The sequence below is a fragment of the Sneathiella sp. D3-11 genome, from assembly GCF_055809395.1.
Genome location: NZ_CM147911.1, coordinates 1,257,574 through 1,372,916, shown reverse-complemented (window position 1 = coordinate 1,372,916; position 115,343 = coordinate 1,257,574). Strand labels below are relative to the sequence as shown.

Genomic DNA, 115,343 nt, shown 5'->3' with positions numbered 1-115,343 from the left:
CCCGATAACAAGGCCTGCCAGAAAAAGGGATGTTAGCTTTTGGAATTTGGAAAGTTGCTCAGTGTAATGGTCCAGAAAAAAGCCATAGGATAGAACTGTAACAGTTGCCATTAGTCCGATTAGCAGGGACTGCCCCGATAGTATGAGGCCTGTAGTCGCGACGAGATAGGATTGTAGGGCCCAGTAACCGTTCGGGTAAGAATCAATCCATATATTGTTATGGGGAGTGGCGAGTGGGTTCCAACCCTCAGCCAGATCCCAAATAGCCGTTAAGTGATAGGCGTATTCATCATCTCCGGGAGAATAAAGCGGTGACGTCACGAAAGCCCATAATGCCAGAAGAGCAATAAACCCAAGGATAGATATAAGCGCGGTTTTTGATGCGCGTGCGCCTTCTGCAAAATATGACAGGAGAACCGCTAATATCAAAGATACTGCTATATCCACATATGGGGAGAGCATCGTTGTAATCGTAAGTCGATTGACAATCAGCAGAAGCGCTAAAAAAAGAAAATTGATGAACCGCTGGCAATGGATATACGCGATTGCAAGCTATAACGATCATGTTGCAATTTCAGTGCCCTCTCGGTTGCAACTATTAAGGAATTTAGCGTTGAGAAAATTATCGTGACTATCGTATTTTTGCAAATATGGTTAAGGATGTCATCATCGGGGATGCCTATTCTTCGTAATTTTTGGGAATACACCAGAGGACGGCACCGAAAAAGTATCCGGCTTGGAGACATGTCTCTTCGTCAAATACCTTGGTAATCTTTGTGTTGATGCCTTCCCTTTCCAGTATTTCTGCGTAAACCGTCGCCGCATCAGACTGCGATTTAGACTGATAATCAGAGAATTTACGCACCTCCTCTATGAGGGTCAGTTCAACAACAGGCGCCATCTTCATCTGGTCAAGCGGCGCAAATCTTTCATACGTTTGTTTATGCTGACGCGCGGCGCCCAAAGTTGCCGACAATATGCAGCCTAACAGGGAAATTACGGTAATTGTCACAGTAATCTGCGTAAAGAACCTGCATTTCCCTTTCAATTCAATAACCATCGGAGTAATCGCAAGAAAGATTGGGGTGAGCCAAAGAAACGGTACATATCTGGCCCACCATGGCTCCGGAAAGAAGATAGACATTGCTAGCATTGCAAACCCAAGAAGCGCGATGCCTCCGCTCTGCAATTGCTGTAACGTCATCTCTTGTCGATACACCGCAATGCGACTTGCGAAGAAGGCGAAGAAGGAGGCAATCAAGGCCAGACTGAATAAGGGGCCAAAGCCGCCCCGACGTGTATCAAAATCGGGCGCCTTAAATTCTGCTAGCGTGAAAGTGCCGGGAATTTTCAGGCTTATTGGAGCTTCAACCGGAATGCCGTATCGATTATGCTCTGTTCGTGCGAAGAGACCGATAAAAAACTTTTCAGGAGCTGACATCGGATCTTGTACATTCATGGGCGTATTTTTATTCATTATCTCCGCAGAGGGAGGATAGAATAAATCACCATGATCCAGAATATTGGTGACATAGGGCTTATAGCCTATCACCAAAATCCCGAAGACCCCTGCCAAACCATAATAAATGCCTCTCTTTCCTATCCAATGGATGACGCGTTGTATAATTCCGTTAGGTCCTCGTTGGACAAACAAGTCCATAAGAAAGCCACTGAAAAGAATAAGCGGTGTGAAATAGAGGGCGCTGGTCTTTATATTTAGCAATAAAATGACGCAGGCTATGGCGCCGATCCATGCCATTCGACCTCGCGAAACTACATCCGAGATAAGGAAGAGTACAAGTGAAGCGCCAACCGTATATAGTGGCGCATCAACATAATGGGTTTGTATTTGCGTCAGGAGTATGGGGTTGGCGACAACGACGGCTGAAAACAGAATGGCTGGCCAAACCTTGAACCGTGACCACGTGCCTGAGAAATTTACATAGAAGAAGGTGAAAGATTGTAATCCTAACACTGCCATCAACCCGATCAGCAGCGCTTGTCCCGCCATTGGCAATCCCGTTATGGATACGAGATACGATTGCAGCGCCCAATAGCCTGTTGGATAGGAATCAACCCAAATGTTGTTATTTGGTGTCAAAAAGGGATGCCATCCATTCGCCAAATCCCAAATGGCGGTGATGTGATAAACATATCCGTCATGACCTGCTGGGAAGAAGGGTTGGGTTCCATATGCCCACGCGGCCAGAATAATAAAAAAACTACCAATTGCCAGAAGGGCGGAAAGCAGAGCTTTCCTGCCGCCGAGACCGATTACCGCTGGGCAAGTAATTCCTAAGGCAAGGCCAACCTGAATAAGATGTGGGATAATACCGTAGATATCAGCCCTACTGATGGAGAGGAGAACAGCAAGAAAAATAAAAATTGAGGCAGCGGCCGAATTGACGTTTTTCATCATTCGTGACGTTCCCGTTTTAATCAGTACTCAGACAGCATTTTTCCGGTTTGGCATCAGACCTATAAACCGGATCATGGCTGCCGAACTCAAACCGATCTATGCTGCGTAACACAAATTCCGCCATAAACCAACTTTCACACAATTTCCGTTATAATAACAATATGCCGCATTTATTATAACAGACATCAAGACTGAACATCGTTGCTTTCCTTGCGCCATAGGGAGACGACGAGACCGGCAATCACCAGGGCTGTTCCAATCAAATCCTGAACAGAGAGAGGCTGAGCAATAAACAGGGCGCCCAGGATCGCAGCGGTGATCGGACTGAGGCCTAGGAATACGGTCACGTTCGATGGCGGGATATGGGCCAACGCATAAAGCCAGCAGAAATAACCCACGGCGCTCGAGAAACCGATAAACAACAGAACAAACCATATGGTCGTTGAAAAGCCAGAGACGGCTTCGATCATGCCCTCCATTAGGGCGAGGCCAAACAGAAATAGAACCGCACATCCCATTGCCATGGAGCTGATCTGCAATGTCGGGTAGCGCGGCATGTAGGCGCTATAGAGGACGGAGCAAAGCGCCCCTATGAATGCGCTTAAGAATGCGGCGCCGATGCCGAACCACTCCATCGTATCTAAATCATCTACGAAAGCGGTTGTACCAACAGCAAATCCAACACCGATTATAGTCAGTATAATTCCCGTGAGCTTGCGGTAGGTAAAACTCTCGCGCCCGAGGAGAATGGCAATGGCCATGGTGAGGAGAGGGAGGCTGGCAAATATTAGAACGGCTAGGCCGGCAGCAATATAGATGACTGAGAAATTTAGCAGGATGATCAAAATGGCAAACTGAAAAATGCCAAAAAGAAGAATTGCCAGAAAATCGCGCGGCGCTATAGGGCTCCAACGAATACGAAGTGCGAGCGGGAGTAACAACAAGACTCCGATCAGATATCGGATGAAGGCTATTGTAATCGGGCCGACCTCACCGACAATTGATCCTGTTGCCACAGTTGCGGCACCAACAACGACACCACTCGTAGCAGCAGCGAGCAGCGCCAGGTTTACACGATTCATAACTTCAAATCCCAAACCTGACCCACAAGATCCTGCCCGAAGCTATGGTGAGGCTCTTCTTCAACCATTTCAAATCCAGCCTCTTCATATAAATGTATAGCGGCATGAAGGGTACTGTTAGTCCAAAGGGTCAGCTTTTCATAATGTTTGTGGTTGGCAAAGCGAATACATTCGTCAATTAGCTTACGCCCAACACCGAGGCCTCGTGCCGTCGGTTCGACATAGAGTAGGCGCAGCTGTGCTGTTGTCGTGGTTTTCTTTACAAGAAATACAGAACCCAGGATTTCATCATTTCTCTCTGCGATCCAGCAATGCTCAAATTGTGGGTCAAAATTTGTCAGGAATTCTCCGGCGACTTGGGCGACCAGAGCCTCGAAACTGGAATCGAAGCCATACTCTCGCGCGTAGAGAACGGCATGGCGGTGGATGACCCAGCCAATATCGCCGGGACGATGACTGCGGATAATGACGGGGTCAGATTTGCCGTCCACCGGATCAAGTGTTGAGGCAATATAGTTCATCGCCGCAAGCAACCGGATTTGTGTGGCATCAGAGAGCGAGGAGAGGATTGTTTCCACTTCATCGCGGGACGCTTTGATGAAAGGTTTGAAAGCGCGCCTTCCTTGTTGAGTGAAGGTGAGAACCCGCTGCCGTCCATCTGTCTTGCTTTTCTCTATCTTGAGCAAGCCGCCTGACTTGAACTTCTTGAGGAGACGGCTGAGGTAGGCGGGGTCAAGCGACAGACTTTTTGAGAGGTCCCCCGCAGTCAGATTCTCGCCTGCGTACAGTTCATAGAGCACCCGCATCTCCGTAAGGGAAAACCGACTGTTCAATAACCCTTCATTTAGAGCGCCGACATGCTTGGTATAGAACCTGTTGAACTTTCTGACCGCGTCGATGTGCTTTACAGAGACAGACATTAAGAACCCTCCTATTTTATTGTCATGTGACAACAAAATAATGGACTTTGTCAACTAAATTGGTTGTGGTTTTTAATCAGCTAGCACGAACGGTGTCAGGCTTTCACGAAACTGTGCGATGAACTCCTGCATCAAAAGCGAGCGAGGATGATACTTCGGATAGAGTATATCGAGGCGGAATGGTAGTTGCGGCTCAAAGGGTCGGGTGACCAGCCCACGCCCAACATATTCCGCAGCATCAATTGAGCTGACGATGGCGATCCCCACCTCCTGTTCTGCCAGTAGGCATGCCGTCGCGAACTGGCGCACTTCGACGCGATGGTCCAAAACGGCGCCCGACGTATCAAATGCTGCTTTTACAGCATGATAAAAGCGATTTTGCCGATCCTGAATGATCATTGGTAGGCCATCGAGGTCCTTAGCTGTTATGACTTGCTGACCGGCGAGAGGATGGCGACTTGAAAGTGCGCATACGGTCCGAATATTTACCGATTCATGATTGACGGCGCTATGCCCCTCAAATTCATCAGCAATTCCGATATCATATTGCTGAGCCGCGATCCATTCACGAACTCTTGCAGAACTTCGTGTTTGAATTGACATCGTGACATCCGGCCGATCGGCCAGAAATTCTGAGACAACTCGCGGCAATAGGGATGTTGCGAAACCGGGCAAGCAGGCAATTCGCAAATGTCCCGCCTTTTGATTGCGAATATCTGCTGCAAGCTGTGCAACATGATCTAGGTTGGCAATTGCCCGATCGACCTCGCTATATAAAAATTCGGCCTCTGATGTGGGATGAAGGCGCCCCTGACGCCGATCGAAAAGAGGAATTTTGAGAGATTTTTCAAGGCTGCTGATCAACCGGCTGACGGCCGGCTGAGAGACATTGAGAATACTGGCCGCGGGCGTTACGCCTCCGGCGATCATGACAGCTCTGAAGGCCTCCAATTGTCGTAACCGATTCATTCCGAAAGATGCTTCCCCAAGACCTATTCCATAACACAATGTTATGGAGTTATTCGAATAGATTATCACTAACCCCGCAAAATGTGGAATCTCGAATTAGTTTGTTAGGCTGTCATTAAACCGTAATTGAAGGTCGGGCAAATACCTATACTCTGTTAGGAGGGGACGGGTTGCCTCCGACAGAAAGAAATTAGATTCGGGCATCGCATACCGTGATGTTTTATAATCAACCTATAGGGAAACATTATGTCTATATTCAAAAAACTAGTTCTACCGGCGGCTTTGGCTGCCTTCATGAGCGGAACCGGCGTTGCGTCGGCGGTTACTGAAATTCAGTGGTGGCATGCGATGGGCGGCACCAACGGGGAGCGTGTCAATAAAATTGCGGAAGATTTCAACGCGACGCAGTCAGACTATAAAGTCGTTCCGACATTCAAGGGCAATTACACGGAAACAATGACGGCGGCAATCGCAGCATTCCGCGCGAAGAAGCAGCCTCATATTGTTCAGGTTTTCGAAGTTGGCACAGCGACGATGATGGCCGCCGAGGGCGCCGTTTATCCTGTTGAGCAGATGATGAAAGATGCGGGCGAACCGTTTGACAAGTCGGACTACCTGCCTGCCGTGATCAGCTATTATCAGACATCAGAGGGTGAACTGCTATCCATGCCGTTCAACAGCTCCACGCCTGTTCTGTGGTATAATAAAGACGCCCTTGATAAAGCAGGCGTATCCAAGGTTCCGGCAACTTGGCCGGAAATGAAAGAAGCTTCCGAAAAGTTGGTTGCCGCAGGATATAAATGTGGTTTTTCATTCGGATGGCAGTCATGGGTTATGGTTGAAAATTTTAGCGCCTGGCACAATATCCCGATGGGCACCGAAGAAAACGGCTTCAAGAGCACGAAAACGATTTTCGAATTTGACAACGATATTGTCAAAACTCACATGAAAAATCTTCAGGATTGGCATAAATCCAATCTCTTCACATATGGTGGACGCCGCGGCGACAGCCTGCCGATGTTCACGAACGGTGAATGTGGCATGTGGATGAATTCCTCTGCATATTACGGCTCTATGAAGAGCCAGGCAAAGTTTAACTTCGGTCAGTCCATGTTGCCATACTATCCGAATGTGATCGACAAGCCTCAGAACTCTATCATTGGCGGCGCCACTCTTTGGGTTCTGCGTGGTAAAGAAAATGACGACTATAAGGGGGTTTCAAAATTCATGACCTACCTGTCGTCTCCGGAAGTTCAGGCATGGTGGCATCAGGAAACGGGCTATGTTCCGATTACTACTGCTGCTTATGAACTCTCCAAGAAGCAGGGCTTTTACGAGTCTAACCCGGGTACGGATACGGCCATTAAGCAGCTAAGCCTGAATACGCCAACGCCGAATTCCCGTGGTATCCGCTTCGGTAACTTTGTGCAGATCCGTGACGTTATCAATGAAGAGATGGAAGCGATCTGGAACGGATCCAAAACTGCGGAACAGGGCATGGATGATGCTGCCAAGCGTGGCGACGTTCTCCTTCGTAAGTTCGAAGAAGCGAACGGGTCGTAACGTTTGATTTTCTGATGTCGACCGCCGCAGCGCAGATGTGCTGCGGCGGCGCATTCAGAGAGGTTTTCGCTGATGTTAAAGAATGTACATTTTGGGCCATCCGTGCTGCCCTTTCTACTGGTTCTGCCGCAGATTATCGTCACCCTTGTCTTTTTTATCTGGCCAGCTAGTCAGGCGCTCTATCAATCCTTGCTGTTGGAAGATGCGTTCGGACTGAAAACGGAATTTGTTTGGTTCAGGAATTTTGAGGATCTATTGAGCGATCCGCTCTACTGGGATTCCTTTAAAATAACGATTGTTTTTTCCTTTCTTGTTGCCTTTCTTTCCATGTCCTTCGCGCTAATTCTCGCCCTTTTTGCAGATCGTGTCATAAAAGGCTCGGGCGCCTATAGAACACTTCTGATTTGGCCCTACGCCGTTGCGCCGGTAACTGCTGGCGCGTTGTGGGTCTTCATGTTTAATCCGACTTTGGGTATCGTAAGTTATGCCCTTTCGGCACTTGGCTATGAATGGAACCACCAGTTGAATGGCGGGGAGGCTATGGCGCTGGTGGTCATGGCGTCTGCATGGAAGCAGGTTGCTTATAATTTCCTTTTCTTCCTAGCAGGACTGCAATCAATACCAAAATCACTGATCGAAGCCGCCGCAATTGACGGCGCAGGCCCGATGCGCAGGACAATCGATATTGTCTTGCCGCTGTTGTCGCCAACGACGTTCTTCTTGCTTGTCATCAATATTGTCTATGCTTTCTTTGAAACATTTGGCGTTATCCATGTCGTGACTGCTGGCGGACCAGCGGGCGCGACAAATATTTTGGTCTATAAGGTATTTAATGACGGTTTCGTGGGGCTTGACCTTGGTGGATCTGCTGCGCAGTCGGTTATTCTTATGATTATGGTAATTGCCCTGACGGTCGTTCAGTTCAAGTATGTTGAGAAACGGGTGGATTACTAATGATTGAAAACAGGCCACTTCTGACAATTTTTTCTCACATCATGTTGATCCTTGGTGTGGCGGTTATAGCGCTGCCCATCTGGATTATGTTTGTGGCCGCGAGCCATCCTGAAATCCGGATGACACAGGTCCCGCTACCGATGCTTCCCGGGGGCATTTTTTCGAAAATCTCGACATCGCATTGAGCCGTGGAATGAGCGGAATGGATGGCAATGGGGTTGGATATATGATGCTGAACAGCCTTGCCATGGCGATGATGATTGCTGTCGGAAAAATCGCGATTTCATTGCTATCGGCTTTTGCTATCGTATATTTTCGCTTTCCATTCAGGATGTTTTTCTTCTGGATGATTTTTATCACCTTGATGTTGCCGGTAGAGGTTCGGATATTGCCGACCTATGAAGTCGTGGCCAATCTGGGAATGCTGGATACCTACTGGGGACTATCCATCCCGCTAATCGCGTCGGCTACGGCGACGTTTATGTTTCGACAGGTATTTCTTACGATCCCGGATGAATTGCTGGAAGCGGCGCGGATTGATGGCGCGGGTCCCATGCGTTTTTTCTGGGATATATTAATTCCTATGTCGCGGACTAACATCGCCGCGCTTTTTGTAATCTTGTTTATCTATGGATGGAACCAGTATCTCTGGCCACTCCTGATTACATCAGAGACAAGCATGTATACGATTGTGATGGGTATCAAGCAGATGTTGGAGGCGGCGGAACAAGTGCCGCAGTGGAATATCATCATGATGACGGCATTACTCGCTATGTTGCCGCCAGTTTGTGTTGTTATTTTCATGCAAAGTCTCTTCGTCAAGGGACTGACGGAAACCGAAAAATAAGGCGGGAAAATCAGACGATGGCAAGGGTAGTTCTAGAGGGTATTCGCAAAACCTATCCAAATGGTTTCAAGGCGATTCATGGCGTTGATGTTGAGATTGAGGAAGGGGAATTCCTTGTTCTTGTCGGCCCTTCAGGCTGCGGAAAATCGACTTTGCTTCGGATGATAGCAGGGCTTGAATCCATTACTGAAGGGCGGCTGAGCATTGGCGGTCGTGACGTCAATAATCTGGAACCGTCTGAGCGAGATATTGCGATGGTTTTCCAGAACTACGCCCTCTATCCGCATATGAGTGTTTACAAAAACATGGCCTACGGCCTTAAAATCATGGGGCTGCCCAAGGCCGAGATTGAGGAAAGGGTTAAGAAGGCCGCGGCAATTCTTGAACTTACCGATGAGCAGTTGACGCGCAAGCCCCGACAACTCAGCGGTGGACAGCGTCAGCGCGTCGCTATGGGGCGGGCAATCGTTCGTGAGCCCAGTGTTTTTCTCTTTGATGAGCCACTTTCCAATCTGGATGCAAAACTACGGGTCCAAATGCGTCTCGAGATCAAGACGCTTCAGGCAAATCTAGGTATTACCAGTGTCTATGTAACCCACGATCAGGTGGAGGCCATGACACTTGGCCACCGTTTGATGGTGCTGAATGCAGGCAATGTGGAGCAGCTTGGTACGCCGATTGAGCTATACCAGCGCCCTGCCTCTCTTTTCGTCGCAGGATTTATCGGATCTCCGGCCATGAATTTTGCGGATGCTAAAATTGACGCAGAGGGCAAAAATATCACTATTTCGGGGCAGGAGGCACTACCGCTCGGTGATGGGGGAATGCCGGAACATGGCGGAAAAGATGTTATCTTAGGTATCCGGCCAGAGCATTTGGAATTAGTTGTTGAAGCGCCTGATGCTGTCCCCATGACGGTAACGATGGTGGAACAACTTGGCGCAGATACGCTCGTACATGGTCATTTCGGTGAAAGCAGATCTGATCTGACAGTTCGGCTGGATGGAATCCGTCATATCAAGGGAGGCGAAGTGTTGCCGATCCGCGTGGCACCTGACCACCTGCATGTGTTTGACCCAAAAACTGAACGCCGACTCTCGTGATCTCAGATAGCTGAATTTTATCGTCGGGACAAATCGCAACGTCTTGGATATGCTGTTCACAGGGAAAGGAGCGATGCCTTGGGGTCGCTCTTGTGCAATGGTCTAATCAAGGAAGAAAAAATGGCAGGGATAGCTTCTAACGGTAATAATCTAGGTGCTCTCAGAGATATTACAGGCAAGGTTGCCTGGGTCACAGGGGCTGGAACTGGCATAGGACAAGCGGGCGCGGTATCACTCGCGCGCGCTGGTACGGAGATCGTTCTTTCGGGCCGCCGCAAGGAAAAGCTCAAAGAGACCGAGGAGATGATCCGCGCTGTCGGAATTGAACCCGTCATCGAGGAGCTCGACGTTGCCGACGCAGATCAGGTTGCTGCGGTTGTCGATCGGATTGAAAAACGGTTTTCACGCCTTGACATCGCTGTGTTGAGCGCGGGCATAAATGTCAAGAAGCGTAGCTGGAGCGAGGTTGATACGGACGGGTGGGATTCAGTCGTTGATATCGACCTGAATGGAGCTTTTTATTGTTGTAAGGCCGTTTTGCCGATCATGCGTCGTCAGAAAGAGGGGTTGATCGTTAATGTGTCGTCTTGGGCAGGTGTGCGCGTATCGAAAATGACAGGGCCCGCCTATACAGCCGCTAAACATGGTATGGTTGCCATGAGCGAGAGCATCAATATGGAAGAGGCGATTAACGGCATCCGGGCCTGCGCGCTTTGCCCAGGCGAAGTGGCGACGCCGATCCTAGATAACCGGCCTGTCAAAGTTACGGATGAAGAAAAATCGGTCATGCTTCAAGGCGAGGATTTGGGGGAAACAATTCTGTTCTTGGCGCAACTTGATAAGCGGGTTTGTGTCAACCAGCTGGTAATCAGTCCGACGGCAAATCGAATGTATACAGCGGGAATAACCTAAGAAGACTGTCTTGCCTTCATATCCGCATAGGCATCCAACGCGTCTTGGCGTGATGTTTTAAGATCTACAAGCGGTTCGGGGTAGGTCTCGCCGAGAGTTATCCCCGCCGCCTCTAATATCTCCTTCGGTGCTTTCCAGGGATTAAACAGCCACTTGTCGGGCAAGCCAGTGAGTTCGGGCACATATTTTCGTGTGTATTCTCCCTTTGGATCAAACCGGACGCCTTGAGTGGCGGGATTGAAGATACGGAAATAGGGGGCGGCATCGGCACCGCAGCCCGCAACCCATTGCCAGCTTGCGCTATTGTTGGCGAGGTCCGCATCAACAAGACAATCCCAGAACCAGCGCGCGCCCTCCCTCCAGTCGATCATTAGGTTTTTCACAAGGAAGGAGGCGGCGACCATGCGCACCCGGTTATGCATGAAACCGGTTTGCCAAAGCTCGCGCATTCCGGCGTCAACAAGGGGGATGCCCGTCTGTCCACGTTGCCATGCCTCTAGCGCGGCCATATTCTTTCGCCAGGGAAAGGCGTCAAATTTCGTCTGCAGGTTTTTTTCGGGGAGGTCAGGTGTGTGATAAAGTAAGCTATATGAAAATTCCCGCCAGGCAAGTTCCATGCGGAATTGATCTGCATCTTCTTCATTTTTGATCATATGTTCTCGAAAGGCGAGCGCATACCATATCTGATGTGGTGATATTTCACCAAAGTGAAGATGCGGGGAAAGGTTGGAGCTGTTCTCAGTCGAAGGAAAGTTCCGACCTTTGTTATAGCCATCTATGCCGTCGTCCAGGAATTGGTGCAACCTGTCTTGCGCCCCTTTTTCACCCGGCGTCCAATCCGGGTCTCGCTTGATCTCCCAGTTCAACGCAAGAAGGTTTAGCTCGGAAATGGTATGGGAGCCATCGATAGTGCCGGTCTCGGCAAATGTTAAATTCTGATGTTTCCTCATGGGTTTTCTTGGCTCCGTACTATTCAGACAGCCTTTGCGATAGTACGGGGTGAAAACACGATATGGTGTTCTATCTGACTTGAGAACCTCCCATGGTTCCCAGAGCAGGGAGCCATTCATGGAGATCACATTTACGCCATTCTGTTTCAACTCCGCTGAAATGTCTTTGTCCCGTTGGATGCGCCATGGCTCGTAGCAGCGATTCCATGAGATAGTTTCTACCGCATTTTCCCGAGTTAGTTTCATAAGGACTTCAATCGGATCTCCGCGAAAAACATTGAGATTGTCATCAAGGCTTTTGTTGAGATCGGTCAGAGAATGATGAAGCCACCACCGGCTTGCGCCACCCATACGATAGCTAGCCGCATTTTCATCGTCCAGAATATAAATGGGAAGTAGTTTGCCAGCTTCTACCGCTGCCATGAGCGCAGGATTGTCAGAAAGCCGCAAGTCCTGCCGAAACCAGTGGATTGCGATTGCATTATTTGACGAGCAAAGTGTCACGATGGAGAAATCTTTGGTTAAAGCTATTCTATTCCATTCTGATACGGTGCCGGGCAGGCACCGGATCACCAGAAATAGATTTCATCCGATCGAATGCAAATTAGCCGACTTCTTCCGTTTCCTTCAAAGGTAGGGGGGCAGGAGCTATGTTTGTGGTATCCGTGAAAACTACCAAATTATTTTTGAACTGCATCGCGCTGGTCGCCCAAGAGTAACCCATGGCATATTCGCGGCATACGGTGGGGTCAATATCCAAAGCACTAATTGCGGCAGCCTTCAGATCTTCCTCGAGAACTCCTACAGGACTATCCCCGATGACATCGAGAGGACCGGTGACGGGATAGGCGGCGACGGGTACTCCGCAGGCCAGCGCTTCCAAGAGGACAAGGCCAAACGTATCCGTCCGGCTCGGGAATACAAACACATCGGCGGCGGCGTATACTTTTGCGAGTTCCTCTCCTTCTTTCAGTCCAAGAAAGATGACTTGCGGATACTTTTTCTCCAAATCCTTGCGTTGCGGCCCATCACCAACCACTACCTTGGTGCCAGAGAGATCAAGCCGTAAAAATTCCTCAATATTTTTCTCAACGGCAACCCGGCCGACATAGAGAAAAATCGGCCGTTTATAGTTAAGTGCGGTTTTTTCTCTGGCATGAAAAAGCTCTGTATCTATACCGCGTGTCCAGCGTCTAATATGCTGAAACCCGCGGAGCCTTAAATCTTTCTCCAGACTTGGCGTAGCGACCATAATCGCGCGGGATGGTCGATGAAACCAACGTAAACTGGCATATCCCCATGTGATCGGGAGTCGGATGCGGGCATTTACATACTCAGCAAAGCGCGTATGGAATGCGGTAGTGAAGGGGATATTGTTCTTTATACAATAACGACGGGCAGCGAAACCGAGGGGGCCTTCCGTTGCAATATGGACGGCATCCGGCAGTGTTTCTGTAAAAATCTTGCGCATTCGTCGTGCCGGGAAAAGGGACAAACGAATTTCAGGATAGGTAGGGCAAGGAAGAGAGGTAAAAAGTTCCGGCGTTACCATGATGACTTCATCACCGAGCCCCGTTAGATAGTCCTTTAAGTTCGAGAGCGTCCGAACAACCCCATTGACTTGAGGATGCCAGGCATCGGTAATGAGGATGAGTCGCATGATTTGTTTCCTTGTATGTCGGAGAGGGAAGCAACCGCACCCATCCAGTGAATTAATTCCAGACGGCCGTCAAAATGTTCGACCAGGGCCGAGCAGCTTTCTACCCAGTCACCATCATTGCAGTAGGTGACGCCGTTGATTTCGCGAATTTCGGGGTGATGGATATGGCCGCAAATAACGCCGTTGACGCCCCGATCCTTGGCAACGTCGGCAAGCGCATTTTCAAAGTCTGCAATAAATTTAACGGCGTTTTTCACCTTCAGCTTCAAATAGGCGGAAAGCGACCAGTACGGATATCCAAGCCGTTGGCGAATGGCGTTGAGAGTATCGTTGAGCTTGAGGCAGAGCCCGTAACTCCAGTCGCCGAGGTAGGCAAGCCAGCGGGCGTATTTGACGACGACATCGAATTCATCGCCATGCAGAACCAGAAACTTCCGGCCATCTGCGGTGGTGTGGACGATTTCATGAACGACCTGAATGGAGCCAAAATCATGGTCGACATAGTTTCGAGCGAATTCATCATGGTTTCCCGGAATAAAGACAACCCGGGTCCCCTGCCGCGCCTTGCGCATGATCTTTTGCACCACGTCGTTGTGAGCCTGCGGCCAGTACCAGCCTTGCTGCAAGCTCCATCCGTCGATAATATCGCCAACGAGGTAGAGGTTTTCGCTCTTGGTGCTTCGCAGAAAATCCAGCAGGAAGTTTGCCTTGCACCCGGGGGTGCCTAAATGTATATCCGATATCCAGATGGACCGGTATTTATGGCTTATTGCACGGGCATCCATTACGCATGACTCTTTTGGGTTGTCATCAAATGGTCATCAAAAGTTTTAAATGACGAAACAATCGTATGGACAATGTCTGCGGGTTGTACGGGTCAGTTTAATGACCGCTTGGTTATGTTTTTGTTGCGATAGAAGGTCAGTCCTATGACTCCAGCGAACAGGCGCCTGGTCATCATTCATAATCCAACCTCCGGGATGCGTAACAAAAGCAGATTTTCAAAGGCGCTTTTACGGCTCGCCGAGACGGAGTGCGAGGTTGAAATCCTGAAAACCACCGGCCCCGGCCACGCAACGATGCTGACCCAAGAGCTTGTTGCCCGAAATGATCCCGATCTTGTTCTGGTAGCCGCTGGTGGAGATGGTACAATATCTGAAATTTTGAACGGGCTTAAGGGGGGTGATCTTCCCTTGGGCGTTATTCCACTTGGTACCGCGAATGTACTCGCGCGTGAGCTTGGTGTCGGCGTTTCGATTGAAAAAGCTGTAGATACATTGGTGACTGCCTTGCCCGTGCCTGTGTATACAGCGCTCGCCAATGACAAGCGGTTTCTACTGATGCTCGGGGCGGGATACGACTCTCTTGCCGTGGCAGCCATGCGTTCGGATCAGAAAAAGAGATTTGGTGCTATTGCATATGTTTTAGCGGCAATGCGTGTAATCTCTGGTTTTCGAAATATGAAACTTGAAGTGAGGGTAAATGGGGTGCGTCATAGTGCGGGCAGCGTCATCATCACAAAGGCAAAGTACTATGGAGGCCCGTTTGTGATCGCTCCCGACGGGGGAATTGAAAAGCCGCAGCTTGATGTTCTTATATTCAGAGGTTCGGGTGCCGTGAACGCCATTCGATATGGGATGGCGTTGCTTTTAAACCGGATTAACCGTTTGCCTGATGTTGAAATGCTGGTTACAGACACAGCCATATCGCTGACCTCACCCGCTCCGTTTCCTTGCCAATGCGACGGTGATGGCGGATTTGAAACACCGGTCAATATTTCACTTGATCCGCAGCCGCTGATGATACTACGTGCGGCGATTTAGTTGCGGTCAAATCGCTCTATATAGATATTGCCCCAGGCTTCTTCGCCCACTGAGGTGAAATGCTCGCTAAGGGTCTCTCTTGTAACGTCATCCGGATCGAAAAGATCATACTGTCGGGTGACCAGAAAGACGCGATCCTTGTCGACAATCAGGTCTCTGATGACTTGCGCATCTTCAGCTCGAACTCCCGGAACAGCGGGGAAGCCATCGGGGTAAAAGTCAGAATACTCCGTTGCTGGATATTCTGCAGGAAAACTTTTTATCCGGGCGGCTAATTCGGGATCGGAAACATAAAGGCTGGACGGAAGATAGAGGTCATTTGGCATCATCAGGACTAAGTCATTTTTCTGGGTTTGCTCCGCAAGGCCCGCCATGATTTCATCCCATGGCTCCTTCTCTCCTGCTCGTAAAATTGCCGTAAGGCCGAGGGCAAGGACCACAACATAGAAGATCTTGATGGCATTTCGAAGAAACCGGCGTCCGATGAACTCAATTGCTATGGATAGAAGCATGAAATAAGGAATAAGGCCCGGCAGCAGTGTCCGCTCCAGAAAGATATTAGGCCCCATTATTGAGATAAGGAAAGAGACAACTGGTACTGAGAAGCAGCTTAACAAGAAGAAGCTGGCAAGGGAAAACGCCTTCAACTGGATGATCTTGTAAAGGCCGTGCAAGATAAGGGCAAATGACAGAATAGCCGTGGCCAGACCGAGAGCAAGTCGCCCTGTGTGAATAATTGCGGATGGTCCAAAGGCAGTATCGATGAGCTTGTCCGCATAGCCAAAGCCGAAAATCCGGCGCATGATCTGGATAAAGCTGGTGATTGTGGGCTCAGCGACCCAGTTTGAAGCTTCCCAATAGACCAGTTGTCTTACGATTTGAATGATAAGTGGGACGGAAAGGGCGAGCACTATGATAAAACAAAATAGTAGTCTGTAGAAAAATTCTTTCCTGAATTTTAGCTGAAGAGCCCAGTGCACAGTCAGGGACGAAAATAGCACTGCAGTAAAAATACCCCCCAGATGATGGGACCAATTTGTCAGGAGCACGCCTATGACAAATATCATCCACCCTTTTTTCGTTCCCCCATCGTTATTCAAGAGAATTGAAATTAGGCCGAAAATTGCCAATGAATAGGCGAAGAAAAGCAAGATATATGGCCGGGCTTCAATCGAATACCAGACAAGGACCGGACTAAAGCAGATGAGGATACTGTTGAAGAGGGCCGCGTTATCGCCCTCTCTGTTGAGATATGTTGCGGTAATCCTTGTCGAAAAATAGGACGAAACAACGAGCAGAAAACTAATAAAAATAGATAGAGACCGGTGCCATAGCCCTGTCTCATCCGCTTCGATCATGCCCCAAAGCTTGACCAAGCTATAGTAAAGTGGCGGATGCGCCTCAACTTCGGGGAGCCAGAACCAGATTTCATGAAATGATAGCTTTGCAAACCAAGCGGTGTAACCCTCGTCCAGCCAGTATGGAAGGGCGCCTTCATTGATGATTTTTATAGACAGCGAAATCACTATTACGGCAGCTAAAAAGCCAAAATGCCAAATCCGTTTCGATCGATTCTCCTGATTATACAAACACTTGTCCCCGGCTCATCATCAACGCAAAAATGTCACGCTTACTAACATTAATTGACTATATTATGGTTAATACTGGTTCGTATCCTTGTTTTTTCTAGAATAGCGAAAAGAAATCTAAAATTAAGGTTTATTCGATACACACTGGGTTGCATTTGCGAATAATATCGTTGCTGGACCAGGGAGTTGTTAGGGTCACCCCTGCTGTTTACAGCAATCTGTATATGAGGGCGAGAATCCGTTGGTTGAGAACGTAAAATACGTAGTTGTAGATTTAGATGGTACATTGGTTCGGACGGATTTATTCGTGGAATCATTGCTGCGTTACCTGAAAGGTAACCCATTCAAGATATTCCAATTGCTCTTTTGGTTGCTGAAGGGGCGTGCCTTTGCCAAGGAAAAGATTGCTCAGCATGTTGATATCGATGCTGAGTATCTTCCCTATGAAGAAGGGTTGATTGCCTATCTGAAACAGCTCAAGTCTCAGGGCAAAGAACTTATCCTCGCGACAGCAACCCATCGAAATTATGCCAATCAAGTGGCCGAACATCTGGGCATTTTTGATAAGGTTATGGCGACGGAGGGCGACTATAATCTTAAGGGAAAGAACAAGCTCGCCGCGATCAAGGACTTGATCGGCGATGAAGACTTTGCCTATGCCGGGGACAGTTCTGCTGATGCGCCCATCTGGCGGGCTGCGGCGGCAAACATTATGGTCAACGCGCCGGCCCAATATGTCGCGGAAGCTGAAAAGAACGGTAAATTGGTCTGGCAAGCAAAATCCGAGGCGTCTACCTTGAAAGCCTTTGTGAAGGAGATGCGCCCGCATCAATATGCCAAGAATGTCCTGATTTTCGTGCCATTGGTGACGTCGCATGAATATTCAGATTTTATGCATCTGATGACGGCCTTGTTGGCTTTTGTTTGTTTCAGCTTTTGTGCTTCTGGAGTTTATTTTCTGAATGATCTGCTTGATTTGCAAGAAGACCGTCGACATCGGAGCAAGAAATACCGGCCAATCGCATCAGGGGCGCTTCCTCTTCCTATCGGGATTGCCGGAGCTCTTGGATTTCCGATTTTGGCATTTGCCATATCGATTGTATTTTTGCCATTTGCATTTGTAGGCGTTCTCCTGGTTTACTTTGCCATCACGAATGCTTATTCCTTCCTGCTTAAGCGGATCACGACGGTTGACGTCATGACGCTTGCGATCCTCTATACATTGAGAGTTGTTGCAGGGGCGGCGGCAACAGGCGTGGACCTTTCTTCCTGGCTGATCGCCTTTTCGGTCTTTATCTTTGTCAGCCTAGCTTTCATGAAGCGCTATATTGAGGTGGCGGCCTTAACTGAAAATGACAACAAGGTTCGTGGCCGGGGTTACTCTGCAGATGACCGGGAAACAATGTTTGGTCTTGGTATTACGAATTTTACCGCGGCAGTTGTTATTCTTGCCCTTTATATCAATAGTCCGTTTGTGCTGAGCTCATATTCCAGTCCAGAAGTTCTGTGGCTCCTGTGCTTGATTGTCCTGTTCTGGGGGAACCATATATGGGTATGTGCGCGACGGGGGAAATCCCGGATGACCCGGTTGTTTTCGCAATCAAAGATCGGGCGAGCCAACTCGTTGGGGTTAGCTTTGTCGTAGTTCTGTTCCTTGCTAAATATTTAGTATTTTGATTTTACCTGCCGCGTCGCGCGCGATGTGTAAATAGGAGACTTATAGAATGTCATTCCTTGTTCTTGGCCTGATCCTGCTGACCGTATTTGCATCGGCATGCGCGCAGCTTGTCTTGAAGCTTGGCGTGGCGGACCAGAAGATGCAGGCAGCAATGCAGTCGGGTATTTATGAGTCTGCCTTGGCGGCTTTGTTCTCGCCATTTATCTGGTTTGGACTGATTATCTATGCACTGAGTGTGGTGCTTTGGCTTTGGGTTCTTTCTAAAGTAGATTTGAGCGTTGCCTACCCTTTTGTCGGGATTGGTTTCGTGGTGACAATGCTGTTCGGAATTTTGTTGTTAAATGAGAATGTCACGCCGATGCGGATTATCGGCACAGTACTGATTGTTGGTGGCTGCGTTCTCGTTGGTAAGTCTGCTTAGATTGCCTTAAGTGCAAAATCCCACTTCGTTGTCCGGTAACATAATAACAGGACAACGAAATGAGTATTTGCAGTGTTTTAACGCGCGGGTCACTCCGTCGGCATGTGAAAGCCGGGCGTTGAGAGGGAAAGGGCGATTTCGTCGTCCGCCATGTCTTCCACGATATTTTCAAACAGCGGTGAAGAAAGGTAGCGTTCCCCAGTATCAGGCAGCATGCAGAGGATAACAGATCCTGGCGCCGCTTTCTCTGCAACCTTCATGGCGACTGCAAAAGTTGACCCGCCAGATATGCCGGTGAAAATCCCTTCATTCTGTGCAAGTTTCTGCGACCATTCAATTCCTTCTGGTCCTGCGATCGGAATAAGTTCGTCGTAGTATCCCTGATCAAGAGACTCCTGAAGAACGAGCGGGATAAAGTCCGGCGTCCAACCTTGGATCGGGTGGGGTTCGAAGGATTTATGACCCTCACTCGGGGAGCCGCTTGAATCGCGTTCTTGGGCAACGCCGCTACCGACAAGCTGAGCATTGGCGGGTTCGGTCAGAACTATCTTGGTTTCCGGACGCTCCTTCTTCAGGACACGGGATACACCGGTCATTGTGCCGCCTGTTCCATATCCGCTTACCCAGTAATCAAGCCGATGCCCATCGAAATCAGCGAGGATTTCCCGCGCCGTTGTATTTTCATGGATCAGCGCGTTATCGGCGGTTTCAAACTGGCGTGCAAGGAACCAGCCGTTCGCCTCCGCCAGTTCTTTCGCCTTTTGATACATGCCAAAGCCCTTCGCCGCCCGGGGCGTGAGGACTACCTTTGCACCAAGAAAGCGCATAAGTTTCCGTCGCTCGATAGAAAAGCTGTCGGCCATAGTGACGACGAGGGGGTATCCCTTAGCCGCGCAGACCATGGCAAGGCCAATTCCCGTATTGCCGCTGGTCGCCTCGACAACGGTTTGGCCAGGTCTTAAATCTCCGCGCTTCTCCGCCTGCTCAATAATCGAAATAGCGAGTCGATCCTTAACGGAAGCGGCCGGATTAAAAAATTCTGCCTTCACATATAGCTCGACACCTTCAGGTGCAAGGCGATTGACGCGGATGCAAGGTGTATTGCCAATAGTGTCTACGATAGAGGAATATAATTGCCCCAACCCTTCTGTTGTGCGCGTGCCTCCTTTTGTGTTCTGGTTCATTTTTCACTCCCGATCTATTGGTGCCCGGCTTTGATTGCCCAGCGGTTAGAAAAATTAAAATGTCTAAAAGGTGATTTGACGATAACCATGTTGGTGGAACAAATCCAACTCATTTCTTGGTTACAATGGTATGGTAATTTCATCTCAGGTTGCACGCGGCGCAACATGTGTGTTTTCTAATGTACCTTTGAGGAATGTATCGTAAGGGTGAGAATTGACGATTGTAGATGCAACATATTGTCATAAATTAAGTAAATATATATAATTTAAACAAGTAATTTTCAGTAAAAATGAGAAATTATTTTCATTAATGTACTTATTATTTATAAAAATAATTATACTGCAAATGCGAACAAAAAAATACTACGCTCGTTGAAAAGTTTTATTGACGCTGAACGAAACGCTTGCTTATACTTTTCAAATCACCGTATTCGTCCGCTTAAGTAATACGGCGTGAAAAAACTAAAAAAATCGGACAATAGTGGGAGGCTATCCTGTTTGAATTTTTTCAGTTAGTTATCGGGGGCGTGTCCATCGGGTGTATCTATGCCCTTGTCGCCCTCGGTTTCGTATTGATCTATAAGGCGACGGAAGTCGTCAACTTCGCGCAAGGCGAGTTGATGATGCTAGGTGCCTTTCTTGCATACACCTTTATATCTATCCTTGGGTGGAACTATTGGGCCGGTGCTGCTGCGGCTATTTTCTGCATGTTCTTCGTTGGAAACTTTGTAGACCGGATATTTCTTCGTCCGGTGCTGGGTCAGCCGCAATTTTCCATTGTCATGGTAACCATTGGATTTGGATATATGGCGCGGAGCGGGGCGGGTATGATTCCCGGCTGGGGAACAGAAACCTACGCGATTTCCACACCCTTTTCGAGCGAGGGGATGAGTCTGGTGCCGGAATCTATTGGTTCTCTCGTCATATCTCAAACGGATCTATCTGTGATTATTGCAACTATTATCCTCTGTGCCGTCTTGTACGCCTTTTTCACCCACACGCGGCTTGGTATTGCGATGCAGGCATCCTCGCAGAACCAGCTGGCCGCCTATTATATGGGTATTCCGGTTAAGGCCGTTTTCTCCATGATCTGGGGTATAAGTGCGGCGGTTGCGGCGGCGGCGGGTATACTTCTTGCGCCGACCACCCTGATTGATACCAGTATGGGCTTTATCGGGTTAAAGGCTTTTCCGGCCGCTGTGCTGGGCGGATTCGGTTCTATTCCAGGCGCAGTCGTCGGAGGCGTTATCATCGGAATTATTGAGACGCTCGCGGGGTTCTATCTGCCGCCCGGCTTTAAGAACGTGGCCGCATATGTGGTGCTACTCGTTGTTCTGGTTGTTCGGCCGCAGGGGCTGTTCGGTCAGAAGACCGGAAAGAGAGTGTAGTCATGCGGTTTCTTTTTAAAACAGACTATAATCAGGATATCCGGATTGCGAAACACTCAGGTTACTATTGGTCCTACGGGCTATTATTGCTGATTGTCGTAGCGGCGCCTTACATCCTGGAAGGCTACTATATAGGACAGATGACGCAGCTTTTCATCATCGCTATGGCGGGTGTCGGTTTGATGCTCCTTGCGGGATATACGGGGCTGGTCAGTCTTGGGCATGCGGCGTTTTTCGGCATAGGTGCCTATACCGAGGCTGTGCTCACAAGCAATGGGGTGCCACTGCCGTTTATGGAAGAACCGGTAATCTTCCCCTTCGTCATTTCCATGCCGCTTGCTGCAATTTTTGCGGCGCTGGCAGGGGTGGTAATTGGTATCCCGGTTCTGCGCTTGACTGGAATTTATCTGGCCATCGCAACATTTGCCTTTGCCTTGATAATTGAAGAGATCCTCTCTCGTTGGGAGAGTGTGACAAATGGCTATACGGGGCTTTTGGTGGAATCTCTCTATATCGGGGATACGGAACTTACGGATGGTGCGCCGTTTTACTTTCTGTGCCTCGGCTTGCTGGTCCTCGTTATTTTAATGTCGATCAATCTTCTGCGGTCGCCGACGGGACGCGCAATGATGGCTATCCGTGATTCAGAGGTATCCGCCCAAAGCATGGGTGTTAATCTGGCACGTGTGAAAACCACAGCCTTTGCCCTTAGTGCCGGCATCACGGGGCTAGCCGGGGCCTTGTTCGCACACAAGCTGGGCTTCCTCTCGCCGGAAAGTTTTACGGTGTTCCAGTCTCTGGAACTGCTGGTACTCGTTGTGGTTGGCGGCATTGGATCACTTCATGGCGCGATTTTCGGCGCAATGTTCGTGCTAGCGCTGCCGCAAGGGCTGGCCATTCTGAAGGACTATCTGCCGACGGCTATTGCGGAGACACCGGGGATGGAGCCTTTTATTTTCGGCTTTATCCTGGTGCTGGTCATTATTTTTGAACCCTATGGTATTTACGGCCGCTGGTTGAAGATAAAGCATTATTTCCAGATGTTCCCTGTCTACAAGAAGGCCACCTTCAAACGCCAAAAAGCCTATATGAAGTCGGAACGATTGAAATGAGTTTTTTCAAAGCGGAAAATCTGGCGATTAACTTCGGCGGCGTTAAGGCGGTCGATGGAGTTAATTTTGAGATCAAAAAGGGCGAGTGTTTTACCATTATCGGCCCGAACGGTGCGGGTAAGACGACGATTTTTAACCTGATTAGTCGGATTTATGATTCGACCGAAGGTACGATGACGTTCGACGGTCAGGATATTACAAAAGTACCGCCGCATGCCATTGCCAGCCTTGGTATCGCCCGGACATTCCAGAATATCGAGCTGTTTGAGCATGCGTCCGTATTGCAGAATTTGCTGGTCGGGCGTCATTGTCATTCGAGAACGAATTTATTTTCTGAATTGACATTCACGCCATCAATGCGAAAAGCTGAAATGGCGCATCGCGAAAAGGTGGAAGAGGTCATCGACTTCCTTGATCTTCAACATTACCGGGAAAGCCTGATTACGAACTTGCCATATGGGGTTCGTAAAGTGGTTGAGTTGGGCCGGGCATTATGCACAGAGCCCAAACTGATATTGCTCGATGAGCCGTCATCGGGACTCAATGTCGAAGAAACCCAGGACATGTCTTTCTGGATCGATGATATCAAAAAGGATCTGGGTATCACTGTGCTGATGGTTGAGCATGACATGGGATTGGTATCGGAAGTGTCCGATCAGGTACTGGTGCTGAACTACGGCAGGATGCTGGCATTCGGTTCTCCCCAGGATGTGCAGAACGATCCGGAAGTTATCAAGGCCTATCTGGGAGAGTAGATAATGAGTGATGCGATCCTGAAAGTCCGAAATATTGAAACATACTACGGCCCGATTATGGCAATTCGAGGCATATCTATTGATGTGCGCGAAGGACAGATTGCAACGGTTCTGGGCGCGAACGGTGCAGGTAAAACGACTATCTTGAAAACGATCAGCGGTATCATGGATCCGCAAAAGGGTGTTGTGGAATTTAATGGGCAAGAAATCCAGAAACACGACCCCGACTGGGTGATGCGCCAAGGGATCAGCCATGTCCCGGAAGGGCGGGAAGTTTTTCCGTTTCTATCAGTATATGACAACCTGATGATGGGTGCCTACACCCGAAAAGATCGGGATGCAATTGCTCAGGATGTAGAACTTGTGCACAGCTATTTTCCGATCCTGAAAGAACGGGGGATCAGCCTGCGGGACAGCTCTCAGGTGGGGAGCAGCAAATGCTCTCAATCAGCCGAGCGCTTATGGCGCGGCCCAAGTTGATGCTGCTTGATGAGCCCAGCCTTGGCCTAAGTCCAAGATTGGTAAAGGAAATTTTCACGATCATCAAGCGATTGAATGTGGAACAGGGCATGACGATGCTGCTGGTTGAGCAGAACGCGAACATTGCGCTGCATACGGCGGATTTCGGCTATGTCCTCGAAGTGGGACGCATCGTTATGGAAGATACGACTGAAAACCTTCTGCAAAAGCAGGATATCCGGGAATTTTATCTCGGCATTCAGGACCAAGGCGTTCGTGGTAAACGCCGTTGGAAAAAACGTAAGACCTGGCGATAGGATAGGCTGAGGCTGGAGGGAAATATGAACGCAATGAATTACCCGCCAACGGTCATTGATGGCGCGACAACGACTTGTCAGCTCTTCTGGAGGCGTGTCAAAGAGCATGACAAGAAGATTGCGATGCGTGAAAAGGATTTCGGCATCTGGCAAACGGTCACATGGTCGGAGTATGGGGAAAAAGCGCGCGCCTGCGGACTGGGCTTGGTTGCGCTTGGCCTGAAACGCGGTGAGACTGTTTCGATCCTAAGTGAAAATAAGCCCGAATGGCTCTATCTTGATATGGGCATACTCTGTGTCGGAGGGGTCAGTAATGGTGTCTATACGACGGATAGTGCGAAGCAGGTGGAATATTTGTGTCAGGATTCACGGACGCGAGTTTTCGTCGCAGAAAATGAAGAGCAACTCGATAAAATCCTGGAAGTGCGGGAGCGCCTGCCAGATCTTGTGAAAATTGTTGTTCTTGATATGGAAGGGCTGCGTGACTTTCAGGACGATATGGTCATTAGTATCGAGGAACTCTATCAACTTGGTGAAACATACCAAAAGGAGCATCCGGATTTCTGGGAAGAACAGATTGCGCTTTCCAAACCCGAAGACTTGGCAATCCTGATATACACTTCCGGTACAACAGGGCCGCCAAAGGGGGCGATGATCTCGCACCGGAACCTGATGTTTCAGATTTCAAATTTGACACCTATCATTGATTTCGGACCTGAGGATGAGCAGCTTTCATTCCTGCCATTGTGCCATGTAGCAGAACGTTCTTTTAGCGTTTTTTTACCATTATTTGCCGGTTCTGTTGTCAATTTTGTCGAAGGCGCAGACACAGTGCCGGAAAATATCCGGGAAGTCTCGCCAACTGTTTTCTTCGCCGTCCCTCGTATCTGGGAGAAATTCTACTCGGCGATAACATTGCAGTTGAAAGAAGCGACGGGATTACAGCAGCTTGCCTATAAATTGGCAATTGGTGCGGGCTATAAGATTGCGGACAAAAAGCTGAACGGTGAAACGCCGAATAAACTGGAAGAATTTAAATTCTGGCTGGCAGACCAACTGGTACTCAAAAATGTGAAGCGTCTTCTTGGATTGGACCGCGCACATTATCTCGGCTCTGGCGCCGCACCAATATCACCGGACCTAATCAAATGGTATTGGGCACTCGGCCTTAGCATGTATGAAGTGTATGGGCAGACGGAAAATACTGGTGTCGCGACGACTAACCTGCCGGATCGATACAAGCTCGGCACAGTTGGGGTCGCCGCACCGGAAACTGAGGTGCGTATTTCCGATGAGGGAGAAATACTTCTTAAGGGACCACATGTCTTTCTTGGCTACCTTAATCAGCCGGAGAAGACCGCAGAAACTGTGACGGATGGATGGCTGCACACCGGGGACGTTGGGTATGTCGATAACAACGGGTTTGTGAAAATTACCGACCGGATGAAAGATATCATAATCACGGCCGGGGGTAAGAACATCACGCCCTCGGAAATAGAGAATCAATTGAAATTTAGTCCCTATATTTCGGATGCCGTCGTGATTGGCGACAAGCGTAAATACCTCAGCTGTCTGATCATGATTGATCATGAGAACGTGGAGAAATACGCGCAAGATCGTGACGTTCCTTTCACGAATTTTCAGAGCCTTTGCAAAACTAGCGAGGTGTTGGGCCTGATCCGCGAAGAAGTAGAAAAGGTGAACAAGAATTTTGCGCAGGTCGAGACGATTAAGGATTTCCGGTTGATTGAGGAAGTTCTCACTGCGGAGGATGATGAGTTGACACCGACCATGAAATTGAAGCGTTCATTCGTAAATCAGAAATACAAAGGGCTGATCGATACAATGTATGCTTGAGCAGTAATTTCGGTAAATTAGCAAAATAGGGTATTATGTCGTTATCAGGGAATAATTTGGGAGAATAACCATGAAACGTAGAAGCTTTTTAAATATCTCGTTGGGGGCCGTTGCGACTATTGCCGCGGCGTTCATTGGATCGGCTGGAATAGCCTCGGCTGATCAGGGGATATATGACGATAAAATAGTTCTTGGATCGCATCAACCGCTTTCCGGACCTGTCGCTCTTTGGGGCGTTCCGGTCACGAACGGTATGCGGATGGCTGTTGAGGATGCCAATGCAAAAGGGGGCGTTAACGGCCGCATGATTGAACTGATCGTCGAAGATTCAGCTTATCAGCAGAACAAAGCAGCTCAGGCCGGAGATAAACTTCTCAAGAAGGACAAGGTTTTCGCCATCGTCGGCGCGCTAGGGACACCTACGAACATGGTGACGATGCCGCGGGCTCTTAAAATGGGCGTCATGAATATTTTTCCGGTTACAGCCGCGAATGAGATGTTCGAGCCCTACCATAAGCTTAAGTTCGGTGGTTTCACGCCTTACAGTGATCAAATGCAGGCCGCTGTGAAATACTTTGTCGATAACAAGGGCATCAAGAAAATCGGTGTTCTCTATCAGGATGACGACTTCGGTAAAAATGTACTTCATGGTTGCGAAGATCAGGCCAAGGATATGGGGCTTGCTGAGGTTGTTAAAACAAACTTTAAGCGGGGATCAAAGGACTTTTCCTCTCAGATTGCCCAGCTCAAGTCTGAGGGTGTTGAACTAGTCTGCCTTGGTACCATTATCGGTGAGACGATCGGCAGCATGGCAACGGCTAAGAAGATTGGTTACGATCCGATCTTTGTTGTGAGTTCTGCTGGTTATGTTCCTGAGAATGTAACTCTGGCGAAAGGCCTGACAGAAGGTTTATATGGAACAGGACAATCCCCAATCCCTTATTATGAAGATGCCACGCCAGAAGTGAAAGCGTGGATGGACGACTACAAGAAGCGCTTTGGTGATGACGCGGTGTTACAGTCAATTGCCGGTTATGACGCAATGCATGTTTTCGTCATGGCGCTTGAAAAAGCAGGACCAGATCTGACTGCTGAAAAAGTCGCGGAAGCCATTGAAAGCATTAAAGACTATCAGAATATATTCGGGGGCGCTCCATATAGCTTCTCTGCTGAAGATCATCTGGGTCCAGATGCACGTAATAGTGCAGGCCTTTACCAGGTTGTTGGAGACAAGTGGCAAAAAGTCAGCGCGATTAGCTATTAATTCTGCGTAGAGGGAGGCGAAAAACCCGGTTTTCCAGCCGGGTTTTTTTATTGGCAAAATTATGACTGCGTATTTTGAGCGACGAGTTCCCGGTAAAGGCCTTGAAGTCTGGCCGTCATGGGGCCGATGCCCTCATGCAACCCGATCTTTTTTCCATCAATCTGCGCGACAGGAGTTTGGGCGCCAAAAGTACCTGTTAGAAAGGCTTCATCTGCGCCATAAGCCTCCACAAGAGAATAGTTCTTCTCAAATACCGGTATATTGTTCGCCCGGCACAGGTCGATCACTTTCTGCCGGGTCACACCATTCATGCAGTAGTCGCCAGTGGAGGTCCAAACCTCACTTTTTCGGACGATGAAGAAGTTGCAGGCGTTTGTCGTATTAACGAAGCCATGCGGGTCCAGCATCAACCCTTCATCCGCCCCGGCTTGCTCCGCCTGCAAGCAGGCGATCACACAGTTCAGTTTGGAATGCGAGTTATATTTTGCATCCTGCGACATAGGAAGTCCGCGGACTTGAGGAACGGTTGCGAGAGAAATACCTCTGTTTTGCAGATGCTCTGAAGGTTTAGAATGCTCCATAATAATGACAATTGTCGGTCCCGTTTTCGAAAGATTTGGATGCTGAAACGGCTTAGATTTGACACCGCGCGTAATCATCAGGCGGCAATGAACATCATGGGTCATTCCGTTGGCGGCGGCGGTCCGGGTAAGGGCGTCCAGAATACCATCTCGATCCATCCCAATATCTAATGAAATCGCTTTGCAACTGTCGAAAAGCCTGTCCATATGCTCATCAAAGAACGCCCATTTGCCACGGTAAAGGCGCATTCCTTCCCACATTCCGTCTCCCAGCATGAACCCGGAATCATAGACGGACACTTTGGCGTCTGACCGGTGAACAATTTCGCCGTTCACATAAATCTTGATATCCTGGTTTCGAGCATCCTCCTCCGCATCATGTGTGGTTAGGTTGTTTTCATTCATAATTCATTACCTGTTCGTATCCTGAGATTGTGCGGAACTTTCGGCTATATCCTTTGCGTTTTCTATCAAAAAGTAAAGGTAGGGGCATTCCATTTTGTCTCTGTTCTTTCATCTTACTCCATGTAAAAATAATATAATTAGTGAGAACAAATCCTCTTGCGGATTTCCCGTCAGCAACAGATTGATCTCCACTAAAAAACAGAGGCGATTATTCTGTCGAAATTTCGGCGAAGAAGAAGCCCTATAAAACAAGGCGGGTAACCGCTGGGAGGAAAAAATGAGTGTCGATCTTACGCCCGAGCAGCTTCAGATCAAGGATAGCATTACCCGTCTATGTCAAAAATTTGATGATAACTATTGGCTTGCGCGAGATAACGACGGTGAGTTTCCGGAAGAATTTTGCCGCGCCATTGCGGATGAAGGATGGATGGGGATTGCCATGCCCGAAAAATATGGCGGGAGTGGTCTCGGCATATCTGACGCTGCCGTCATGGTGCAAGCCATTACGGAATCTGGGGCCGCCAATGCTGGTTTCGCGGCTATTGCCATTGGGATATTCGGCCTGAACCCGGTCGTTGTTTTCGGTACAGAAGACCAGAAGCAACGATGGTTGCCTCCGATTATAAAGCGCGAGGATGTTGCCTGTTTTGCTGTAACAGAACCGAACACGGGGCTGGATACAACCCGTTTGAAGACCCGGGCCATCCGCGACGGAGATCGTTATATTATCAAGGGTGAGAAAATCTGGACTTCCACAGCCTTGCAATCGAATAAGATGCTTCTGATTGCCAGGACAAAAAGAGAGGACGAGACAGCACGACCAATCGATGGGCTTTCCTTGTTTTATACGGACCTGAACCGGGATCATGTCGAAATCAGGCCAATCGATAAAATGGGCCGTAAATGTGTTGATTCCAATCAGCTGTTTATTGATGATCTGCCTGTTCCGAAGGAAGACCTGATCGGTGAGGAAGGTAAGGGGTTCCGATATCTGCTTCATGGTCTGAACGCCGAAAGGATACTGATTTCTGCTTCGATGGTCGGGCTTGGCCGCTGTGCCCTCAAGCGCGCTTCAGATTATGCCCGGGATCGTGTCGTTTTTGATCGACCGATCGGCATGAATCAGTCTATCCAGCATCCTTTGGCGCAATCCTGGGCGGAGCTTGAGGCGGCCAACCTTATGGCATTTCGTGCAGCTCATTTATACGATTCAGGACAGGAATGTGGACTGGAAGCAAACGGCGCGAAGTATCTCGCGGCGGAGGCGGCGTTCAAGTCCTGTACCAATGCAGTTATGACGCATGGCGGCATGGGATATGCGAAGGAATTCCACGTGGAAAGATACCTGCGTGAATGCCTGATCCATCGGCTGGCGCCGATAAGCCCACAGCTAATTTTAAGCTACCTTGCGGAGCGGGCACTTGATTTGCCGAAATCTTACTAAAGAAAATTTAATGGCCGATGATGGCTTTTTTCTTGTCGTTTGACCTTAAGTCTGCAACCCTTAAGACCATGCGTTTTCAAGAATAACACGGAGAGAATCCGGAAGGAGGAAAACATGCATGTTATATTAATAGGCTGCGGAATAGCGGGAGCCGCACTGTCACTGACCCTCAAAAGGGCGGGGATTTCCCATCTAGTGCTGGAACAAGCCTCTAAACTTTCCGAAGTGGGCGCGGGCCTTCAACAAAGCCCGAACAGCATTCGGGTTCTTGAATATCTGGGTCTAAAGGATGAGTTGGCGCGCATCGGGGTGCCGCCGGCAGCGCATCTGTTCAAGGATTATAAAACCGGGGAAGTTTATCTCAAAACACCGTTAATGCCGAAGGTGGAAGAATACTTCGGCGCCCCCTATTACCATGTCCATCGGGCGGATTTACTCGACATTATGGTTGGCGCGATGGATCCGAGTAACGTCCGGCTGAACTGCAAGGTTGTCGATGTTAAGGAAAATAATGACGGGGTCGAAGTCCATTTAAGTGATGGCACAGTCGAAAAGGGCGATGTTCTGATCGGGTCGGACGGACTTCATTCCATGGTTCGCGAAAAGTTCTTTGCGCCCGAAAAGCCGCGCCCCTCGGGCTGTGTTGCCTGGCGGGGACTGGTCCCGGTTGACGTCGCCCGGAAACTTGGCTTTGAGCAGAACTCCTATGTCTGGATGGGGCCACATCGTTCGGCAGTTCTCTACTATGTCTGTGGTGGCGATCTTTTTAACTGGGTCGGGATTGGCCCTTACAATGACAATGCGAAGGAATCCTGGTCGCAGACAGGCTCTCGCGATGCCGCTCTTAATGAGTATGATGGTTGGAATGAGCAGATACGCGAGTTAATTGCGGGCACGGAAAGTCTGTTTATGACCAATATGATAGATCGTGAGCCGCTTGACCGCTGGGTCACGGACCGGGTTGCTCTGATGGGGGATGCCGCGCACGCGATGATGCCGTATCACGCGCAAGGCGCAGGGCAGAGTATTGAGGATGCTTGGGTGCTGGGCCGATCCCTTGAGATGGCGGAAGGTAATATTCCTGCGGCCCTTAAAAAATATGAGGGGCTTCGTCTCGACCGTGCAAACCGGGTGCTGTTGCAATCCCGCGCGGCAGAGAATCTCTTTCATATGAGCGATCCGGAAGAAGTTTCGCGCAGGAATGCCCGTTTCGCACGTCATCAGCAAGAAGACCAGGATGGCTTTCCGGTCGGCCAACGCTGGCTCTATTCCTATGATGCGGAAAAGGCGGTAATGGGCACGGATGATGAGTGGCGAGAGCTTTCTTGGTAAGGCGCAACTCAAAAGGTAAAAAACAATAATAAAGAAAGGTTAGTTTCTGATGTCAGGTTTGTATTACGAGGAATTCGAAGTGGGGATGGAATTTAATCATTCCCTTACCCGCACGGTGACGGAGATGGATAATGTCATGTTTTGTGCCATGACTCATAATCCTCAGCCGTTGCATTTGGACGAGGAATTTTCGAAGCAAACTGAGTATGGTCAGCGCATTGTAAATAGCCTGTTTACCCTCGGTCTCGTAATCGGTGTGACGGTGGCGGAAACAACGTTGGGCACCACGCTTGGAAACCTCGGAATGACAGATATCCGCTTCGTTAATCCGGTTTTCCATGGAGATACAATTCGCGTGGTCACCCGGATCAAGGAAATGCGCGAGAGTAAATCACGCCCCACCGCAGGTTTGGTTGTATTTGAACATATCGGCTATAACCAACGGGATCAGGAAGTTGCTTATTGTGTTCGTACAGGTCTGATGAGGAAGCGGCCATGAGGCTTTTGCGATCATGGTTGTTTGTGCCCGGTGATAGCGAACGCAAAATGGAGAAGGCGCTTGGCAACGATGCGGATGCTCTATTGCTGGATCTGGAAGATTCTGTCGCAGATGACCGTCAGGATGTGGCACGGGAAATGGTCGCGGACTTTCTGGCCGCGAACCAGGATCGGTCGCAGCAACAGCTTTGGGTGAGGATTAATCCGCTTGATACGGATATGGCCCTGCCGGATTTGGCGGCTGTCATGTCTGGGGCGCCCGATGGCATCATTTTGCCAAAAGTATATTCGGCAGCTGAAGTAAACCGGCTTGCGGATTTTCTTTTGGCGCTTGAGGCACGTGAAGGGCTTGAGCTCGGCTCGACAAAAATTTGCAGCGTTGCGACAGAAACGGCGGCTTCACTACTGACGTTTGATAGCTATCTGAAGGACATTTCTCCCAGACTGGTCGCGATGACCTGGGGAGGAGAGGATCTGGCGGCGGCACTCGGTGCGTCAACGAATAGGCATCCGACAACCGGAGAATATGACGATCCGTTTTTGCTGGCCCGCTCTCTCTGTCTTGCGACGGCGCGCGCCATTGATGTACAGGCAGTCGGCGTCGTCTATGTCGATTTTCGGGATAGCGCAGGGCTGGAGCAGGAATGCCTGCGGGATCGTCGGTCCGGATTCATTGGCAAGGTTGCCATCCATCCAGCGCAAGTTGAAGTGATCAACCGCGCATTTACGCCGACGGACGAGGAAATTGACTTTGCTCGAAGGGTGATTGATATTTTTGAGCAAAATCCCGGCATGGGGACAATCGGTTTAGACGGGAAAATGCTCGATATGCCGCATTTGAAGCAGGCAAAGAATGTGATCGCGCTAGTGGATCAGCTACGCTAACCCGATATAAATCAAGGAGGGCAAAAAAATGAATAATACGCAATCCGTAACCCATATATCTGCCGCCGATCATGCGCTTTTGATGGAAAAATATATCCGGGAAGGAGAGGTGCGTGCCTATGCTCTTGAAAACCGGGGGCCAATCAAGTTGGGACCGGATGGCAAACTTGATAAAGAAATCCTGAATGCCTATCGGGAGCATGGATTTTACGTTTTTGAGAATGTCGTGGATGACACTGAATTGCGTGAGCTTCGGGAGGATGTCGAGCGTGTCCTTTCACGGGCACCGGTTGAGCCGGAGGCGGCTCTGGATGCGTCTGGTCGGCCAGCAATGGGGCCTGAATTCACACGCTACCCCTATCGGTTTGCAAAACCACTTAGCGATCCGCTTGGCGGCACCGCAAAGAACAAAGGGCGTCATCCGGTCAAGATGCTCAATCCGACACCGGGCGAAGATGCGCCGAGTTGGACCATCGAACTTTTGACGGGCAATTTACACCTGATGGATTCCTGCCTTCGCCTCTACGGTCACCCGGGGTTGCTTGCCGTCGCGGAGGCTATTAACGGCCCTGATTTTGTTCCCTATAACGAAGTGGCTTTCATCAAGGAACCGGGCCTTGGGCCCTCTGTCGCTTGGCATCAGGATGGAACAACCCATTGGGATGCGCCTGACTGGAACGAAGATGCGCATGGTTTTAACTTCATGACACAGCTCTACCCAAGCACGCCGGCCAACTGTGTCTGGGTTCTGCCAGGCAGCCATAAAAGCGGAAAAGCGAACATCCCCGCCCTGGTGAATGAAAGCGGGTCGGAACGGCTAGCTGAAGCGGTGCCGCTAGTCTGTGAGGCGGGGGAAGTTTTTGTCGTTAATCGGCAACTGGTGCATGGGTCTTTTGCTAATTCATCTCCGGATAGAAGAGTAACGATAAACGCTGGGTTTTTCCCGCGTGCGCGTGTTCTCGACGTTTCGACAAGTCAGCTTGATGATCGCATGGAAACATATAATGCGGAACGTATTCACGCCCGCAGTCGGATCATTGCGCTCGGTATTGATGCGCGTCAGCAGCGGTTTCCGGGTGAACCAAGATTTAATTATCAGCCGTTGGCTGGAGAGATAGAGGAAAATCGCTGGAACGAGGAGAACCGCGAGAAACTTCTTAAAAATTACAACCTGAATGATATCTACATTTGACGTTAATGAATTAGGTCGTAAACTTGCGGCAGCGCGCAAATCCTTATATGCAATGCGCCTGCCGAGGGAGTAATGCGACATGATTACCTTATTGATTATCATCGGCCTGATCGCCGCCATCATTCTGTATGTCATTGTGACTTACAATGGATTTGTCACTCTGCGTGAGAAAACCAATGAGGCCTGGAGCGGAATCGAAGTTCAGATGAAGCTTCGATACAATCTTATTCCCAATCTGGTTGAGACGGTAAAAGGATATGCCAAGCATGAATCGAGCACGTTTGAGGCCGTGACACGGGCGAGAAATGAAGCCATGTCAAATCACGGATCCCCGGCCGAGCAGGCCCAAACGGAAAATATGTTGTCTGGAGTGTTAAAATCCCTGTTCGCCCTTGCGGAGGATTATCCAGAATTGAAAGCTAACGAGAGTTTCCAGAGTCTTCAGGATCAGTTGGCGGAAGTAGAGGACAAGATACAGGCGGCCCGCCGTTACTATAATGGCGTGGTACGGGATAATAATATCAAGATTGACCAATTCCCCAGTAATCTTGTTGCTAATGCTTTTAACTTCCTCAAAGCCGAGTTCTTCGAACTGGCCGAAGATGAAGAAGCCGCCCGTAAGCCAGTCGATGTTAAGTTCGACTAACCGGTACCCTCCTGATCCGATGGTATTCTCAAGACAAAAGCCAGAGTTGCTGCGTTCTGTCCTGATTGGATTAGTCTTTCTGATTGGGTTGGTATTTCCGTCGTTACCTCACGCAGAAGAACTCATCAAGAACTTCGAAAGTGATCTCTGGGTCCACAGCGACGCAAGCCTGACAGTGCAAGAGCGGATCACGGTTATAAGCGAGGGGAAGCAAATACGGCGCGGGATTTATCGTGATTTTCCGACGGACTATGAGGACTCCCAAGGCAATGAGTATCGTGTTGGCTTTGAAGTCGAGGAAGTCACCCGCGACGGACGCGCGGAACCCTTTCACACTGAGCGGCAATCCAACGGCGTGCGCGTCTATATCGGGGATAAAAATGTTTTTCTCCCTGATGGAAAGCATAGCTACACGATCACCTATAAAACCACCCGCCAGATTGGAAATTTTGACGATATTGATGAGCTGTACTGGAATGTGACCGGAAATGGCTGGGCTTTTATCATCGAACAGGCGAGCGCTCGAGTGCATTTGCCGGATGGCGCCCGTATACAGGATTATATTGCTTACACCGGATATCAGGGCGATAGGGGCAAGTCCTATGGGGCCCGCGAATTTGCAGACGGAATGCAATTCTACACAACGAAATCGCTTCAACCTCGCGAAGGGTTGACCATTGCAGTTTCCTGGCCGAGCGGATTTGTCACGCGGCCCACGGATACGGAGAAGCTTGGCTATCTGCTGTCTGACAATAAAATCCTCTTTATTGGTATCATTGGCCTGCTGATTATCATTGCCTATTATCTTTTTGTCTGGTGGCGAGTGGGCCGTGACCCCGCCGCGGGAACAATCATTCCGCTTTTCGATCCCCCAGACGGCTATTCTCCTGCGGCGATGCGGTATATTCGGAATATGGGTTTCGATAACAAAGTTTTCTCTGCCGCAATATTGAGTATGGCGGTGAAGGGATATTTGACGATTGAGGAAGATAGTTCTGGAACTTATACCCTCAAGAGAACCGGGAAAAAAGCACCGCTCTCCATGGGGGAAAGAGCTGTCGCAAACAGTTTTTTCAATTTCGAAGATGATGAACTTGAACTTAAACAGAAAAATCGGGCAATTATACAAAATGCCCGTAACAGTCTGAAAGAGTGGCTGCGGACCGAGTATGAAAGAACATATTTCAAGAACAACCGCCTGTATTTCCTCCCAGGGGCCGGGCTTTCCCTCCTCGTCATTATATTAATGATTATCTGGGCGAAGGATCCGGGCACAGCCGCTTTTATTTCTTTCTGGCTCGCAGGTTGGACCGCTGGTGTTTATTTCATCCTCCGTAAGGGTTATCGAGCATGGCTGGAATTTTTAAGTGGAAAGAACCCCTTTTCCGGTGTTGGCGCAATTGTCTTGTCTGCCATGGTCGTTCCCTTTCTCGGCGGTGAGGCGGCTGGGTTAATGTTTCTGGTTGAGGCAACGTCACCGGCCGCCGCGTTTCTTTTCCTGCTGATACAGCTTGTGAACCTGCTTTTTTATCATTGGTTGAAGGCTCCGACATTGCTGGGTCGGAAAATACTGGACAGGTTTGCGGGCTTTGCGGATTTCCTGAGTGTCACTGAAAAAGACCGCATGAACTTCTTTAATCCGCCGGATCGTACGCCGGAACTCTTTGAAAAATTTCTCCCCTTTGCTGTGGCGCTGGATGTAGAAAATGCTTGGGCTGAGCAATTCTCGAACAGCTTTGCCAATGCACATGAAGCTCCAGCTCAGATGACCGGCTACCGCCCGGCCTGGTATAACGGTAGGCATTTCAACCCGACAAATCTGGCTGGATTCTCAACCTCTCTCGGGCGTGGTTTTACGAGCGCCATTTCTTCGGCCGCCACTGCGCCGGGCAGTTCAAGTGGTTCTTCCGGTGGCGGATCATCGGGGGGTGGCGGTGGCGGTGGCGGAGGTGGCGGCTGGTAACGATCTTTGGTCACTCACCGCTTGTCCCGTGATCCGTAGCATCGTAGGATCGGCTGTCCTTAACGAGGGAGCCGTCCTATGAAGTACAGCCCGCAAAACCAAACTCCTGCCGATGCGGATGTCCGTCGCGCCATCAAGCCGGTGATTGTTTATCCTGTTGATACGCTACCGCTGCCAAACGCAAATATTTACGATGAGGCTCGCGCGAATTTGGAGCAGATCGATGAGGTCATTGTCGCGCCCCGCGACGCCGAATGCTTCCATGTTCCTGCGGGTCATTTTTTCCGTATCGTCAGTATTGAGGGCCCTCAGGTGGGTGATCTTAATCTCTGGAATGTAGGCGATGTAAATGAACGGTTTTTCAGCGGCAAAACCCGTGCATTACACGGCACTCATGTCAGCGTTGGCGACCGGCTCTGGAGTAATCTGCCCTATATGAGACCGATGGCAACACTTACCTATGATACGCTCGATTGGTATGGCTGGGATGATGACGGCGGGGGCGTACATGATGTTATCGGAACCCGTTGCGATCCCTATACCAATGTCATGCTGGGCGGCGATGAGTATCACTATTGCTGTCATTCCAATCTCATCCGAGCCTTTGCAAAGTCACAAAGCATTTCATATGACGCTGCTGAGCCCTTCGTGCATGACGTTCTGAATGTTTTTATGTGCACCGGGTTCACCAAAGATACGCATCAGTATTTCATGAAGGCGAGCCCGGTTCGCCCCGGTGACTATCTGGAGGTATTCGCGGAAATAGATCTTTTAGGCGGGCTTTCGACCTGCCCTGGCGGCGATTGTAGCTCCGGGCATTCCAGCGATGATGCCGCCTGCTATCCACTCAAAGTCGAAATTTATAAGGCAACCAAGGGCCTTCCAGCAGACTGGCATCCTGCTGAGAGATCCGGCTATTCACGTCATCATGGTGCCAAAGAATAGCTCTAACGGCTGTCTGCCGAATAAAGGATTGCCATGCCGATTTTTGCAAGGCGGGCCGCATGGGCATTTTTAGCGATTGTGAGTGATTTTGAGATATCTCGGAACAAATAATGGATATGGGGGCTGTCGATATCAGGACATTTTTCCATCACGGCACTGAAAGCCTCGGAACAGTTTTGGCATTGTTGGTGAAAACCGAGTTGCAACTCCAATATTGGTTGAAGATCATCTCCCGCAGCGTCCGCCATTGATGCTAGCTCTGCTGCAATGACATCCAGAGCTTGTAGTTTAGTCGCTATTGCCCCGAGTTGCACTGCAAGATCGTCGCTTGCCTCTGCTGCAATATCCGAAAGTAAGCGATACATTGATCCGACCTGACCGGCGGCTCCGGCGGCATCTTCGATTGCCCGCATTCGCATGGAGGTTCGGTCAAATGCATCTCCTTCTTCGCCAAGGAGATTTGCTGCTGGAACGCGACAGTTCTCGAGCACAATGCCGCCATGAGGGCAGGGGTGTAAAAATCTATTTTGACGCCATCTGTGCGGCGAAAACCGGAGCTGTCGGCAGGCACGAGTATAGCACTGAAGGCCTTTCTGCCGCCCGTTTCATCTGTAATCGCGAGGACGATGAATTGGTCAGCAAGGGGACCGTTTGTCAGGAAGGCCTTCTCACCATTCAGAACAAATTCCGCGCCCTCACGTCGTGCTGTTGTTTTCAGAAATTTTGGATGGGCCCCGGCACGGGGTTCGGAAATGGCAACGGAGAGTGTTGTTTTTCCGGCGGCGAGGAGCGGTAACAGCTGCTGTTGCACGGGTGAGGGTGTGTCCGTCGCAATATGTAGCTTGGACATGAGCCAATGGGCCATGAAAACCATTGTTACGCCGGGAACTCCGCCCGTCCGGCTGATTACGCGTCCGGCGGCGGAGAGAAGACTATAATTCGCCCCAAGGCCTCCGTGATCTTCGGGTAAGGAGAGGCCCGCGAGGCCGGAGGCGCCAAAGGTGTGCCATAAATCTGGAGGAAAATCGTTAGCCTTGATTAACTTTCCGCGATTTGGTCGGATATGAGCTTCGGCAAAATCCCTGATTTTGTTTAGTAAGTCTGCAGATTGGTTCTTTGCCGAATACACGTCACTCATCCTTTAGTATGGGTCTGGTTTTTATTCTTCGCGAGGGCGCGGATGCCATCATAGCATAAGGATAAAGACAATTCCGAATTCGCTACTCTCGAGATCTTGCTTGTCCGCACTTTGCATATTAGCTGTTATTCAATTTGTAGACGCTGACACCGGGAGCCTCTATGGTAAAGCTATTGACGGTGGCGGAACCAAGCAAAAGTAATCAAAAATCACCGCCGCCTCTATTTTCAGGGAGGGTTGCCACCATGAATTTTACTGTGAAACCTGTTGATGCAACGTTTGGTGCCGTTGTGACAGGCCTTGATCTGAAATCCTTGGGCGAGGCCGATTTTTCCGATCTTTATGCCAACTGGTTGCAATATTCTCTGCTGATATTTCCTGCGCAGCATTTGACCACTAAACAACAAGTGGCGTTCGCCCGCCGTTTTGGGGATATGGAGTTTGATCTGGCGCCCATCAGTAATGTCGATGCTGACGGGAATCTGATTAAGTCGAATGAGAACGACATGGTCAAGATACTCAAGGGGAATATGGGGTGGCATCAGGACAGCACCTATATGCCGGTACAGGCCAAAGGGGCAGTGTTCAGTGCACATGTCGTCCCATCAGAAGGCGGGGAAACAGGCTGGGCCGATCTCACAGCGACTTATGAGGCTTTGGATCAGGCAACGCGCGACCTCATTCAAGATATGAGAGCCTATCATTCGCTCCATTATAGCCAGCAAAAAATGGGTTTCACCCAAAAGAAGAAAGATAGTGAATACAGCGGTTATGGTCTTCACGATCTGGAACCACCGCTTCGGCCTCTCGTCAAAACCCATCCGGAGACGGGTCGACCATGCCTGACCATCGGGCGTCACGCTTATGGCATTCCCGGATTAAGCGAAGAGAAATCTGAAGCGCTTCTGGAAGAGCTGGTCGATTTTACCTGTCAGGCTCCCCGTATCTATCATCATCACTGGGAGCCAGGGGATGTGGTGATATGGGATAATCGTTGCCTGCTGCATCAAGCTACACCATGGGATATGAACCAGCCGCGTATTATGTATCATTCGCGTATTGCCGGGGATCCAAAAAGTGAATTTGCGCCGAGCCAGCCGTAGTCATGTGGAATTAAACATATAGAGGAGAGTATTGTGAAACTATACGATCTGCCTGCATCGCCAAATGCCCGCCGTGTCCGGATTTTTATTGCAGAAAAAGGATTAGATATCCCTAAAGAGGAAATCGATCTTTCCTCAGGTTATCACAAAACGCCAGAGTATTTAGAGAAGAATATTCTTGGACGTATGCCAGTGCTTGAACTGGACGATGGAACGACAATCTCGGAAAGCCATGCGATCTGCCTCTATCTGGAGGAGATACATCCTGAACCTCCACTCATGGGGACAACGCCGTTGGAGCGGGCGCAAATTGAGATGTGGAACCGGCGTATAGAGCTGGAATTGCTGACCCCACTTGTAAACGCCTTTTCTCATAGTCATCCCATGTGGAAAGGTATTCGCAAACAGGTCCCGGAGTATGTGCCGGTTTGCCAAAAACAGGCAACCACTAGTCTAGACTGGCTCGAGTTATCGTTGGAGGGGCGTGAGTATATCGCGGCGGATAGTTACAGTATCGCCGATATTACGGCCCAGTGTGCGATACTGATGGGAAAAGCGGTTGGTGTCCGTCCAACTGAGGACCAAGTGAATATAAATAGCTGGTGGGCCCGCGTAACCAGCCGGCCAAGCGCCCGAGCGTAAAGAACTATTGCTGTGAGAGACAGAAATATGGCTTTCTCATCGCTTTAGTTATGCCTTAGGCTTGCCTTATTGGTATGTCCTTGTAACTGACATAAAGTCATTCAGGAAGGATAGATGGCGGCAGGCGCAAAATCAGGCATTCTTCGAAAGCTCATTTGGGGCGGGATTTTTCTGCTCGTTGCTCCGCTTGTCGCCCTAATCCTGTTTCGTTCAACGATTGTGGAATATGCGGGGAAGTTGGCGCTGGATTACTACGGGTTTAACGATGTCATATTGACTGTTGAGGCAGTTACCCTAGATCGCGTTACTATTGAAGAAGTATCGCTCTCTGATCAGATTATACTGCGTGATGTTGCAGTGCATTACACGCCTCTTGCTCTCTTGCGGGGAGAAATTGATAAGGCGGAAATCGACGAACTTTTTATCAATGTCTCCAACCCAAATGATGGCGCCATTAATAAAATAGCCAGCCTTGTCAATGAAGAGGGTGGTAAGGACGAAGCCGCGCAAACGTTCCAGATTCCGGAAATCTCCCTAAAAACCGGGAAGGTTATCTCGAAAGACGAACAACGGTCGTTGCATATGGATTTTTCGGGCACCGTGTCGACCGATCAGATACTGAAGGCTGAAGGCTTGGTAAAGGCTGAGATTAAAACTGCCTCCGGTCCGATCATTCTAGAGGATATGGTGCTTTCTCTGCACGCGGATATAGGCGGACAGTCGGCGGTGTTGGAGCTTAATGGCGGAACCATACGCCATGCTGGACCCAAGCCGGACTGGGCACCGCTCATGCTGGCCGGGCAAGGAGAACTGGCGGCGGGTGCCGCTGATATTCAAATAGCTTTAAGAACGGCGGAAGGTCAGCCCCTGATGGATCTGACTGGAAACTATGATACTGCCTCCGCAGAAGGTCGAGTTCAACTCTCGTTGGAAGCTTTATCATTCCGCCGTGATGGGCTGCAGCCTGTGGATTTGACGCGTTACGCGGAAGGGCTCCCACCCATCGACGCAACAATAAAGTTTGCGGCAATTGCTGAAATTGTCGGATCGGCCATCACCTATGATGGGAATCTTGTCGTTGAGAAAATGGCGGTGGCGCTCACCGATGGGCATCTTGCTTCGGGCAAGCTGCCTGTTAGATTTCAGGGACAGTATGATCTGGAAAACAATACTCAGAATGCCCGAATGACATTGCAGAGGTCTGAAGTGTCGGGTGAATTTTTTGATGAGATGCTGATCATCAGTGATCTTTTCGCTGAGTTGGATATTCAAAATTTTACTGAAAAACTTGATCTTAATACACTCAGCGGAGTGATTAGCGATACTGGTTCAACGCCCGCTTTTTCTCCCTTTCACTTTCTGCTTGCTGGCGGGGTATCGTCATCGCAGGATCTATCGCTTCAGGGAAAAGTTGGTAATAGAGCGGAGAATTTCCAAGTTGATGTGTCTGTGGCGTATGGGATAGAGACTGGCGCAGGGAAGCTGTTCTTCCGGCTGCCCGAAACAAAATTCGGTAGGGATGGAGTGTCGCTTGCCGGGCTATCATCTCACCTAAAAGAAGTTGGAAATAGCCTCACCGGGACTGTGGTGGGCACAGGAGAAATAACCCGTGATTCAGCGGGTAATATCGCCTTTTCATCACTGGATGCTGAACTGAGGAATGGCCAATGGCAGGATAAGATGTTGGTCGCGGAGGGACTTAATTTCAAGGTAATAGGCGGCCAGAATGAAGAGGATACCCTGTTCGAGGGGAGCATTACAGGGCGTACCGGAAACGCCCGGCTGGATGCCCAGAATATAGCTATTTCAGATATTAAGGCGCGTTTTGAAACATCCTTTGAGAATATTACCCTTGGAAAAAATGGACATTTTGGGCTTATTAATATGAAGGTAAGCCCGAAAAAAGGCGCACTTTTCAAGGAGGATCAAATCGTCATTGGAGACGCGGTCTTAAAGGACGAAAGAATTGATTTCACTTTTGCGCTTACTTCAGATTTTCTTGGAAAATATCTTCGTATGGACGGTCGTCATTCTTTATCGGACGAGGCCGGATCAGCGCAAGTCGCTGTTAATCCGTTTTCTTTTTCAGAAGATGGGTTGCAGCTCTCAGATCTTATCGTCTTCGACACAGAGATGAAAGTCGAAGGAGACGTTGTGGCAGGCGGCGAGATAAGCTGGTCCGCAAAGGGTATGAAGTCTTCCGCGGACGTCAGTCTTAACGATCTTTCGATCAAGACAGCGGGTAGTAGTATTTCGGGGCTCATGGGCCAGGTGCATATTAGTGAGTTGAATCCCATCACTGTTTCGTCTCCCCAGGAACTGAAAGCGCGCAGCGCTACTACGGGCATTTTATTGGAAAAGCCTTTTTTGCGCTTTCGCGTCGAGACGAAGAATGGCTCTCCGGTGTTATATCTTGATCTGCTAACGGTTGGGCTGGTGGGTGGTACCGCCATCATTGAAGATGCGCGCGTTGATACGGGCGCGAAGGTCAACCGGATTGAGGTTCAACTGACCCGCCTTGATCTAGAGGAAGTTATGGCACTCAGCAATGTTGAGGAGCTTATTGCGACCGGTCGTGTCAGTGGAAAGATACCTCTCGTTTTTGGTGGAGCTCGTTTGCTTGTCGAAGATGGGTTGCTGGCCGCAGAGGGGCCGGGAGTGCTGAAAATGACGTCGGACGCGGCGCGTCAGGCCCTTGGAGGGGGCGGGGAACAGGCGGAGTTGCTTCTAGATATATTGGAGAATTTCCGTTATTCGGAGCTGTCGATTGAGATCGCAAAGACGGAAAACGGCGAAGACACGGTTAAACTGCATGCTGCGGGCAGTAATCCAGACGTTGAAAATAACCGCCCTGTGGTCCTCAATATCAATCTGACGACTAGTTTGGACAAGATATTTAACGCTCTTCTGGATGGCTACCTCTTGTCGGAAAAAGCGCTCCGTGCTACCGTGGATGGTCGGTAAAATGAGTGAAGGAATATCTGTGGATAAGCATTCTCTTCTTGCGATGTCGATCGTGACAGTGGTTTTGTTCGCCTCAGTATCCTGTACCCCAACGGTAAAGGTTGAGGCGCCGGCGGAACCCATCACAATCAATTTGAATATTAAGCTGGATGCGGAAGTGCGCCTCAAGATAGAAGAGCAGGCCAAAGACGATATTAGTAATAACCCGGGAATTTTCTGATATGCGATCTGTTAAGAACAATAGGAATATGAGCCGTAGGCAGATTTTTCGTAAAGCATTGTTGGCGCTTACTGTTATGGCGTGCCTACCGGTTTTCGCGGTGACACCGGCCTGGGCGGATCAACTGGATGATCTGCGACGTTCCGGCGCGGTTGGAGAAGCGTTTGATGGCTTTGTCCGGGCACGTGATGGGTCTGCGCAAGGGTTTGTTGCCACCCTGAATGAACAGAGACGAGCTATCTATGTGAAACGAGCTAAAACTGAAAATGTTACAGTTGAACAGGTCGGGCGTGTCTATGCGGTAGAAATTTTCAAGAAGGCTCCAGCAGGTACCTGGTTTTTGAATGAAAACGGACAGTGGACACAAAAGTAGGCCTTATTTCTCTACTTTGCGAAAGCGAAAATCGCACATTCCATCGCCCTTCATACAGGTTTTTTCGCGTTTGAGTTCTAGGCCCAAGCCTTCCGCGAGTGCGTAGTCGCAATTACAGATGAGGAGGGGGCCGAGATCGCGTGCCTCCATTTCCTCCATCAATTTCGTATAGGCGCATTTATGCACATCGACATGAAATTCTTCGTCGCTGCGCTTTAGTACATCAAATTCGAAGTCCACACCAATACCGAAGGAGGCAAATTCAGCCTCCAGCTTGGGAATAGTCATTGGCGTCTCACGCGATCGCATTTCGGATGCTTGGCGGTTACGGCTGTCTAACGCCTCGCGTACGAGCTGATGCGCCGTTTCCCGACCAAGCTCTTTTTCCATTGCCCGAACTAACGGTATTTGCGCTTCTACCGTAAGCTTGATGTGTTCAAAGGGGGTAATGTTGTTCTTGTCGGCCATCTTTTGAGTTCCCTTCGCAGAGGCTTTCCGTCCGATAAGGCCACCGAACGGAAAGATAGGGCGGCATATCCTAGTTCGTGGCGTTTGCTGCGTCGATTTTGTCTTGCGTCTTATTCTCGAAATCGCTGGCATCGTGCCGTTCACGGAGTTGTTCTTCTGGCGCTCCGTATGTCCGGTTGACCATGCGTCCGCGACGTACCGCATCCCGCGCACCTACTTCCTCCGTCCAGCGATTAACATGTTTGTAGGAGGCGGTATCGAGAAATTCAGAAGCCTCATACACCCGGTTCTGTACCAAGGCACCATACCAGGGCCAGATGGCCATATCTGCAATGGTATATTCGTTGCCACAGATAAACTGATTGTCAGCTAGCTGACGGTCCATAACATCGAGTTGCCGCTTCACTTCCATGGCAAAACGGTTAATTGGGTATTCAAATTTCTCTGGTGCATAGGCATAAAAATGGCCAAATCCGCCACCAAGATAAGGGGCACTGCCAACTTGCCAGAAAAGCCAGGAAAGACATTCCGCTCGTTCAGCGACATCAGTTGGGATAAATTCACCGAATTTTTCGGCTAGATGTAACAGAATGGCTCCGGATTCAAATATCCGTATCGGCTTTGCGCCACTATGGTCCATCAATGCCGGAATTTTGGAGTTTGGATTGACTTCAACAAATCCGCTGCTGAACTGATCACCCTGTCCAATATTGATCAGCCATGCGTCGTATTCTGCGCCGGAAAAGCCCTTTGCCAGCAATTCTTCCAGCATGATAGTGACCTTGACGCCGTTGGGTGTCCCGAGAGAATAAAGCTGCATGGGATGCTTCCCGATGGGGCGCTCTTTTTCATGGGTTGCGCCAGCGATAGGGCGATTAATGCTGGCAAAGCGGCCGCCGCTTTCCATTTCCCATCTCCAGACCTTCGGGGGTACGTAGGCTGATGTTTCATTCATTTGCGAAACTCCGTTCACTTAATCGCGCGACGCGACAGGTGGTATTTTTCGATTATGCGCCCATGGCCATTCTGACCAAATCTGTTCAAAAGTCCACCGACAGATTTGAGGCAGGCCATGTTCGTCGCTATTTTTCTCATGTCAGATCGCATCACTTTGACCCGTTGCTACAAGCCGTCTTTATTAGCAATTTCAATGATCGCATTTATATAGGCATGAAAGCTTCCGAGGCCTTCCTTATGTGCGTATTGCGGGTTTCCCCAAATATGGTTCGTTTCAAGGATAATGGGGCCATTATCAAGAATAAAAATGTCATGGCCGAGAGAAAAAATTTCCGGAAAGGCATCATGTACAGCAATGGCGAGAGCTTGGGTTTCTTCGAAATACGGAACTTCATATCCTACAAGCGGCAGATTATCTGGGCCAAAAGTTTCTATGCTATCAGGAAGTATAGCGGTTACTTTCTGGCTTCCCCTTAGAAGTTTTCCGGTGAGTAGATCAATAGGAACACCAATGGCGGAGTAGGAGGCATCGACCAGACTGTCATTAATGCCAAGGCGCATCCGGGCTAGGAGGGGGCGGACCTGGCCATTGTCACGAAAAGTAATGAAGCGAACGCTTTGAGTACTGTTAGGATTGAACTTTAACAGGTTGCGATGGCTTTTAAGTAGAGGTTGGAATATCAACTCCTGTTTGATGTTTTTCATTAAAATTTTGAAGATTTCAGGCCACCTATTTTCGAAGCCGGCTCCATCTGCATAGGTTAGCGACCATATCCCGTTTTGGTCGCAAACTAGCCGTCCTGCGCCACGGCCTTGCAGCCCAAACCGGGGCTTGAAAAATACTCCTTCAGTCGTCGCAATTGGGCTTAGCTTGTTTTCGAGCTCCATCTCTGGTGTCGCTTTGAGATCAAGCCTAGCTATGATTGGCGCCGTTCGTAGTCCTTTTTCACTGCATAAATTTGTAAATCGTACTTTGTCCTCAGTCAAAATTGTCGTTCTCTTTTGATTGAGGAAAAAGTTTAGAAAGCTGTGCTGGCGGTAATCAATGAATTCTCCCGCTCGGGCATACCTTTCAGGTAAGAATAGCGCGCATATGTAGTATTCGCTCGGTTCCGTGCGAAACATAATCAGCAAGACAAGGCGCTCAATTACTTGCCTCAAGTATCCTTTGCCGGATAACTTTTGTGCGTTGGCAATATCCGATTTCGGTGGAAAGAAAACAGTGGGTAACCGCCGTAGAAAAAAGCTGATGGATAGAGCTTTCCGAAAAGGACTGTTGAATTTACCTGTTCGTTCTGCTTTTACGGCAATCCTTCGGATTGTTTTCATGCTGGCGGGATAGGCCTTGCCATATTCGGGCCAAAACTGTTTCAATGTTTCCCCGCTCCCTCTGGTCGGTTTAAACCGACAATTCTTCTTCCTGAGCCTTTGATAAGTAGTATGTAAGCTTACTGGCGAGATACTGCACGTTTGGCTCTTTCATTATTCCAACATGACCGCCTGAGATTTCACAAATATCCAATTTTCCCTTTATCAAGTTTTGCCATTCGTTATGGACATCGGGGTGAAGTGAAACGGGCAACTCTGTCCGAAAGAGTATAGCATTACCTGAATAAGCAGTCGGGTAAAATTTTCGAACATTTAACGCGTTGATATCCTGATTGTTGACCATGCCTGCGGTAGATGCCTCAGATCCGGGAAGATTGCTATTGGGCGTCTCCATAAATTTCAATCTAATCAGCCGCATGACGCCCTTGGCTATGTTGCGAAACCTATCGAAGATATAGTTTGCCTTCTTCTGTAGCGGTAAGCGCGCCCATACCTTGTAATGCAGTGATATCCAGCTTAACGGCGAGACATATCTTTTTCGACTGGGAAGATAGGTATCCAGCAAGGCAAGAAACGCTGTTTTCTCACCGAAGGCATCAAGCTTTTGCGCAATCAAAAAGGCAATAAGGCCACCAAAGGAATGCCCACCGAGATAGTAGGGACCAGTTGGCTGCTGCTGACGAATTTTACCCAGATAGTAATCTGCCATTTCTTCAAGAGAGGAAAAACGAGGCATATTTGTGTCGGACTGAAATTGCTGAATTCCGTAAAATGGCTGATCTTTATCCAGATGTTGGGCTAAATCCCGATACCCAAGAACCTCCCCGCCGATCGGATGGATAAAGAAGAGTGGCGGACGGCTTCCCGTCGGCTGAATTGGGACAATACAGGAGGACGAAAGTTCCTCCTGTACGTGCCTTGCCATTTCGCGAATTGTTCCCGCCTCGAACAAGATGTCTCTCGGTAGGCGGCGCCCCATCAGTTTTTCAATCTGAAGAAACAGATCCACCGCCTGAAGAGAGTCTCCGCCAAGAGCAAAAAAATTTTCGTCCAGGCCAATTTTCTCCCGTCCGAGCACATCCTGCCAGATTTTCTGCATATTAAGCGTGTCTGCAGGGATTGCTCCGTCTGGGTCGCCGATCAGTTCTGCATCTTCTGATGACGAAACCTGTAGCTGATGATGAAGCTTCCGACGCTGTGCTTTACCTGTTGCGCCCTTTGGTATTTCATCGACGAAAATGATACGGGACGGAATCTTGTTTGGGATGAGATAGTCTTTCATAAAAGCTATGAGTTCGGAATCTGAAATAGTCTTGTCCGCCTCCAGCACGATCGAAAGGACAAGGTCCTCACCTAGTGTTTTATGCGGCAATGGGAAGGAAACAGCCTCGCGGACGGCATCATGCTTCAGCGCGACCTGATCTACTTCGGTCGGGATGATCTTTACGCCGCCGCGATTGATCATTTCCTTAATGCGGCCGGTAATGAACAGAAACCCGTCTTCGTCTAGATAGCCTTCATCTCCCGTATGATACCAATCCTTTGAGAAGGATTCCTGGTTTGCCGTGGGGTTGTTCTCATAACCATCGAAAGCGGTCTCTTTATTGACAACAATTTCCCCTTTTTCCATTGTTGGAGTGAAGTCTCCCGCTGCATCAACAACAAAAATGCGATTTCTATCAGGCTGGCCGACACTTCCAACTTTACGAGGTGCGGGTGGGATTCCTGTGCAGGCCATGAAGCTTGTCTCTGCAGAGCCATAGGCTTCAATAACCGGCGTGTCAAAAACCTCTTCTAACCTCTCCGTAATTTTCTGATCTAGATGGCCCGTTCCAGTTCGAAGCATTCGTAAAGAAGGTTTCGCCGTTTCTATGGCATCCAAATGGTCATGCGCCTTTCTTTCAATAGAATGAAAGACGGTATATCCGGCGGCGATAACGGTAGGCTTTGCATCACCTAGACAATGGAATAGTTTGTCGACATCGTTATTCTTGATGGGGAAAAAATTTGCGCCGGAATAGAGTGTTGTGAGCAACCCAGCGGAAAATCCACTTGTATGAAACAGCGGCATGATATTCAGGATACGATCCTGATTGGTGAATTTCATCATTTGCACCATGTTCGCAACACGCGGCATCACAATGCGATGGGAAAGGGGGACCGTTTTCCCATAGCTGGTGGTCCCCGATGTTGTAAAGACAACGGCGAGATCTTCTGCATCGACTGGCTCGGGGGTAAATCCTGTATGACTGCCGGCGGTGCCAATGAGCTGAACCTTGCCGGCTTTGGCCGGATCTATCTGCTTGATATCAAGAATCGGTAGGCCAAGTTTCTCCGCTGCATTGCGTGCTTGAGAAGAGAGATCTTCTTCAATGGCGAGAGCCTTTATACTCTTGTCCTGAAAATGCAGGTAAAACTCGCCGGTGGACATCGCCGGATTGAACGGCGCCACCGTTGCGTTGCAGAGGATACCAATTAGAGCGGACGCCATTTCTGCGCCGCCGGAGTGAACTACCGCTATCCGGTCATTGCGACCAAACCCACATCTTGCTAATTCGCTCTGAAACTCATTAACCAGTTGATGAAGGCATTGATAATTCACGGGGGATTGGTCGGGGCCAAGAAGTGCAGGAGCATTCGGGGTTTCTCTTGCCCAGAATGAAATAATATCATTGTACGTTCGAAACGAATTCATCAAAAAATGCTCGGCTAACAGTAAGGCCTTAGTAAAGTGAAAAGACTATAGTTTAGGTAAAATTGCCAGCCGTTAAACTCAAATGTCCAGATTGTGATAATTATCCACACATATGTGGATAAAGCACTAAAATTTACGCAATGGTGAGTTAGACTGCCGATATTGCGTAATTTTCAGAACTTTTCCGCGCATTGATTTATAAGATACAGACAGTTACACATAAGTTGAATGGTACTGTTACTAAAATTCCGTCGTGCTTTTTATGGACGGATGATGAACGAAAGCAGAAAGGTCCGCTTGTGATCGCTTCAAATGTAAAAGTTTTGTGTTTTGATGTTTTTGGTACTGTCACGGACTGGTATTCCTCTGTAACACGGGAGGGGCAGAAATTTTCTGACAGGACTGGGATCACGGTTCCTTGGGGAGAGTTTGTCAACAAATGGCGCATTGAAGGCTACCTGAAAGCACTCGGTGATATTTCTTCGGGCGAGAGAGAGATCATTCCGACAGCAGAAATCCATAAAGAAAAACTCCTTTCTCTGTTCGATGAGTATGGAGTACGCGGGATCGGTGATAGTGATATTGAAGATTTCAATCTTGCCTGGAACCGTCTGGATGTGTGGGATGACGTTGTGGAGGGACTCGCAAGGTTGAAAGAAGACTTTATGATACTGCCTTTTTCAAACGGCGACTTTCGATGTTTACTCGATATAAGCCGCCACAATAACCTTCCGTGGAACGGAATTATTTCCGCTGATTTTTTCAAGAAGGTGAAGCCAGATCCCACAATTTATCACGATACCGCCGCGCTGCTTCAGCTACCGCCAGAGCAGATCATGATGGTTGCCTGCCATGCCCGTGATCTTGAAGGGGCGAAAAATGCTGGCTTCAGGACAGCTTACGTTAATCGTACTCTCGAGTACGGTCCTGATGCAGTACCGGAAGAAAAGCCGGTTCCTTTCGATTATGACGTGAACAGTTTTATCGAGCTTGCAGAAGCTTTGCGAAACCCATCATCTTGATGCGCCTCTAATCTAGCTCAATGTTTTCTTCTGGAATCTCGCTCCCCTGGATTCTTCCTGTGATAATCCACTGATTGAGCGGAGTTCTCTCTGCACCGGAGGTGTAGTATTTCAGTGTTGTATAGAAGATATAGAACTTATCTTCCACAGGCTCGACGGTGGCCACCTGAAACTGATCCCATTCATAAAAATAGGTTGTTTCTGTTCCTGAGAGTGTGATGTTACCGGTTGAGCTGACATCGACCTTGTCGATTTCTGCGGTGCTGGTCTCCTTGGTGCGATGGGCTTTTTCAGTGTTAATAACGAGGCGCTTTATCTCCCCCACGTAATCATAGTCCGGACTCTTGAGTGTCTCCATCGCAATATCGGTCAGATCGGAATCCGTGATTGCCGCTTTCGGCATCCGCACCAACTCCCGCGCCTTTTTGTAGTTTTCTTCATATCTGTTCGCGACATCTTCAACGCGAGCAAGTAGCGTGACCCTTTCCTCATAATTGTCATGCTTTAGAAGGTTTGCATACTCGGCTGCTTCGTTGACCAGAAGGTGCTTTTTCGCTAGCTCCTGGCGGATTTCATCCGCCCGCCCTGCAAGCAAGAACTGTTGCATTTGTTGCTGCGGGTCCTTGGGGTCGAAATTGTCATAAAATGACAGGTTTTCGGTTTCAAACTGAACTGTATGGGTTAGATTAGCAGTGAAGGTTTTGACGCCATTATCTATATTTCCGACAACTTCCCGCAGATACCGCTCAAACCTGTCGACATCCTGAAGGTCATAGGGTGCACCCTGTTCAACGGTACCGACATTATTCGGCAAATAGGCGCGCTGTTTGATATCCGGAATAGGCTGAAAGATCGCAACCGCGGCTTTTCGTGTTTTGGCAAGATCGCGGAGCCATTGCGCCAACTGTCCCTTTTCGTATGGTTGCTGTGGCGTGGGTGGAACTTTCAGTTCCCGCAAATATCCATTAATTTCTTTCAGCCGTGCCTGCACGTCACCGAGAGCGGCAAGCTCCTTCGCAGCATGATCCTTGCCAAAGACAACCATGTTCTCCAGCGTCGCAAGAGAATTGCCGGCAGCTACCACATCCGGATCGTCCTTGAAATCTGTAAATTTGGCATATGTCCCCTGAAATCTGACAAGGGCATTATCAATTTTTTGAACGTAAGCCGGGTCTTGGAAGGGCTTGGGCCCGGCCTTGTCAACAGTATCGGTTGCGCTTTCAACATCTCGTTTCAGTTTTTTGATATGAACACGCTGCTGAGAGATCATCTGCTTGGGCGCAGTGTTTGATGAAGTCGTCGCGGTTGAGGCGGGAGCAGTGCTGCTTTTTGGCGCAGCGGTTGTGGTTGAGGTTGTGCCGCCTGATGGTTTCAGCATGCTATTAAGATGCGTCACCAGGGCATTGTATCGCTGGGCGGCTTCCTTCCACTCTGGCTGTGAATGATCTGGTGCGCCATCAAGGCGCTGGCGAGTAAGCTTAAGAAGCTTCAGATCACGATTTATGTTGGTTTTAGAGGCGGACGCCTGCCCGGAATATTTTTGCTCATATTTTTCAATATCGGAGAGGGCCGCGGTCACATTTCTGTCAACATCAGCAAGGGCCATTCCTGTCAGAATAAAGAAAAACAGAACAACAGCAGAAGTTAGCTTTTTCATGATCGTTAAATCCGCCAGTTTATTGTGTGAAAGTTTTATTTATGCGTGCTTACGGTCGTTGATACGAAACCGTAGCATAATTCCGCAGAGTAGACGAGACCTTCAATCCGGGGGGGGCGGCCTATAAATAAAATGTATCTGGAGTGATTGGAATTGCGTCAGAATAAAAGGAGGCGCCTGTTAAAAGCGCCTCCTTTTGTTGTTAGCCTTTGAATTTTTTGATTTCACCTGATTCAAGACGTTCGCGGTAAGACTGGAATTCCTGTTTCACCAGCTTCATCAGGAAGTAAAGCGCGAAAATATTGACCACGGCCATCGCGAAGATAGCTGCGTCAGAGAAGTCAATAACCGGGCCTAGGCTTGCCGCCGCACCAATGATCACGAAGGCGCAGAAGATCAGCTTGAAAATCAGCTCAGTCGTTTTTCCTTCACCGAACAGATACGTCCAGGCTTTCAGACCATAATAGGACCATGAAATCATCGTCGAGAACGCAAACAGGACCACGGCAATGGCCAGAACATAAGGGAACCAGCTAACAGCAGAACCAAAGGCCGCTGATGTCAAGGCAACTCCGGAGGTGCCGCCAACTGTTGCAATCATTGAACCATCCAGCATGTAGTTGCCGGATACCGGGTCAATGATAAGCTGGCCTGTGATGATGATGACCAGCGCCGTCATTGTGCAGATTACTACCGTGTCGATGAAAGGCTCTAGCAGGGAGACTACTCCTTCCGTGATTGGCTCTTTCGTCCGTACGGCCGAATGGGCAATCGCAGCGGAGCCTACTCCGGCTTCGTTGGAAAAGGCCGCCCGCTTGAAGCCCTGGATCAACGCGCCGACAAAACCACCGGCGACACCAAGGCCCGTAAAGGCACCTTCAAAAATCTGGCCGAAAGCCCAACCGATCTGGTCGAAATTGACCGCGAGAATAATAATCGCCGCAGCCACATACATGATGCCCATAAAGGGAACGACTTTTTCGGTTACGCGTGCAATTGACTTCATGCCGCCGACAATCACGGCAAACACGACAACAGCGAAGATGACGCCGGTAATCCAACCAGGATAGTCCCCGACAATGCCAGAAATCTGGGCATGTGCCTGGTTTGCCTGAAACATATTTCCGCCGCCGAGGGCGCCGAGAATACAGAAAATAGAGAAGAGAATAGCGAGAGCTTTGCCGCCCGGAATGCCGAGTTGCTTGAAACCTTTCGATATATAGTACATCGGTCCGCCTGAGACCGTGCCATCTTCATATTCATTACGGTATTTCACGCCAAGCGTACATTCCGTAAATTTTGACGCCATGCCAAGAAGTCCGGCAAGGATCATCCAGAATGTTGCGCCTGGGCCACCAATACCGACGGCAACGGCCACACCGGCAATGTTACCAAGACCGACCGTGCCTGAGAGGGCCGTTGCAAGGGCTTGGAAATGGCTGACTTCACCCGCATCATTAGGATCCGAGTAATCGCCTTTAACCAAGCTAATCGCGTGACCAAAGAAGCGAAATTGGACGAAGCCGAAATAGATCGTAAAAATAGAGGCAGCAATAACGAGCCACATAACAATCCAGGGAAAGCTGGTCCCTGGAATGGGCGCGAAAATAAAGCTGACAAACGGGCCTGTGACAGCGGCGAACATCTGATTGACTTGCGCGTCAAGCGTCATTGACTCTTGGGCGAGTGCCGGGCCAATAACGGCGATTGCTGCGATTTGGACGAGCAGCGCGATAAATATTTTTCTCATGATAACTCCCCCTTTAGCCGATCACAGTTACAGGTACATGCGCACTCATCACCAGTGTAGATGTTGAGCTTCCAAACAAACGATCAACTAGACCCTGACTGGAGGCGCGACCGACAATTATTTGTTCTGCTTTCTCTTCCTTGGCGATGGCGTTCAGAATATCCGCGACATGGCCATGGCGAACGACGCCCCGACCCTTGACGCCAGATTCTTTGAGCTTTGCCAGTGCTGGATCGACAACTCGCGCCATTGCGAGGGAGATTTCTTCTTCACGACGTTTGTGGCGCTGCGCATTTTCCTCGGGTGTCTGGAATGAATACGGAGACCATTCAACGACATAGACGACCAGAAGTTCACAATCCCCGATCAGGCCCGCCATTCGCTTGCCATAGTCAAGAACACGTTCCCCCGACTCATGGCCGTCAAGACCAATTACCAGTGTAGTAGTCATCTTTACTTCCCCTCCTGTAAAAGTACCGTTATTCGCGAACATCAGCTAAGCGGATGTTATTGCGTCCAAATATCGGGAGGACAAATCCCCGAAACTAGAACATATGCGTGCCGATACAATTGTCCCCCAAACCTATAATAGATTAAATTAATATAAATGGGGAGCAATCTTATTCAGTAGGCGAATTCGATACAAAATACGAAAATCCAGATTATCAAGCATAGTTTGTCTTCGGGACGTAGAAAAAGTCTGAAAAATTCGATGGTATTACGTTAAAAATACTGATGATTTTGGAGCTAATTGGCGTATGAGCTTTTTTCTAGAAACTACCTCTATGCGTTGCTGCAATAAATAAAAAATCTGCCTCCATAGAAATAATTGGCACCTTATTTTCGCAAACATTTTCTGCGATGATCGTCTGTTTCGGAGGAGCCGATTTAAAATGACTTGAAGACGCCTCCCTTGATTTGGATTAAGCTAGGATCAACCTAAAATAACAAAAAGGGGAATTGTAATGACCTATGAGCATATAAAATTTGAAACAGAAGACGGCATCTCGACGGTAACCCTGAATCGCCCAGACAAGCTGAATGCCTGGACACGAACGATGGAGCGCGAAGTACGTGATGCGATGGAAACAGCGGATAAAGATGACGCGGTTCGAGTTATTATTCTCACTGGAGAAGGTCGCGGTTTTTGTGCTGGTGCCGACATGGATCTTTTAAGCGGGATTGAAGACGGATCAGAAAAACGAGAGCCGGGGGCAGTATATGGCACTAAAGCCTACAACGTAGCGGTCCGATCAGACTTCCAGACGCAGTATTCTTACTTCCCGTCTATCAGCAAACCCATTATTGGTGCCATTAATGGGCCCGCCGCTGGATTAGGAATGGTTGTGTCTTTGTATTGCGATATGCGCTTTGCTAGCCGGGACGCAATCTTTATGACCGCATTTGCAAAACGCGGCCTGATCGCGGAGCATGGCATTTCCTGGATGCTTCCGCGTCTGATTGGACACTCTGCGGCACTAGATCTCTTGTTGTCGTCACGCAAAGTGACGGCGGAGGAAGCTCTGCAGCTTGGTCTCGTAAATCAGGTTCATGATGCCGACGCTTTGATGCCAGCTGTCAAAGCCTATGCGGCGGATCTTGCGCAGAATGTATCTCCGCGTTCCATGGCGGTAATGAAGCGCCAAGTGTATGACGCCCAGTTTCAAAGTCTGAGCGACGCTGTCGCGACTGGCAATGAGGAAATGATCAAGAGTTTTGCGAGCGAGGATTTCAAGGAAGGAGTTGCTCATTTTCTTGAGAAGCGCCCCGCGAAATTTTCAGGACGATAAATCAGCGCACCGCATTTTAAAAAATGCTTACGCGGGCATCGGTTTTTCAGGCGGTCTATATAGGGCGAACATAATTTGCCCTATGCCTGCTGAAAGCCCTAGCCCAACGCCGATTTGTAGCGCCAGATCATAGGAGCCGAGCAGATCAAACAACCATCCGCCACCGAAGGCGCCGACAAAACTCCCAATCTGGTGGATGAAAAAGGCGAAGCCCTGGATCATTGCCTGCCAACGCAGGCCGAACATGTCTACAACGGACCCGGCGACCAGTGGGGATACGCCAAGCCAGAGGAAACCCATAACGGCGGCAAACAGTATCGTTGTTGTTGGGGTGGGTGGAAGAATGAAATACGCGGCAAGAACAAATGACCGCGAGACATAGATTATGCCAAGTAAAACTTGCTTCGACCAGCGGCCGCCAGCCCAGCCAAAGAACAGGCTGCCGATGACATTAAATCCGCCGATGATGCCAAGCGCGGAGGCACCCAGCATTGGATCTAGCCCGCAGATAGCGAGATAGGACGGCAGATGCGTTGTCAGGAAAACGAGTTGCATGCCACATACAAAATAGGCAATTGCCATTACCAGAAATGGTGCATGACGAAAGGCCACCGCTATGGCGGCACCGGCGGGTAGTTTGTCAGAACTGTTGGCAGAGAGTTCCAGCGGCGCTTCCTTATCGACACGCCCGGCGATCCAGGCCGCGGGAATTATTATCAAGGCCACGACGGTGAATCCGATCAGGCCGACACGCCAGTCATAAAGCGATTCAAGAAGCTGACCGAGAGGTGCCGTGAACATAGCGCCCACGGATCCGGCGGCCGACATCATGCCGAGCGCCGTACTGCGCACTGAAGCGGGAACCAGCCGTGATGTGAGGGACAGCGTCATTGCGAAAGAAGCGCAGGCCATGGCAATGCCAACGAAGATGCCTGCGCCGATAATCACCATTATTGTTCCGCTTGCATTGGCGAGGAAAATCATTCCAATAGCATAAGATATCGCACCACTAACCATGACGGGCCTAAACCCCCATCGATCAGCAAACATGCCGGCAAAGGGCTGACAAATACCCCAGACCAGATTCTGCATAGCAATTGCGAAGGTAAAATCCGTTATGGTAACCGCGATATCCTGCGTAAGTGATGGCATGAATAGGCCGAGACTTTGTCGCAGGCCGAAACTCAAGCTTAACATCACTGCCGCGGCGATCAGGATCGGGAGAACTGGCCGTAAGGCACGAATGGTGGACATAAGAATTGTACCGTTATTATTATTTTGCGCCATCATAGTATGCGGGCGCGGTCTTTAGCAAATGAGTTTACCGAAACATGCTTGAATAACCTTAGCTAGGGACCGCTCCAAAAAATTCGGATCGCTCGCTAAATTCGGGCATGTTTAGGCGAGATAGTCGGAATTGGCGTGATGTCATAGACCGGTTAGCCAAGCCTTCAGGCTTTTGCCAACCTTTGCACCAGCGTTCCGTGCTCTTTCATTTGCTTTTGATATAACGCCGGTTTCAAGGGCAGAGTGGGCATCGCCGATCCGTGCCGTTTCGTGGGAAACAGTGACCGCAGCCACCTCTCGTTCATCCAGAGCCGGTAATCGTGAAATTGTTATGTCATCAGAAAGTACGCCTGCGTCATTAAAAACAGCAATGCGAGCGGCGGCTTTAAGTGCTCTGGTTGGATTTCCACCAATAAGACACCCATGAGACCCTGTAATTATTACCTTGTTTTCATCTTTCGGGATCACAAGGGAAGCAGAATCCACTAATAATATAGCCAGCCCATTTTCATCTAATCTAAGTTCATTCCTTGATTCTTCCACTTCAGGCAGAAGACCATGCGGTTGCGGTGCATTTTCAAGTGCACGCACTGCCTCGTCCACGGGCATGCCGACCTTCAGGCCACATTGGGCCGCAATGGGATTTACAATAGTGACGACCCCTCGTTTGAAGGCATCTTCAGCCGATCCTATCAAGCAGCTTCGGCAATCGATGGACGCGGCAGCCATACCGGCTTTCGCCAGCGCAAGAACGCCAGCAACGCCGGCCTTATCAAGGCCGATGCCTGCGTCATTAAACAGAACAGCACGAATGCCCGCCGCTGATGCGACCGCAGCTGGGTAGATTCCGCCGTGTGAGCCCGAAACGACAATCTGGCCCCGGTGTTCTTCATTCGCGTCGGTTATTGAATCGAGTAAAATTGGTTGTTTTGTCATTTTTTAACCTTACCCGGCTTGACTCTTGGCATCAATAAGTTTCAAATTACGCAACAAAAAATTCCGATAAACGGAATTAGCAAGGGAGAATAATGACAAGTCTGTCGGCACCTAAGGGTTCGATCGCGCGCGCGGCACGGGTTTTGGAAGTGCTGTCGCTTGCGCATGACGGCGCGGATCTTACGGAAATCGTTGCGCAATCGAAGTTTTCAAAGACAACCACGTTTCGGGTGTTGGCGGCTCTGCGCGAGATTGATTACGTATTTCAGGATCCGGCCACTAGAATCTATCGGTTGGGATCGAAGCTCGCCGAACTGTCCAGAAATTCTGAACGTATCAATGTCAGTGCCCTTGCTGAACGCGGAATGAACAGATTGGCGGAAATGTCGGAAGACACTGTTTTTCTCTCGGTTCCGGAAGGGGCCGTTTCAATTTGTGTAAACAGAAAAGTTGGGGCCTTTCCCATTCGTACCCTTACGCTGGATAAAGGGGATCGCAGGCCTTTGGGCGTCGGCGCTGGATCTCTCGCGCTATATTGCTCGTTGTCGGACGAACAGAGGGCGGCGGTGTGCCGTGTCAACAAGAGCTGGCTTGCCGACTATGGTGTTACCGACGAAAACCTGACGGTAGAGTATACTTTTTTTAAAGAGAATGGCTACGCCCGCAACCGGGGCGGGGTAGTCAACGGGATGAGTGCGATTGCTGTACCGGTTATGACAGCAAGCGGTCGGCTAGTCGCAGCGCTTGCCATTGGCGCGATTAACGAGCGGATGGAAGCGTCGCGGATTAATGATCTTATCCTGCCGGGATTAAAAGAGAGGCCCGTCGGCTCGCCGGCCGGTTTAATGCATTGGAAAAGGAACAAAATAAATGACTTTTGCCGGTCACAATTTTGAGCGCGGACGATCCCTGCTCGAGATGATGGAGCGTATTCGCGCGTTTGAGGAGCAGGCCTGTTTGGCAGCTGAGAGAGATCAGCTTGTGCTTGGCGCTATTCATCCGTCTATCGGCCAGGAGGCTGTCGCCGCCGGTATAATGTACAATCTTACGACGGAAGACATTTTGCTTTCAACGCATCGCGGCCATGGGCACACGCTGGCAAAGGGCGCGAGTTCTCTCGCGATGATGCGTGAATTGCTCGGCCGGGAAGGTGGTTGCTGTGGCGGCAAGGGCGGTTCAATGCATATTGCGGATTTTGACGTAGGAATGCTGGGTGCGAATGGTGTCGTGGGGGCAAACATCACGATTGCGGCGGGTGCGGCCCATGCCATCAAGCTGCTGGGTGATGACAGAATTGTCGTCGATATTTTCGGCGATGGCGCAATAAACCGCGGGCCGTTCCTTGAAGGAATGAACTGGGCCGTCGTTTTCAAGTTACCCATACTTTTCGTTTGTGAGGATAACCAGTATTCCGCAACGACCAAAACATCTTCTATGACGGCAGGCGATGGCGCAGCCGCGCGTGCAACGTCGTTGGGAATGCGCTCAACAACTGTTGACGGTAATGATGTGGAATTGATTGCCGATACGGCAACGGATATAGCTTCGCGGTTGCGTGCGGGCGGTCCGCCAGAATTTCTACATGCAAAAACCTATCGCCGTACCGGTCACACATCCTTCGACCCGGCAACCTATCGACCGGTAAATGAAGCGGCGGAAGAAGAAAAAGAAGCGATCCGATAAAGCGCCAACGTGCAGTTCTTGAGGCGGCGGGCATGTCGGAAGCCGATATTCAGTCTTTACATGAAAATGCTCAGAAAGAAATGATAGACGTACTTAAAGAAGCGGCCGAAACGCCTTTCCCGACAAATGAAACTGCGTTTAAAGATGTCCAGGATATCGGTAGCCCTGCAGTGGAGGCTTACTGATGCCGAAACTAACTTATAGAGATGCAAGCCTAGCCGCTATCCAGCACTCCATGCGGGATGACTCTACCGTCTGGTGTGTCGGTGAAGATTTGGGCCGAGGCGGCGTGTTTGGCCAGTATAAAGGCCTTCGGGAAGAATTCGGCGACGCGCGGATCTCCGATGCGCCGATTTCTGAAGCGGCAATTATGGGTGCTGCTTTCGGTGCCGCGATGATTGGCACACGCCCAATCGTCGAGATGCGGTTCTCAGATTTTGCGCTATGCGCGACGGACGAGTTGGTCAATCAGATCGCAAAGGCTCGGTTTATGTTTGGCGGACAGTCGCGGGCGCCGATGGTCATTCGGAAGCCAATGGGCCTCTGGCGTTCATCTGCGGCCCAGCATTCCCAATCCCTTGAGAGCTGGTACGCACATATTCCAGGCCTTGTCGTTGTCTGTCCTGGAACGCCTCAGGATAATTATTCCATGTTGATGGCGGCCATCGCCTGCGATGATCCGGTTGTGTATCTGGAACATAAGGGCATTTGGGATATAGAGGGCGAGGTTGATTTCTCTAAGAAATACGAATTTGGAAAGGCCGAGATACGGCGCGAAGGAACGGATGTGACCATCGTCAGCTGGTCGAATACGGCGAACCTTGCTGTTGAAGCCGCTAACGCGCTCTCCGGTCAAGGCGTCAGCGCGGAAGTTATTGACCTTCGCAGCCTGTGGCCTTGGGACAAGGAAGCCGTGCTCAAAAGCGTCGCCAAGACCGGTCATCTGGTCGTTGCGCATGAATCGGTTGCCGTCGGTGGCTTTGGGGCGGAAATCGTTGCGACGGTCGCCGAAAAGGCTGGCCATACATTAAAAGGACCGGTACGCCGCCTCGGCGCGCCACGGTCACTGGTGTCCTATGCGCCAAATCTCGAAGATATGCTGCGTGTTACCTCGGAAATGATGGTCACGGCGGCGCAAGAAACTCTGAAAAAGGCAAGTTAATGATTAAAAATGAAATGACAGGCGGTGAAGCGCTGGTTCGTATGCTGCTCGCACATAAAGCGGGTCCTATGTTTGGTATGGGAGGCTTTCAGCTTCTGCCATTCTATGACGCGGCGAGACGCTTGGGGCTTAACCACAATCTGATCAACGATGAACGTTGCGCGGTATTCGCGGCTGATGCCTATGCAAAGGTATCGAACCGAGTTGGTTTAGTGGATGCAACACTGGGGCCGGGGGCAACAAACCTTGTAACCGGTCTGGTGGAGGCCTTGAACGCGGGTTCTCCGATGGTAGCCATTATCGGTGACGCGCATCGCGATCATGCGGGCAAAAACATGACGCAGGAAACCGATCAGGTGTCCATTCTTCGTCCTGCCTGCAAGGAACTCCTTAAAATCGAGGCAATTCACCGTATTCCGGAAATCATGCGCCGTGCCTTTGCCGTTGCCACATCAGGCCGGCCCGGTCCTGTCGTTGTAAATGTGCCCGAAGACGTTGCCCATGGGACTTATAATTTCGAGCCGGAAGAGTTTGAGGTTGATGGCGCTCATTCCATGATGCCAGCACTTCGCTGCCGTCCGGATGCAGAGATGGCAGCAAAAGCCGCGGCTATGATTGCAACGGCGAAGCGACCCATGATACTCTGCGGCGGCGGTATCCATATTTCCGGCGCGCAAGAGGAAGTTACACGATTGGCGGAGGCTTGCAGTATCCCTGTCGCCCATACGCTTACGGGTAAAGGGTCAATTGCCTGTTCAAATCCGCTGAGTGCGGGTCTTTTTGGTCGTTACGATCGTATTGCAAATGACCTGATAGCCGAAAGTGATTGTCTGCTGGTGGTCGGGTGTAAGCTAGGTGAAATTGCCACTAAGCGATACACGATCCCGGAGGCCAATGGGCCGGTTATTCATCTCGATATCGTTGCCGAGGAAATGGGACGGACGTATGAACCAGCATTGAAACTTTGGGGCGATGCTAAGTCCGGGTTGAAAGATCTATACGACCTGCTGGAAAACGGCGCCGGTGAGCAGCGTCAAATGCGCGAAGACTATATTGCGGAAATCCCCGAGAAAATGGCTGCCTGGCGGGATGATGTGTCGGAGCGTCTTAATTCAGATGAAACGCCGGTTCATATGGCGCGGCTGATCACTGAAATCAATAAACTGCTGCCAGCAGATGGTTATCTTATTGCCGACGGCGGGTTTGCCGCACATTGGGGCGGATTACTTTTCGATACTAAAAAGGCAGGCCGGGCATTTGTTCCGGATCGGGGATTTGCCTCAATCGGATACGGTTTGCCGGGATCGATGGGCGTACAGCTGGCTGAGCCAGAGGCAATCGTTGTCGGGATTACCGGCGATGGCGGCTTTAATATGGTTCTGGGCGAGCTTGAAACAGCCCGTAGAATGAACCTTGGTGTGACCATTATTGTCGTTAATAATGCTGCGTCAGGATATGTTAAGGCTCTGCAGCATCTGATGTATGGGGATGGCAACTATCAGTCTTCGGAATTGTCGGAAACCAACTATGCCAATGTCGCGAATGCTATGGGATGTCACGGAGTCCGCGTCGAAAGCCCGGATCAGTTGGAAGCCGCATTGCTCAGCGCATTTGCGGAAAAAGATCGCCCAAGTGTAGTCGATGTCGTCGTCACGAGAGACCCCGCAAGAATGCTTCCTGCGGTGGATAACAGGACCGTTCAGGTCAAAAAGGGAGACCGCGTGGCATAATGCGCGGTTTATCATAATAGGGAAGGAAAAGACAATGAAACTGTATGCTTTGCTTGCGTCCGCCTTAATCGGCGTTGCCAGTATTTCGCCGTCATATGCGGCCGATTATAAGTCAGAATATAAGGTCTCAACAGTAGTACCTGCGCCATTTCCATGGGGGCTAGCTGCTGACAAATGGATTGAGCTTGTGCGGGAGCGTTCTGACGGCCGGATTAATATGAAAGCTTATCCCGGCACACAGCTAGTGGCCGGTGAGCAGACCAAGGAATTTACCGCGGTACGTAAGGGTGCAATTGACATGTCTGTCAGCTCCACCATTAACTGGTCGCCACAAATTCCGGAAATGAATATCTTCGCATTGCCGTTCCTGATCCCTGATTACAAGGCGATGGATGCTCTGACCGGCGGTCCCGTTGGTGAGGAAATTTTTGAGATTGTTCGCTCCAAAGGTGTTGAGCCTCTGGCATGGGCTGAAAACGGATTTCGGGAACTGACTAACTCCAAAAGGGTTGTTCGGACGCCAGCTGATCTGGAAGGCATGAAAATCCGCGTGGTCGGTTCTCCGCTCTTTAATGACACATTCACGGCTTTCGGTGCAAACCCGGCGCAGATGAGCTGGGCGGATGCAAAGCCGGCTCTGACAACCGGTGCGGTCGATGGTCAGGAAAATCCGCTGACGATCTTTACCATCGCCAAAATGCACCTTGTCGGCCAGAAATATGTCACGACTTGGGGATATGTTGCGGACCCGCTGATCTTTGCGGTTAGCCACAGAGTGTGGAAAGATTTTACTCCTGAAGATCAGGAAATCCTTCGTCAAGCAGCGATTGATGCTGGTGCGTATGGCATCGAAGTGGCGCGTACAGGCCTGACCGAAGGCGATGACTCTCTTTATAAGTCGATTGAAGGTCTTGGTGTGACAGTGACGCATCTCACGGATGAAGAACGGCAACAATTTGTCGATGCGAGCCGTGGCGTGTATGAGAAATGGACGGAGATTGTCGGTCCGGATCTGGTGAAGAAAGCGGAAGAAAGCGTTGCTAACCGCTAATTCGCTTTATTAAATATGGTGAGCCGGAGGGAGAGACACCGCAGTTGCGGAAAGTGGCCCTCCGGCTTCTATAAGGTAAGTATGAGTTCATGGAACAAGAAAACGCCGAAGAAACAGACGACAATCTGCAAGAAAAACATCCGTTTCGAATAGAGGAGGCGGTTGGTGCCCTTGCGATGGGATTGATTTGTCTCATCAGTATCCTGAATGTTGTTGTTCGATATGCAACGAATGTCTCTTTTGCTTTCACGGAGGAATATTCGGTTTTCCTTCTGGTGATTGTTACCTTCGTAGGAGCGGGGTTGGCCTATACCAATAAGGGCCATATCTGTATCAGCATTCTTGTGAACCGGGCAGGCCCCGGCGGTAAATTCTTGCTCAATTCTGTTGCCTTCATCTCATCCGCAGGCATGTTCGCTCTGCTCGCCTATTACGGTTCGGATCTGGCTATTGATGAGTATCTATTTGAAGAAACATCCCCGGCGCTTGGTTATCCCACATGGATTTATACCATGTGGCTCCCATTGCTTTCGATTGCGGTTCTTTTCCGCATTTTTCAGGTGCAATGGAATGAACTAAGGAATAAGACATGAGCGCACATGTCATTCTCCTCGGATCATTTTTCCTCATTCTAATATCCGGGGCACCGATTTCAGTAGCGCTTGGACTGTCCGGCGTCATTGCCATATTCTTTGGCCTCGATATGGATGCCGTCGCGAATATGAGCACCATTACCTACGCCAGTATCGCCAAATACCCCTTGATCGCCATCCCGCTGTTTATTCTGACGGGCATGATTTTCGAGAGATCGGGTGTAGCGGAGAGACTGGTCGAATTATCACGGGCGATTGTCGGGCCAAGGCGCGGCGGCCTCGCGCTAGTTGCTATTCTGGTTTGTCTTATTATGGGCGGTATGTCCGGATCAGGGCCCGCGGATGCAGCCGCGGTCGCAACCGTCATGATCCCTAGCATGTTGAAGGAAGGATACCCACGCGCGTTTTCTGCAAGCATCATTGCCGCGTCTGCCTCCACTGCTATCCTGATTCCGCCGTCCATCGCACTGATCGTTTACTCGATCATGGTGCCGGGTGTCGATTTGCGGGCCTTATTCGCCGCCGGACTGTTTCCGGGGCTACTCGCAGGATTGGCCGTTGCGATACCGGCACTTATCATTAGTCGCCGAAAAGGGTTTGGCGCTATCGATTCTGGACGTCCACCGCTTGGAAAGAGCTTCGTTCGGGCATTGCCGGGTCTATTTGCGCCAGTCATTATCCTGGGGGGGCTGAGGAGCGGATTATTTACCCCGACGGAGGCCGCTGCAGTAGCAGTATTTTACGGTTTGATCGTCGGTCTATTCCTGCACCGTTCCATGAATATGCGGGACATTTACAATGTCCTTGCCGAAGCCGCACAGATTTCTGCGGTTGTGATGATCATTATTTCGCTCGCCGGTATATTTGCTTTTGCCGGGTCTATCCTTGGTACCTTTGACGCGGCGGCGAGCCATATACTGTCAATCTCGGATTCACCGATGGTTGTTCTCATCTTGGTGATGGCAATTATCTTGCTTGCCGGAATGGTTCTCGATGGGGTGTCGATCTATTTGATTGCCCTGCCATTGCTTATGCCGATTATGGCGACACTCGGGTGGAACCAGGTATGGTTTGGCGTTTTGATGGCCATGAACGTTGCGATTGGCCAATTTACACCACCGGTTGCCGTTAATTTGATGGTAACGGCGAAGATCGCCAACGTACCGATTGAGGCGACGATGCGGTGGGTATTTTGGCCTATTGTCGCGATGATCGGTTCCGTCGGGTTGGTTATCGCTTTTCCATCGATCGCGCTATGGCTGCCAACCGTGCTCGGATATAAAGTGTGATTTTCTTCGCGCCGGCGAGAACCTTCTATCGATCCAGATGACAATTCCGCCCGTCCATGACATGATTATGGACGGTGTATGTGAATAACGAAGGGTGATGTCATGCGGTGGCGGGGCAGACGGCGTAGCGACAATATCGAAGATAGGCGTGGACAGACAAGTACTGGAGGGCTCGGTCGGGGCCGGGGAATGCCAATACGGCTACCAAGAGGTCGTGGCGGCAAACTCGGCATTGTCGGTATTCTTGTCGTCGTTGGCATCTCACTCTTTCTTGGTATCGATCCAACGGCCCTGCTGCAGGGGGGCATACAATCTGGCGGAATGCAGTCGCAGCCTCAACCGAAAATAAGCCGTTCCGGGGCAGATGATGAGCTCAGCAAGTTTGTCTCTGTCGTATTGGCAGACACGGAAGATACTTGGCATGCATTATTCGAAAGCGCAGATCGGCGCTATCAGGAGCCGACGCTGGTCCTCTTTTCCGATGCCGTGCAGTCCGCGTGCGGTTACGCACAATCTGCTATGGGTCCGTTCTATTGCCCGGGAGACCAGAAGGTTTACCTCGATCTGGCCTTTTTTCAGGAATTGCATGATCGGTTTGGCGCTCCGGGTGACTTTGCACAAGCCTATGTGATTGCGCATGAAGTAGGACATCACGTTCAGACATTGCTCGGCATCTCCCAGAAAGTTCACGAGCAAAGAGGTCAAGTAAGTAAGGTTGAAGGCAATAAACTATCAGTTCGCCTTGAGTTGCAGGCCGACTGCTTTGCCGGAATTTGGGCATATAATGCTGATCGTTCACGTAATCTTCTGGAGGCAGGAGATATAGAGGAAGCCCTTAATGCGGCCACGGCGATCGGCGATGATCGGCTGCAGAAGCAGTCCAGCGGTCGGGTTGTGCCGGATTCCTTTACGCATGGGTCGTCAAAGCAGCGTGTGAAGTGGTTTATGACCGGGTTTGAAAATGGCGACGTCCGTAAATGTGACACCTTCAGCACGAACAATTTATAGATAATCATCTATTACAGTTCCATACATGAGCCAAAGAAAAACCCCGCTGCGCGGAATAACGTTTGCGCAACGGGGTGTTTTTCAACCTTTAGAGTCAGATCCAGGTCTTACTGGAACAGGTAGTTCGGTAGCCACAACGCAATTGCCGGGAATAGGACAATCAAGAACAGTCCGGTCAATTCGACAAGAGTATAGGGGCCAACCGACCAGTAGATATCCTTCATTGTTACATCTGGAGGGGCAACGGATCTTAAGTAGAACAAGTTGAACCCGAACGGTGGCGTCATATAGCTGATTTCCATCATCACTACGAACAGGATGCCAAACCAAACCGGATCAAACCCGTGGCTTGCGACCAGTGGCAGGAAGACGGGCAGGGTAATCAGCATAATACCGACAGGATCCAGCACCATTCCGAGTAGGAACAGAACAAACATCATGAAGGCGAGAGCACCCCATTTCCCACCCGGAATTTGTTGAGTCATATGGGTAATGAATTCTTCGGCACCCATTGCGGTATAGGCCATGGAATAGGCATGTGCCGCAAACACGATCCAGGTAATGATTGTCGTGAGACGGAAAGTCCGAAGCGAGGATTCCGAAATTACCTTCCATGTCAGTTTACGGTTTATCGCGCTGGCAACCAATGCACCAAAGACCCCAACTGCGGCGGCCTCCGTCACGGTAGCATAGCCACCAAATATTGCGCCAAGAACGATGAAGATGATGAAAATCGGCAGGAAAACCGAACGCAGCGCGCGCAGCTTTTCTCCCCAATCTGCTCGTTCTTCTTTTGGTAGAGATGGCCCTAAATGAGGCTGGAACCAACATCTGACCCCGATATAGATGGATACCAGAGCAAAAAGAAGCAAGCCCGGGAACACACCGGCAGCGAACAATTTGCCAACCGAGACTTCGGTAATAAGCGCATAAAGAACCATAAGGATCGACGGCGGGATCAATATGCCCCAACCGCCACCGGCGTTGATGGCGCCAAGGGCAAGACGTTTATCGTAGCCTCTGTCGAGCATTTGCGGCAGGGCGATCGTACCCATTGTCACAACAGCCGCGCCGGATATTCCAGACATGGCCGCGAAGATTGTACAAATACCGACAGTACCGATGGCGAGGCCGCCTTTCACACCACCCCACCATAAATGCATCATTCGGTAAAGGTCATGCGCGACACCGCTTCGTTCCAGCAGCATGGCCATGAAAACATAGAGCGGTATCGCAATGAGTGAGGATGTCTCCATCAAATCCCACATTTTCGAAGCAATCAGATAAAAGGCAATCGGGCCCTGTTCGAAATAAAGAAAGATAATCGACAGCCCACCAAGGACGAAAGCGAGCGGCACCCCGAGCATGATAAACAGGAACAAGAGGCCGAAAAAGAGGAGGGTAAGAACCTCAATACTTAGGAGATCATACATTAAACAGTTTCCTTTTCGTCATGCTCATCATCCTGTATCGGACCAAAGGCGGTTTCATCAACTTCGATGCCGCAAAGGATCATGATGTCAGCTATCAGCTTTACAATTCCTTGTAACAGCAGCAGGAATGCAGCGACGAAAATCATCGATTTCGATGGCCATATAGCCGGTCGCCAAGTGGTTTCATAACTGACTTCAAGGCGGGCGATGCTATCAGATGCCATCGAATAGGCCTCAGTAAGCAGGACGCCGAGGAAAAGGAAAAACAGGAAGGACGTTGCGATGTCAGTCAGCGCTTTCTGCTTTTTTGTGAAGTTGCCATAGAAAAGGTCGACATTGACGTGATCGCGCCTGGCGAGCAGATAACCGCCGCCGATAATTGCGTATATACCGAACACAATTTTTGATGCTAACGCGGACCAAGATATTGGACTTTGCGTTATATAACGCATAATTACGTCGCTGAGCAGTAATACAAACAAAATGAGAACGGCATAACTTGCGAGCCGACCGATCTTGGCGTTTGTATTCGTTACTGTGCGAGCAAAAGCTGTTAAGGCAGCCATGATATTCTCCCGTAAAAATTGACTAAAGCGACTTGCTAGTGTTCACTAACAAGCCCAATCAATCCCAAAAAAGGTCAAGTTTACCGTCGTCTCACCGCAATCCACTGCTGCATTTGCAACGAATTGCGGATGAGATTAAGTTAGCTTGTGCCAAATTTTTGACAGATAAAATGGGCCTTATACGTAGCCCATGCCCTTGAGGAAACTGGTAAGCATTTCGCTTGCTTTTGTCGCGTTTCCGCCCTTGGCACCTTCTTCAGCCAGAATTGCCGCTGATGCCTCAGCGAATTTCTTCTGAACATCAGCCGGGAACTGAGCAACTGTTATATTCTGCTCTGCGAAGCCTTTTGACAAGGCAAGCTTCTCTTTATACTGATACTCGGTTGTGCGTTTCCAGAAACGCATGTCGAGAAGTGTGAAGAACTCTTTGCGGAGTTCCGGTGACAGGTTATCAATTGCCTGTTGATTCATGATCAAGGTGTCAACCGCTAGACCTAGAGTTGGCTTCATATGGAATTTGGCAACTTCCCAGAGGCTCATGGACATAGCGCCCTGTGCCGCGCCCCAATGTGCGCCGTCAACAACCCCGCTGGCCAGACTCGAATACAGTTCAGGGCCGGCAACATATTGCGTTGACGCACCCGCGGCTTCCAGGAATTTCTGGTAGCTACCGGAAGAACGCAGTTTCAGTGTTGAGAAGTCATCAATGGAATTGATCTCTTTTGAAACAACCAGCTCCGTCGGATAGACTTTTTCGGCGCGGCTTACGACGCCATGAACCGCGAGGTCTTCGTTGAACAGATCCTCGAAACCCATGTTCTTGAGGAAATGAGCAAACTCCCATGGCTCACGGAAAGTGCCCGGAACACCAAGAGCAATACCTGCTGTCGGGGCTTCACCCAGGATATAGCCGGGAGAGATTGTGCCCATTTCAACCACGCCTTTACGGACGATGTTGAAGATTTCACCGCCTTTTGCAAATTCACCTGCACCAAAGAGCTGCAGTTCAAACTGCCCATCGGTGTTTTCTTTAAGTTCTTTTGCGATTAAGGCGAGGCTGTCGCCATAGGAAGAGGATGCCTTTGGCCAATGCGACTGCACCTTCCATGTGACCTTCTCGGCTGCTGCTGCTTTGCCGATGAAGGCTGGAGCAGCGAGTGCAGCTGCACCGCCTGCCAATGCGCCGCGCCGACTGATTACATTCGTTTCTTTTGTCATGATATTTCTCCCGTTGTGCGTTTGTACTGCCCTGTTAAAACAGTCAAATTATTGTTATCTTGCCGCAACTATCTTTTATCGGGAATAAGCATTATCGCATCGACCTGTTCACTGAAATTAGCATCAGTTTGTTTTTTAATAGGCCTGCAACAATACATTCCAATTTTATGGTATAATAAAGAATTCTGATTTACAAGCCGTTGCGTAACCTCATCGCTAATACTCGAAGGTGCCAGAAAGGGTGTTGGCCATTAAGGGTTGAATTTGAGCTCGATCTATTCAGCAAATAATTTTCTTACATCTTCTGCTGTTGCTACCGGGCGGCCTATTGCTTCGGCCACTTCGCAGACCTGTCGGATAAGATCTGCATTCCGACCTGCGCGCTCACCGGTTTTTAAAAACATATTGTTTTCAAATCCGACCCTAACATGCCCGCCCATCGCAAGTGCGGCGCTTGCTGCCGCATGTTCCAGCGGTCCGAACGCGCAAGTAGCCCAAGTTCTGTCAGGCTTCAGGTGGTTCAGGAAGGGGATCAGGTCATGCGGATGAGACGTCTGGTTTGAGGTGTATCGACCGAGCACCAGAATCAGAAAGGGGTTTTCAAATGAAATGATACCCCTCAGACTCCAATGCCTCAAACCTTTGAATATCCTCCGGGGAGTATGGGATGAATTGCGGCATGATTTTAAGCGTGCGCATTTCATTAAAGAATTCCTTCGCTTGCTGTTCTTGCCCATCGGGGACCAATTCCTTGATCGCGAGAGAGGCAGCATCGGGCTTCAACTCAATTACCATATCCATCTGCTGTTGCGGCGCATCTATCCCGACCGCTTCTGTTGTCGCTTGGATCACAAGGGCATCTCCGATCTTGTCTCGAATGGCGGCGATGGCCTCCCGATACTTTGTGACATCCAAAGTGTGCCCTTGTTGATCATCGCGTACATGAAGATGTATCATCGCGGCGCCTTCATTGAGGCAGGCCTCGGCCTCATCCGCCAATTCCGGTGGGGAAATTGGCAGCATCGGGTGGTCCTGCTGCGTTTTTCTCGCACCATTCGGTGCGACCGTCATAATAACCGGGGAAAGGGAGGATTGCGCATCCATGTAAGATTTTTCCTGAACTCGAAGTAATAACGTCCTGTTTGTACTTTACGCTATATATGATCCCAATGTTTTCGTTAACTGAGAAACAGGCATCCAATTTGCACATTGGATTGATGCAGTTTGAAATGTTCACGCCTCGGCACTTGCCGATAGTGTCAGATATGGGTATTGACTACGCACAAGTTTTTTAATCGGGTTAAATATTTGGATATGCGAGTAGGCTTGGATGCTTAATTCCTGCCTCCGCATAAAATCGCCCCCTCAGTGAAAAGGACAAGAATAATGCTGAAAGACGTTGTAATTTGTGAACCAGTAAGGACACCTGTGGGCCGCTTTGGTGGCCAGTTCAAGGACCTCCATGCTCATGAATTGGGTCGGACTGTAATCGAGGGATTATTAGCCCGCTGCGATGGTCTTAAGGATCGCGTCGAAGACGTAATCTTCGCTCAATGTTATCCTTCGATGGATGCTCCGGCGCTTGGCCGTGTTGTTGGGCTGGATGCCGGCCTTCCGATAACCATAGGCGGTTATCAGCTAGACCGCCGATGCGGATCCGGTCTTCAGGCGATCGTTAATGCGGTTATGCAGGTGGCGACAGGTGGTTCATCCGTCGTGATCGCGGGCGGGGCGGAATCCATGTCAAATGCGCCTTTTTACTCCACAGCGGGTCGCTGGGGAATTAAGGGAACATCTCTTGAATTCCACGATGCACTTGCCCGCGGCCGCGTGACCGCCGGTGGCATTAATTTCCCTGTTCCCGGCGGTATGCTGGAAACGGCTGAAAACCTCCGCAAGAGCCATTCCGTTCCGCGTGATGAGCAGGATAGCTTCTCGGTGGAATCCCATCGTCGAGCGGTGGCTGCGCAAGAAGCGGGACGCTTCGATGAGGAAATCATTCCGGTGACCGTAAAGGGCCGGAAAGGGGATACGGTCTATGACAAAGATGAGCATCCGCGACCGGAAGCGACAGAGGAAAGTCTTGGCAAACTGCGCCCCATTCGTCTCAAACAGGACCCGGATTCGACCGTCACCGCCGGTAATGCGAGTGGACAGAATGATGGCGCTTCGGCCTGTGTCGTCACGACGCGAGCGATATCAGAAGAGCTTGGCCTCAAACCCTACGGTAGTTTGGTAAGCTGGGCGGTTGCAGGCGTAGGACCGGAAATCATGGGTATCGGGCCTGTTCCGGCAACAGCGAAAGCACTGGATCGTGCGGAACTTGGCCTGAAAGATCTGGGCCTGATCGAGTTGAATGAGGCATTTGCCGCACAGGTTCTTGCTTGCACTCGCGACTGGAAGTTTGAAAAATCCGACTTTGAGCGGATGAATGTAAACGGCTCCGGTATCTCTCTAGGGCATCCGGTTGGCGCAACAGGCGGTCGTATTTTAGCGACATTACTTCGGGAGATGGAGCGACGGGATGCTCGCTATGGCCTTGAGACCATGTGCATTGGTGGCGGTCAGGGATTGGCGGCGATTTTCGAACGCGCGTAAAATCAACCATATTACATTTTCGGAAGGCGCAGCCCATGGCTGCGCCTTTCTTCGTTCTCACCTAATTATTTATCTGGTATTATCTCTCCAAATCCTCGTGACCTGCATCACATATATGCAATAACTGAAAATTATAGTTGAATGAACGTTCAATAATAAATATTTCGGACGCATTCATTCATCGGAAGCTTTCAATTTTTATCAGGATTTATGGATGACTAGAATTTCCAGGCATGTTGAAGAAACTGTACTCCCGATAACCAAAGACTTCCTCACTACGCTTCAAATGGTCACCTACCCAACGCATCAAGCGGTACTGACAAAAGGATCGGTAAATTGAAAATGTTAAATATAGCGAGCAAATCTGGGCAATTTGCCGGCCGTAAGGCGGCGAGCTTTTTTATCATCGGAATAGCTATGCTGATTCTGTCGGTCTTCTCAAACGTTGCAATCGCTCAGTCTGGACCTCCAGCGGTTACCGTTGCCAATCCTTTGCAACGTGAAATCGTCGAGTATACGGAATTCACGGGACAATTTGCGCCGGTCGAATATGTCGAACTCAGATCGCGTGTTAGCGGATATTTGCAGGAGATTAAATTTACAGATGGCCAGATCGTCAATAAGGGCGACCTGCTGTTCTTGATTGATCCACGTTCGTTTGAAGCTTCTCTTACCTCTATGCGGGCGCAACTGGCACAGTCGCTTGCGCGTGTCGATTTGGCAGACAAGCAGCTTGAACGTGCGTCCAAATTGCGGGAAAAAGACTTTGTCGCATCCAGCACCTATGACGAAAGAGTGCAGGAAAAGCGGGTAGCCGCAGCCGCCGCCGAGATTGCACGCGCAGATATCGCAACAGCTGAACTGGATCTAGAATTTACTAAGATACTCGCGCCGATAACCGGTCGGATCAGTCGGCATGAAGTCAGTGTCGGCAATCTTGTAAGTGGTGGCGATGGCAGTGGAAATACACTCCTCACCACGATTGTGTCGATCGATCCAATATATTTTGACTTTGATATGAGTGAATCTGCTTTTCTAGGGTATCAGCGCGCTGTTCAGTCAGGGACGCTTCAGTCCACGCGAGAAGCTATTCCGGTTTTTGCGCGGCTGACAGATGAGCCAGATTGGCCACGGGAAGGGACGCTTGATTTTGTAGATAACCAAGTTGACAGAACATCCGGAACGATCCGCATGCGTGCCGTTTTTCCCAATAAGGACGGATTCTTGACGCCGGGGCAGTTTGGTCGAATCCGGGTTCCGGGTTCAGACAAGTACACTGCCTTGTTGATACCAAAGGAAGCTATCGTATCTGATCAGTCTAACAAGATAGTTATGACTGTCACCGAAGATGGAACTGTTGTTCCTAAAGTTATTCGTCCGGGACCGACATATGACGGTTTGCGGATCATTCGAACCGGGCTTGAGCCAGGCGATCGGATTATTATTGATGGCCTAATGCGCGCTCGTCCTGGAGCCAAAGTCACTCCGCAGGATGGTGAAATCAAAGGTGCCGGCGAACGGCGTCCAGGGTAACAATTATGAAATTTTCCCATTTTTGCATAGACCGCCCGATTTTTGCCGCTGTTCTTTCTATCCTTGTCACGATCATCGGGCTCGTTGCATATGTGACGTTGCCTGTGGCGCAATATCCGGAGATCGCGCCGCCAACTATCGAAGTTCGCGCAACTTATCCCGGCGCGTCTGCGGATGTCGTCAGTGATACAGTTGCCACTTTGCTTGAGCAGGAAATTAATGGCGTTGAAAACATGCTCTACATGTCGAGCCAGGCCACCGGCGATGGCCAACTCTCGTTGCAGATAACCTTTGAACTGGGAACAGACCTGGATACGGCGCAAGTCCTTGTCCAGAACCGGGTGGCGATTGCTGAGTCAAGATTGCCGGAGGAAGTACAGAGAACCGGCGTGACGGTGCGTAAAAACTCTCCCGATTTAATGATGGTTATCCATCTCAGCTCTCCCGACGCCAGCCGTGATCTCCTCTATATTTCGAATTATGCGACATTGCAGATCAAAGATGTGCTTGCGCGTCTTGACGGCGTTGGCGATGTACGCGTCTTCAGCGCACGGGATTACGCCATGCGCATCTGGCTGGACCCCGATCGCATCGCGGCACGAGGCCTGACTGCAGGTGATGTCGTGGCGGCTCTTCGGGCGCAAAATGTGCAGGTTGCATCGGGTGTTCTTAACCAGCCCCCTGTTCCAACCTCGGCAGCCTTCCAGATTAATGTGGAAACGTTAGGCCGGTTGGAGACTGTTCGGCAATTTCGCAATATTGTCGTTCGTGCCGATGCCGACGGACGCGTTACCCGGATTGAAGATGTCGGGCGAGTGGAACTCGGCGCTCAGGATTATACAACGAACGGCTATCTTGATACGCGGGAGGCCTTGCCGCTTCTGATTTTTCAGCGGCCGGGTTCCAATGCCTTGGAGACTTCAGATCGTTTGATCGCGACCATGGAAGAACTTTCGAAATCTTTTCCGGAAGGATTGCAATATGACATCATCTACAATCCGACTGAATTTATTCAGCAGTCCGTGGACGCGGTGGTCGATACAATATTTGAAGCCGCGGTTCTGGTTGTTCTGGTCATCCTCCTCTTTTTGCAGTCCTGGCGTGCATCGGTTATCCCGATTATTGCCATTCCGATATCACTGATTGGGACTTTCAGTGTTTTGGCCGCATTTGGATATTCGCTGAATAATCTGTCATTGTTTGGGCTTGTCCTTGCGATTGGTATTGTTGTTGATGATGCAATCGTCGTTGTGGAAAATGTTGAACGAAATTTACGTCTTGGCATGTCGCCGCGAGATGCAGCGCATGAGACAATGGACGAAGTTGGACCGGCGCTGATTGCCATTGCTCTGGTCTTGTCGGCAGTTTTTGTGCCGGCGGCATTGATTCCAGGCATATCCGGCCAGTTTTTTCGCCAGTTCGCAATTACTATTGCAGCGGCGACCCTCATTTCCGGATTTGTCTCACTCACTCTCAGCCCGGCACTTTGTGCAATCCTATTCAAAGCGCAACGCGATGAGAAACCGGCTGGCCAGCTTGCACGGCCTTTTTTCGCGTTCTTTAATGCCTTCAATTCTGGATTTGACAAGTTATCGAACGGTTATGGTGGATTGACCCGCCGGCTTGCCCGAATGGTTGTTGTTGTGTTTATAGTTTACGGCGGACTTATTGCCCTTACAGTCTGGCAGTTTGACCGCGCGCCTACTGGGTTTATCCCACAGCAGGATCAGGGCTATCTCATTACAGTTGTGCAGCTCCCTCCGGGCGCATCACTGGAGCGGACAGACGCTGTAATGCGTAAAGCGGCGACAACTCTTCTCGATATCCCGGGTGTGGCCCATGTGATCCCGTTCGCGGGACTCGATGCGGCGACATTCACAAATGCATCGAATGCGGGCGCGATCTTTTCTTCGCTTGACGCCTTCGGCGTAAGAGAGCGAGACGGGATTACGCTTCAGCAAATAATTGGTGAACATTTCAAGCGGCTTGGCGGAATTCAGGAAGCGTTCTTCATTACGATTGCGCCGCCACCAGTGCGTGGAATCGGTAATGCAGGCGGCTTCAAGATGATTGTGCAGGATCAGCGCGGCCGTGGTCCCCAAGCGCTTGAAACTGCGGTACAGGAGCTTCTCGTGGCGGCAAACCAATCGCCTGAAGTGCGGAATGTGTTTACACTTTACAATACGAAAACTCCCAAGCTTTATGCCGATATTGACCGGGTAAAAGCGGAAATGCTGAGTGTATCGACAGGTGATATTTTCGAGACGCTAGAAGTATATCTTGGGTCTTCCTTCGTCAATGAATTCAACTATCTTGGTCGAACCTACCGCGTTACGGCACAGGCAGACGGTAATTTCCGTCAGGATATTGAGACTATTGCCAATATGAAGACCCGAAATGCACAAGGCGAGATGGTCCCAATCGGCTCTGTTGCGACTTTTGAGGATCGTACCGGCGCTTACCGGGTGCCGCGTTATAACCTTTATCGCTCTGCTGAGGTGCAGGGAAATGTTGCTCCCGGATTTTCGACCGGGGAGGGGCTGGCGGCTATGGAAACATTGGCGCAGGACATTCTGCCCGATGGCTTTGGCTTCGAATGGACGGAACTGGCATTGCAGGAGAAGCTTGCCGGAAACAACGGCCTTCTTGCATTCGTTGCGGCTGCGGTGTTCGTTTTCCTGTTGCTTGCCGCTCAATATGAAAGCTGGACCCTGCCGCTTGCTGTCATATTGATTGTCCCAATGTGTTTGCTCGCGGCGGTCAGCGGCCTTCAATTTAGGGGGATAGATGTAAATATCTTGGCCCAGGTGGGATTTGTTGTGCTTGTCGGTCTTGCGTCGAAAAATGCAATTCTTATTGTTGAATTTGCCCGGCAGGCAGAAGCGCAAGGCAAGAGTCGTGTAGAGGCGGCTGCGGAAGCGGCCAGAACGCGGTTGCGGCCGATCTTGATGACTTCTTTTGCCTTTATCTTTGGTATGGTTCCGTTAGTAATCGCAACAGGTGCCGGTGCCGAGATGAGACAGGCCCTTGGAACATCCGTGTTCTTTGGGATGCTGGGCGTGACACTGTTTGGTCTTATCTTTACGCCGGTCTTCTATGTTGGCGTCCGTTGGCTTAGTGACTTGCGCCGCCACCAACAGTCAGCGAAAGCCGAATAGAAAGAGCTGTATAAAAGTCTATCATTATCAAGGCCGCGCCATTTATATTGCGCGGCCTTTTTTAAAGCCCAAGTGGATGGCGGCTATAAAATGAGGCGCTGAGGAGAGATATTCCGACGGCGAGCAGAAGGCCACCTCCGGCCAGTGCCGCGCTATTTGTAAGGATCTGCCAAAGAGGATTATTAGCGTTTGTCGCTTTTGCCGCTTTTTGCCGGGCTGCAATCGCTAGAAAAGCGAGCAGGGCAACAGCCATCCCGGTTCCGAAAGACATTGCGATTACCGCACCGATACCCGCAAGCGGTAAACCCATAGCCTTTGCCAATACTAAAACAAGGACGGCGCCGGTACAGGGGCGAAGCCCGATGGCCAGAATAACGCCGATTGCAGATCGAACACTGTTGATTTGCTCTATCTGCTCTCCGCTTGGCATGTGGGCATGGCCACAGCAGTCATCATGAAGATGATCATGGGCAGAGTGATTGCCAGTATGTTTTTGCGTCATGTATCGGTTAAAAAGTTGGCGGGCCGTCCGCAATATCAGCAGCGCGCCTATGCCCGCAACCAGCAGATAACTAAGTCGTTCACTCCATGCTACAGCAGAACTGGTCTCTCTGGGAATCCATCCGGCGATGTAAATCAGGCCAAAGACAAGAAGTATTGCAACAATTCCCTGACATAGGGCAGCCGCAGCAGCAATACCTACACCGCGCCCTACCCTATGTGGGTGTGTGAGCAGATAGGTTGTCAGGACAATTTTGCCATGTCCGGGTCCAGCCGCATGAAATATTCCGTAGAGAAAACTTCCCAATACCAGACTCCAGGCAGCGTTCATTCCGCCAGAGGCAGACAGCGCTTTCAAGGCGATTAGCAATTCTTCATGAAAGGCGCGTTGCTGCATCATGATCCAGCTTACCAGACGTGACCATGCTGATGGTTCAAGCGTGCCAGCTGCTGCAAGTGCTGAAGGAACGATCAAATGGGATAAGGTCGCTACGCAAAGGAAGAGACAGATGCTAGCAACTATTCCTCGGGACATGTGAGACTGACGCGTTCTGCAAAAAAGGATCCCAGGCCTGTCTCCCCGCGTTGCGATGAATCAAGCATCGCAGCTTGCGCTACCGCACTTGGGTTCGGGTTGGGCGGTGTCAATTTATACTCACATCCGTCAGGTGCACCAGAGATGATGACCGGGATGTCGATTTCCGCATGCAGCATATCCACATAGTAAGTGGGATCAAAAATGGCATAGGAGAAGCTTTTTCCGGCGACGGAAACAGGCTCTTCAAAGGGGGTAACAAAAGACATTTCCAGACGCTTATCGACCATTCTTGTCGACATATCGGTTACGGGCTTAAGTTTGAGGGGTTTCTCCTTGATCATTGCTTCGGTGAAATATCCATACTCTTTCAGGTGCTCCATATTCACCTTCAGGATTTCATCGAGCTCTTCCTGGTTTGGCGTGCCATCGCCGTTACGGTCCGTTCCTTCCACAGCGTAGGCCGTGTAATAGTCGTCGAATAGCCATGTCTGATGCAGGCCATAGGCTCGTCCGGTGTCATCAAACAGGATTTTGATCGTCATGTCGGTCCAAACATGAGGGTGCGCAAAGACGAGCTGCGTCGGTGTCAAAAGAAAGAGACCGAATATAATGATCAACAAACGCATACAAAATCCCCGATATGAGCGCAACTGAACTGGATATAGTGTATCTATTCCCGATTAGAACCGCCAACTACTTTCTATGGTAGCAATCACAGGGGAACCCTATACCTATACATTCTGGCCGTTTAAAGGCGTAGATGTTAATGAGCGGCGGTGGGCGGTATATATTGACGGTGAACGGGCCAATTGCCGTCCGTAGGCCCAGCATTGCCGCTGTCCAAACCACCGCGAAATGAAAAGCGACAAATTCATGATATTGCAGTGATTTGAGAAGGGACGTTTGAGCTTACGAGTTCAGATATGGATTGGCACGAATCCGTTCACGGGCGAGGTTGACAAAGGCCCGGACTTTAGCTGAAACAGAGCGGCCTTCGGGATGGACAATGTGAATGGGCAGGGGGTCTGGCTCATACTCACTCAAAACCGTCTGTAATCCTCCCGATCCCAATTCCGGTCCGATTTGATATGAGAGTACTCGGGTGAGGCCCCATCCGGACTTGGCAGCGGCAATCGCCGCCGGCACAGAATTTACCTGAAATCTCGGCTGGACCTTTACCGTAATGTTATTTTTAAAGCGCCAATCGTTCAAAGGAGAGACGGCATGAGCCGAAACAATCTGATGACGGGAAAGATCAGAGGGACTTTGCGGTAGCCCATGTTTTTCGAAGTAGGATGGACAGGCACAGATTACGCGGCGTACTGATCCGACACGAACTGCAATCTGACTTGAGTCAGAGAGGTGGCCAATGCGTATCGCAATATCGAACCCTTCTTCGACAATATTTGCAACCCGATCAAGGAACGTGGCCTCTATGCTTGCTTTGGGATACTGATCTAGAAATTCCGTCAGCAAGGGTAAAATATAGTGCTGCCCGAACAGAATTGGTGCGGTAATGCGTAAGCGTCCTTTCGGTTCGCGATGTGTGCCTCGGACGGAATCCTTCGCATCCTGAAAGTCGTGGAGAATGCGCTGAGCGTCTTCAAGAAAGGAACGGCCTGGATCGGTCAGTGATACAGCCCGCGTTGTGCGATGAAACAAAAGGACGCCGAGTTCATCTTCAAGCTCTCCGAGTATGCGCGTGACTGAAGGGGCGCTAATACCCAGATTGCGGGCGGCGCTGGAAAAGCCCCCGGCCTCCGCGATTGCGATGAAGATTTCCATGGCGCGTACTTGGTCCAACAGGGTCCTCCAATTATTTCATTTTACGAAATAAATATTTTTATTTTTGCATAATTGTTTTGGAAATATCAGTCAACCATATTCCAGAACACACAAGGACCGTTATTCACAAAATGCTTAAGGAAAGGAAAGTAAAATGTCTAATATACCAACTCCCGCAACGATCGAAGATGCACCGCAGGGTTCACAAGAACTGCTGAAAGCAGTCAAAAAGCAGCTGGGAAGTGTTCCGAACCTGTTCCGTATTGTTTCAAACAGTCCGGCAGCGCTCGGTGGGTATCTTGGTCTCAATGGTGCCCTTGCGCAAGGTAAGCTCAACCCCGCAACACGCGAGCGGATTGCTCTTGCGGTAGCTGAATTCAATGGGTGTGACTATTGCCTTGCCGCTCATAGTTATCTTGGTGAAAAAGTTGCAAAACTCAGTGCTGCTGAAATTCTTGCGAACCGAAAGGGAAGTTCAACAGATGCCAAAGCAGACGCGGCAGTCCGTTTTGCGTTAGAGACTGTCCGTACACGCGGTCAGGTGAATGCAGCGGCAATCGCCAAGGTTAAGGCCGCCGGCTACAGTGATGCGGAAATCGTGGAAATTATCGCGCATGTTGCCCTTAACACCCTGACTAATTATATGAATTCCGTTCTTGGGACAGAGGTTGATTTCCCAGTAGCGGAAAGTCTCGCAGCCTGACAATCGAACCAAGAGGCTCAGGATATAAGCTTGGGCCTCTTTTCATCCCCTAAGGAGAATTGACATGCGCCCCCCGGTTCCCCCTTTTAACCGTGAAACTGCTTTGGAAAAAGTCCGGATGGCAGAAAATAGCTGGAACAGCCGTAACCCTGAGAAAGTGTCTTTAGCCTATACAGAAGACAGTGAATGGCGCAATCGTGATATGTTTGTTACCGGTCGTGCGGAAATCGTTGAATTTCTTACGCAGAAATGGAGGATGGAAAAAGAGTACCGCCTTATCAAGCAACTATTTGCTTTTCACGAAAACAGGATTGCCGTTCGATATGCCTATGAGTTTTGTAATGAAACAGGTCAGTGGTTTCGGGCCTATGGCAACGAGAATTGGGAGTTTGATGATAACGGGTTAATGTCCCGCCGTTACGCGAGCATCAATGATTTGAAAATTTCGGAAAAGGATCGATTGTTTCATTGGCCGCAAGGCACGCGCCTTGCTGACCATCCGGCGCTTGGCGATTTGAATTTATAAGGGAGATGTCCGATGTCCAACTTTGTTTCTGATATTGCCTTCACGCCAGCGGTTAAGATGGTTCAGGCTCGCAAGGGATCCCGGGACACCTATGCGCGCGCAGAAATGAAGGGAATGATGAAGCGCGAAATCACCGATGATCTGGCTGATTTCATCGCCCGTCAGAGAAGTGGATTTCTGGCCAGTGTTTCAAGCGAGGGCGCGCCCTATATTCAGCATCGGGGAGGACCTCCTGGCTTTATAAAGATACTTGGCCCAACGACACTTGGTTTTGTGGATTTCAAGGGAAACAGGCAGTATATTTCGCAGGGTAACTACAGTGAAAATCCGAAAGCTCACCTGTTTCTGATTGATTATATGTATCGGCGGCGGGCCAAGTTCTGGGGTGAAGTCACGGTTATTGAAGGCGACCTGGAACTGCAGAGAAAACTAATGCCGACTAACTATAACGGCCACCCTGAGCAAGTCATACAGTTCGAGATTTCCGCATGGGACCTTAATTGTCCACAGCATATTCCGCAACGGTTTGAAGCGGAAGATGTTGAACGGGCGCTGGGCGAACGAGACAGTCACATCGCCAAGCTGGAGGCTGAAATCGCGGCGTTACGTGGGACGGCTGATTAAATCCGGGTTACATTGAGTTGGGTTGTCCCGCGATTACGACGAGAGAAAGCGGCCTCTATATTGAAACTTCTTCGAAATCTAGTACTGCAAAAAGTATGTTGATCCGCTTATCATCATCGGATAGAGGTAGGATAACTCGTTCAATATTCTGAGTATACTTGTTTAATTTTCGGAACATATGATCCGAAAAAAGCGGCCTTTTCATAGAAGCTGCGGTTTGATAGTCCTCTAAAATTTTATTTCTTGCCTCGCCGAAATCAACCTCATCCAGATACATACCTGTGTAGTCCCCGCCAAACATTTCGACTACTCTTGTTCCAACAAGGCGTACCTTTAACCGTGACGTCGGTTCCTCAACATCTATGAGGATTATATGCGGTAATATTTTAGGCATCTCCAAGGGGTCGAAATTTGACCGGGACGGGATACTTCTTCCCTCTCTTTTGGATTCCCAAAGCTGATATGCTTTCTGAAGCATTTCGGACTTAACGTCCTCAATCTTTTTCTCGTCAACCATCATCATTTAGCAATTAGCCGATTTGTGTATACTAGTTAATTATGAGGGGAGTGTACGATCAAATTATAAATAGTTCGGTAATAATAGAACGGTCAATATTACAAATTTCTTAATATAATAAAACAAAAAACACTCAAAAAGTAACCTAAAGTTTAAATACAAATAAATATTTCTCTAATTAAATGCATTTTTTGAATTTCTTCCATTTATATTGATACAAGCTAATGACGCATATATTTTTTTGATAGGTCTGATGACAACGTGACTTTTGATGTGTGCAGGGCGCCGGCATTTGAGGGTGATCGCGAGGCCCTGCACGTTGTTTTAGCTAGGCATTGTCGAAAACTTCGCCAACCCCCTCTGACATGGCGCCGACGATGGTGTCTGCTTCCGTTTTAGTCAAGCAAAGTGGCGGCGCGAAACCGAGGATATCCCCTTGAGGCATTGCGCGCGCGATAACGCCTCGTTTCAGAAGAGCCGCAGCCACCTTTGCGCCTGTCAGCTGGGATGGATCAAGGAATGTTCGTGTTTCTTTGTCCTGGATAAGTTCAACCGCCAGCATCAGGCCCTCTCCGCGCACGTCTCCTACATTTGGATGATCGCCGAGGGCATCGGACATGGCTTTCTTGAAGTAAGGGCCAACGTCACCCGCGTTGGCAACAAGCCCCATGCTGTCGATAAGTTTCAGATTGGCAACGCCTGCGGCCGCGCAAACGGGATGAGCCGAATAGGTCCAGCCATGGCCGATCGCGCCGAATTCATCCGTTCCCTGCTCAAGCACCTTCCAGACCTTCTTCGAAACAATGGAAGCCGACAGCGGTGCATAGGCGGACGTGAGGCCTTTGGCTGACGTGATGATATCCGCTTCAATGCCGTAATGGTCAGAACCGAACATGGAGCCAAGGCGTCCAAACCCGGTGACAACTTCATCTGCGATGAGCAAAATGTCGTATTTTTTGAGAACCGCCTGAATGGCCTCCCAGTACCCGGCCGGAGGAGGAACAAGTCCACCCGTTCCAAGCACAGGTTCTCCGATAAAGGCGGCGACGGTGTCGGGGCCTTCTTTCTGGATAAGAGCATCCAGATTATCCGCGCATTGGCGGGAAAATTCTTCTTCGCTGAGACTCACATCTTCGCGGCGATAGTAATAGGGCGCATCCGTGTGGATAACCTGCGTCAGCGGTAAATCGAATTTCTTGTGGAATAGCTCCAGCCCAGTCAGGGAACCGGTCATTAGACCTGAGCCATGATAACCGCGCCAGCGGGAAATTATTTTTTTCTTTTCAGGACGGCCAAGGACATTGTTGTAATACCAGACCAGCTTGATGTTCGTCTCATTGGCATCAGAGCCGGAAAGGCCGTAATAGACCTTGCTCATATTGTCCGGTGCCCGGTCAATGATCATTTTTGACAGAGTGATCGAGGCTTCCGTGCCATGCCCGACATAGGAGTGGTAATAGGCAAGTTCTTTCGCCTGTGCCGCGATGGCATCGGCAATTTCGGTGCGGCCATAGCCGACATTGACGCAATAGAGGCCAGCAAAAGCATCAAGGAGGCGGGTGCCATCCCGATCTTCAATATGAACGCCAGATCCACCTGTTATGATACGGTTGGACATTTCGCCACGGGCGAATTGCGCAAGATGCGTTGAGGGATGAAAGAAGTTTTCGCGGTCCCATTGGCTGAGTTGATCATTTGTAAGCATTATACTCTCCTGATTAAAAGTGACTGGATTAAGCCCAGTCCCGACAGACATATTTGATATTTGAAAACGCCTCGATCCCGTGACGGGAACCTTCGCGCCCGAGCCCAGACTGCTTCATCCCGCCGAAGGGGATGGGGGCGCCCGTGACTTTCGTGCGATTGACGCCGATCATCCCAAATTGCAGCGCCCGGCTCAGGCGATAGATACGGGACGGATCCTTTGTATGGACATAGGCCATCAGCCCGTACTCGGTATCGTTTGCGCGGTGAATGACCTCGTCTTCGGAATCGAAAGGCGCGATGGCCGCGACCGGTCCGAATGTTTCGTCATGCATAATTTTGGTGGACGTCGGCACGTCCTTCAAAACGGTCGGTTCGTAAAACAACGGTCCTAGTGCATGGCTCTTTCCGCCGGTCAGAAGGTGTGCGCCTTTTTCCAGGGCATCTTCAACATGTTCTTTCTGTTTGGCGACGGCATTTTTATTCATGAGAGGGCCGATATCTCGATCATCCAGTCCGCGACCAATTGTTAAAGCGGCTGCCTTTTTTGCGAACTTCTGGCAGAAATCGTCATAGACGGATCGCTCCACAAAAAAGCGATTGGCACCCAGGCAATCCTGACCGGACGTAGCGAACTTGGCACCGATACCTTCTTCAACGGCTTTATCAATATCCGCATCTGCAAATACGATAAAGGGCGCATGGCCGCCAAGCTCAAGACTCAGGCGCTTGATGGTCGGGGCGGACTGCGCATAGAGCAGTCGCCCGATTTCTGTTGATCCGGTGAAGGAAAGAGCTCTAACGCGGACATCTTTTGTCCATTCCCCGACAATGTCAGCAGGCTCGCCGGTGATGACATTAAAAACACCGGCGGGAAAGCTTGCGCGCTCCGCCAATTCCGCAAGGGCAAGCGCGGAAAAAGGTGTTTCCTTAGACGGATGCACGATAACCGGGCAACCGACCGCGAGAGCCGCCGCCGCTTTCCGGGTAATCATTGCATTCGGGAAATTCCACGGCGTCACGAGGGCCGCAACACCGACCGGTTCCAGCCAGACTTCAACCTCTGCATTATGGAGATGTGACGTTACGCCAAGAATATCAGTACGTTTGGCCTCTTCGGCAAAGAACTCGATAAAGGAAAGTCCGTAGTCGATTTCGCCTCGGCATTCCGATATCGGCTTACCTTGTTCCAGCGTCATAATCAGTGCCAAATCTTCTTGGGCGTCCTTAATCAACTGAAACCAGCTTTTTAGGATAGAAGCTCTTTCCTGAGGGAGAAGGGAAGCCCAATCCGCAAATGCCTTGTGAGCTGCCGTAACCGCCGCCGCGCTTTCCTCTTTGCTGAGTGAAGGGACATTTCCCATCCAGGCACCATCTGCCGGATTGGTAACCTCAACAATCTGACCGGACGTTGCAGACTGCCACTCACCACCACAATAGGCGAACTCCTTGAATAGCCTTGGATCTTTAAGCAGATCCAGCTCCGGTATCCGGGATAGATTTTTCTTTTCTTCACGCATCTCTAGTCTCCGCCAAAAACTCTAAAGGAAGTATAGGAGAGTTCGGTCAGAGAGTGCGTTTACAGTAGGAGTAGAATTTAGTGAAGAATTCGCTGAAACTCGACTAAAGGAGAGAATTTATCGGATCATTCCATTTACATTCAGAATTGCCCGACGAAGCTTAGCGGAAGGCGGAGGAGGGGATCTGGTCTGTATTTTTTACAGGTTTGGTCACCACATATGTATAGTAGCGCCGCAAACCGATATCCGCCGCCAGCATCTCATCGACTTTCCTCTGGTAGGCGTCAACCCCTTTGCAGACGAGTTTCAGGAAATAGTCTACGCCACCGCCGACGGCCCAGCATTCTGTGATTTCGTCAATTGCACCAACTGCGTTTTCAAAGCGTTCAAAATCTTCGGCGCGATGACTTCCAAGTTCTACCTGCATGAAAACTATCGCAGGGGATCCGAGGCTGGCGAGTGATAATCGCGCTCCATAACCCTCAATAACACCGGCCTCCTCCAGCCGTTTTAATCGTTCCCAGCACGCTGTCGGAGAAAGATGTACTCTCTCCGCAAGCTGGTTTTTGGGGATGCGGCCATCCTGCTGCAGAACAGCTAGGATTTTGAGGTCACGATCGTCAAGTTTGATCATATTTTAGATATACCGGTTCTATGTCTTAACGGCAACGACGCCCACAATATCCCCCATACCAATCAGGCCAGGAAAGTGACGCGCTGCAAAGATACCGTTCAACGGACTGACATATTCCGCAGGATCGCTGCCCGTTCGGTCTATATCATATACGCGAGCTAATACCTGCCCTACCGATACGGCTTCGCCCAGCTCCACACAGAGTTCAAGCAGGCCAGTAGATTCACTGGAAATGAAGCATTGATGATCCGGCATATGGAGTTCGATTGTTTCCTCAATCTCTAGTTCCTCTTTCAGAACCCCGGCATGCCGAAGAAGGTTTTTAACGCCTTTTTTGGCGATGGCAACACTTTCCGCCGTGGTGGAGCCGCCGCCGCCAAGTTCCGTAGAAATGAAAATTTTTCCCATTTCTTCAGCGGCACTATCGTACATGCCGATTGCATCAACTTCGAGAAGCATCATTGAGAAAGGTGCGTTGAAAGCCCGCATGGCCGCGACACATTTTTCCTGCTGAACCTTGTCCTCCAGAATATGGGCCGCACAGAAAGGCACGAAGTTGAGTGTTTTACCGCCCGAATGAATATCCAGCACATAATCGGCAAGCGGTAACAGGAAGCGCTGGAAATAATCTGCAATTTTCTCGGTAACCGTGCCAGCGGGATTTCCCGGAAACACCCGGTTCATATTCCCTTTGTCAATCGGCGACGTTCGGCTTGCCCCCCGGAATGCCGGATAGTTCATGCCCGGCACCATAATAACGCGACCAATGATATCCTCAGATTTTATTGTTCTGGCAAGATCGAACAGTGCAACCGGACCTTCATATTCATCTCCGTGATTTCCGCCGGTGAGCAGAACAGTAGGTCCGTCACCGTTTCGGGCAACCGTAATGGGAATCATGATTGACCCCCAGGCAGATCCGTCATGGGAATAGGGCAGCTTCAGAAAGCCATGTTGGACACCATCCTCTTCATAGTTGACAGTAGCGGAAATAGGGCTGGCTCTCATAGGCTTAATCCTTGACCATGAGTTCGCGGGGCACAGATGCAAGAAAATCAGGTGCGCCCTCGGTAATGATAATGCTTTCTGTCGTTTCCATGCCCCAATCATCCATCCATAGACCAGTCATAAAATGAAAGGTCATGCCGGGTTCAAGAACCGTTTTGTCACCAAGGCGTAAACTCATCGTCCGTTCGCCCCAATCCGGTGGATAGCTCAAGCCAATGGGATAACCGGTTCGATTGTCTTTATGAATGCCGTATTTTTTCAAGATCGCAAAGAAAGCGTTTGCGATATCTTCACATGTGTTGCCGGCCTGCGCTTTTTCCAGTCCGGCTTCCATGCCTTCCTGAACCGCTTTATCCGCATCAATAAATGTTTGCGATGGTTTTCCAAGGAATATGGTTCTGGATAGAGGCGCATGATAGCGCCGATAACAACCTGCAATCTCGAAGAATGTTCCTTGGCCCGATTTCATGGGCTTGTCGTCCCATGTGAGGTGCGGCGCTGCGGCATCCGCGCCGGAGGGGAGGAGGGGCACAATTGCCGGATAATCTCCGCCGAAACCATCCGCTCCGCGAATGCCGGTGTCATAAATCTCCGCCACTAGTTCGTTTTTTGGAAGGCCAGGTTCAATTTTCTCGAATATGCGCTTGTGCATTTCCTCGACGATCCGGCCCGCCCGCCGCATATAGATCAATTCCTGCTCCGACTTTACCGCGCGGCACCAATTTACCAATGCAGTAGCGTTCTTGAACTCGGCATTGGGAAGATGATTGACGAGCGACATATAGGCGGCTGCAGAAAAATAATAGTTGTCCATTTCGACGCCGATAACGGCATTTCCAAAACCGCGATCAGTCAAAACGATGCTCAGGTAATCCATGGGATGGCGTTCAGTGGATTGAACATAATTATCCGCATAAAAGAGAATATTGTCCTCACTCAGGAAAGTAGTCCGCAAGGCACCGTTCGCGTCTTGTTTGCGGCCGAACCAAAGTGGATTGCCGTCCATTGGCAGAATAACGCATTGATGAACATAAAAAGACCAGCCGTCATACCCCGTAAGCCAAGCCATGTTGGACGGATCAGTAACGATAAGGAGGTCAATGCCATTCTTGGCCATTGAGATTCGTGCTTTTGCAATGCGCTGCTGATACTCTAAAAGAGAGAAGGGTAGATCAAGTCCAGACATAGTTTTCTCCAAACCTGCTAGCTGTTGAAAATGGTGCCGATGTTTGCGTCTTGCGCGAGCTCTCGGGCAAGGGTGGCAATTGCGGTATCCTGAACGCCTGTACCCGTCAGGTCGCAAATCGTGATGCTTTCATCCGACGGGCGGCCACTATGGTGGCCAGCAATAATATTGCCGAGTTCCGGGAAATCAGTGGCTTCGTCTACATATCCGGCGGCGATGGCCGCGCGCAGTTCTCCCTGCATGCGGCATTGGGCAAGATTGTCGCAGACATATAGATTGGCCACAGGGATAACGTCTGGCGCGAGTTCTGTTTTGTAATCGGCATCCGCACCCATAGCGGTTATATGCTGACCGGGGTGAAGCTGTGTTGCTGAAATCAGGGCTGTTTGTGACGGCGTTGTCGTCACCACGATATCGCTCTGTTCCATCAGGTAATCAATGGTTTCGGCAACTTCGATTTTGATACCGAGTTCATTTTGGCAATCTTCGACATATTGTTGTGCCTTCACGCCATTCCGGCCCCAGACAATAGCTTTCTTGATGTTGCGAACTAGGGAGAGAGCTTTGAGCTGTAGTTTTGCCTGCGTCCCGGTGCCGATGATTCCAGCGACATTCGCATCCTCACGGGAAAGCCATTTCGCGGCGATAGCGCCGGCGGCAGCAGTTCGGACATCTGTCAGATATCCATTGTCCAGTAGAACCCCCTCGACAATGCCTGTTTTGGAAGAAAAGAGGACTATCAATCCGTTGAGGCTGGGCAAGCCTAGTTTGGGATTATCAAAAAATCCGGGGCTCATTTTTATTGCGAAGGAGTCAATTCCCGGCACATAAGCCGTCTTGACGTCCACTTCTCCATTATGATCCGGGACATGAAAGCTGAGGATCGGCGGCATTACCACATCCTTTGTTGCGAGAAGACGGAATGCATTTTCGATGCAGTTCACGGCAGCTTTGTCCAGCGAAACGACCTGCCTGAGTTCTTTTTCGCTCATGATGGTAATTTCAGGCATGTCGGGTTTCCGCTTTTAATTGTTCCCGACTGATGTCGACATTCTCTCCGTCGATAAGTCGTTTATGCAGTTTCATGTCGATGTTGCATCCGCTGATGAGACTAACGCAGGTGCCAGGGGTCTCAATTTTTCCGGAAAGTAAGGCTGCAATGCCGACGCTGCCCGATCCTTCAATCACCAGCTTTTCCTGCCAATAGGCATGGCGGATAGCCTCGGCAATCTCGGTCTCGGTCACCAGCACAATTTCATCAACAAGTTCCTTCACCATCCGGAATGTGTAAAGATTGTTGAGACCTATTCCGCCGCCCAGTGAATCTGCAAGAGTGGGGAATTCTTCTACCAGAATGGGTTTGCCAGCCTGTTGACTTTCATACATGGCGGCGCCCCGATCCATAGAGACACCGATGATCCTGATTGTCGGGTTCTTGGTTTTCATGGCAAGGGCAATGCCAGAAATCAGGCCGCCACCGGACAAGGGAACCAGTACGGTTTCAATGTCCTTCACCTGTGCCAGAACCTCAAGACCAAGTGTTCCTTGCCCTGCAATAATATCTTGATGATCAAAGGGCGGCAGCATGGTCATCCCTTCTTCATTGACAAGCCGATCCACCTCTACCTGCGCATCGTCTTGGGAGCGTCCAATAATGCGGACCTCCGCGCCATGCGAGCGAATGCCGTCTACTTTGTTCTGCGGCACGAGTTCAGACATGCAGATGATACAGTGCACGCCAGCATTATGCGCAGCATAGGCAAGGCCGCGTCCGTGGTTCCCGGTTGAGACACCGACAACGCCATTTGCTTTCTGATCCTCAGTCAAGGACAGCACAGCATTCGTTGCACCGCGTAACTTGAAGCTTCCCGTAATCTGGAGTTGCTCCAGCTTTAGATATATATCTCCACCAGTCTGCTCCGACAGGGAAGGTGAGAGCACAATCGGTGTCTGCCGGATAAAGGGAGCTATCCTGAGGTGCGCCCTGTCAATAGCAGACAAACTCACTGAACCTATCTTGCGCCCCTTCATGCTGGGCAACTCGAATTTGAAACAGCCAGCCATAAACAGGAATATTGAATTGAAGATTTCATTTAATTTTATCCCACCTGAAAAATATGATGAGGTCGACAGTACAATTCGGACGAGACGTCTCTAAACTACCATCACCGGACAATTTGCGAGGCTTGTTACCTTGTGGGAGACACTTCCGAGCAGGAAGCCTTCCAAATCACCATGTCCCCGGCTACCCAGAATGATTAGTTCGACATCTTTGTCTTTTGAAAAATTGACAATTGTCCGGGCGGGCGGGCCGTTTTTCACGAAAGCCCGGACCGATTTGGCTCCCATATCCAATGCTTCTTTTTTTGCATTCTCCGCCACATCGGATGCATGCTTTCGCAGAATATCATCCATGACTTCGGGTTCTTCCGAGCGGACCATCGATATAGATGTTTCCAGGAGGCTGTGATGTCTGAAAACAGTTAGAATAAGCAGCTCACAGTCAAACGACTCTTGCATTTTGACGGCCGTTTTCAAGGCCTTCAGAGAGGGCTCTGAACCATCCATCGGGATCAGGATTTTTTTAAACATATGTTATCTCCTGCCCATCAACGGAACGCCAGATCGCGGGCAAACAGGGCAATCTGCGGGAAAAATATTAGAGCGACCGATACAGCGGCAAGAATGACCGTAAAGGGAAATATGCCCCTTACAACATCTGCATACGGCCTTTTAAAGACGGCAATTGCCGTGAAAATATCACATCCAAAGGGCGGCGTTGCAGAGCCAATGGCAACCTGCAGCGTGATAATCGTTCCCACCAGAACCGGGTCCAACGCTACAGCTTCGACCACGGGTGCAAAAATGGGTACGAGAACGAGGATCACAACGATTGGGTCAACGAACATACAGCCGATGAAGAAGGAAACAGAGATGACACCCAAAACCCCTTTCGGGCCCATATCGGTGATACCAATCGCCCCCAGAATTTCCTGAGGAATTTGGGCGAATGAGATTACCCAAGAAAAGGCTGCGCCGGCACCTACCAGAATAAAGACGACGGCGGTAATCAGTCCGGTGGATTTAGCAATCTGGTAAATATCTTTTATTTTCAGGGACTTGAAAATAATAATCTCCAGAATCAAGGCATAGAATACACAGGCTGCCGCCGCTTCGGTCGGGCTGAAAATGCCACCATAAATACCGCCAATAATTATGACTGGGAAGCCGAGTGGCCAGATAGCTCTTCGGGCGGCGCCTAATCGTTCTGACCAGGTTGCTTTTGGCTCTGTTGGCACTTTGTTAATGGTTGCATAGATCATGCTGTAGGCGGAAAAGAGGATCATCAAAAGAAGGCCGGGGCCTACACCGGCGATGAATAACTCTGAAATGGACGTGCTGGAAATTACGCCATAGATAATCATGCCGATACTGGGCGGAATAAGGAAGGCGATATCACTGGCATTGATGATCAGGGCGAGGATAAATGAATCCTTGTATCCCGCCTTCAACATACGTGGGCGCAATGGCGACCCGACAGCAACAACAGTGGCCTGCGTCGAGCCGGATACCGCACCGAAAAGGGTGCAAGCCGCGGCCGTGCTGACGGCAAGTCCGCCCCGGACATGGCCGATAAACTTCATCACCATGTCAATAAGACGGTTTGCAGATTGGCCCCGGGTCATGATTTCCGCGGCCAGAATGAACATCGGGACTGCTATTAGAGATGCCGGGCGTATGCCCGCGAGCATCTGTTGGACCATGAAGTCCATTTTTGAAAAGCCATTAAAAAGCTCATAAAATCCATAAAAAGCGCCGAGCAGAAGCGGGATCATCATGGGCAGGCCCGCGAGCAACAGGACGATCATGATAGCTGTTATTTTGATTGCCATCCGATCCTCCTAAACTTCGATCTCGTCGTCGTCATACCCTTCCAGCATGCTGGTGGAGAGGTAGACGTCTTTTTCGAGAATATTTTTGACCGTTGTGAGTGCATACTGGATTCCGGTGACTGCGAAACCGACTGGAACCCAAAGAAAAATCAGATAAACTGGTATCTGAAGAGCTGGCAGGACGCGTCCGGAGTTCGCAACTTTCGTGATATAGCCGATTGAAAAATAGCACAGGGCAAACATCGTCAACGCGGTGATTATGGTAATGAGGATCATCATGACTTTGCGCGTTCGAATGGGCAGCGCATCATAAATGGCAGACATTCTGATATGGCGCCCGTGCCGCGCAGCATAACCAATGCCTGCAAAGGTGATCATGATAATAAGAATTCTGTTTACCTCTTCGGTGAAGAAGAAGCTGTATTGGAAGATGAAGCGGCCAATGACATTTCCCACTGTATTCAGGCCCATCAATAATACGCCGGCTGCGAGGATGACGGCCTCCACACGACCAATCAACGTATCGATCTGACCCAAAAAACCGGGTAGCATTGATTTGTGATCTTTATCTGTCACGAGGCTTCCCCTGTATCGTCCAATCCCAAAATTCTAGAGATAAAAATACCGGGCAATTTTCTTTGGATCGCCCGGTATTTTTGGATGTGCTGCTCTACTTAGTGGCGGCGAGGTCTGCTTTGAACTGTTTAAGGATTGCCGTGCCGCTATCACCGGTCATTTCGATGAATTTGGCCTCCACGTCCCCTGCCGCGTCTTTAAAGCAGGAGCGTTGCTCTTCGGACAGGACGGTAACCGTCATGCTTGGCTTGGCTTCCTTGATTTTTTTCAGTTCTTCCTGAGCCAAGCCTTCCTGATACACAACGATATGTTCATATGCTGCTTTAGCGGCATCCTGAACAATTTTCTTGTCCGCATCGTCAAGACCATCAAAGAACTCCTTGTTGGCCATAACCGCAGTCGTAAAATTGCTGTGGCCTGTATAGGTGATGTAATCTGTTACTTCATACAGTTTTGTTGAGTATAGATAGAAGGTCGGGTTTTCCTGGCCCTGAATAATGTTGGTTTGCAGGCTTCCGTAGACTTCGCCCCAAGGCAGAGGCGTCGGTGTCGCGCCGAACGCTTTATAGGCTTCGACCAGAAGAGGGTTCGTCATCACGCGGAATTTAACTTCATCCAGGTCCGCACAGTTGTTGACAGGCTCTTTGGTTGTCATGGCTACTTCGCCTTCAGGGAACATTTGAAGGAGTTCAAGCCCTTGGTCCGCATAAAGACCTTTGAAGTCCTCGTTGATCGCCTTGCTTTCCCGGAAGAAGCGGGCCAAATGTTCCTGATCCGTGGGGAGCAGGTAGGGAACAAAAAAGACCTGTGCTTCGGGAATTAGCGCGCCGGTAAAACCAGGCGATTGATCAACGAATTGCAGGATGCCTGCCTGTGTTTGTTCCATCAAGTCTGCTGACTCGCCTAATGTACCATAAGGGAATAGCTGGATTTGATGATCAGAGTTTTTCTCAATCTCTTCCTTGAATTTCGTTGCATAGACTCCCTGAACCTCTGTCAGGGATTCCTCAAATGCGTATTTCCATGTATCCGCACTTGCAACGCTCAATCCCGCTGCGATTGTCGCTACTGCTGTTAAGCTGCTAATAAGGCCGCGTTTCTTCAAAGTCATTGGTATCATACCTCCTGTTTGATTTCGGCAATCATTGACGCGTTTTTCTTTCCGTCACGGACGGCCCCTTAATCCTGAAATACTTATAGGTCCGTAAAAGCAATGACTGGCTCTTCCTGTGAATTCTCGTCCGGAACTACTGTTGAAATCAGAATTTGGCGAAAAACAACCCGCCTGAATTTTTCAAATGGAAGTCTGGCCTTCAATTGTAATGCATGTCAAATATTATATTGACGCAGTACAATTACAGAAGTTGTGGCAAAGGCTCCGGTGATCGTTTCAGGAGACCTTTGATTAAGGTAAGCCCTTGCTGGAATCTATTTGTATTGGCAACGCCCCCGATGGCGACCCGGATCGCATTTAAAGGTTCGCATTGCGCTGTCATGAAAGGTTGTGGCGGGGCCACGGCAACCCCGAGTGCTTTCGCATGTTCCACCATGCTAAGGGCTGTCCATTGCTCTGGTAGCGGGAGCCAGAAATGCAGGGCGGCAGGATGGCCGATCCAAGCAAATTCGGTTAGTTCTTCATCCACGATTTTATAGCGTTCAGCAAGTTTGTCGCGCTGCCAAAGCACCAGTTCGTCTGCTGTACCGTCATCAATCCAGCGGCTTGCGAGTTCCGAGATCAAGGGAGTGGCCATCCAGCTGAATACGATTAGTCTTCCAATAATCGAGGGCAGCAAGGCTTCGGGCGCAACCAGATATCCTGTTCTCAGGCCAGGCATAACGCATTTTGTAAAAGAGGTAAGATAAATAGATCGTTCCGGGGCAAGCGCAGAGATTGGAGTTGGGCGGATTTCCGGTAGAGGGCCGAGGACATCATCCTCGATTATCAGGATATCATATTGCCGCGCGATTCGGATGAGTTCCTCTCGCCTTTCTATTGACATGAGGCCGACGGACGGGCTGGCAAGGGTTGGAACAGTGAAGAAAACTTTCACGTCCTGCTGTTTGCAAGCTTCTTCAAACGCCTCTGGTAGAACTCCCTCTTCATCCATTCGGAGGCCATGGAGGCGCAGGCCGAGATAGGAGCAGAGGGAGATAATAAGATGGTGAGCAATTGCATCTGTTACGACTACATCGCCATGGCGGGCAACCGAGGAGAGGGCCGTCGCCATGCCGTGACAGACACCATTGGTCATGACAACATTTGCGGCAGAAGTCTCCAGTCCGCACTTCGATAGCCATTTCACGCCCGCATGGCGATGCTCCTCCAGCCCGATATTGGGCCGACAGGCAAGATAGGCGTCCGGGTTCAACCCTTCGGACATAACGGCAAGAGCGGATTGCATCTTCTCAACATGAATATTGTCATACAAGGGTCTGGCAATAGAAAGATCAATGAGCCCTTGGTCAGTCCTCTCCATTAGAAATGGCTGGCGGGAGGTGTGCGTGGGGTCCAGAACAAACGTTCCGCGTCCGACCTGACCACCAATAAGGCCGGAACGCGTGAGCTCATCATAGGCCTTGCTAACGGTATGAACACTGACGTGTAAAATATCCGCTAGAGTTCGATGCGGCGGGAGGCGCTCTCCAACAGCAAGTTGCCCATTGGAGATTGCGTCCCTGAGGAGGTTTGCGATACCAATATGGAGGGGGCGATCAAGTGTTTCACGCTTGGGGATCCATTTTGTCATGCAACAATTGTAGCGGATAGCATGACAACTGCAATATAATTCCCTTAAGTGTTATCCCCGCCAAAAACGCGGACTGTTTGCTCCGTTCAATCTGTCACGCATCAGCTAATGTTGGATAGTCGACGTATCCTTCTGGGCCACGACTATAGAAGGTTGCGCGATTATATGGCGTTAATGGTACATCCAGTCTTAATCGCTCGGGCAGGTCAGGGTTGGAAATAAAGAAGCGGCCAAACGCAATCGCGTCGGCATCGCCATTCGCCAACATGTTATTGGCGCTCTCCTTGTCAAAATTGCCCGCGGCAATCAGGATGCCATGCCAAATGGAACGAAAGAGTTCTGCTGCGGAAGGCACATCTTTATGATCCACATCGCGTTGACCTGTGCCACTGGCGCGCGGCTCAATCAGATGCAAATAGGCCAAGCCGAGCTTATCAAGTTCGCTGATGAGGTGGGAATAGAGCGGCATTGGTTCATCCTCTCCACTGTCGTTTGCAATACCAAAAGGCGACAAGCGAATACCGACGTGATTTGATCCCCAAACTACAGCAATAGCTTTCGTTACTTCCAACACCAAGCGGCAGCGATTTTCAATTGAACCGCCATATTGGTCAGTGCGCTTGTTCGTTCGCGACTGGAGAAATTGTTCCAGCAGATAGCCGTTGGCCGAGTGGATTTCGACGCCATCAAAACCGGCCTCTTTGGCACTGCTGGCGGCATGGACATAACGTTCAATCAAGTCCGGTATTTCTGCAGTCTCCAGCGCCCGAGGTATGGGGCAGGGCACACGCTTGAACTCTTGCGTCGTAACCTCAACATTTGCCGGTACTGCGGATGGAGCAATCGGTAGCCCGCCGTCAGGTTGATAGGAGGGGTGAGACAGGCGACCCATATGCCAAAGTTGCAGATAGATCTTTCCGCCTTTGGCGTGAACCGCCTTCGTGATCAGCTTCCACCCCGCGATTTGCTCTGAAGAATGAATGCCGGGCGTGCAAGGGGCCCCTCTGCCATCCTCTGAAATCTGAGAGGCTTCGGCAATGATTAGGCTGTCGCGACTTGCGCGCTGGCCATAATACTCTGCCATCAGTTCGTTAGGGATGTTGCCAGGAACAGTCGCGCGCATCCGTGTCAATGGCGCCATCACAATGCGATTTGATAAGCGCAGCTCACCAATTGCAATCGGCGTGAATAAATTGATTGTCGTCATCGTTTATTATTGCCCTTAGAATTTGTCGACGTGAGCGAAGAGCCTAACGTACCCTGACATTAAACACTAGCTCAGACTAGCCAGCCGATCGGTCATTATAAAGGGTGACAACCTCTACAGAAGCTGTTCCAATTATTTTGGTAGGTGGGTTGTAAGAAAAACTTACTGGAATTTAAGATGGAGTCACAGACATTGCATCGATATACGGAAATTATCAGACGATATTATGAAGGATGTTCCATGGCAGATTTTGATCTGATGATGTCTACCTTTGACCCGGACATCGTCCATTATTTTGTTGATCATGCGCCGGTAATAGGGGCGGCGGCCTTGGCAAACTATTGGGTGAAGGTCGGTCCGAAAACAAAGGCATCATGGGCTCTGGATCATATTATAATTCAAGAGCCGGAAGCCGTTATTGAATGGAGTATGCCCTGGACATCACCGGTTGATCAGAAGCGTCAGACGTTGCGTGGTACGGAGTGGTATATATTCAGAGACGACAAGATAACCGAGATCCGGAGTTATCATAATAACCACTACCTACAAAACCCGAAGAACCGGGAACTTTGGGACTTTCCCTATATAGAACGTGGATACCTGCCGTGAACAGATGCTGTTATAGCGGTTGACAGACAGTAGCTAACAATCGCAGCATTAAGAACATTCAACTTATTCGAAATAAGGAACAATAATATGTCGGGAACCGACCAAGAGCTGTTTAACCTAGCTATGTCAGAAGAGGCGCGCCCCTTACTTTATGCTGTGCAAAAACATATTGAGGAAAATGTTGCGCCAATTACTGAAGAATTCTATGCCCTGAACGAAGGGAAAGAAGACCGTTGGAGCTGGCATCCGCGTCAGCTTGAATTACTTGACGGTGCTAAGGCGAAAGCCAAGGAATCGGGATTGTGGAACTTCTTCTTGCCCGACGCGGAGACCGGCGAAGGCTTAAGTAATCTGGACTATGCTTATATCGCATCGGAGCTCGGCAAGAATAGCCTTGCACCGGAAACCCTAAACTGTAGTGCTCCCGATACCGGCAATATGGAGGTATTGGAGCGGGTCGGAACACCGGAGCAGAAAGAAAAGTGGTTGAAACCATTGCTGAACGGCGAAATCCGGTCTGCATACGCGATGACTGAGCCGGGAGAGGCCTCTTCCGATGCAAAGAATATCAGCACCACGGCGCGTCTGGAAAATGGCGAATGGGTCATTAATGGCGAGAAATATTACATCTCAGGTGCCGGTGATCCTCGCTGTAAAATCATGATCACCATGGTGAAGACCAGCCCGGATGCCCCGTCGTCGAAACAGCAGTCCCAAATTCTGGTGCCGATTGATACCCCTGGTGTTGAGATTATCGAAGGGATGCAGGTATTTGGTGAAGATCATGCGCCGCGCGGTCATATGCATCTCAAGTTTAATAACGTGCGTGTTCCGGAAGAGAATATACTTCTGGGTGAAGGGCGTGGCTTTGAAATATCTCAAGTAAGGCTCGGACCCGGACGCATTCATCATTGCATGCGGTCAATTGGTCAGGCGGAGAAAGCCCTGGAATTAATGGTTAAGCGGGCTGGCAGTCGGACAGCATTTGGCAAAACCATTTTGAAGCTTGGCAAGAACCTTGAAGTGATTGCCCGTGCCCGCATTGAAATTGATGCCATGCGTCTGATGGTACTTCAGGCAGCAAAAGCGATGGATGTTCTCGGGAACCGGGAAGCACGTGTCTATGTCAGCGCGGTCAAGGCCATGGTGCCGGAAAAGGTATGCCAAATAATTGATCAGGCGATCCAGATTCATGGCGCGACCGGAATGTCCCATTGGACGCCACTAGCCAGCATGTATGCAAATCAACGCCATCTCCGCTTCGCCGATGGTCCGGATGAAGTGCATCATATGGTTGTTGGTCGGGCCGAGGCACAGAAGCACGATGCATGGTAGGGCCTGAGAACCAAAGAATAGTCATGAAAGATTTGATTGTTGAAGAATTCATGGTTCCTATCGGGGACCATGAACTATCCATTTTCTTGCGGAACAAGCGACGGACGGATGCCGTTCTGGGACGGCCAGACCGTACTTTGTTGTTTGTGCATGGGGCAACATATCCGTCGTCTGTGACCTTCGACTTTGCCGCGGGGGGCTACTCCTGGATGGATACGTTGGCTGAGGCAGGGTTCGACTGCTGGCTTATGGATATCCGCGGCTATGGGCGATCCGATCGACCGGCGGAAATGGAACAGGCGGCGGACGCCAACGGGCCGATTGTGCATACGGATGTCGCGATATCCGATCTTGGTATGATGGTTGACTATATTCTGGCGAAGCGCAGCATAGAGAAACTGCAACTGCTGGGATACTCATGGGGAACCTTAATCGCAGGTGCGTACACTGCTAAAAATAATGCCAAGGTCGAACGACTGGCTCTCTATGGGACAAGTATGCTGAATTCTGGCGCGTCTCTCATTGGAAATGATAGGCCAACGACGGCCTATCGCTATGTGGATGCTCAGTCGATTAAAGCTCGCTGGGAGCATGGGCTGAAACCAGCAGAGATTGCGGATATTATCGAGCCAGACTGGCAGCAGCAGTGGCTGGATGAAGCGGTCGCCAGCGATCCTAAATCTGGTGAACATGATCCACCAATGCTGCGTGCGCCGACGGGTGTGGTGGATGACAAGGTATGCCGTTGGTCGCAAGGTGTGTTCCAATATGACCCAGCTGAGGTCAGGGTTCCGACGTTGGCTATTGTGGGCGAAAAGGATATCGAAACGACGGCTGAGGGGGCGCTCGCGCTCTATCATAAACTGATCAATGCTCCCCATCGCCGCTATACGATCGTTGGAAAAGCAACACATTCCGCATTACTTGAACGGCGGAGGGATCAGCTTTTTCGGGCAATACAGTCCTTTCTTGAAGAGGAATTTTAAGGTAAGGATTATATATCTCTCGCAAGGATTTCCTGCGCCAACAAAATATTTACAAAAATAAGAGAAAAATAATGGACTTCGATACTATCGTGCGCGGAAGGCGCTCTATCCGCGGCTATAAACCGGACCCAATTCCAAAAGATGTACTGAAGGAAATAATCGACATTGCCGCCCGCGCGCCGTCTTCAATGAATACGCAGCCATGGCATTTGCACGTAATCAGTGGGGAGCCCTTGGATCGCATCCGTGCAGGAAATACAGAGCGGAACCTCGCAGGCGTACCGTCCTCCAGAGAGTTTCGAGTTGAAGATAAATATGAGGGTGTTCATCGCGATCGTCAGGTGAAAGTGGCCGTTCAGCTTTTTGAAGCCATGGGAATTGAGCGGCATGACGCGGAACGGCGTCAGGAATGGGTACTTCGGGGCTTTCGTCAGTTTGATGCGCCGGTCTCTGTGATCGTTGCTTACGACAAAAATTTGCAAGGGGATATCCGTCATTTTGATCTTGGGGCAATAACCTATGGGTTGGTACTTGCCGCCTGGAGCCGGGGTATCGGTGCCGTTATCAATAGTCAGGGTATTATGCAATCACCTGTCGTGCGGGAGCATGCTGGGATCCCCGAAAATCATGTGATCCAGACGGCAGTTGCTATGGGGTATCCGGACGATAGCTTTCCGGCGAATGCGGTTGTCTCCACCCGCAGGCCGGTTGAGGAAGTTGCAACCTTTATCGGTTTTGAAGATTGAAGGTAACCACTTCTTTCGAGCCATTACTGTGGATAGACCGTAGCGGGTAAATCATCATATAATGCGCCTTAACATGATTAGGTAAAGAATACGGGGAATAGCCCATGGGGCCGATTTCAAATAGCTATATTTCGCAGCGGATTAAGCTTCATTATGTGGACTGGGGAAATCCAGAGGCACCGCCGTTGTTGCTTATCCATGGTGGGCGGGATCATTGCCGGAACTGGGACTGGGTGGCGGAAGAGCTGCGTCACGACTGGCATATCATTGCGCCGGACCTTAGGGGGCACGGAGACAGTGGCTGGTCCACGGATGGCAACTACAATGTCCAGAGCTATGTATATGATATCGCCCAGCTTATCCATCAAAAGGAATTGAGCCCGGTAACGATTGTTTCTCATTCTCTCGGTGGCAGTATTGCGCTCCGCTATACGGGGCTCTATCCAGAGAATGTCAGAAAGATTGTCGCGATAGAGGGGCTAGGATCATCCCCAAAAATGATAAAGGAGGCGCAAGCCGTCCCGATGGCCAAACGCTGGCGTGACTGGATTGATCAGAAGCGAGCGGCAAGTGGTCGTTTGCATCGCCGCTATGATACATTTGAAGATGCCCTTGCACGCATGAAGGCTGAGAATAAGCATTTGTCAGACGAGCAGGCCCTACATCTGACAACCCATGCCGTCAACCAGAATGAAGATGGTACATTCAGCTGGAAATTTGATAATTATATGCGTGTTTGGGGACCGTCTGACATCAGCCAGGAGGACACCCAAACATTGTGGAGCGAAATCACTTGCCCGACAATGCTGTGCTACGGCAATGACAGCTGGGCGTCAAACCCTGTTGATGACGGGCGTATAAAGCATTTCAAGAATGCCATCGTGAAAAATTACAATAATGCGGGGCATTGGTTACACCATGACCAGTTTGATAAGTTCACAGCGGATTTGAGAGACTTCTTGTAACGGCTTGGGAATAGTGTGCGGGCGTTGCTATATGTGCTGACTTCCCAAAAGAAGAAGGGAGCATCGCTCACACATCCTCTCGTCCATGCCCAAAAATTCACTCAATCCCTGCAATGGTGCCGGAGGGATGGGATTCACCTTCCGGAAGATCTTCTGACATCACCTGCTTATAGGCATGCCAAGTCGCGTGACCGATGAGCGGTAGGGTGACAATCAGTCCGACCCCTGCTGTGGCCAAGCCAATTCCGGTGAAAACAACGATAATAGCAGCCCAAAGAAGCATTGCGTTCCGGTTTTGTGTGACGGCGTAGGCACTGGTAATAAGCGAGGGCAGTAGCACTGATTTCCTGTCCATCATCATCGGCATGGCGAAAGCTCCCACAAGAAATATACAGGTGGCAAAAACCGCACCAACAATGGCTATTGATATTCCGAAATAGACGCCTTCCATACTGAGGGCGCGCGTCAGGATGATGCGCCATTCTGGCATGATTCCCGGGAAATTCAGTGCAAAAACTGTAAAGGAAATGCGTATCCAAACCTGAAATACAAAGGCGAGTGCAACGCCAAAACCAAAGATCCCTAATTTATTATAGCGCGCGGCGGTAACTGCGGCCATAAAGGATACCTTCTCTCCGGCTGCGTATTGGCGGCTAATCTCGTAAAAACCGATTCCGACAGCAGGTCCTACAAGAAGAAAACCAGTCAGGCCAGGCAGGATCAGATAAGGCCAGCCCATGAAGTAAAATCCGAAGGATAAAATCAGCCCGAAGATAATAAAGAGAGCGGCATAACTTACACTGACAACAGTATTAGCTTTCAGGTCTAACCAACCGGCGGTGAGCCAACTCCAGACGTCTTCCGGCCCCACGTCGCTTACCAAAGCCATCTCCTTTACAAGGAAGTTGGCTTTCATTGGCTTATTTGTCAGTGTTTCTTTTGTGGGCGTGATAATTTTATCTCTCATCATGCATCCCTCCCCAAGCATACACATATCCATGCAGCTTATGAGCAATCCGGGACTCAGTAAAGCTTCCTTAAAATAAAGAAGAGGCTATATCTGAGGACGGTTCGGAACCAGCACATGCAGGTAGTTAATCCGGATATGTGATGAATTCTATCTCATAACCAAAGCTGCCGTCTTCGCGCGCCATAATGGCAAATAATTTGAACCCCGCGCACACCACCATCGCCAATCATTAGATTGTCGTACTTTAGCGCTAAACGACAATAGGTGACGTTAAAGGGTAAACTCGGAACTATCAGGAAAATTAGCTAGTTCCGAGTTTATCCTATCCGTCTATTAAGCGAAACTCCGGATCTGTTTGCACTCTAATACAAGAGATATTCGCATTGGAAAATCAATTCAGTGCGTTCGGTAAGAACAGACTGATTTCCGGTACGAGTATCAACAGCAGCAAAGTCAAAATATCCATAACGAGGAACCAGAGGACGCCTTTGAATATGGTTTCAAGCTTAACTGTGTCACCAATCACCCCTTTTAGAATATAGACATTCAGTCCGACAGGCGGAGTAATTAGACCGATTTCAAGCAATTTAATCATGATGACGCCAAACCAGATCAGGTCATAACCCAGATTTTCGATCACAGGCACAACCACTGGCAACGTCAATAGCATGATCCCGAGTGGGTCCATAAACGTTCCAAGAACGACATATACCAGCGACAGGGCTAGTAGGATAACAATCGGCGGATAATCGAGCGATAGCGCTAAATCCGACAAGAAACCAGCAACCCCGGTAATAGCAATAAAGCCAACAAATATTTTGGCGCCTATGACAACGGCAAATATACTGGCGGATTGGGTCACTGTTTCAAGAATCGAAAGCTTCGCTTCTTTTGCCTTCAATCGTTTGGAAAGGGCGGCTAGACCCCACGCACCTGCGGCACCAACGGCGGCGGCCTCTGTCGGGGTTACTATACCGGCATAAATGCCACCCATCACAAGTACAAACAGAAGAATTATCGACCATGTACCTTGAAGGGATTTGTAGCGTGTATCCCAACTAACATTTTCAGGAGGCGGCGCTATTTTCGGGTTAATCAGGGCCCGAATGACGATCATAAGAATGTAGATCAATGCAGAAAGAATACCGGGTACCAAGCCTGCAAGAAGAAGCTTTCCAACGGATAGTTCGGTAAACAGGCCATAGATAATCATAAGAATACTTGGCGGAATTAGGGATCCCAGCGTACCGCTGGCGGCGATTACACCTGTTGCCAGTCCCTTGTCGTATTTGTAGCGAAGCATTTCCGGCACGGCGAGTTTACCCATGGCGGCAGCCGTTGCCAGGCTAGAACCACTGACTGCAGCAAACATTGCGCAGCCCATGACAGAAGCGACGGCGAGCCCCCCGGAAGCCGGGACAGCCATGCACGAGCCGCATCATATCCATCACGTGTAAATCCGAAATGAAAGGCGACGTAGCCCATCATCAAAAAGAGCGGAATGGCAACAAGGGAGAAGGAGGCAACGAATGAGTAGGGTTCAAACGCGATATAGTTTATCGCCGCCTGCCAGCCCCGTTCGAGATTGGCTTCCCGACCTGCAGGCCATCCAATAGCCAGAATGAGACCAACAAATCCGACGACCGCAAGCGCGACCGCAATTGGAACACGAATAATAATTAGTAGTAAAAGTACGCCGATTCCGCAGAATCCGAGAGTAATGGGATCCATAAAAATTTACTTTCTGTTCGTGAGCTCAAGCCCGGCTTTGACCACGTCTATTGCAAACCGAAGCGTAAACATGAGAATGCCGACAAAAAATATGAAACGGACCGGCCATTCCGGTAATGATAGCGGGCCTTCCATATAATTTCCGGTAATCCACGCATCCAGAAAGTAGTGGAATGCTGAATAGGTCATGATCGCGAAAAACGCGAAACCAAGCAGAAAGCCGAAGGCGTCGAGGATCAGGTTTACGCGGTCGGAGAGTTTATCTGTGAACAAGGTCACCATGATGTGTTCGCGTTGTGACTGCACAAAAGCGAAAGGCAAGAACACGACGAACACCATGAGGAACTCATTCATCACCACATCGTCTGGTATTGGGGCGCCTATGACGTATCGGCCTAATACAGACAATGTGGTGATTGCAAGCATGAGCATAACGGCTATGCCGGCAACTAGAACGAGAGATTTCTCGAAATAGTGAAAGCTGTTTTTCATCTATTTTCCAGATTAATTAGTTACGAAATACAGCTCAACGGTTCCAAGGATAGCCCTTTTCTTCGAGCTCCTTCTGGTATTTTGCGAAAGTCGCATTGTACTGATCAATGACACTCTGGGAATCGATACCCTTGGCATCTGTTCTTTCTTTCCATTCAACGACCAGCTCTTCTGCCGCAGCTCTCCATTTCGCGCGCTCAGCCTCATCAAGAGTGGTAATTTTCATGACTTTACCGTCAATGCCTTTGAGCAATTCGGCGCGGGCAGAAGCGTTATCTTCGATCAGGGCTTTGGAGTAATGTTCAACAAACTCCTCGCTGACTTCCGTCATGATATTCCTGATGTTTTCAGGCATTTCATTCCATTGCTGGCGATTTATACCTGCACCATATCCAACAACCTGCCCCATGTTGACTTCCGTTACATAGTCCGCAACTTCATAAAATTTATATGAACGGGTCGCAAACATGTAGGTAGCACCGGCATCAACTGTACCGCGGTCCATAGCCTGATAGATTTCGCTATGACCGAGATTTACAGGAATGGCGCCGAGGTTTTTCAAAAGCGTAATAAAGCCGGCAGTCGCCCGGATTTTTTTGCCATCGAGGTCAGCAGCTGATTTGATCTCAAAGTTTGAAACAATCTCGCTGGGGCCTGTGGTGAAGTTAGCCAGCAAATGAATGCCGTTCTTCTTCATCTCGTTGGAAAGCTCTGGCATTGTTCTTTGCAGATCTTGCCAAGTCCTGAGCGTAACCCAGATATCGCCAGCGACAAACGGGATGTTTCCGTAGTTCCATACCGGCATTTCGGCAGGGTTGTAAGGGCCCATTATGGTTCCCGCATCTGCAAGGCCGGTAGAAACGGCCCTCAAGGTTTCCTTGCCCTTGGATAGCGCTTGGCTCCAGAAAAATTCGATTTTTACTTCGCCGTTTGTGCGTTTCTCAATTTCAGAAGCCCACCATTTCAAGGATTCTGCCCGCGCTCCGCGTGGCGGGCCGAGTTCGCTGTAACGGAGGTGATATTCTGCATATGCATTCGCGCTGAAAGCACACAAAGTGAACAGCGTTGCCATAAGAGCGAGGCTCTTGGCTAACTTAGATAAAAGTTTCATTGTTTTTCCCTGACTAGAAAATTCTGTCTGTGCCTCGGTACGTTTATTCTTTGTTACTTGGTCGTACGAAACTACGTCGGAATGGTGGTATAGAATTTAAAAATAGTCAATAGGTTGAGTGTAAATTCGGGCGCGCCGATTTTTGGTTTAATGCGTTTCCGCCTACTTCCCTTTAAATTCTGCCGGACGGTTTTCCTGGAAAGCTTTAACGCCTTCCATAAAGTCGTCAGTCTTAAATGCTTGTCCCTGACATGCTGCTTCAAACCTTAATGAATCAGCAATGCCATTACCTTGGGCGAACGCAATTTGCCGTTTGATCAGACCCAATGCTACTGAAGGGCCATTCGCGAGTCGTTGAGCCAGACTGGTTGCCTCATCAGGAAGCTTATCGTCGTCGACAACCTGCCAAATCAAGCCCCATTCTTTAGCTGTTTCGGCGTCGATGGGCTGATCCCCGAACATTGCAAGGGCAGTAGCCTGAGCAGTTCCGAGCTTTTGAACGAGAGACCAGGACATGCCACCATCCAAAACGGCACCAATTCGCGAAAAAGCGGTCAGAAGTTTCGCCGAGCGGGCGGCGATCAAGATATCCCCCGATAGCGCCAGCCCGCAACCAGCGCCTGCGGCCGCGCCATTGAGAGCAATCACAACCGGAACCGGCACTTCTCGAACAGCGAGAATAAGCCGATTTATTCCCGCCATCATTTGCCCTTCAATAAAATCCCGCCGATCCGCGAGTCCGCTTCCCTGCAAGTCCGCCCCAGCACAAAATCCTCGACCTGAGCCGGTTATCATTATTGCCCTAGCCGAACGGCTCGCAGTGACATCCATTATGGCGTCTGTTAGGTCATTTATCAGCTCTGCAGACATGGCATTCATCTGTTCCGGCCGATTTAGCGTCAATCTCAATAGATTTCCCTCAGTCTCCCTAATCAATTCAGCCATTTGGGTCGTTCCTTTTTACAAGATGGTCATTAAGAGTTTCATGAAAATGGACGATTGCTTTTTCATAATATCCGAAAGTGAAATGACTGTTGGCCTTGGAGCCTAAACCTATTTGTATCGTGCGGGCAGCTTCCCGATCTTCCTCAATGCCAGAATTCTTGACGAAGCCGGCGTCGCGGATTGCAACATCCAGATCGACGGGAATACCCTGTGTGTCAAGGTTGCGCATACGGTATACAACTGACCGGGTCTCGATAGGGGACACCGGCTCCAGCACGACGAGTTGCGTATGATTGGAGAGAACGGAGAGGTGAGTATTGGGAAAGAGTTGGTAAACATCTGTGGTCATCCCGTTGATACGCCGTTTTTCACGCGGAATGTCTCGCAGTTTATTTATGCGGCGAAACGGGAAAATAATACGGGAGTTGGTTCCAAAAACCTCTACGACATTTACGTTGTCCAAGCCGTAGGGGAAAAATGTACGGTTATGAAGGCTCTTGATATGGTACCCCTCCATTGATGTTTCTGCGATGAGTTTCCAATTCGCGGCATCCGTATATTCACCGTGGTCGAACATGTCCTGCCGAGGATCGAGGATGTCCGGCAATGCGTCGAGAGCGCCATTCGAAAGTGGCGCGTCCTGTGTTACAAACACAAGACCTCCGCGCTCTTCCGCCTTAACGGGGATCAACCCATGTTCCGCCATATCCACACCGGGAAACCCTTCTTGGCCGGGAATATGTTTGAGATTTCCCTCTAGGCCATAAGTCCAGGAGTGATAAGGGCATACGAAAGCGCGGGCACAGCCGTTCCCGTTTGCGACGGCCATTCCCCGATGTCGGCAACTGTTGCGGAAGGCGCGCACAATACCGTCGTCCCCGCGCACTACGACAATCGGCGTTAATGCGGCTGTACGGGCAACAAACGATCCATTCTCTGGCACGGCCGCAGAGGGGCAGAAAGGGACTGGCAGGCGGCGCAGCATCTCTACTTCCGCCTGAAAGCGTTCCTCTGAATGATAATTTTCAACCGGTTCGCGCCAAACGTTTTCTCCCACGTCTGTGGTTTTGGCATCTAAATGTGAGAAAATTCTGTCGATAACATCGGCATCGCTTAGTATCATGGCCATGGTTTAGCTCTTATAATTATTTATATTCAGGACGTATGCTATCTGACTTGTTTGGTTCTTGTCCACTCAGTTGAATTATTGTCACTGCCCTGACTAAGTTAGACATAGTGTTTTGTCTTTAATTTTATTATTCACCCTGAATGTATGTATCGACTACGAAATCTGGCAGTTTTGTTCGAAATGCACAGGCGATCTTTTTGGGGTCAATAGGAAGTCTCATTCAGATGACCGACGATATAGAGGGCATGTGAATGGCGGTCTTGGAAAAGTAAAGTAGATAATTACACCTTACGAAGCACTCAGAGAAAAGCTATATTCAAAACTCAAAATGGATCCCCCTTAGCCGCGCCCCGCAGGCAGCAAATATTAGGAGCGAATATGTCGACTGTTGGTCACTCAATTTTTGAGCTTGAGAATCTGACGCTGCAACGAGGCATCACTTTGCCGCGGGCAGAGATCGCCTACCAGACATATGGCCGTCTCGCCGATGATAAATCCAATGTCATTTTGTATCCAACTTCTTACGGCGCCCAGCATTACGATACCGAATGGCTGATCGGCCCTGGCCGGGTTCTTGATCCGACAGACTGGTTTATCATCATTCCTAATATGTTTACGAATGGTCTGTCGACGTCGCCGTCCAACATAGTCGCACCGTTTGGCCCGGATCGTTACCCTCTTTTCACCCATTGGGATAATGTCCATGCGCAAGAACGCCTGCTCACCGAGGTTTTCGGGATCGAGCGGATAGCGCTCGCCTATGGCTGGTCTATGGGGGCGCAACAGGCATTGCATTGGGGCGCGATTTTTCCTGATCGGGTTGAGCGGATTTGCTCGGTCTGCAGTTCCGCCCGCACCTCAGTACATAATCAGCTGTTTCTTCAAGGTGTACGCGTGGCATTAACGGGCGATCCTCATTGGCAGGGAGATCATTTTTCGGCTCACCCGGTGCGCGGCCTCAGAGCCATGGGCCGTGTCTATGCCGGTTGGGCGATGTCGCAGGCATTCTATCGTGAGAAACTATACGAAGGGGTTGGTTTCAATTCGCTAGAGGATTTCCTCGTGCGCAGTTGGGAGGCTAATTTTCTCCGTCGTGATGCTCATGATTTGCTGGCAAGCCTGGATACATGGCAGGCGTCGGATATCTCGGACAATGATATTTATCAGGGCGATCTGGCACGGGCGCTGGGGGCCATAACAGCCAAAACCATCGTTATGCCTTCCAAAACTGATCTTTATTTTACACCTGAAGACAGCGCGCTGGATGCCGCGCAAATGCCGAACGCTGAATTCCGACCAATAGAATCAATCTGGGGCCATCGTGCTGGCAACCCGTCGCAGAACCCGGAAGATGAGGCAGCTCTGCGACAGGCGGTCGAGGATCTGCTCAAGGACTGACTAGAGGTCCTCTTGGGCAGGCTTGGCATTATCCCACCCCTAACCAAATGCTTAATTTAAGCCAACTAGACGGAAGACACGGGCCGCCCCTCTTCTGGGCGAACCGTCATTTTACATTATAGCGAAGCATGAGGCGCAAGATATGAAGTCTAATGACTAATTTACTTCATGCGATGGAGAGCACAAATTTTATTACCCGTTGGATCTCGTAAGTAAGCAAGATACAGGTTGCCATTAGCACTTTCGCGAACTCCAGGAGGGTCCTCGCACGTAACGCCGCCGTTAGCTAGGCCAGCGGCATGCCACTTGTCTGCCTGATCCGTATCCGATGCCGCAAAACCGATCGTACTACCATTGCCGTTGCAGGCCGGCTTTCCGTCAATAGGTTTGCTGATCGAGAACACGCCTGTTTTTGTGCGGTAGAAACAACGACCCATGCTGTCAATCACACCAGGCTCATGACCTAGCTCCCCAAGGATTGCATCGTAAAAGACTTTTGCTTTCTCAACATCGTCGGCGCCAACCATTACATGACTAAACATTTTAACCCCCATTATGGTATTTGATATTAGTTAGTTAGCCATGATGGTATCCTGTGTACTCATAGAATACAAACAACAACCCACCCAATAATAGGCAAAAACCTCAGAAGTAAATTTGAGAATTATTCACTCAGGGCGGGCTATGATGTTGCATTTACCCGCAGGTTTTCGATCTCCAAAGCCATGTCCTCGGCCAATTGGATGAAATCTCCAGTATCCATCCCCTGATGCAAAGCCAGTCGCAGCGCGGTCACATTGGCTTGAAAACGGCGAGCCAAGCGGTTTGGATCAGCATTGCTACTTAGCTCGCCCGTGTCTAGGGCGGCGGAAAAAGCGGCAGAAAATTCGTTTTGCATTGCACTTAGATATTCGCGTGTCGCGGCGGCAATGGCAGGGTCGGTCGTACGCGTATCAACCAAGGTTTTGGTCAACATGCAGGCTTGCCGGGACATATCATTCGGAGCCAGTCGTGCATAGGCACGAAAATGATCGGCCAGGGCATCCAGCGGCGAGGCTGCGCGCAAGACCTGATTGCGAAACCCTGCGCGGGATTTTGCGAAATAGCGCTCTAGCGCCAACATGTATAGGTTTTCTTTACTGGAAAACGCCGCATAAATGCTGCCAGGCTTCATCGTCAGCGCTGCTTCCAAATCTTTGAGTGAGGTTGCGTGAAACCCTTTCTCCCAGAACAGTACCATGGCTGCGTCGAGAGCAGTTTCACGATCATAAGGGGCGGAACGGGGCATGGTTAGGTGGTTTCTTTAGTCAGTTGGACCAGGATTTTTGTGTAATTGTCGACCCCTTGCGCGCCTGTGATAAGGTGTTTCTGGTCAAATACCATTGCCGGTACGCCGCGAATACCTTGTTGGATCCAGAAATTCTGCTCCTGCCGGACGTCAGACGCAAACCGTTGTTCTTCCAGAACCGCCAGTGCTTCGGTTCGATCAAGCCCAGTTTCCCCGGCTACATCAGCCAGAACCGCCATGTCAGACAAGTTCCGCCCCTCAGTGAAATGTGCAGTGAATAACGCCATCTTCAGATCATTCTTGCGCCCCTGTTTGTCAGCCCAATGAAGCATCTGGTGGGCATTGAACGTGTTATGCATGCGCATGTCTTCAGTGAACCTGAAATCAAAACCAAGATCAGTGCCAAGCTTAGTCATCTGCTCCCGACTCTGCGCTGATTGCTCCGGAGTTGAGCCATATTTCTCGATGATATGCTCGCGAGTATTCTGGCCCTCTGGTGGCATCTCGGGGTTCAGTTCGAATGGGTGCCAGTGGATATCATGGGCGGTGCCCGTAGCTTCAAGTGCTCGTGCTAACTGTTGATACCCAATGATGCACCAAGGGCACATCACATCGGATACAATGTCGATGCGGAGTGGTGTTGTCATGTGATAATCCTTTTATCATATCCGAGGTCGCTACGGTCGTCTTCTTGTCATAATCGCAAATAATCGGTGCCAAAGACCAGTGAAATCAGTTTTTCTGTCAAGTTGATTTGATCGGAGCCCGCTTTTTCAGGCCAAGAAAAGACTGGGGTTTTGCCAGGAAAATTGGGAGCTTGAAGCATTCATGTTTAACTTTTGCGAAGGTATTAGGGCAGAGGAACTCTCTGCCCTAAAATATTGTATAGCTAGGCGGCCTTGGGCGCTCTCTCCCACGTATATTTTTGGAACACTTGATCAATTGGCGTCTGGGCAAAATGGTTGGTATAGTTGGACATAAGTTTTTGTGCGGCACCGAGAATAACTTCCAGGATATTGGTCTGGCTGAAACCCGCCGCCAGGAAGGCTTGTGTATCAGCCTCGTCCACAAAACCACGATTGCGAATAACCAGTAAGGTGAAGTCGCGCAGCGCTTCCAGCTTAGCAGTCGGTAGTGGAGTTTCGTTGCGCAACGCCTCAGTGATCGCGTCATCAATCTTCATCATTTTGGCAATACCAGTATGCGCAGGCACACAGTAATGGCAGTCCTGCTCAACATTCACCGTTTGCCAAACGACAGTTTTTTCCTCGTCAGTCAGGCTTGTGGCCATGAATTGTTGATGGGCAAAATTATAGGTAGCCAACAGACCCGGAGCATCAGCCATGATAGCATGAAGCCCGGGGATACGGCCGTTGTTCTTCAACGATTTTTCCAGGTGCGGCTTAGAATCTTCCGGGGCTGTTTCAATAGTGTGTTTGATGAAGTCAGTCATTTTCTTACCTTTTAATTTTGAGTTTAGATTAATTGGTTTTGTACGGGATTAGTGCTGGCTGGGGACGATGACATAGAATTTGTCTAGCCTGCCTTAACCGGCTGCGACTTGATTGGTGAGTTCAATTTGGATGCAACAAATGGCTCTAATAGTGATCGCATAATCCTTGTATTTCTCTTTCAACGTCATTGTTCGAGTCCTCTGTCATGCTGTGCTGGTGATGAAATAGTCACATTTGAGTGATTACTCAATATCTAGTTTGAGTAATCACTCAAATGTGAAGTCAACAGCGTAGAACGTACATAAGGTGCCAGCGTATCCCGGCCAATCGGCGGAGCGAAGTTGAAGCAATTACTGGTAATGCCGGGCCCATCCTCTAAGAGTCCAAGAAGCTTTACAGGGGAGGATATTCTGTCAGATTGCCCTCTTACTTTTAAGCTCGGTAATTCGGTCTTCACTTATGCCAAGAGATTTATAAACATCATCAGTGTCCTGCCCATGTACAGGGCCGGTACGGGATACGGAGCCCGGCATTTTAGCGTATTTCGGGGTAACGGCCTGCATGGCAACCGGCCCGAGTTCCGGGTCGTTGACCTTGATAATGGCGTCACGGGCCTTAAACTGCTCGGAGTTGAAAATGTCTTCAATCGATAGTACCGGGCCACCGGCGACTCCGCCTGCTTTCATTTCCTCAAGAGCTTCGCTTTGTGTCTTGCCCGCGAACCAGGTGGCAACGATTTCATCCAGTTCATCCGCATGCTTTACCCGATTGCTGTTGGTCTTAAAGCGAGGATCGGTAATCAGTTCGTGCCGCCCAATTTGACGGGCAAAATTTTCAAAGATTGACTGGGCCGATGCGCTTAAGGAAATCCATTTACTGTCTTTTGAGCGATATATGTTGCTGGGGCCAGCATATTGGCTTCGGTTTCCGGACCTTTCTCTGACGTGCCCCAGTTGATCATACTCGATCGGGAGGAATTCCAGCAGACGAAACATTGATTCGACAAGGGACAAATCGATAACTTCACCGGGCGCTTCCGGATGTTTCGCCTTGTGCCAGCACGCCATAATGATACTGAGAGCACCAAAAATCCCGGTGGTTGCATCCGCGATAGGAAAGCCGATATGCATGGGTCCGCTCTCGGGGTAACCACAAAGATAGGTGAAGCCAGAGAAGGCTTCCGCCACACGTGCAAAGCCGGGACTCGTCGCATTGGGGCCTGTTTGTCCATATCCGGATACGCGCAGGATGATAAGGCCCGGGTGACGTGCCTGAAGTACCTCGGGTGAGAGACCGTATTTTTCCAATGTGCCGGGCCGGAAATTTTCTACGAGCACATCAAAATTGCCGATGATTTCAAGAAGCAGTTCCCGACCTTCAGGCTTACGTATATCCAGCGTAATACCTTTTTTGTTTCGGTTCGTAACCTTCCACCAAAGAGGTTTACCATCCTTGTGCGGAGGTAGATCACGTAAGGGATCCTCTTTATCTGGAAGTTCGACCTTGATAACTTCGGCACCAAAATCGGCTAAGAGGGTGGAGGCCATAGGTGCTGCGAGCATAGTTGCAAGGTCGAGTATTTTCAGGCCGGATAGAAGTTGTGGTTTGGCGCTCATTTTTTCCCTATCTGTTGATGGAATCATATTCTTTGCCGATCAGTTTTGCTGCCTTCATTGCGGCAGGGGCGCATTTATCTCTGTAGGATTTGTTGTATCTGTTGCGGGGCATAGCAATTGCTATGGCAGCAATTACTTCTCTGTCCCGGTTATAAATTGGAGCTGCAACGCCTGCGGCCTCCTCGGCCCATTCCCCTTGCGCGGTGCCCCATCCGTTGTTTGTGATGAAATCCAGCCGTTCCAGGAGGACTTGTTTTGTCAGACCGTATTCTTTCGCAATCGAGTCCGTTTCAATAAATGCATACAGGGTTTCCAGTTCGTCTTCTTTCATACCGGATACAAGACAGGCTCCGGACCCACTTAAATAGACACGATTACTCCTGCCCACTTCCATCACATAACGAACTGGTTGTAGGCTTGGCTCGGTCGCAATGACAACGCGATCCCAGCCTTCGCGGACTAATATGGTGGCTGTCTCTCCTGTCTCTTCGCGTGCTTTACGTAAATGCTTTCTGGATATTTCTGCCAGTCCATTCCGGTCAAGTATTGCGTCTACGAGTGACAGGCACCCAAATGAGAGAGAATATCGATCACTTGCAGGGTCCTGGACGAGCAACCCTTCATGCGACAAAGTCCGAGCAAGTCGAAACGTCGTGACTTTGTTAAGCTTCAACTCATCCGTCAACTCTTTAAGAGACATGTCTCTGCTGCCTCCTTTAAAGGCTCTTAGTACGGCGACCGCTCGGCTGACCGTTTGCAGATACTGCGTAGGATAGGTCTTTGGCGGGTTCACAATAATTTCTCCTGCATGTTGCTTCCCAATCTTTCGGTGCAATCAAATGACTCAGCTTGCCATGCCGATTGATGGTTCTTGACTATATTAGCTATTTTGCGATATTGTTTCAATATAAGATATAGAGTTACATATAATGAAACATAAGGCAAGGCTATGTATGGCCTAAGTCTATTTTTTGGAGGAGGAAAAACATGAAGATTGTTAGACATTTGTTTGCGGGCGCTACCTTGCTGCTTACTCTCGCTGCGCCTTCAGCATTCGCACAAGACCATCCTATTAATATTCCGTCGGGTCCTTTTGGAACAGGTAGCAACACCCTAAGCGGCGCTATGGAGCAAATCTCGAAGAAGACGAATGCTAAGATTCAGGTCGTCGCGGCAGAAAGCCCAGGGCTGGTATTTAATTTGAAGCAACTCAAGGCAGATCCGGCAACCAAGCCAGATACCCTTACGCCTTATACTTTTGGTCTTGCCTATCTTGCCGAGAACGGCCTGAAGCCGTTTAACGAGCCGACACCAGCGCCGAAACTTCTGGCGACTTATCTGTTGGGTTCTGTCTGGTTGGCGACATTGGACGAGAATATCAAGGAGCCAAAAGATCTGATTGGAAAGCGCGTAGGGTTGGGCCGGCCTCCGCAAATCTTGTGGACAATTGAACCTGAACTAATCATCAAGCATGGTTGGGGGCTCGACGGACAAATTGATATTGAATATCTTGGGACCAAGCAAGCCGCTCAGGCATTGCTGGATGGCACTGTAGATGCCGCCATCATCGGTGGATATGCCGATCCAATTAACAAGACTTTCAGCCCGAGCCCTCAAACATTGACGGTTGTCGGTAGCGGAAAGACGCTCTACCACATTCCGTGGGGAGAAGAGGCAGTTGCGAAGACGATTGCTGCCGGTGTCGGGATTAATAAGCTTACTATTCCGAAGGATGCAATCGCTGGTGTAAATGCAGACATGTCTGGCTTTTTTGACCCCATTGCATGGGGTGCCTATCCGGAGATGCCTGATGAAACTGCATATGAAATTACAAAAATGATCATCGAAAATGTCGGCATGTTTAAGGAGTATCATGCCTTAGGGAAATTAATGTCGCGCGAGTCTCTCGCCTATGGCGTTGATCCTTCTAAGATACATCCGGGCGCGCTCCGTGCTTATAAAGAAGCCGGTTTGAAATAATATAAAATCATACTGTACCTCCCGTCGGTAGCATTGCCGACGGGATTACCAGCCTATTATTTGGGGGATCCTTCATGGATAAAGGGTTTGATCGTGTTATCAGAATAGCGGTCTATGTCGTCGCCTTGGCGATGGTGGCGTATCATATGCTTAGCGCATATGGAATTCTGCTTGGAAGCATTGAACATCAAACTGTGCATTTGGCCTTTATTTTTGGACTCACCTTTCTTGTTGTTGTCCGCTCGGCTGCTGGGCCTGTTCGCCGCCTTATTTACCTGGGCTTTCTTGCTTGTGGTCTGTTTGTCACGGCATATGTATATGTCAATCTGGACGCCTTGGAACAGAATGTGGGTTTCCCCACCCCGACAGATATCGCGATTGGCATTCTAATGATTGTCCTTACATTTGAGGGGACACGGCAGGCTTGGGGATGGATTTTGCCGGTAGTT

105 protein-coding genes and 3 pseudogenes (2 of these 108 only partly in view) are annotated in these 115,343 nt (G+C 49.8%); 52 read left to right on the top strand and 56 right to left on the bottom strand.

Annotated features, from left to right (window positions below):
- The 5 genes from AC0L73_RS07095 to AC0L73_RS07075 form a co-directional block, all read right to left on the bottom strand.
- A protein-coding gene (locus AC0L73_RS07095; protein ID WP_473655209.1) for a hypothetical protein crosses the window boundary here: on the bottom strand, positions 1–429 show its 5' end (the start). Its footprint begins 1,254 nt before the window's first position; only the first 429 of its 1,683 coding nucleotides appear in the window; it begins with the start codon at positions 427–429; its stop codon lies beyond the left edge, outside the window.
- A 250-nt stretch (positions 430–679) separates the two neighbouring features.
- Positions 680–2,419, bottom strand: coding sequence for a hypothetical protein (locus tag AC0L73_RS07090; RefSeq protein WP_473655208.1), 1,740 nt, complete (start codon positions 2,417–2,419; stop codon positions 680–682).
- Between the two features lie 185 nt (positions 2,420–2,604).
- Positions 2,605–3,501, bottom strand: coding sequence for a DMT family transporter (locus AC0L73_RS07085; RefSeq protein ID WP_473655207.1), 897 nt, complete (start codon positions 3,499–3,501; stop codon positions 2,605–2,607).
- Positions 3,498–4,421, bottom strand: a complete 924-nt coding sequence (locus tag AC0L73_RS07080) for a bifunctional helix-turn-helix transcriptional regulator/GNAT family N-acetyltransferase (protein ID WP_473655206.1) — start codon at positions 4,419–4,421, stop codon at positions 3,498–3,500. Before AC0L73_RS07080 ends, AC0L73_RS07085 begins: the two co-directional genes overlap by 4 nt.
- 72 nt (positions 4,422–4,493) lie before the next feature.
- Positions 4,494–5,390, bottom strand: a complete 897-nt coding sequence (locus AC0L73_RS07075; protein WP_227948911.1) for a LysR substrate-binding domain-containing protein — start codon at positions 5,388–5,390, stop codon at positions 4,494–4,496.
- 246 nt (positions 5,391–5,636) lie between these two features.
- Here AC0L73_RS07075 and ugpB point away from each other — a divergent pair, with 246 nt between their 5' ends.
- The 5 genes and pseudogenes from ugpB to AC0L73_RS07050 all read left to right on the top strand — a co-directional run bounded on the left by ugpB (position 5,637) and on the right by AC0L73_RS07050 (position 10,769).
- Entirely contained in the window at positions 5,637–6,953 is a 1,317-nt protein-coding gene (gene ugpB / locus AC0L73_RS07070; RefSeq protein WP_227948913.1) for a sn-glycerol-3-phosphate ABC transporter substrate-binding protein UgpB, read from the top strand.
- A gap of 72 nt (positions 6,954–7,025) precedes the next feature.
- Positions 7,026–7,907 (top strand): sn-glycerol-3-phosphate ABC transporter permease UgpA, encoded by an 882-nt coding sequence (gene ugpA, locus AC0L73_RS07065; RefSeq protein ID WP_227948915.1) that lies wholly within the window; start codon positions 7,026–7,028, stop codon positions 7,905–7,907.
- Positions 7,907–8,754, top strand: a pseudogene (gene ugpE, locus AC0L73_RS07060) (sn-glycerol-3-phosphate ABC transporter permease UgpE). Before ugpA ends, ugpE begins: the two are co-directional and overlap by 1 nt.
- A 17-nt stretch (positions 8,755–8,771) precedes the next feature.
- A complete protein-coding gene (locus tag AC0L73_RS07055) occupies positions 8,772–9,857 on the top strand; it encodes a sn-glycerol-3-phosphate import ATP-binding protein UgpC (RefSeq protein WP_227948919.1) in 1,086 nt (361 codons plus the stop codon).
- A 120-nt stretch (positions 9,858–9,977) separates the two neighbouring features.
- Positions 9,978–10,769 (top strand): SDR family oxidoreductase, encoded by a 792-nt coding sequence (locus tag AC0L73_RS07050; RefSeq protein ID WP_473655205.1) that lies wholly within the window; start codon positions 9,978–9,980, stop codon positions 10,767–10,769.
- On the opposite strand, the gene AC0L73_RS07045 is transcribed toward AC0L73_RS07050, so the two are convergent.
- From AC0L73_RS07045 to AC0L73_RS07035, 3 genes are all read right to left on the bottom strand, one after another.
- On the bottom strand, positions 10,766–12,223 hold the full coding sequence (locus AC0L73_RS07045; RefSeq protein WP_473655204.1) for a cryptochrome/photolyase family protein: 1,458 nt from the start codon (positions 12,221–12,223) through the stop codon (positions 10,766–10,768). The two genes, AC0L73_RS07050 and AC0L73_RS07045, sit on opposite strands and share 4 nt — an antisense overlap.
- Positions 12,224–12,323: 100 nt before the next feature.
- Positions 12,324–13,379: a glycosyltransferase family 4 protein gene (locus tag AC0L73_RS07040; protein WP_473655203.1), complete on the bottom strand. Its 1,056-nt coding sequence runs from the start codon at positions 13,377–13,379 to the stop codon at positions 12,324–12,326.
- Complete coding sequence (locus AC0L73_RS07035) at positions 13,307–14,164, bottom strand: UDP-2,3-diacylglucosamine diphosphatase (RefSeq protein ID WP_227948928.1); 858 nt, start codon at positions 14,162–14,164, stop codon at positions 13,307–13,309. The genes AC0L73_RS07040 and AC0L73_RS07035 overlap by 73 nt, the downstream gene beginning before the upstream one ends.
- A gap of 144 nt (positions 14,165–14,308) precedes the next feature.
- On the opposite strand from AC0L73_RS07035, the gene AC0L73_RS07030 reads away from it, so the two are divergent.
- Positions 14,309–15,202: a diacylglycerol/lipid kinase family protein gene (locus AC0L73_RS07030; RefSeq protein WP_473655202.1), complete on the top strand. Its 894-nt coding sequence runs from the start codon at positions 14,309–14,311 to the stop codon at positions 15,200–15,202.
- Here the strand turns inward: AC0L73_RS07030 and AC0L73_RS07025 are convergent.
- Positions 15,199–16,728, bottom strand: a complete 1,530-nt coding sequence (locus AC0L73_RS07025; RefSeq protein WP_473655201.1) for a hypothetical protein — start codon at positions 16,726–16,728, stop codon at positions 15,199–15,201. The genes AC0L73_RS07030 and AC0L73_RS07025 overlap by 4 nt on opposite strands.
- A gap of 304 nt (positions 16,729–17,032) precedes the next feature.
- Between AC0L73_RS07025 and AC0L73_RS07020 the strand changes: the two genes are divergently transcribed.
- A complete protein-coding gene (locus AC0L73_RS07020; RefSeq protein WP_473655200.1) occupies positions 17,033–18,436 on the top strand; it encodes a UbiA family prenyltransferase in 1,404 nt (467 codons plus the stop codon).
- A 79-nt stretch (positions 18,437–18,515) separates the two neighbouring features.
- Positions 18,516–18,890 carry a DMT family transporter gene (locus AC0L73_RS07015; protein WP_227948937.1) on the top strand — a complete coding sequence of 125 codons (375 nt, stop codon included), beginning with the start codon at positions 18,516–18,518 and terminating at the stop codon, positions 18,888–18,890.
- An 89-nt stretch (positions 18,891–18,979) separates the two neighbouring features.
- Here the strand turns inward: AC0L73_RS07015 and AC0L73_RS07010 are convergent, their stop codons facing one another.
- Complete coding sequence (locus AC0L73_RS07010) at positions 18,980–20,074, bottom strand: PLP-dependent cysteine synthase family protein (RefSeq protein ID WP_227948939.1); 1,095 nt, start codon at positions 20,072–20,074, stop codon at positions 18,980–18,982.
- A 494-nt stretch (positions 20,075–20,568) separates the two neighbouring features.
- On the opposite strand from AC0L73_RS07010, the gene AC0L73_RS07005 reads away from it, so the two are divergent.
- From AC0L73_RS07005 to AC0L73_RS06980, 6 genes and pseudogenes are all read left to right on the top strand, one after another.
- Positions 20,569–21,462, top strand: a complete 894-nt coding sequence (locus tag AC0L73_RS07005; protein WP_473655422.1) for a branched-chain amino acid ABC transporter permease — start codon at positions 20,569–20,571, stop codon at positions 21,460–21,462.
- 2 nt (positions 21,463–21,464) lie between these two features.
- Positions 21,465–22,574 (top strand): branched-chain amino acid ABC transporter permease, encoded by a 1,110-nt coding sequence (locus tag AC0L73_RS07000; protein WP_473655199.1) that lies wholly within the window; start codon positions 21,465–21,467, stop codon positions 22,572–22,574.
- Entirely contained in the window at positions 22,571–23,329 is a 759-nt protein-coding gene (locus tag AC0L73_RS06995) for an ABC transporter ATP-binding protein (RefSeq protein WP_473655198.1), read from the top strand. The genes AC0L73_RS07000 and AC0L73_RS06995 overlap by 4 nt, the downstream gene beginning before the upstream one ends.
- A 3-nt stretch (positions 23,330–23,332) precedes the next feature.
- Positions 23,333–24,105, top strand: a pseudogene (locus tag AC0L73_RS06990) (ABC transporter ATP-binding protein).
- A gap of 24 nt (positions 24,106–24,129) precedes the next feature.
- The gene (locus AC0L73_RS06985; RefSeq protein WP_473655197.1) at positions 24,130–25,962 is read left to right on the top strand and encodes an AMP-dependent synthetase/ligase; all 1,833 of its coding nucleotides are present in this window, start codon (positions 24,130–24,132) and stop codon (positions 25,960–25,962) included.
- A 70-nt stretch (positions 25,963–26,032) separates the two neighbouring features.
- Positions 26,033–27,226 carry an ABC transporter substrate-binding protein gene (locus tag AC0L73_RS06980; RefSeq protein WP_227948952.1) on the top strand — a complete coding sequence of 398 codons (1,194 nt, stop codon included), beginning with the start codon at positions 26,033–26,035 and terminating at the stop codon, positions 27,224–27,226.
- Positions 27,227–27,285: 59 nt separating this feature from the next.
- Here AC0L73_RS06980 and AC0L73_RS06975 read toward each other — a convergent pair whose 3' ends face one another.
- Positions 27,286–28,212: an aminotransferase class IV gene (locus AC0L73_RS06975; protein ID WP_227948954.1), complete on the bottom strand. Its 927-nt coding sequence runs from the start codon at positions 28,210–28,212 to the stop codon at positions 27,286–27,288.
- A 277-nt stretch (positions 28,213–28,489) separates the two neighbouring features.
- On the opposite strand from AC0L73_RS06975, the gene AC0L73_RS06970 reads away from it, so the two are divergent.
- The 8 genes from AC0L73_RS06970 to AC0L73_RS06935 all read left to right on the top strand — a co-directional run bounded on the left by AC0L73_RS06970 (position 28,490) and on the right by AC0L73_RS06935 (position 37,117).
- Positions 28,490–29,656 carry an acyl-CoA dehydrogenase family protein gene (locus AC0L73_RS06970; RefSeq protein WP_473655196.1) on the top strand — a complete coding sequence of 389 codons (1,167 nt, stop codon included), beginning with the start codon at positions 28,490–28,492 and terminating at the stop codon, positions 29,654–29,656.
- A 114-nt stretch (positions 29,657–29,770) separates the two neighbouring features.
- Entirely contained in the window at positions 29,771–30,988 is a 1,218-nt protein-coding gene (locus AC0L73_RS06965; RefSeq protein WP_473655195.1) for an FAD-dependent monooxygenase, read from the top strand.
- A 49-nt stretch (positions 30,989–31,037) separates the two neighbouring features.
- The gene (locus AC0L73_RS06960; protein WP_227948959.1) at positions 31,038–31,487 is read left to right on the top strand and encodes a MaoC family dehydratase; all 450 of its coding nucleotides are present in this window, start codon (positions 31,038–31,040) and stop codon (positions 31,485–31,487) included.
- The gene (locus AC0L73_RS06955) at positions 31,484–32,371 is read left to right on the top strand and encodes an HpcH/HpaI aldolase/citrate lyase family protein (protein ID WP_227948960.1); all 888 of its coding nucleotides are present in this window, start codon (positions 31,484–31,486) and stop codon (positions 32,369–32,371) included. The genes AC0L73_RS06960 and AC0L73_RS06955 overlap by 4 nt, the downstream gene beginning before the upstream one ends.
- 28 nt (positions 32,372–32,399) lie before the next feature.
- Complete coding sequence (locus tag AC0L73_RS06950; protein ID WP_227948961.1) at positions 32,400–33,563, top strand: phytanoyl-CoA dioxygenase family protein; 1,164 nt, start codon at positions 32,400–32,402, stop codon at positions 33,561–33,563.
- A gap of 79 nt (positions 33,564–33,642) precedes the next feature.
- Complete coding sequence (locus AC0L73_RS06945) at positions 33,643–34,209, top strand: LemA family protein (protein ID WP_227948962.1); 567 nt, start codon at positions 33,643–33,645, stop codon at positions 34,207–34,209.
- Positions 34,210–34,255: 46 nt separating this feature from the next.
- Positions 34,256–36,172 carry a DUF2207 domain-containing protein gene (locus AC0L73_RS06940; protein WP_473655194.1) on the top strand — a complete coding sequence of 639 codons (1,917 nt, stop codon included), beginning with the start codon at positions 34,256–34,258 and terminating at the stop codon, positions 36,170–36,172.
- Positions 36,173–36,250: 78 nt separating this feature from the next.
- Positions 36,251–37,117, top strand: coding sequence for an urea carboxylase-associated family protein (locus AC0L73_RS06935; RefSeq protein ID WP_227948964.1), 867 nt, complete (start codon positions 36,251–36,253; stop codon positions 37,115–37,117).
- A 2-nt stretch (positions 37,118–37,119) separates the two neighbouring features.
- Here the strand turns inward: AC0L73_RS06935 and AC0L73_RS06930 are convergent, their stop codons facing one another.
- Positions 37,120–37,365: a hypothetical protein gene (locus tag AC0L73_RS06930; RefSeq protein ID WP_473655193.1), complete on the bottom strand. Its 246-nt coding sequence runs from the start codon at positions 37,363–37,365 to the stop codon at positions 37,120–37,122.
- A 47-nt stretch (positions 37,366–37,412) separates the two neighbouring features.
- Positions 37,413–38,246, bottom strand: a complete 834-nt coding sequence (locus AC0L73_RS06925) for an acyl-CoA dehydrogenase family protein (protein ID WP_473655192.1) — start codon at positions 38,244–38,246, stop codon at positions 37,413–37,415.
- Positions 38,247–38,500: 254 nt separating this feature from the next.
- Here AC0L73_RS06925 and AC0L73_RS06920 point away from each other — a divergent pair, with 254 nt between their 5' ends.
- From AC0L73_RS06920 to AC0L73_RS06900, 5 genes are all read left to right on the top strand, one after another.
- The gene (locus AC0L73_RS06920) at positions 38,501–39,358 is read left to right on the top strand and encodes a TauD/TfdA dioxygenase family protein (RefSeq protein WP_473655191.1); all 858 of its coding nucleotides are present in this window, start codon (positions 38,501–38,503) and stop codon (positions 39,356–39,358) included.
- 33 nt (positions 39,359–39,391) lie between these two features.
- Positions 39,392–40,000 (top strand): glutathione S-transferase family protein, encoded by a 609-nt coding sequence (locus tag AC0L73_RS06915; RefSeq protein ID WP_473655190.1) that lies wholly within the window; start codon positions 39,392–39,394, stop codon positions 39,998–40,000.
- A 114-nt stretch (positions 40,001–40,114) separates the two neighbouring features.
- Positions 40,115–42,964: an intermembrane phospholipid transport protein YdbH family protein gene (locus AC0L73_RS06910; protein WP_473655189.1), complete on the top strand. Its 2,850-nt coding sequence runs from the start codon at positions 40,115–40,117 to the stop codon at positions 42,962–42,964.
- A 1-nt stretch (position 42,965) separates the two neighbouring features.
- Positions 42,966–43,184 carry a YnbE family lipoprotein gene (locus tag AC0L73_RS06905; protein WP_227948974.1) on the top strand — a complete coding sequence of 73 codons (219 nt, stop codon included), beginning with the start codon at positions 42,966–42,968 and terminating at the stop codon, positions 43,182–43,184.
- Between the two features lie 28 nt (positions 43,185–43,212).
- On the top strand, positions 43,213–43,557 hold the full coding sequence (locus AC0L73_RS06900; protein ID WP_473655188.1) for a YdbL family probable chaperone protein: 345 nt from the start codon (positions 43,213–43,215) through the stop codon (positions 43,555–43,557).
- A gap of 3 nt (positions 43,558–43,560) precedes the next feature.
- Here AC0L73_RS06900 and AC0L73_RS06895 read toward each other — a convergent pair whose 3' ends face one another.
- The 4 genes from AC0L73_RS06895 to AC0L73_RS06880 all read right to left on the bottom strand — a co-directional run bounded on the left by AC0L73_RS06895 (position 43,561) and on the right by AC0L73_RS06880 (position 49,006).
- Positions 43,561–44,025 (bottom strand): L-2-amino-thiazoline-4-carboxylic acid hydrolase, encoded by a 465-nt coding sequence (locus AC0L73_RS06895; RefSeq protein ID WP_473655187.1) that lies wholly within the window; start codon positions 44,023–44,025, stop codon positions 43,561–43,563.
- A 70-nt stretch (positions 44,026–44,095) separates the two neighbouring features.
- On the bottom strand, positions 44,096–44,980 hold the full coding sequence (yghU, locus tag AC0L73_RS06890) for a glutathione-dependent disulfide-bond oxidoreductase (protein WP_473655186.1): 885 nt from the start codon (positions 44,978–44,980) through the stop codon (positions 44,096–44,098).
- A 167-nt stretch (positions 44,981–45,147) separates the two neighbouring features.
- On the bottom strand, positions 45,148–46,356 hold the full coding sequence (locus tag AC0L73_RS06885; RefSeq protein WP_227948982.1) for a sugar-transfer associated ATP-grasp domain-containing protein: 1,209 nt from the start codon (positions 46,354–46,356) through the stop codon (positions 45,148–45,150).
- Between the two features lie 25 nt (positions 46,357–46,381).
- On the bottom strand, positions 46,382–49,006 hold the full coding sequence (locus tag AC0L73_RS06880) for a non-ribosomal peptide synthetase (protein ID WP_473655185.1): 2,625 nt from the start codon (positions 49,004–49,006) through the stop codon (positions 46,382–46,384).
- Between the two features lie 299 nt (positions 49,007–49,305).
- Between AC0L73_RS06880 and AC0L73_RS06875 the strand changes: the two genes are divergently transcribed.
- A complete protein-coding gene (locus AC0L73_RS06875) occupies positions 49,306–50,028 on the top strand; it encodes an HAD-IA family hydrolase (RefSeq protein ID WP_227948986.1) in 723 nt (240 codons plus the stop codon).
- A gap of 7 nt (positions 50,029–50,035) precedes the next feature.
- Here the strand turns inward: AC0L73_RS06875 and AC0L73_RS06870 are convergent, their stop codons facing one another.
- The 3 genes from AC0L73_RS06870 to AC0L73_RS06860 all read right to left on the bottom strand — a co-directional run bounded on the left by AC0L73_RS06870 (position 50,036) and on the right by AC0L73_RS06860 (position 53,886).
- A complete protein-coding gene (locus tag AC0L73_RS06870; RefSeq protein ID WP_227948988.1) occupies positions 50,036–51,685 on the bottom strand; it encodes a hypothetical protein in 1,650 nt (549 codons plus the stop codon).
- A gap of 202 nt (positions 51,686–51,887) precedes the next feature.
- Entirely contained in the window at positions 51,888–53,435 is a 1,548-nt protein-coding gene (locus AC0L73_RS06865; protein ID WP_473655184.1) for an alanine/glycine:cation symporter family protein, read from the bottom strand.
- Between the two features lie 13 nt (positions 53,436–53,448).
- Positions 53,449–53,886, bottom strand: coding sequence for a universal stress protein (locus AC0L73_RS06860; RefSeq protein ID WP_227948992.1), 438 nt, complete (start codon positions 53,884–53,886; stop codon positions 53,449–53,451).
- Between the two features lie 514 nt (positions 53,887–54,400).
- On the opposite strand from AC0L73_RS06860, the gene AC0L73_RS06855 reads away from it, so the two are divergent.
- On the top strand, positions 54,401–55,225 hold the full coding sequence (locus AC0L73_RS06855) for an enoyl-CoA hydratase (protein WP_227948994.1): 825 nt from the start codon (positions 54,401–54,403) through the stop codon (positions 55,223–55,225).
- 27 nt (positions 55,226–55,252) lie between these two features.
- Here AC0L73_RS06855 and AC0L73_RS06850 read toward each other — a convergent pair whose 3' ends face one another.
- Positions 55,253–56,479: an MFS transporter gene (locus AC0L73_RS06850; protein ID WP_227948996.1), complete on the bottom strand. Its 1,227-nt coding sequence runs from the start codon at positions 56,477–56,479 to the stop codon at positions 55,253–55,255.
- 174 nt (positions 56,480–56,653) lie between these two features.
- Complete coding sequence (locus AC0L73_RS06845) at positions 56,654–57,448, bottom strand: hypothetical protein (protein WP_227948997.1); 795 nt, start codon at positions 57,446–57,448, stop codon at positions 56,654–56,656.
- A gap of 92 nt (positions 57,449–57,540) precedes the next feature.
- Here AC0L73_RS06845 and AC0L73_RS06840 point away from each other — a divergent pair, with 92 nt between their 5' ends.
- The 9 genes from AC0L73_RS06840 (at position 57,541) to ypfJ (ending at position 65,964) form a co-directional block, all read left to right on the top strand.
- Positions 57,541–58,344: an IclR family transcriptional regulator gene (locus AC0L73_RS06840; RefSeq protein WP_473655183.1), complete on the top strand. Its 804-nt coding sequence runs from the start codon at positions 57,541–57,543 to the stop codon at positions 58,342–58,344.
- Positions 58,319–59,131, top strand: coding sequence for a thiamine pyrophosphate-dependent dehydrogenase E1 component subunit alpha (locus AC0L73_RS06835; protein WP_473655182.1), 813 nt, complete (start codon positions 58,319–58,321; stop codon positions 59,129–59,131). The genes AC0L73_RS06840 and AC0L73_RS06835 overlap by 26 nt, the downstream gene beginning before the upstream one ends.
- Before the next feature lie 32 nt (positions 59,132–59,163).
- Positions 59,164–59,316, top strand: a complete 153-nt coding sequence (locus tag AC0L73_RS06830) for a hypothetical protein (protein ID WP_473655181.1) — start codon at positions 59,164–59,166, stop codon at positions 59,314–59,316.
- A complete protein-coding gene (locus AC0L73_RS06825; protein WP_227949004.1) occupies positions 59,316–60,293 on the top strand; it encodes an alpha-ketoacid dehydrogenase subunit beta in 978 nt (325 codons plus the stop codon). The genes AC0L73_RS06830 and AC0L73_RS06825 overlap by 1 nt, the downstream gene beginning before the upstream one ends.
- A complete protein-coding gene (locus AC0L73_RS06820) occupies positions 60,293–62,023 on the top strand; it encodes a thiamine pyrophosphate-binding protein (protein WP_227949006.1) in 1,731 nt (576 codons plus the stop codon). Before AC0L73_RS06825 ends, AC0L73_RS06820 begins: the two co-directional genes overlap by 1 nt.
- Positions 62,024–62,057: 34 nt before the next feature.
- A complete protein-coding gene (locus tag AC0L73_RS06815) occupies positions 62,058–63,074 on the top strand; it encodes a DctP family TRAP transporter solute-binding subunit (protein WP_227949008.1) in 1,017 nt (338 codons plus the stop codon).
- 89 nt (positions 63,075–63,163) lie between these two features.
- A complete protein-coding gene (locus tag AC0L73_RS06810; RefSeq protein ID WP_227949010.1) occupies positions 63,164–63,667 on the top strand; it encodes a TRAP transporter small permease in 504 nt (167 codons plus the stop codon).
- Positions 63,664–64,956: a TRAP transporter large permease gene (locus tag AC0L73_RS06805; RefSeq protein WP_227949012.1), complete on the top strand. Its 1,293-nt coding sequence runs from the start codon at positions 63,664–63,666 to the stop codon at positions 64,954–64,956. The genes AC0L73_RS06810 and AC0L73_RS06805 overlap by 4 nt, the downstream gene beginning before the upstream one ends.
- 102 nt (positions 64,957–65,058) lie before the next feature.
- On the top strand, positions 65,059–65,964 hold the full coding sequence (gene ypfJ / locus AC0L73_RS06800; protein WP_473655180.1) for a KPN_02809 family neutral zinc metallopeptidase: 906 nt from the start codon (positions 65,059–65,061) through the stop codon (positions 65,962–65,964).
- 107 nt (positions 65,965–66,071) lie between these two features.
- Here the strand turns inward: ypfJ and AC0L73_RS06795 are convergent, their stop codons facing one another.
- The 5 genes from AC0L73_RS06795 to AC0L73_RS06775 form a co-directional block, all read right to left on the bottom strand.
- A complete protein-coding gene (locus AC0L73_RS06795; protein ID WP_227949017.1) occupies positions 66,072–67,397 on the bottom strand; it encodes a TRAP transporter large permease in 1,326 nt (441 codons plus the stop codon).
- Complete coding sequence (locus tag AC0L73_RS06790) at positions 67,397–67,963, bottom strand: TRAP transporter small permease subunit (protein ID WP_473655179.1); 567 nt, start codon at positions 67,961–67,963, stop codon at positions 67,397–67,399. Before AC0L73_RS06790 ends, AC0L73_RS06795 begins: the two co-directional genes overlap by 1 nt.
- A gap of 177 nt (positions 67,964–68,140) precedes the next feature.
- Complete coding sequence (gene dctP / locus AC0L73_RS06785) at positions 68,141–69,181, bottom strand: TRAP transporter substrate-binding protein DctP (RefSeq protein ID WP_227949022.1); 1,041 nt, start codon at positions 69,179–69,181, stop codon at positions 68,141–68,143.
- Between the two features lie 275 nt (positions 69,182–69,456).
- The gene (locus AC0L73_RS06780; protein ID WP_265334807.1) at positions 69,457–69,819 is read right to left on the bottom strand and encodes a 3-keto-5-aminohexanoate cleavage protein; all 363 of its coding nucleotides are present in this window, start codon (positions 69,817–69,819) and stop codon (positions 69,457–69,459) included.
- Complete coding sequence (locus AC0L73_RS06775; protein ID WP_265334808.1) at positions 69,782–70,285, bottom strand: 3-keto-5-aminohexanoate cleavage protein; 504 nt, start codon at positions 70,283–70,285, stop codon at positions 69,782–69,784. The genes AC0L73_RS06780 and AC0L73_RS06775 overlap by 38 nt, the downstream gene beginning before the upstream one ends.
- A 282-nt stretch (positions 70,286–70,567) precedes the next feature.
- On the opposite strand from AC0L73_RS06775, the gene AC0L73_RS06770 reads away from it, so the two are divergent.
- From AC0L73_RS06770 to AC0L73_RS06760, 3 genes are all read left to right on the top strand, one after another.
- Entirely contained in the window at positions 70,568–71,779 is a 1,212-nt protein-coding gene (locus AC0L73_RS06770; protein WP_473655178.1) for an acetyl-CoA C-acetyltransferase, read from the top strand.
- Between the two features lie 417 nt (positions 71,780–72,196).
- The gene (locus AC0L73_RS06765; protein WP_227949026.1) at positions 72,197–73,312 is read left to right on the top strand and encodes an efflux RND transporter periplasmic adaptor subunit; all 1,116 of its coding nucleotides are present in this window, start codon (positions 72,197–72,199) and stop codon (positions 73,310–73,312) included.
- Between the two features lie 5 nt (positions 73,313–73,317).
- Positions 73,318–76,470 carry an efflux RND transporter permease subunit gene (locus tag AC0L73_RS06760; RefSeq protein ID WP_473655177.1) on the top strand — a complete coding sequence of 1,051 codons (3,153 nt, stop codon included), beginning with the start codon at positions 73,318–73,320 and terminating at the stop codon, positions 76,468–76,470.
- Between the two features lie 61 nt (positions 76,471–76,531).
- Here the strand turns inward: AC0L73_RS06760 and AC0L73_RS06755 are convergent, their stop codons facing one another.
- The 3 genes from AC0L73_RS06755 to AC0L73_RS06745 form a co-directional block, all read right to left on the bottom strand.
- Complete coding sequence (locus tag AC0L73_RS06755) at positions 76,532–77,446, bottom strand: nickel/cobalt transporter (RefSeq protein ID WP_473655176.1); 915 nt, start codon at positions 77,444–77,446, stop codon at positions 76,532–76,534.
- 44 nt (positions 77,447–77,490) lie between these two features.
- Entirely contained in the window at positions 77,491–78,135 is a 645-nt protein-coding gene (locus tag AC0L73_RS06750) for a DUF1007 family protein (RefSeq protein WP_473655175.1), read from the bottom strand.
- A 283-nt stretch (positions 78,136–78,418) separates the two neighbouring features.
- Positions 78,419–79,312, bottom strand: coding sequence for a LysR family transcriptional regulator (locus tag AC0L73_RS06745; protein ID WP_227949035.1), 894 nt, complete (start codon positions 79,310–79,312; stop codon positions 78,419–78,421).
- Positions 79,313–79,448: 136 nt separating this feature from the next.
- Here AC0L73_RS06745 and AC0L73_RS06740 point away from each other — a divergent pair, with 136 nt between their 5' ends.
- The 3 genes from AC0L73_RS06740 to AC0L73_RS06730 all read left to right on the top strand — a co-directional run bounded on the left by AC0L73_RS06740 (position 79,449) and on the right by AC0L73_RS06730 (position 81,147).
- Positions 79,449–79,997 (top strand): carboxymuconolactone decarboxylase family protein, encoded by a 549-nt coding sequence (locus AC0L73_RS06740; RefSeq protein ID WP_227949037.1) that lies wholly within the window; start codon positions 79,449–79,451, stop codon positions 79,995–79,997.
- 64 nt (positions 79,998–80,061) lie between these two features.
- Positions 80,062–80,523, top strand: coding sequence for a nuclear transport factor 2 family protein (locus AC0L73_RS06735; protein WP_227949039.1), 462 nt, complete (start codon positions 80,062–80,064; stop codon positions 80,521–80,523).
- A 12-nt stretch (positions 80,524–80,535) separates the two neighbouring features.
- Positions 80,536–81,147, top strand: coding sequence for a pyridoxamine 5'-phosphate oxidase family protein (locus tag AC0L73_RS06730; protein ID WP_227949042.1), 612 nt, complete (start codon positions 80,536–80,538; stop codon positions 81,145–81,147).
- Positions 81,148–81,202: 55 nt separating this feature from the next.
- Here AC0L73_RS06730 and AC0L73_RS06725 read toward each other — a convergent pair whose 3' ends face one another.
- From AC0L73_RS06725 to AC0L73_RS06660, 14 genes are all read right to left on the bottom strand, one after another.
- Positions 81,203–81,670, bottom strand: a complete 468-nt coding sequence (locus AC0L73_RS06725) for a PAS domain-containing protein (protein WP_227949044.1) — start codon at positions 81,668–81,670, stop codon at positions 81,203–81,205.
- A 322-nt stretch (positions 81,671–81,992) separates the two neighbouring features.
- Positions 81,993–83,369, bottom strand: a complete 1,377-nt coding sequence (locus tag AC0L73_RS06720; RefSeq protein ID WP_227949046.1) for an aspartate aminotransferase family protein — start codon at positions 83,367–83,369, stop codon at positions 81,993–81,995.
- Between the two features lie 28 nt (positions 83,370–83,397).
- The gene (locus tag AC0L73_RS06715; protein WP_473655174.1) at positions 83,398–84,888 is read right to left on the bottom strand and encodes an NAD-dependent succinate-semialdehyde dehydrogenase; all 1,491 of its coding nucleotides are present in this window, start codon (positions 84,886–84,888) and stop codon (positions 83,398–83,400) included.
- A 160-nt stretch (positions 84,889–85,048) separates the two neighbouring features.
- On the bottom strand, positions 85,049–85,522 hold the full coding sequence (locus AC0L73_RS06710; protein WP_473655173.1) for an Lrp/AsnC family transcriptional regulator: 474 nt from the start codon (positions 85,520–85,522) through the stop codon (positions 85,049–85,051).
- A gap of 18 nt (positions 85,523–85,540) precedes the next feature.
- Positions 85,541–86,530: a N(2)-acetyl-L-2,4-diaminobutanoate deacetylase DoeB gene (gene doeB / locus AC0L73_RS06705; RefSeq protein WP_227949052.1), complete on the bottom strand. Its 990-nt coding sequence runs from the start codon at positions 86,528–86,530 to the stop codon at positions 85,541–85,543.
- 4 nt (positions 86,531–86,534) lie between these two features.
- On the bottom strand, positions 86,535–87,716 hold the full coding sequence (gene doeA, locus AC0L73_RS06700) for an ectoine hydrolase DoeA (protein ID WP_227949054.1): 1,182 nt from the start codon (positions 87,714–87,716) through the stop codon (positions 86,535–86,537).
- 17 nt (positions 87,717–87,733) lie between these two features.
- A complete protein-coding gene (locus AC0L73_RS06695) occupies positions 87,734–88,726 on the bottom strand; it encodes a cyclodeaminase (RefSeq protein WP_473655172.1) in 993 nt (330 codons plus the stop codon).
- On the bottom strand, positions 88,719–89,747 hold the full coding sequence (gene eutB, locus AC0L73_RS06690) for a hydroxyectoine utilization dehydratase EutB (protein ID WP_227949059.1): 1,029 nt from the start codon (positions 89,745–89,747) through the stop codon (positions 88,719–88,721). Before eutB ends, AC0L73_RS06695 begins: the two co-directional genes overlap by 8 nt.
- 123 nt (positions 89,748–89,870) lie before the next feature.
- Positions 89,871–90,308 (bottom strand): universal stress protein, encoded by a 438-nt coding sequence (locus AC0L73_RS06685; protein WP_227949061.1) that lies wholly within the window; start codon positions 90,306–90,308, stop codon positions 89,871–89,873.
- Positions 90,309–90,325: 17 nt separating this feature from the next.
- Entirely contained in the window at positions 90,326–91,609 is a 1,284-nt protein-coding gene (locus AC0L73_RS06680) for a TRAP transporter large permease (protein WP_227949063.1), read from the bottom strand.
- Positions 91,610–91,618: 9 nt separating this feature from the next.
- Positions 91,619–92,161 carry a TRAP transporter small permease gene (locus tag AC0L73_RS06675; protein WP_473655421.1) on the bottom strand — a complete coding sequence of 181 codons (543 nt, stop codon included), beginning with the start codon at positions 92,159–92,161 and terminating at the stop codon, positions 91,619–91,621.
- Between the two features lie 118 nt (positions 92,162–92,279).
- Positions 92,280–93,296, bottom strand: coding sequence for a TRAP transporter substrate-binding protein (locus AC0L73_RS06670; RefSeq protein WP_473655171.1), 1,017 nt, complete (start codon positions 93,294–93,296; stop codon positions 92,280–92,282).
- Between the two features lie 244 nt (positions 93,297–93,540).
- On the bottom strand, positions 93,541–94,932 hold the full coding sequence (gene ehuR, locus AC0L73_RS06665) for a MocR-like ectoine utilization transcription factor EhuR (protein ID WP_227949070.1): 1,392 nt from the start codon (positions 94,930–94,932) through the stop codon (positions 93,541–93,543).
- A 94-nt stretch (positions 94,933–95,026) separates the two neighbouring features.
- Positions 95,027–96,139, bottom strand: coding sequence for an alkene reductase (locus AC0L73_RS06660; protein ID WP_473655170.1), 1,113 nt, complete (start codon positions 96,137–96,139; stop codon positions 95,027–95,029).
- 177 nt (positions 96,140–96,316) lie between these two features.
- Between AC0L73_RS06660 and AC0L73_RS06655 the strand changes: the two genes are divergently transcribed.
- The 5 genes from AC0L73_RS06655 to AC0L73_RS06635 all read left to right on the top strand — a co-directional run bounded on the left by AC0L73_RS06655 (position 96,317) and on the right by AC0L73_RS06635 (position 100,780).
- The gene (locus AC0L73_RS06655) at positions 96,317–96,748 is read left to right on the top strand and encodes a nuclear transport factor 2 family protein (RefSeq protein ID WP_227949074.1); all 432 of its coding nucleotides are present in this window, start codon (positions 96,317–96,319) and stop codon (positions 96,746–96,748) included.
- Between the two features lie 87 nt (positions 96,749–96,835).
- Positions 96,836–98,083 carry an acyl-CoA dehydrogenase family protein gene (locus tag AC0L73_RS06650; RefSeq protein ID WP_227949076.1) on the top strand — a complete coding sequence of 416 codons (1,248 nt, stop codon included), beginning with the start codon at positions 96,836–96,838 and terminating at the stop codon, positions 98,081–98,083.
- A 23-nt stretch (positions 98,084–98,106) separates the two neighbouring features.
- Complete coding sequence (locus tag AC0L73_RS06645; RefSeq protein WP_227949079.1) at positions 98,107–99,069, top strand: alpha/beta hydrolase; 963 nt, start codon at positions 98,107–98,109, stop codon at positions 99,067–99,069.
- A 71-nt stretch (positions 99,070–99,140) separates the two neighbouring features.
- Positions 99,141–99,815 carry a nitroreductase gene (locus tag AC0L73_RS06640; protein ID WP_227949081.1) on the top strand — a complete coding sequence of 225 codons (675 nt, stop codon included), beginning with the start codon at positions 99,141–99,143 and terminating at the stop codon, positions 99,813–99,815.
- A 104-nt stretch (positions 99,816–99,919) separates the two neighbouring features.
- A complete protein-coding gene (locus AC0L73_RS06635) occupies positions 99,920–100,780 on the top strand; it encodes an alpha/beta fold hydrolase (RefSeq protein WP_227949082.1) in 861 nt (286 codons plus the stop codon).
- A 97-nt stretch (positions 100,781–100,877) separates the two neighbouring features.
- On the opposite strand, the gene AC0L73_RS06630 is transcribed toward AC0L73_RS06635, so the two are convergent.
- From AC0L73_RS06630 to AC0L73_RS06605, 6 genes and pseudogenes are all read right to left on the bottom strand, one after another.
- A complete protein-coding gene (locus AC0L73_RS06630; protein ID WP_473655169.1) occupies positions 100,878–101,750 on the bottom strand; it encodes a DUF2189 domain-containing protein in 873 nt (290 codons plus the stop codon).
- Between the two features lie 391 nt (positions 101,751–102,141).
- A pseudogene (locus AC0L73_RS06625) lies at positions 102,142–103,481 on the bottom strand (TRAP transporter large permease).
- Between the two features lie 6 nt (positions 103,482–103,487).
- Entirely contained in the window at positions 103,488–103,973 is a 486-nt protein-coding gene (locus AC0L73_RS06620; RefSeq protein ID WP_227949088.1) for a TRAP transporter small permease, read from the bottom strand.
- A 34-nt stretch (positions 103,974–104,007) separates the two neighbouring features.
- A complete protein-coding gene (locus AC0L73_RS06615) occupies positions 104,008–105,084 on the bottom strand; it encodes a C4-dicarboxylate TRAP transporter substrate-binding protein (protein ID WP_227949089.1) in 1,077 nt (358 codons plus the stop codon).
- A gap of 162 nt (positions 105,085–105,246) precedes the next feature.
- Complete coding sequence (locus AC0L73_RS06610) at positions 105,247–106,029, bottom strand: enoyl-CoA hydratase-related protein (protein WP_227949091.1); 783 nt, start codon at positions 106,027–106,029, stop codon at positions 105,247–105,249.
- The gene (locus AC0L73_RS06605; RefSeq protein WP_227949093.1) at positions 106,022–107,158 is read right to left on the bottom strand and encodes an aromatic ring-hydroxylating oxygenase subunit alpha; all 1,137 of its coding nucleotides are present in this window, start codon (positions 107,156–107,158) and stop codon (positions 106,022–106,024) included. The genes AC0L73_RS06610 and AC0L73_RS06605 overlap by 8 nt, the downstream gene beginning before the upstream one ends.
- A 378-nt stretch (positions 107,159–107,536) precedes the next feature.
- Here AC0L73_RS06605 and AC0L73_RS06600 point away from each other — a divergent pair, with 378 nt between their 5' ends.
- Positions 107,537–108,556 (top strand): alpha/beta fold hydrolase, encoded by a 1,020-nt coding sequence (locus AC0L73_RS06600; RefSeq protein WP_473655168.1) that lies wholly within the window; start codon positions 107,537–107,539, stop codon positions 108,554–108,556.
- A 161-nt stretch (positions 108,557–108,717) separates the two neighbouring features.
- On the opposite strand, the gene AC0L73_RS06595 is transcribed toward AC0L73_RS06600, so the two are convergent.
- The 6 genes from AC0L73_RS06595 to AC0L73_RS06570 all read right to left on the bottom strand — a co-directional run bounded on the left by AC0L73_RS06595 (position 108,718) and on the right by AC0L73_RS06570 (position 113,707).
- Positions 108,718–109,098 carry a VOC family protein gene (locus tag AC0L73_RS06595; RefSeq protein ID WP_227949097.1) on the bottom strand — a complete coding sequence of 127 codons (381 nt, stop codon included), beginning with the start codon at positions 109,096–109,098 and terminating at the stop codon, positions 108,718–108,720.
- A 140-nt stretch (positions 109,099–109,238) separates the two neighbouring features.
- On the bottom strand, positions 109,239–109,844 hold the full coding sequence (locus AC0L73_RS06590) for a TetR/AcrR family transcriptional regulator (protein WP_227949099.1): 606 nt from the start codon (positions 109,842–109,844) through the stop codon (positions 109,239–109,241).
- A gap of 2 nt (positions 109,845–109,846) precedes the next feature.
- Entirely contained in the window at positions 109,847–110,491 is a 645-nt protein-coding gene (locus AC0L73_RS06585; protein ID WP_473655167.1) for a DsbA family oxidoreductase, read from the bottom strand.
- A gap of 242 nt (positions 110,492–110,733) precedes the next feature.
- Complete coding sequence (locus tag AC0L73_RS06580) at positions 110,734–111,297, bottom strand: carboxymuconolactone decarboxylase family protein (protein ID WP_227949103.1); 564 nt, start codon at positions 111,295–111,297, stop codon at positions 110,734–110,736.
- A 414-nt stretch (positions 111,298–111,711) separates the two neighbouring features.
- A complete protein-coding gene (locus AC0L73_RS06575) occupies positions 111,712–112,914 on the bottom strand; it encodes a CaiB/BaiF CoA transferase family protein (protein WP_227949105.1) in 1,203 nt (400 codons plus the stop codon).
- Positions 112,915–112,921: 7 nt separating this feature from the next.
- Positions 112,922–113,707 carry an IclR family transcriptional regulator gene (locus tag AC0L73_RS06570; RefSeq protein ID WP_227949107.1) on the bottom strand — a complete coding sequence of 262 codons (786 nt, stop codon included), beginning with the start codon at positions 113,705–113,707 and terminating at the stop codon, positions 112,922–112,924.
- 194 nt (positions 113,708–113,901) lie between these two features.
- Here AC0L73_RS06570 and AC0L73_RS06565 point away from each other — a divergent pair, with 194 nt between their 5' ends.
- Positions 113,902–114,894 (top strand): TAXI family TRAP transporter solute-binding subunit, encoded by a 993-nt coding sequence (locus AC0L73_RS06565; RefSeq protein ID WP_227949109.1) that lies wholly within the window; start codon positions 113,902–113,904, stop codon positions 114,892–114,894.
- Between the two features lie 74 nt (positions 114,895–114,968).
- On the top strand, positions 114,969–115,343 hold the 5' end (the start) of the coding sequence (locus AC0L73_RS06560; RefSeq protein ID WP_473655166.1) for a TRAP transporter permease. It continues 780 nt past the right edge of the window; the window shows 375 of its 1,155 coding nt (coding positions 1–375); its start codon is at positions 114,969–114,971; its stop codon lies beyond the right edge, outside the window.

Coding starts and splice junctions, on each gene's coding strand:
- AC0L73_RS07090 (WP_473655208.1), bottom strand. CDS start 2,419: ATGATGAAAAACGTCAATTCGGCCGCTGCCTCAATTTTTATTTTTCTT.
- AC0L73_RS07085 (WP_473655207.1), bottom strand. CDS start 3,501: ATGAATCGTGTAAACCTGGCGCTGCTCGCTGCTGCTACGAGTGGTGTC.
- AC0L73_RS07080 (WP_473655206.1), bottom strand. CDS start 4,421: ATGTCTGTCTCTGTAAAGCACATCGACGCGGTCAGAAAGTTCAACAGG.
- AC0L73_RS07075 (WP_227948911.1), bottom strand. CDS start 5,390: ATGAATCGGTTACGACAATTGGAGGCCTTCAGAGCTGTCATGATCGCC.
- ugpB (WP_227948913.1), top strand. CDS start 5,637: ATGTCTATATTCAAAAAACTAGTTCTACCGGCGGCTTTGGCTGCCTTC.
- ugpA (WP_227948915.1), top strand. CDS start 7,026: ATGTTAAAGAATGTACATTTTGGGCCATCCGTGCTGCCCTTTCTACTG.
- AC0L73_RS07055 (WP_227948919.1), top strand. CDS start 8,772: ATGGCAAGGGTAGTTCTAGAGGGTATTCGCAAAACCTATCCAAATGGT.
- AC0L73_RS07050 (WP_473655205.1), top strand. CDS start 9,978: ATGGCAGGGATAGCTTCTAACGGTAATAATCTAGGTGCTCTCAGAGAT.
- AC0L73_RS07040 (WP_473655203.1), bottom strand. CDS start 13,379: ATGCGACTCATCCTCATTACCGATGCCTGGCATCCTCAAGTCAATGGG.
- AC0L73_RS07035 (WP_227948928.1), bottom strand. CDS start 14,164: ATGGATGCCCGTGCAATAAGCCATAAATACCGGTCCATCTGGATATCG.
- AC0L73_RS07030 (WP_473655202.1), top strand. CDS start 14,309: ATGACTCCAGCGAACAGGCGCCTGGTCATCATTCATAATCCAACCTCC.
- AC0L73_RS07015 (WP_227948937.1), top strand. CDS start 18,516: ATGTCATTCCTTGTTCTTGGCCTGATCCTGCTGACCGTATTTGCATCG.
- AC0L73_RS07010 (WP_227948939.1), bottom strand. CDS start 20,074: ATGAACCAGAACACAAAAGGAGGCACGCGCACAACAGAAGGGTTGGGG.
- AC0L73_RS07000 (WP_473655199.1), top strand. CDS start 21,465: ATGCGGTTTCTTTTTAAAACAGACTATAATCAGGATATCCGGATTGCG.
- AC0L73_RS06995 (WP_473655198.1), top strand. CDS start 22,571: ATGAGTTTTTTCAAAGCGGAAAATCTGGCGATTAACTTCGGCGGCGTT.
- AC0L73_RS06985 (WP_473655197.1), top strand. CDS start 24,130: ATGAACGCAATGAATTACCCGCCAACGGTCATTGATGGCGCGACAACG.
- AC0L73_RS06980 (WP_227948952.1), top strand. CDS start 26,033: ATGAAACGTAGAAGCTTTTTAAATATCTCGTTGGGGGCCGTTGCGACT.
- AC0L73_RS06975 (WP_227948954.1), bottom strand. CDS start 28,212: ATGAATGAAAACAACCTAACCACACATGATGCGGAGGAGGATGCTCGA.
- AC0L73_RS06970 (WP_473655196.1), top strand. CDS start 28,490: ATGAGTGTCGATCTTACGCCCGAGCAGCTTCAGATCAAGGATAGCATT.
- AC0L73_RS06965 (WP_473655195.1), top strand. CDS start 29,771: ATGCATGTTATATTAATAGGCTGCGGAATAGCGGGAGCCGCACTGTCA.
- AC0L73_RS06960 (WP_227948959.1), top strand. CDS start 31,038: ATGTCAGGTTTGTATTACGAGGAATTCGAAGTGGGGATGGAATTTAAT.
- AC0L73_RS06955 (WP_227948960.1), top strand. CDS start 31,484: ATGAGGCTTTTGCGATCATGGTTGTTTGTGCCCGGTGATAGCGAACGC.
- AC0L73_RS06950 (WP_227948961.1), top strand. CDS start 32,400: ATGAATAATACGCAATCCGTAACCCATATATCTGCCGCCGATCATGCG.
- AC0L73_RS06945 (WP_227948962.1), top strand. CDS start 33,643: ATGATTACCTTATTGATTATCATCGGCCTGATCGCCGCCATCATTCTG.
- AC0L73_RS06935 (WP_227948964.1), top strand. CDS start 36,251: ATGAAGTACAGCCCGCAAAACCAAACTCCTGCCGATGCGGATGTCCGT.
- AC0L73_RS06930 (WP_473655193.1), bottom strand. CDS start 37,365: ATGGCGGACGCTGCGGGAGATGATCTTCAACCAATATTGGAGTTGCAA.
- AC0L73_RS06920 (WP_473655191.1), top strand. CDS start 38,501: ATGAATTTTACTGTGAAACCTGTTGATGCAACGTTTGGTGCCGTTGTG.
- AC0L73_RS06910 (WP_473655189.1), top strand. CDS start 40,115: ATGGCGGCAGGCGCAAAATCAGGCATTCTTCGAAAGCTCATTTGGGGC.
- AC0L73_RS06905 (WP_227948974.1), top strand. CDS start 42,966: ATGAGTGAAGGAATATCTGTGGATAAGCATTCTCTTCTTGCGATGTCG.
- AC0L73_RS06900 (WP_473655188.1), top strand. CDS start 43,213: ATGAGCCGTAGGCAGATTTTTCGTAAAGCATTGTTGGCGCTTACTGTT.
- AC0L73_RS06895 (WP_473655187.1), bottom strand. CDS start 44,025: ATGGCCGACAAGAACAACATTACCCCCTTTGAACACATCAAGCTTACG.
- yghU (WP_473655186.1), bottom strand. CDS start 44,980: ATGAATGAAACATCAGCCTACGTACCCCCGAAGGTCTGGAGATGGGAA.
- AC0L73_RS06880 (WP_473655185.1), bottom strand. CDS start 49,006: ATGAATTCGTTTCGAACGTACAATGATATTATTTCATTCTGGGCAAGA.
- AC0L73_RS06870 (WP_227948988.1), bottom strand. CDS start 51,685: ATGAAAAAGCTAACTTCTGCTGTTGTTCTGTTTTTCTTTATTCTGACA.
- AC0L73_RS06865 (WP_473655184.1), bottom strand. CDS start 53,435: ATGAGAAAAATATTTATCGCGCTGCTCGTCCAAATCGCAGCAATCGCC.
- AC0L73_RS06860 (WP_227948992.1), bottom strand. CDS start 53,886: ATGACTACTACACTGGTAATTGGTCTTGACGGCCATGAGTCGGGGGAA.
- AC0L73_RS06855 (WP_227948994.1), top strand. CDS start 54,401: ATGACCTATGAGCATATAAAATTTGAAACAGAAGACGGCATCTCGACG.
- AC0L73_RS06850 (WP_227948996.1), bottom strand. CDS start 56,479: ATGTCCACCATTCGTGCCTTACGGCCAGTTCTCCCGATCCTGATCGCC.
- AC0L73_RS06845 (WP_227948997.1), bottom strand. CDS start 57,448: ATGACAAAACAACCAATTTTACTCGATTCAATAACCGACGCGAATGAA.
- AC0L73_RS06840 (WP_473655183.1), top strand. CDS start 57,541: ATGACAAGTCTGTCGGCACCTAAGGGTTCGATCGCGCGCGCGGCACGG.
- AC0L73_RS06835 (WP_473655182.1), top strand. CDS start 58,319: ATGACTTTTGCCGGTCACAATTTTGAGCGCGGACGATCCCTGCTCGAG.
- AC0L73_RS06830 (WP_473655181.1), top strand. CDS start 59,164: ATGTCGGAAGCCGATATTCAGTCTTTACATGAAAATGCTCAGAAAGAA.
- AC0L73_RS06825 (WP_227949004.1), top strand. CDS start 59,316: ATGCCGAAACTAACTTATAGAGATGCAAGCCTAGCCGCTATCCAGCAC.
- AC0L73_RS06820 (WP_227949006.1), top strand. CDS start 60,293: ATGATTAAAAATGAAATGACAGGCGGTGAAGCGCTGGTTCGTATGCTG.
- AC0L73_RS06815 (WP_227949008.1), top strand. CDS start 62,058: ATGAAACTGTATGCTTTGCTTGCGTCCGCCTTAATCGGCGTTGCCAGT.
- AC0L73_RS06810 (WP_227949010.1), top strand. CDS start 63,164: ATGGAACAAGAAAACGCCGAAGAAACAGACGACAATCTGCAAGAAAAA.
- AC0L73_RS06805 (WP_227949012.1), top strand. CDS start 63,664: ATGAGCGCACATGTCATTCTCCTCGGATCATTTTTCCTCATTCTAATA.
- ypfJ (WP_473655180.1), top strand. CDS start 65,059: ATGCGGTGGCGGGGCAGACGGCGTAGCGACAATATCGAAGATAGGCGT.
- AC0L73_RS06795 (WP_227949017.1), bottom strand. CDS start 67,397: ATGTATGATCTCCTAAGTATTGAGGTTCTTACCCTCCTCTTTTTCGGC.
- AC0L73_RS06790 (WP_473655179.1), bottom strand. CDS start 67,963: ATGGCTGCCTTAACAGCTTTTGCTCGCACAGTAACGAATACAAACGCC.
- dctP (WP_227949022.1), bottom strand. CDS start 69,181: ATGACAAAAGAAACGAATGTAATCAGTCGGCGCGGCGCATTGGCAGGC.
- AC0L73_RS06775 (WP_265334808.1), bottom strand. CDS start 70,285: ATGGATGCGCAATCCTCCCTTTCCCCGGTTATTATGACGGTCGCACCG.
- AC0L73_RS06770 (WP_473655178.1), top strand. CDS start 70,568: ATGCTGAAAGACGTTGTAATTTGTGAACCAGTAAGGACACCTGTGGGC.
- AC0L73_RS06765 (WP_227949026.1), top strand. CDS start 72,197: ATGCTGATTCTGTCGGTCTTCTCAAACGTTGCAATCGCTCAGTCTGGA.
- AC0L73_RS06760 (WP_473655177.1), top strand. CDS start 73,318: ATGAAATTTTCCCATTTTTGCATAGACCGCCCGATTTTTGCCGCTGTT.
- AC0L73_RS06750 (WP_473655175.1), bottom strand. CDS start 78,135: ATGCGTTTGTTGATCATTATATTCGGTCTCTTTCTTTTGACACCGACG.
- AC0L73_RS06740 (WP_227949037.1), top strand. CDS start 79,449: ATGTCTAATATACCAACTCCCGCAACGATCGAAGATGCACCGCAGGGT.
- AC0L73_RS06735 (WP_227949039.1), top strand. CDS start 80,062: ATGCGCCCCCCGGTTCCCCCTTTTAACCGTGAAACTGCTTTGGAAAAA.
- AC0L73_RS06730 (WP_227949042.1), top strand. CDS start 80,536: ATGTCCAACTTTGTTTCTGATATTGCCTTCACGCCAGCGGTTAAGATG.
- AC0L73_RS06725 (WP_227949044.1), bottom strand. CDS start 81,670: ATGATGATGGTTGACGAGAAAAAGATTGAGGACGTTAAGTCCGAAATG.
- AC0L73_RS06720 (WP_227949046.1), bottom strand. CDS start 83,369: ATGCTTACAAATGATCAACTCAGCCAATGGGACCGCGAAAACTTCTTT.
- AC0L73_RS06715 (WP_473655174.1), bottom strand. CDS start 84,888: ATGCGTGAAGAAAAGAAAAATCTATCCCGGATACCGGAGCTGGATCTG.
- AC0L73_RS06710 (WP_473655173.1), bottom strand. CDS start 85,522: ATGATCAAACTTGACGATCGTGACCTCAAAATCCTAGCTGTTCTGCAG.
- doeB (WP_227949052.1), bottom strand. CDS start 86,530: ATGAGAGCCAGCCCTATTTCCGCTACTGTCAACTATGAAGAGGATGGT.
- doeA (WP_227949054.1), bottom strand. CDS start 87,716: ATGTCTGGACTTGATCTACCCTTCTCTCTTTTAGAGTATCAGCAGCGC.
- AC0L73_RS06695 (WP_473655172.1), bottom strand. CDS start 88,726: ATGCCTGAAATTACCATCATGAGCGAAAAAGAACTCAGGCAGGTCGTT.
- eutB (WP_227949059.1), bottom strand. CDS start 89,747: ATGAAGGGGCGCAAGATAGGTTCAGTGAGTTTGTCTGCTATTGACAGG.
- AC0L73_RS06685 (WP_227949061.1), bottom strand. CDS start 90,308: ATGTTTAAAAAAATCCTGATCCCGATGGATGGTTCAGAGCCCTCTCTG.
- AC0L73_RS06680 (WP_227949063.1), bottom strand. CDS start 91,609: ATGGCAATCAAAATAACAGCTATCATGATCGTCCTGTTGCTCGCGGGC.
- AC0L73_RS06675 (WP_473655421.1), bottom strand. CDS start 92,161: ATGCTACCCGGTTTTTTGGGTCAGATCGATACGTTGATTGGTCGTGTG.
- AC0L73_RS06670 (WP_473655171.1), bottom strand. CDS start 93,296: ATGACTTTGAAGAAACGCGGCCTTATTAGCAGCTTAACAGCAGTAGCG.
- ehuR (WP_227949070.1), bottom strand. CDS start 94,932: ATGACAAAATGGATCCCCAAGCGTGAAACACTTGATCGCCCCCTCCAT.
- AC0L73_RS06660 (WP_473655170.1), bottom strand. CDS start 96,139: ATGACGACAATCAATTTATTCACGCCGATTGCAATTGGTGAGCTGCGC.
- AC0L73_RS06655 (WP_227949074.1), top strand. CDS start 96,317: ATGGAGTCACAGACATTGCATCGATATACGGAAATTATCAGACGATAT.
- AC0L73_RS06650 (WP_227949076.1), top strand. CDS start 96,836: ATGTCGGGAACCGACCAAGAGCTGTTTAACCTAGCTATGTCAGAAGAG.
- AC0L73_RS06645 (WP_227949079.1), top strand. CDS start 98,107: ATGAAAGATTTGATTGTTGAAGAATTCATGGTTCCTATCGGGGACCAT.
- AC0L73_RS06640 (WP_227949081.1), top strand. CDS start 99,141: ATGGACTTCGATACTATCGTGCGCGGAAGGCGCTCTATCCGCGGCTAT.
- AC0L73_RS06635 (WP_227949082.1), top strand. CDS start 99,920: ATGGGGCCGATTTCAAATAGCTATATTTCGCAGCGGATTAAGCTTCAT.
- AC0L73_RS06630 (WP_473655169.1), bottom strand. CDS start 101,750: ATGATGAGAGATAAAATTATCACGCCCACAAAAGAAACACTGACAAAT.
- AC0L73_RS06620 (WP_227949088.1), bottom strand. CDS start 103,973: ATGAAAAACAGCTTTCACTATTTCGAGAAATCTCTCGTTCTAGTTGCC.
- AC0L73_RS06615 (WP_227949089.1), bottom strand. CDS start 105,084: ATGAAACTTTTATCTAAGTTAGCCAAGAGCCTCGCTCTTATGGCAACG.
- AC0L73_RS06610 (WP_227949091.1), bottom strand. CDS start 106,029: ATGGCTGAATTGATTAGGGAGACTGAGGGAAATCTATTGAGATTGACG.
- AC0L73_RS06605 (WP_227949093.1), bottom strand. CDS start 107,158: ATGGCCATGATACTAAGCGATGCCGATGTTATCGACAGAATTTTCTCA.
- AC0L73_RS06600 (WP_473655168.1), top strand. CDS start 107,537: ATGTCGACTGTTGGTCACTCAATTTTTGAGCTTGAGAATCTGACGCTG.
- AC0L73_RS06595 (WP_227949097.1), bottom strand. CDS start 109,098: ATGTTTAGTCATGTAATGGTTGGCGCCGACGATGTTGAGAAAGCAAAA.
- AC0L73_RS06590 (WP_227949099.1), bottom strand. CDS start 109,844: ATGCCCCGTTCCGCCCCTTATGATCGTGAAACTGCTCTCGACGCAGCC.
- AC0L73_RS06585 (WP_473655167.1), bottom strand. CDS start 110,491: ATGACAACACCACTCCGCATCGACATTGTATCCGATGTGATGTGCCCT.
- AC0L73_RS06580 (WP_227949103.1), bottom strand. CDS start 111,297: ATGACTGACTTCATCAAACACACTATTGAAACAGCCCCGGAAGATTCT.
- AC0L73_RS06575 (WP_227949105.1), bottom strand. CDS start 112,914: ATGAGCGCCAAACCACAACTTCTATCCGGCCTGAAAATACTCGACCTT.
- AC0L73_RS06565 (WP_227949109.1), top strand. CDS start 113,902: ATGAAGATTGTTAGACATTTGTTTGCGGGCGCTACCTTGCTGCTTACT.